96 protein-coding genes, 1 tRNA gene, 1 pseudogene and 1 riboswitch (2 of these 99 running past the window's edge) are annotated in these 114,469 nt (G+C 71.2%); of the genes and pseudogenes, 57 read left to right on the top strand and 41 right to left on the bottom strand.

Annotated elements, in window-relative coordinates; translation table 11 throughout:
- Positions 1 to 317: the end of a sensor histidine kinase gene (locus tag AQI70_RS25330; protein ID WP_062153902.1), read on the top strand. It extends 1,018 nt beyond the left edge of the window; the window shows 317 of its 1,335 coding nt (coding positions 1,019-1,335); the start codon falls outside the window, past its left edge; it ends in the stop codon at positions 315 to 317.
- Between the two features lie 30 nt (positions 318 to 347).
- On the opposite strand, the gene AQI70_RS25335 is transcribed toward AQI70_RS25330, so the two are convergent.
- A complete protein-coding gene (locus AQI70_RS25335; RefSeq protein ID WP_062153904.1) occupies positions 348 to 842 on the bottom strand; it encodes an SUKH-3 domain-containing protein in 495 nt (164 codons plus the stop codon).
- Between the two features lie 101 nt (positions 843 to 943).
- Positions 944 to 1,468, bottom strand: coding sequence for a YwqJ-related putative deaminase (locus AQI70_RS25340; protein ID WP_062153906.1), 525 nt, complete (start codon positions 1,466 to 1,468; stop codon positions 944 to 946).
- Positions 1,469 to 1,776: 308 nt separating this feature from the next.
- Here AQI70_RS25340 and AQI70_RS25345 point away from each other — a divergent pair, with 308 nt between their 5' ends.
- From AQI70_RS25345 to AQI70_RS25355, 3 genes are all read left to right on the top strand, one after another.
- Entirely contained in the window at positions 1,777 to 2,772 is a 996-nt protein-coding gene (locus AQI70_RS25345) for an SMI1/KNR4 family protein (RefSeq protein WP_062154158.1), read from the top strand.
- Positions 2,773 to 2,780: 8 nt separating this feature from the next.
- The gene (locus AQI70_RS37725; protein WP_079051470.1) at positions 2,781 to 5,555 is read left to right on the top strand and encodes an SUKH-4 family immunity protein; all 2,775 of its coding nucleotides are present in this window, start codon (positions 2,781 to 2,783) and stop codon (positions 5,553 to 5,555) included.
- Between the two features lie 248 nt (positions 5,556 to 5,803).
- Positions 5,804 to 6,691 carry a coiled-coil domain-containing protein gene (locus AQI70_RS25355; protein ID WP_062153910.1) on the top strand — a complete coding sequence of 296 codons (888 nt, stop codon included), beginning with the start codon at positions 5,804 to 5,806 and terminating at the stop codon, positions 6,689 to 6,691.
- Positions 6,692 to 6,825: 134 nt separating this feature from the next.
- Here AQI70_RS25355 and AQI70_RS25360 read toward each other — a convergent pair whose 3' ends face one another.
- The 3 genes from AQI70_RS25360 to AQI70_RS25370 form a co-directional block, all read right to left on the bottom strand.
- Positions 6,826 to 8,436: a sodium/solute symporter gene (locus tag AQI70_RS25360; RefSeq protein ID WP_062153912.1), complete on the bottom strand. Its 1,611-nt coding sequence runs from the start codon at positions 8,434 to 8,436 to the stop codon at positions 6,826 to 6,828.
- Positions 8,433 to 8,864, bottom strand: coding sequence for a DUF485 domain-containing protein (locus AQI70_RS25365; RefSeq protein ID WP_062153914.1), 432 nt, complete (start codon positions 8,862 to 8,864; stop codon positions 8,433 to 8,435). Before AQI70_RS25365 ends, AQI70_RS25360 begins: the two co-directional genes overlap by 4 nt.
- 205 nt (positions 8,865 to 9,069) lie before the next feature.
- Positions 9,070 to 9,570 carry a GNAT family N-acetyltransferase gene (locus AQI70_RS25370; protein ID WP_062154160.1) on the bottom strand — a complete coding sequence of 167 codons (501 nt, stop codon included), beginning with the start codon at positions 9,568 to 9,570 and terminating at the stop codon, positions 9,070 to 9,072.
- A 103-nt stretch (positions 9,571 to 9,673) separates the two neighbouring features.
- On the opposite strand from AQI70_RS25370, the gene AQI70_RS25375 reads away from it, so the two are divergent.
- Entirely contained in the window at positions 9,674 to 10,840 is a 1,167-nt protein-coding gene (locus AQI70_RS25375) for an alpha/beta hydrolase family protein (RefSeq protein WP_062153916.1), read from the top strand.
- Here the strand turns inward: AQI70_RS25375 and AQI70_RS25380 are convergent.
- The gene (locus tag AQI70_RS25380; protein WP_062153918.1) at positions 10,821 to 12,383 is read right to left on the bottom strand and encodes an MFS transporter; all 1,563 of its coding nucleotides are present in this window, start codon (positions 12,381 to 12,383) and stop codon (positions 10,821 to 10,823) included. The two genes, AQI70_RS25375 and AQI70_RS25380, sit on opposite strands and share 20 nt — an antisense overlap.
- Before the next feature lie 391 nt (positions 12,384 to 12,774).
- On the opposite strand from AQI70_RS25380, the gene AQI70_RS25385 reads away from it, so the two are divergent.
- On the top strand, positions 12,775 to 13,563 hold the full coding sequence (locus AQI70_RS25385; RefSeq protein ID WP_062153920.1) for an ABC transporter ATP-binding protein: 789 nt from the start codon (positions 12,775 to 12,777) through the stop codon (positions 13,561 to 13,563).
- Positions 13,560 to 16,142: an ABC transporter permease gene (locus AQI70_RS25390; RefSeq protein WP_062153922.1), complete on the top strand. Its 2,583-nt coding sequence runs from the start codon at positions 13,560 to 13,562 to the stop codon at positions 16,140 to 16,142. The genes AQI70_RS25385 and AQI70_RS25390 overlap by 4 nt, the downstream gene beginning before the upstream one ends.
- Before the next feature lie 154 nt (positions 16,143 to 16,296).
- Here the strand turns inward: AQI70_RS25390 and AQI70_RS25395 are convergent, their stop codons facing one another.
- A complete protein-coding gene (locus AQI70_RS25395; RefSeq protein ID WP_062153924.1) occupies positions 16,297 to 17,769 on the bottom strand; it encodes a DUF2079 domain-containing protein in 1,473 nt (490 codons plus the stop codon).
- Between the two features lie 985 nt (positions 17,770 to 18,754).
- Between AQI70_RS25395 and mfd the strand changes: the two genes are divergently transcribed.
- The gene (gene mfd / locus AQI70_RS25400) at positions 18,755 to 22,285 is read left to right on the top strand and encodes a transcription-repair coupling factor (RefSeq protein WP_062153926.1); all 3,531 of its coding nucleotides are present in this window, start codon (positions 18,755 to 18,757) and stop codon (positions 22,283 to 22,285) included.
- 26 nt (positions 22,286 to 22,311) lie between these two features.
- On the opposite strand, the gene AQI70_RS25405 is transcribed toward mfd, so the two are convergent.
- The 4 genes from AQI70_RS25405 to AQI70_RS25420 are packed head-to-tail and all read right to left on the bottom strand — an operon-like array spanning position 22,312 to position 24,590.
- Positions 22,312 to 22,683: a MerR family transcriptional regulator gene (locus tag AQI70_RS25405; RefSeq protein ID WP_062153928.1), complete on the bottom strand. Its 372-nt coding sequence runs from the start codon at positions 22,681 to 22,683 to the stop codon at positions 22,312 to 22,314.
- A 50-nt stretch (positions 22,684 to 22,733) separates the two neighbouring features.
- Entirely contained in the window at positions 22,734 to 23,429 is a 696-nt protein-coding gene (locus AQI70_RS25410) for an SDR family NAD(P)-dependent oxidoreductase (RefSeq protein WP_425264639.1), read from the bottom strand.
- Positions 23,426 to 23,932, bottom strand: a complete 507-nt coding sequence (locus tag AQI70_RS25415; RefSeq protein WP_107117076.1) for an SgcJ/EcaC family oxidoreductase — start codon at positions 23,930 to 23,932, stop codon at positions 23,426 to 23,428. The genes AQI70_RS25410 and AQI70_RS25415 overlap by 4 nt, the downstream gene beginning before the upstream one ends.
- Positions 23,933 to 23,966: 34 nt before the next feature.
- The gene (locus tag AQI70_RS25420) at positions 23,967 to 24,590 is read right to left on the bottom strand and encodes a TetR/AcrR family transcriptional regulator (RefSeq protein WP_062153930.1); all 624 of its coding nucleotides are present in this window, start codon (positions 24,588 to 24,590) and stop codon (positions 23,967 to 23,969) included.
- A 117-nt stretch (positions 24,591 to 24,707) separates the two neighbouring features.
- Between AQI70_RS25420 and AQI70_RS25425 the strand changes: the two genes are divergently transcribed.
- On the top strand, positions 24,708 to 25,610 hold the full coding sequence (locus tag AQI70_RS25425; protein WP_062153932.1) for an SCO6745 family protein: 903 nt from the start codon (positions 24,708 to 24,710) through the stop codon (positions 25,608 to 25,610).
- A 100-nt stretch (positions 25,611 to 25,710) separates the two neighbouring features.
- On the opposite strand, the gene AQI70_RS25430 is transcribed toward AQI70_RS25425, so the two are convergent.
- Positions 25,711 to 25,893, bottom strand: coding sequence for an Rv0909 family putative TA system antitoxin (locus AQI70_RS25430; protein WP_062153935.1), 183 nt, complete (start codon positions 25,891 to 25,893; stop codon positions 25,711 to 25,713).
- Positions 25,894 to 26,161: 268 nt separating this feature from the next.
- Between AQI70_RS25430 and AQI70_RS25435 the strand changes: the two genes are divergently transcribed.
- Complete coding sequence (locus AQI70_RS25435; protein WP_244181850.1) at positions 26,162 to 26,884, top strand: HNH endonuclease family protein; 723 nt, start codon at positions 26,162 to 26,164, stop codon at positions 26,882 to 26,884.
- Positions 26,885 to 27,064: 180 nt separating this feature from the next.
- Positions 27,065 to 27,808, top strand: coding sequence for a hypothetical protein (locus AQI70_RS25440; RefSeq protein ID WP_062154164.1), 744 nt, complete (start codon positions 27,065 to 27,067; stop codon positions 27,806 to 27,808).
- A gap of 22 nt (positions 27,809 to 27,830) precedes the next feature.
- Here the strand turns inward: AQI70_RS25440 and AQI70_RS25445 are convergent, their stop codons facing one another.
- A complete protein-coding gene (locus AQI70_RS25445) occupies positions 27,831 to 28,661 on the bottom strand; it encodes a hypothetical protein (protein WP_062153939.1) in 831 nt (276 codons plus the stop codon).
- 196 nt (positions 28,662 to 28,857) lie between these two features.
- A complete protein-coding gene (locus tag AQI70_RS25450; RefSeq protein ID WP_062153941.1) occupies positions 28,858 to 29,550 on the bottom strand; it encodes an Rv1352/Rv1906c domain-containing protein in 693 nt (230 codons plus the stop codon).
- A gap of 336 nt (positions 29,551 to 29,886) precedes the next feature.
- Between AQI70_RS25450 and AQI70_RS25455 the strand changes: the two genes are divergently transcribed.
- From AQI70_RS25455 to AQI70_RS25525, 15 genes are all read left to right on the top strand, one after another.
- A complete protein-coding gene (locus AQI70_RS25455) occupies positions 29,887 to 32,223 on the top strand; it encodes an N-6 DNA methylase (RefSeq protein ID WP_062153943.1) in 2,337 nt (778 codons plus the stop codon).
- Positions 32,224 to 32,415: 192 nt separating this feature from the next.
- Positions 32,416 to 33,087: a hypothetical protein gene (locus tag AQI70_RS25460; RefSeq protein ID WP_062153945.1), complete on the top strand. Its 672-nt coding sequence runs from the start codon at positions 32,416 to 32,418 to the stop codon at positions 33,085 to 33,087.
- A gap of 38 nt (positions 33,088 to 33,125) precedes the next feature.
- The gene (locus tag AQI70_RS25465; RefSeq protein ID WP_279616764.1) at positions 33,126 to 34,622 is read left to right on the top strand and encodes a serine/threonine-protein kinase; all 1,497 of its coding nucleotides are present in this window, start codon (positions 33,126 to 33,128) and stop codon (positions 34,620 to 34,622) included.
- A gap of 256 nt (positions 34,623 to 34,878) precedes the next feature.
- On the top strand, positions 34,879 to 35,523 hold the full coding sequence (locus tag AQI70_RS25470; protein ID WP_062153949.1) for a SurA N-terminal domain-containing protein: 645 nt from the start codon (positions 34,879 to 34,881) through the stop codon (positions 35,521 to 35,523).
- Between the two features lie 69 nt (positions 35,524 to 35,592).
- Positions 35,593 to 36,570, top strand: a complete 978-nt coding sequence (locus tag AQI70_RS25475; RefSeq protein ID WP_062153951.1) for a nucleoside triphosphate pyrophosphohydrolase — start codon at positions 35,593 to 35,595, stop codon at positions 36,568 to 36,570.
- Between the two features lie 204 nt (positions 36,571 to 36,774).
- Positions 36,775 to 38,292: an SEL1-like repeat protein gene (locus tag AQI70_RS25480; RefSeq protein WP_062153953.1), complete on the top strand. Its 1,518-nt coding sequence runs from the start codon at positions 36,775 to 36,777 to the stop codon at positions 38,290 to 38,292.
- Positions 38,246 to 39,526 carry a cytochrome P450 family protein gene (locus tag AQI70_RS25485; protein ID WP_062153955.1) on the top strand — a complete coding sequence of 427 codons (1,281 nt, stop codon included), beginning with the start codon at positions 38,246 to 38,248 and terminating at the stop codon, positions 39,524 to 39,526. The genes AQI70_RS25480 and AQI70_RS25485 overlap by 47 nt, the downstream gene beginning before the upstream one ends.
- Before the next feature lie 196 nt (positions 39,527 to 39,722).
- Positions 39,723 to 40,778 (top strand): LysM peptidoglycan-binding domain-containing protein, encoded by a 1,056-nt coding sequence (locus tag AQI70_RS25490; protein ID WP_062153957.1) that lies wholly within the window; start codon positions 39,723 to 39,725, stop codon positions 40,776 to 40,778.
- A 195-nt stretch (positions 40,779 to 40,973) separates the two neighbouring features.
- A riboswitch (cyclic di-AMP (ydaO/yuaA leader) is annotated at positions 40,974 to 41,166 on the top strand.
- Positions 41,167 to 41,170: 4 nt separating this feature from the next.
- The gene (locus tag AQI70_RS25495) at positions 41,171 to 41,863 is read left to right on the top strand and encodes a LysM peptidoglycan-binding domain-containing protein (protein ID WP_062153959.1); all 693 of its coding nucleotides are present in this window, start codon (positions 41,171 to 41,173) and stop codon (positions 41,861 to 41,863) included.
- Between the two features lie 431 nt (positions 41,864 to 42,294).
- Entirely contained in the window at positions 42,295 to 43,575 is a 1,281-nt protein-coding gene (eno, locus tag AQI70_RS25500; protein WP_107117084.1) for a phosphopyruvate hydratase, read from the top strand.
- A gap of 106 nt (positions 43,576 to 43,681) precedes the next feature.
- Complete coding sequence (locus tag AQI70_RS25505) at positions 43,682 to 44,158, top strand: FtsB family cell division protein (RefSeq protein WP_062153963.1); 477 nt, start codon at positions 43,682 to 43,684, stop codon at positions 44,156 to 44,158.
- 75 nt (positions 44,159 to 44,233) lie between these two features.
- A complete protein-coding gene (locus AQI70_RS25510; protein ID WP_004000627.1) occupies positions 44,234 to 44,755 on the top strand; it encodes a DUF501 domain-containing protein in 522 nt (173 codons plus the stop codon).
- Positions 44,756 to 44,813: 58 nt separating this feature from the next.
- Positions 44,814 to 45,764: a Ppx/GppA phosphatase family protein gene (locus tag AQI70_RS25515; RefSeq protein ID WP_062153965.1), complete on the top strand. Its 951-nt coding sequence runs from the start codon at positions 44,814 to 44,816 to the stop codon at positions 45,762 to 45,764.
- An 881-nt stretch (positions 45,765 to 46,645) separates the two neighbouring features.
- Positions 46,646 to 48,034 (top strand): NAD(P)/FAD-dependent oxidoreductase, encoded by a 1,389-nt coding sequence (locus AQI70_RS25520; RefSeq protein ID WP_062153966.1) that lies wholly within the window; start codon positions 46,646 to 46,648, stop codon positions 48,032 to 48,034.
- A 202-nt stretch (positions 48,035 to 48,236) separates the two neighbouring features.
- Complete coding sequence (locus AQI70_RS25525) at positions 48,237 to 49,529, top strand: SAM-dependent methyltransferase (RefSeq protein ID WP_062153968.1); 1,293 nt, start codon at positions 48,237 to 48,239, stop codon at positions 49,527 to 49,529.
- 52 nt (positions 49,530 to 49,581) lie between these two features.
- Here the strand turns inward: AQI70_RS25525 and AQI70_RS25530 are convergent, their stop codons facing one another.
- Together AQI70_RS25530 and AQI70_RS25535 are read right to left on the bottom strand one after the other, a co-directional pair.
- On the bottom strand, positions 49,582 to 52,116 hold the full coding sequence (locus AQI70_RS25530; RefSeq protein WP_062153970.1) for an ABC transporter permease: 2,535 nt from the start codon (positions 52,114 to 52,116) through the stop codon (positions 49,582 to 49,584).
- The gene (locus AQI70_RS25535; RefSeq protein WP_062153972.1) at positions 52,116 to 52,886 is read right to left on the bottom strand and encodes an ABC transporter ATP-binding protein; all 771 of its coding nucleotides are present in this window, start codon (positions 52,884 to 52,886) and stop codon (positions 52,116 to 52,118) included. Before AQI70_RS25535 ends, AQI70_RS25530 begins: the two co-directional genes overlap by 1 nt.
- A gap of 393 nt (positions 52,887 to 53,279) precedes the next feature.
- On the opposite strand from AQI70_RS25535, the gene AQI70_RS25540 reads away from it, so the two are divergent.
- From AQI70_RS25540 to AQI70_RS25550, 3 genes are all read left to right on the top strand, one after another.
- A tRNA-Leu gene (locus tag AQI70_RS25540) sits at positions 53,280 to 53,363 on the top strand.
- 133 nt (positions 53,364 to 53,496) lie between these two features.
- On the top strand, positions 53,497 to 54,672 hold the full coding sequence (locus AQI70_RS25545; protein WP_062153974.1) for a 4-hydroxybenzoate 3-monooxygenase: 1,176 nt from the start codon (positions 53,497 to 53,499) through the stop codon (positions 54,670 to 54,672).
- Between the two features lie 214 nt (positions 54,673 to 54,886).
- Positions 54,887 to 55,798 carry a Bax inhibitor-1/YccA family protein gene (locus tag AQI70_RS25550; RefSeq protein WP_062153976.1) on the top strand — a complete coding sequence of 304 codons (912 nt, stop codon included), beginning with the start codon at positions 54,887 to 54,889 and terminating at the stop codon, positions 55,796 to 55,798.
- Between the two features lie 113 nt (positions 55,799 to 55,911).
- Here the strand turns inward: AQI70_RS25550 and AQI70_RS25555 are convergent, their stop codons facing one another.
- The gene (locus AQI70_RS25555) at positions 55,912 to 56,142 is read right to left on the bottom strand and encodes a DUF4287 domain-containing protein (protein ID WP_037888320.1); all 231 of its coding nucleotides are present in this window, start codon (positions 56,140 to 56,142) and stop codon (positions 55,912 to 55,914) included.
- A gap of 120 nt (positions 56,143 to 56,262) precedes the next feature.
- Between AQI70_RS25555 and AQI70_RS25560 the strand changes: the two genes are divergently transcribed.
- Positions 56,263 to 56,556, top strand: coding sequence for a hypothetical protein (locus AQI70_RS25560; RefSeq protein WP_004000639.1), 294 nt, complete (start codon positions 56,263 to 56,265; stop codon positions 56,554 to 56,556).
- A 29-nt stretch (positions 56,557 to 56,585) separates the two neighbouring features.
- Here the strand turns inward: AQI70_RS25560 and AQI70_RS25565 are convergent, their stop codons facing one another.
- The 3 genes from AQI70_RS25565 to AQI70_RS25575 form a co-directional block, all read right to left on the bottom strand.
- Complete coding sequence (locus tag AQI70_RS25565; protein ID WP_062153978.1) at positions 56,586 to 57,407, bottom strand: hypothetical protein; 822 nt, start codon at positions 57,405 to 57,407, stop codon at positions 56,586 to 56,588.
- Between the two features lie 287 nt (positions 57,408 to 57,694).
- Complete coding sequence (locus tag AQI70_RS25570) at positions 57,695 to 58,915, bottom strand: acetyl-CoA C-acetyltransferase (RefSeq protein WP_037888286.1); 1,221 nt, start codon at positions 58,913 to 58,915, stop codon at positions 57,695 to 57,697.
- A gap of 218 nt (positions 58,916 to 59,133) precedes the next feature.
- Positions 59,134 to 60,159, bottom strand: coding sequence for an SGNH/GDSL hydrolase family protein (locus AQI70_RS25575; RefSeq protein WP_079051474.1), 1,026 nt, complete (start codon positions 60,157 to 60,159; stop codon positions 59,134 to 59,136).
- A gap of 159 nt (positions 60,160 to 60,318) precedes the next feature.
- Here AQI70_RS25575 and AQI70_RS25580 point away from each other — a divergent pair, with 159 nt between their 5' ends.
- Positions 60,319 to 61,707 (top strand): cystathionine beta-synthase, encoded by a 1,389-nt coding sequence (locus AQI70_RS25580; RefSeq protein ID WP_062153982.1) that lies wholly within the window; start codon positions 60,319 to 60,321, stop codon positions 61,705 to 61,707.
- Positions 61,708 to 62,177: 470 nt separating this feature from the next.
- Here AQI70_RS25580 and AQI70_RS25585 read toward each other — a convergent pair whose 3' ends face one another.
- Positions 62,178 to 62,618, bottom strand: a complete 441-nt coding sequence (locus AQI70_RS25585; RefSeq protein ID WP_079051475.1) for a hypothetical protein — start codon at positions 62,616 to 62,618, stop codon at positions 62,178 to 62,180.
- Positions 62,619 to 62,873: 255 nt separating this feature from the next.
- Between AQI70_RS25585 and AQI70_RS25590 the strand changes: the two genes are divergently transcribed.
- Both AQI70_RS25590 and AQI70_RS25595 read left to right on the top strand, forming a co-directional pair.
- The gene (locus tag AQI70_RS25590; protein WP_062153986.1) at positions 62,874 to 63,734 is read left to right on the top strand and encodes a MurR/RpiR family transcriptional regulator; all 861 of its coding nucleotides are present in this window, start codon (positions 62,874 to 62,876) and stop codon (positions 63,732 to 63,734) included.
- Positions 63,735 to 63,881: 147 nt separating this feature from the next.
- Positions 63,882 to 64,466 carry a hypothetical protein gene (locus AQI70_RS25595; protein ID WP_107117079.1) on the top strand — a complete coding sequence of 195 codons (585 nt, stop codon included), beginning with the start codon at positions 63,882 to 63,884 and terminating at the stop codon, positions 64,464 to 64,466.
- 23 nt (positions 64,467 to 64,489) lie between these two features.
- On the opposite strand, the gene AQI70_RS25600 is transcribed toward AQI70_RS25595, so the two are convergent.
- The 5 genes from AQI70_RS25600 to AQI70_RS25620 form a co-directional block, all read right to left on the bottom strand.
- Positions 64,490 to 64,864 carry a roadblock/LC7 domain-containing protein gene (locus tag AQI70_RS25600; RefSeq protein WP_062153990.1) on the bottom strand — a complete coding sequence of 125 codons (375 nt, stop codon included), beginning with the start codon at positions 64,862 to 64,864 and terminating at the stop codon, positions 64,490 to 64,492.
- Positions 64,865 to 64,878: 14 nt separating this feature from the next.
- Entirely contained in the window at positions 64,879 to 65,397 is a 519-nt protein-coding gene (locus tag AQI70_RS25605; protein WP_062153992.1) for a roadblock/LC7 domain-containing protein, read from the bottom strand.
- 79 nt (positions 65,398 to 65,476) lie between these two features.
- Positions 65,477 to 66,268 carry a hypothetical protein gene (locus tag AQI70_RS25610; protein ID WP_062153995.1) on the bottom strand — a complete coding sequence of 264 codons (792 nt, stop codon included), beginning with the start codon at positions 66,266 to 66,268 and terminating at the stop codon, positions 65,477 to 65,479.
- Positions 66,265 to 66,657: a hypothetical protein gene (locus tag AQI70_RS25615; protein ID WP_062153997.1), complete on the bottom strand. Its 393-nt coding sequence runs from the start codon at positions 66,655 to 66,657 to the stop codon at positions 66,265 to 66,267. The genes AQI70_RS25610 and AQI70_RS25615 overlap by 4 nt, the downstream gene beginning before the upstream one ends.
- Before the next feature lie 134 nt (positions 66,658 to 66,791).
- On the bottom strand, positions 66,792 to 68,288 hold the full coding sequence (locus tag AQI70_RS25620; protein WP_244181833.1) for a type III PLP-dependent enzyme domain-containing protein: 1,497 nt from the start codon (positions 68,286 to 68,288) through the stop codon (positions 66,792 to 66,794).
- Between the two features lie 128 nt (positions 68,289 to 68,416).
- On the opposite strand from AQI70_RS25620, the gene hutU reads away from it, so the two are divergent.
- Genes hutU through hutI form a run of 4 tightly spaced genes read left to right on the top strand, consistent with a single transcriptional unit; the run spans position 68,417 to position 73,933 of the window.
- Entirely contained in the window at positions 68,417 to 70,081 is a 1,665-nt protein-coding gene (hutU, locus tag AQI70_RS25625) for a urocanate hydratase (protein WP_062153999.1), read from the top strand.
- 11 nt (positions 70,082 to 70,092) lie between these two features.
- Complete coding sequence (locus tag AQI70_RS25630; protein WP_062154168.1) at positions 70,093 to 71,295, top strand: allantoate amidohydrolase; 1,203 nt, start codon at positions 70,093 to 70,095, stop codon at positions 71,293 to 71,295.
- Positions 71,292 to 72,641 carry a formimidoylglutamate deiminase gene (locus AQI70_RS25635; RefSeq protein ID WP_062154001.1) on the top strand — a complete coding sequence of 450 codons (1,350 nt, stop codon included), beginning with the start codon at positions 71,292 to 71,294 and terminating at the stop codon, positions 72,639 to 72,641. Before AQI70_RS25630 ends, AQI70_RS25635 begins: the two co-directional genes overlap by 4 nt.
- Positions 72,638 to 73,933: an imidazolonepropionase gene (gene hutI, locus AQI70_RS25640; protein ID WP_062154003.1), complete on the top strand. Its 1,296-nt coding sequence runs from the start codon at positions 72,638 to 72,640 to the stop codon at positions 73,931 to 73,933. Before AQI70_RS25635 ends, hutI begins: the two co-directional genes overlap by 4 nt.
- Before the next feature lies 1 nt (position 73,934).
- On the opposite strand, the gene AQI70_RS25645 is transcribed toward hutI, so the two are convergent.
- Complete coding sequence (locus tag AQI70_RS25645) at positions 73,935 to 75,503, bottom strand: RICIN domain-containing protein (RefSeq protein WP_062154005.1); 1,569 nt, start codon at positions 75,501 to 75,503, stop codon at positions 73,935 to 73,937.
- Positions 75,504 to 75,723: 220 nt separating this feature from the next.
- Positions 75,724 to 76,665, bottom strand: coding sequence for an RNA polymerase sigma factor SigF (locus tag AQI70_RS25650; protein ID WP_004000672.1), 942 nt, complete (start codon positions 76,663 to 76,665; stop codon positions 75,724 to 75,726).
- A 239-nt stretch (positions 76,666 to 76,904) separates the two neighbouring features.
- Between AQI70_RS25650 and AQI70_RS25655 the strand changes: the two genes are divergently transcribed.
- The 6 genes from AQI70_RS25655 (at position 76,905) to AQI70_RS25680 (ending at position 82,309) form a co-directional block, all read left to right on the top strand.
- On the top strand, positions 76,905 to 77,291 hold the full coding sequence (locus tag AQI70_RS25655; RefSeq protein ID WP_062154007.1) for an STAS domain-containing protein: 387 nt from the start codon (positions 76,905 to 76,907) through the stop codon (positions 77,289 to 77,291).
- A 238-nt stretch (positions 77,292 to 77,529) separates the two neighbouring features.
- On the top strand, positions 77,530 to 78,042 hold the full coding sequence (locus AQI70_RS25660) for an ATP-binding protein (RefSeq protein WP_062154009.1): 513 nt from the start codon (positions 77,530 to 77,532) through the stop codon (positions 78,040 to 78,042).
- Between the two features lie 264 nt (positions 78,043 to 78,306).
- The gene (locus AQI70_RS25665) at positions 78,307 to 78,993 is read left to right on the top strand and encodes an LPXTG cell wall anchor domain-containing protein (protein WP_062154012.1); all 687 of its coding nucleotides are present in this window, start codon (positions 78,307 to 78,309) and stop codon (positions 78,991 to 78,993) included.
- 30 nt (positions 78,994 to 79,023) lie between these two features.
- Complete coding sequence (locus AQI70_RS25670; protein WP_062154014.1) at positions 79,024 to 79,860, top strand: hypothetical protein; 837 nt, start codon at positions 79,024 to 79,026, stop codon at positions 79,858 to 79,860.
- On the top strand, positions 79,857 to 80,933 hold the full coding sequence (locus AQI70_RS25675) for a hypothetical protein (protein WP_062154016.1): 1,077 nt from the start codon (positions 79,857 to 79,859) through the stop codon (positions 80,931 to 80,933). Before AQI70_RS25670 ends, AQI70_RS25675 begins: the two co-directional genes overlap by 4 nt.
- 62 nt (positions 80,934 to 80,995) lie before the next feature.
- The gene (locus AQI70_RS25680) at positions 80,996 to 82,309 is read left to right on the top strand and encodes a hypothetical protein (RefSeq protein ID WP_062154019.1); all 1,314 of its coding nucleotides are present in this window, start codon (positions 80,996 to 80,998) and stop codon (positions 82,307 to 82,309) included.
- 181 nt (positions 82,310 to 82,490) lie between these two features.
- Here AQI70_RS25680 and AQI70_RS25685 read toward each other — a convergent pair whose 3' ends face one another.
- Positions 82,491 to 84,002, bottom strand: a complete 1,512-nt coding sequence (locus AQI70_RS25685) for a peptide MFS transporter (protein WP_062154021.1) — start codon at positions 84,000 to 84,002, stop codon at positions 82,491 to 82,493.
- A gap of 415 nt (positions 84,003 to 84,417) precedes the next feature.
- Here AQI70_RS25685 and AQI70_RS25690 point away from each other — a divergent pair, with 415 nt between their 5' ends.
- Positions 84,418 to 85,095, top strand: coding sequence for a response regulator transcription factor (locus AQI70_RS25690; RefSeq protein WP_062154022.1), 678 nt, complete (start codon positions 84,418 to 84,420; stop codon positions 85,093 to 85,095).
- 163 nt (positions 85,096 to 85,258) lie between these two features.
- Positions 85,259 to 86,533, top strand: coding sequence for an ATP-binding protein (locus AQI70_RS25695; protein ID WP_062154024.1), 1,275 nt, complete (start codon positions 85,259 to 85,261; stop codon positions 86,531 to 86,533).
- A gap of 92 nt (positions 86,534 to 86,625) precedes the next feature.
- On the opposite strand, the gene AQI70_RS25700 is transcribed toward AQI70_RS25695, so the two are convergent.
- On the bottom strand, positions 86,626 to 87,183 hold the full coding sequence (locus tag AQI70_RS25700) for a GtrA family protein (RefSeq protein ID WP_062154026.1): 558 nt from the start codon (positions 87,181 to 87,183) through the stop codon (positions 86,626 to 86,628).
- 163 nt (positions 87,184 to 87,346) lie between these two features.
- Here AQI70_RS25700 and AQI70_RS25705 point away from each other — a divergent pair, with 163 nt between their 5' ends.
- The 3 genes from AQI70_RS25705 to AQI70_RS25715 are packed head-to-tail and all read left to right on the top strand — an operon-like array spanning position 87,347 to position 90,220.
- A complete protein-coding gene (locus AQI70_RS25705) occupies positions 87,347 to 88,507 on the top strand; it encodes a 5-(carboxyamino)imidazole ribonucleotide synthase (protein WP_208607441.1) in 1,161 nt (386 codons plus the stop codon).
- Positions 88,504 to 89,031 (top strand): 5-(carboxyamino)imidazole ribonucleotide mutase, encoded by a 528-nt coding sequence (gene purE, locus AQI70_RS25710; protein ID WP_200865662.1) that lies wholly within the window; start codon positions 88,504 to 88,506, stop codon positions 89,029 to 89,031. Before AQI70_RS25705 ends, purE begins: the two co-directional genes overlap by 4 nt.
- Before the next feature lie 4 nt (positions 89,032 to 89,035).
- Positions 89,036 to 90,220 carry a dipeptidase gene (locus tag AQI70_RS25715; RefSeq protein WP_062154028.1) on the top strand — a complete coding sequence of 395 codons (1,185 nt, stop codon included), beginning with the start codon at positions 89,036 to 89,038 and terminating at the stop codon, positions 90,218 to 90,220.
- Here AQI70_RS25715 and AQI70_RS25720 read toward each other — a convergent pair.
- Positions 90,169 to 91,333 (bottom strand): annotated as a pseudogene (locus AQI70_RS25720) (alkene reductase). The gene AQI70_RS25715 and the pseudogene AQI70_RS25720 overlap by 52 nt on opposite strands.
- A 73-nt stretch (positions 91,334 to 91,406) precedes the next feature.
- Between AQI70_RS25720 and AQI70_RS25725 the strand changes: the two are divergent.
- Together AQI70_RS25725 and AQI70_RS25730 are read left to right on the top strand one after the other, a co-directional pair.
- Complete coding sequence (locus tag AQI70_RS25725; RefSeq protein ID WP_062154030.1) at positions 91,407 to 91,766, top strand: MerR family transcriptional regulator; 360 nt, start codon at positions 91,407 to 91,409, stop codon at positions 91,764 to 91,766.
- 108 nt (positions 91,767 to 91,874) lie between these two features.
- Complete coding sequence (locus AQI70_RS25730) at positions 91,875 to 93,002, top strand: dipeptidase (protein ID WP_062154033.1); 1,128 nt, start codon at positions 91,875 to 91,877, stop codon at positions 93,000 to 93,002.
- 78 nt (positions 93,003 to 93,080) lie between these two features.
- On the opposite strand, the gene AQI70_RS25735 is transcribed toward AQI70_RS25730, so the two are convergent.
- Positions 93,081 to 93,440, bottom strand: coding sequence for a VOC family protein (locus AQI70_RS25735; RefSeq protein ID WP_062154035.1), 360 nt, complete (start codon positions 93,438 to 93,440; stop codon positions 93,081 to 93,083).
- A gap of 121 nt (positions 93,441 to 93,561) precedes the next feature.
- Between AQI70_RS25735 and AQI70_RS25740 the strand changes: the two genes are divergently transcribed.
- Positions 93,562 to 94,062, top strand: a complete 501-nt coding sequence (locus tag AQI70_RS25740) for a CGNR zinc finger domain-containing protein (protein ID WP_062154037.1) — start codon at positions 93,562 to 93,564, stop codon at positions 94,060 to 94,062.
- 550 nt (positions 94,063 to 94,612) lie between these two features.
- On the opposite strand, the gene AQI70_RS25745 is transcribed toward AQI70_RS25740, so the two are convergent.
- A complete protein-coding gene (locus AQI70_RS25745; protein ID WP_062154039.1) occupies positions 94,613 to 95,956 on the bottom strand; it encodes a UDP-glucose dehydrogenase family protein in 1,344 nt (447 codons plus the stop codon).
- Between the two features lie 198 nt (positions 95,957 to 96,154).
- Between AQI70_RS25745 and AQI70_RS25750 the strand changes: the two genes are divergently transcribed.
- Complete coding sequence (locus tag AQI70_RS25750; RefSeq protein WP_004000698.1) at positions 96,155 to 97,312, top strand: acyl-CoA dehydrogenase; 1,158 nt, start codon at positions 96,155 to 96,157, stop codon at positions 97,310 to 97,312.
- A gap of 120 nt (positions 97,313 to 97,432) precedes the next feature.
- Here AQI70_RS25750 and AQI70_RS25755 read toward each other — a convergent pair whose 3' ends face one another.
- On the bottom strand, positions 97,433 to 97,990 hold the full coding sequence (locus AQI70_RS25755; protein WP_037888310.1) for an acyl-CoA thioesterase: 558 nt from the start codon (positions 97,988 to 97,990) through the stop codon (positions 97,433 to 97,435).
- A gap of 119 nt (positions 97,991 to 98,109) precedes the next feature.
- Here AQI70_RS25755 and AQI70_RS25760 point away from each other — a divergent pair, with 119 nt between their 5' ends.
- Positions 98,110 to 99,387: an LCP family protein gene (locus tag AQI70_RS25760; protein ID WP_062154041.1), complete on the top strand. Its 1,278-nt coding sequence runs from the start codon at positions 98,110 to 98,112 to the stop codon at positions 99,385 to 99,387.
- 61 nt (positions 99,388 to 99,448) lie between these two features.
- Here the strand turns inward: AQI70_RS25760 and AQI70_RS25765 are convergent, their stop codons facing one another.
- The gene (locus AQI70_RS25765; RefSeq protein WP_062154043.1) at positions 99,449 to 99,811 is read right to left on the bottom strand and encodes a four-helix bundle copper-binding protein; all 363 of its coding nucleotides are present in this window, start codon (positions 99,809 to 99,811) and stop codon (positions 99,449 to 99,451) included.
- Positions 99,812 to 100,237: 426 nt separating this feature from the next.
- Between AQI70_RS25765 and AQI70_RS25770 the strand changes: the two genes are divergently transcribed.
- Complete coding sequence (locus AQI70_RS25770; protein ID WP_341845966.1) at positions 100,238 to 100,657, top strand: GNAT family N-acetyltransferase; 420 nt, start codon at positions 100,238 to 100,240, stop codon at positions 100,655 to 100,657.
- A 33-nt stretch (positions 100,658 to 100,690) separates the two neighbouring features.
- Here the strand turns inward: AQI70_RS25770 and AQI70_RS25775 are convergent, their stop codons facing one another.
- On the bottom strand, positions 100,691 to 102,145 hold the full coding sequence (locus tag AQI70_RS25775) for an LCP family protein (protein ID WP_079051476.1): 1,455 nt from the start codon (positions 102,143 to 102,145) through the stop codon (positions 100,691 to 100,693).
- 142 nt (positions 102,146 to 102,287) lie between these two features.
- On the opposite strand from AQI70_RS25775, the gene AQI70_RS25780 reads away from it, so the two are divergent.
- Entirely contained in the window at positions 102,288 to 103,331 is a 1,044-nt protein-coding gene (locus tag AQI70_RS25780; protein ID WP_062154047.1) for a glycosyltransferase family 2 protein, read from the top strand.
- A 21-nt stretch (positions 103,332 to 103,352) separates the two neighbouring features.
- Here AQI70_RS25780 and AQI70_RS25785 read toward each other — a convergent pair whose 3' ends face one another.
- The 4 genes from AQI70_RS25785 to AQI70_RS25800 form a co-directional block, all read right to left on the bottom strand.
- Positions 103,353 to 104,942, bottom strand: coding sequence for an LCP family protein (locus AQI70_RS25785; protein ID WP_062154172.1), 1,590 nt, complete (start codon positions 104,940 to 104,942; stop codon positions 103,353 to 103,355).
- A gap of 446 nt (positions 104,943 to 105,388) precedes the next feature.
- Entirely contained in the window at positions 105,389 to 107,173 is a 1,785-nt protein-coding gene (locus tag AQI70_RS25790; RefSeq protein WP_079051477.1) for an LCP family protein, read from the bottom strand.
- 226 nt (positions 107,174 to 107,399) lie between these two features.
- Positions 107,400 to 108,611, bottom strand: coding sequence for an LCP family protein (locus AQI70_RS25795; protein WP_079051478.1), 1,212 nt, complete (start codon positions 108,609 to 108,611; stop codon positions 107,400 to 107,402).
- Between the two features lie 921 nt (positions 108,612 to 109,532).
- Entirely contained in the window at positions 109,533 to 110,288 is a 756-nt protein-coding gene (locus AQI70_RS25800; RefSeq protein WP_062154051.1) for a TIGR03089 family protein, read from the bottom strand.
- A 141-nt stretch (positions 110,289 to 110,429) separates the two neighbouring features.
- Between AQI70_RS25800 and AQI70_RS25805 the strand changes: the two genes are divergently transcribed.
- Both AQI70_RS25805 and manB read left to right on the top strand, forming a co-directional pair.
- Positions 110,430 to 111,905: a peptidoglycan recognition protein family protein gene (locus AQI70_RS25805; protein ID WP_062154053.1), complete on the top strand. Its 1,476-nt coding sequence runs from the start codon at positions 110,430 to 110,432 to the stop codon at positions 111,903 to 111,905.
- A 182-nt stretch (positions 111,906 to 112,087) separates the two neighbouring features.
- On the top strand, positions 112,088 to 113,170 hold the full coding sequence (gene manB, locus AQI70_RS25810) for a mannose-1-phosphate guanylyltransferase (RefSeq protein ID WP_062154055.1): 1,083 nt from the start codon (positions 112,088 to 112,090) through the stop codon (positions 113,168 to 113,170).
- 362 nt (positions 113,171 to 113,532) lie between these two features.
- Here the strand turns inward: manB and AQI70_RS25815 are convergent, their stop codons facing one another.
- A protein-coding gene (locus tag AQI70_RS25815; protein ID WP_062154057.1) for a DNA-3-methyladenine glycosylase family protein crosses the window boundary here: on the bottom strand, positions 113,533 to 114,469 show its 3' portion. Its footprint extends 65 nt past the window's final position; only the last 937 of its 1,002 coding nucleotides appear in the window; its start codon lies beyond the right edge, outside the window; it ends in the stop codon at positions 113,533 to 113,535.

The following is a 114,469-nucleotide window of genomic DNA, read 5'->3' on the forward strand; positions in this document are numbered from 1 at the left end:
GCGAGTCGCGGTCGTATGCGCCGGAGATAGAGCAGACGGCGTTCCGGGTGGTGCAGGAGGCGCTGACGAACGTCCACAAGCATGCGGCGGGGGCGAAGACGCATGTGCGGCTCGCGCATCGGGTGTCGGAGATCGCGATGCAGGTGGAGAACGAGCCGCCGCCGGAGTTGTCGTCGGCGTCGGCGGCGCGGCTGCCGTCGGGTGGTAACGGCCTGGTGGGGATGAAGGAGCGGGTCGTGGCGCTGGGCGGAGTGTTTGTGTCGGGGCCGACGGATGCGGGGGGTTTTCGGGTGTCGGCGGTGATTCCGGCGGCGTAGTCGCTGTCCCGGTTCGTCGGTCCCCGGGTGTCAGCCCGCGGTCAGCCGTACCGGTTCTATGCCGGTGATGAGCCCGGCGAGGGCTTGGTCGATGTCGGGGCCGAGGTACCAGTCGCCGGTGTGGTCGAGGGTGTAGACGCGGCCTTCGGTGTCGATGGCGAGGAGGGCCGCGGTGTCGGTTTCGGCGCCGAGGGGGCAGACCTGGGTGTCGAGTGCGCGGCCGAGGTCGCCGAGGGTGCGGGCCATGTGGAGGCCGTGGAGGGGGTCGAAGTGGAGGTTGGCGGGGGCGACCTGGCGGCCGGGGCCGGTGGGTGTGATGTGGAGGCCGCCGAACTCGGCCCAGGCCTCCACGGCGGCGGGGAAGACGGCGTGGCGGTGGCCGGCCGGTGAGGTGTGTTCGCGGAGGGCGTCGGCCCAGATCTCGGCCTGTTTGATGTCCCAGCGTCCGGGTTGCCAGCCGGCGGCGCGCAGGGCGGCGTCGACGGGGACGGGGAAGCGGGTGGTCGAGGTGCGGTCGGTGTGCATCTGCCCTTCGTTCGTCGGTGCTTATGGGACGTGCGGGGGGTGGGTCTGTGTGTGTGGGGGGGGTGTGTTCGGGGTCTGTGTGTGGGGGGTCAGGGGCGGGGTCAGCCGTCTGCCGCTGTGGGGTCGACGATGCGGACGCCGAAGTGGGCGCTGAGTGCGGTGCAGGCGCGGCAGGGGGCGGCGAAGCTGCCGTGTAGGGGGTCGCCGTCCTCGCGGATGCGGCGGGCGGTGAGTTTGGCCTGTTTGAGGGCTTTGCGGGCTTCGCCGTTGGTCATGGGTTTGCGGGCGGCGCGTTTGCTGCGGGCGGCGTCGGCGGCGGCGATGTGGCGTGAGATGAGGATGGTTTCGGCGCAGCGGCCGGTGAAGCGGTCGCGTTCGCTGCTGGTGAGGGTGTCGAGGAAGTCCTGGACGAGGTGGTGCAGGGCGGGGGGCTGGTCGCCGCGGGCGGCGGTGCCGGTGAGGGTGGCGCCGCGGACGGAGAGGGCGGCGGCGACGGTGGGGAGTATGCCGTCGCGGCGGTGGCGGAGGGCGGGCGCGTGCGGGGTTTCGGTGGCGCTCCAGCCGATGCGGGGGTCGCCGGACCCGACTGAGTGTGGTCCTGCCTGTGTCGCATTCATGATCATCATCCCCTCCCGAGCATCCCCCGGGCATGCTCTCGGACGTCACAGAGTGCCAAATGGCGTGGCTGGTGCGGAAGCTGGGGCCGCGTGACACGCCCGGGTTTGGGCGGGCTGTCACGGCGGGGTGACGGCTGGTCACGGAAGCGGAGGGGGGCGTGACCGGTGCCGGTGACCGGGATCGTCGTACCGCATAGGCTGTCGGCACCGCTTTCCATGCGGTGACGCGTGGACGCAGATGAGACAGCCGATGCGGGGCGCCACGACCGAGGGTGGTCATGGCGGGCCGTGTCAGAACGCCGCAGGGGGCAACCGCCATGACGACAGGTCGGCTCGGGCAGCAAGCCGCGCCGCCGAACGCGGCCTACGCCGGGCAGGTCGTGCATTTCCCGGATCCGGTTCGGGCGGCCCGTCACCCGAGAGGAGTACGGGTCGATGAGCGGGGTTACCCCGACTTCTCGCCGTATGCGCGGGCGGCGGCGGAGATCGCGGAGCCGCCGGAGGGTTTCGGTGTCGACGAGTTGCGGCTGACGGACTATGTGTCGGCGAACGCGGCGCTGGCGGCGTCGGGACACGATCTGTGGGACACGGTGTCGGCGGTGGCGACGCCGCATGGCTGGACGTGGCATCACGTGGCGGGTTCGCGGCGGCTGGAGCTGGTGCCGGTCGAGGTGAAGGCGTTGCTGCGGCATCACGGTGGGATCGCGACGTCGTCGGTGGATCAGCACAAGCGGGGGACGCGGCCGTTGCAGGAGACGCGGCCGGCGCATTTCCGGCTGCCGAAGTCGGGTGTGGCGGTGACGGAGTCGCAGGTGCTGGGGGTGGAGGAGGACCTCGGGTACCGGCTGCCGGGTGCGTATCGCTCGTTCTTGAAGGCGGCGGGCGGGTGTGCCCCCGTGGGGACTGCTCTGGACGCGGAGTTGGGCCTGCTGATCGACCAGCCCCTGTTCACGGTGCGGGACGAGGCGGCGGTCAATGACCTGGTCTACGTCAACAAGTGTCTGCGTGACCATCTGACCAAGGACTACTTGGGTGTTGGGTTTGTGCAGGGCGGGTTGCTGGCCGTGAAGGTGAAGGGCGACCGGATCGGTTCGGTGTGGTTCTGCGCGTACGACGACGTGCGGGATGTGGATCCTTCGTGGTCGGCGGGCGAGCGGGTGGAGCGGTTGTTGCTGCCGTGCGGTGAGGACTTCGACGCGTTTCTGTCCCGGTTGGCGGGTTCTCCGCCGGAGTTGGAGACGGTGGCGAATCTGATGGTGGACGGCGGGTTCGCCCGTGCGGTGCCGGTTGCCGCTGCGGCTGTGGGGGAGTGAGCTTCGCGATGGTGACGTTCGCGCAGGCGCAGGAGCGCGCGGAAGAGTGGATCAACGGGGATGTGCCGTCGTACCAGCATCGTGAGGTGCGGGTGCGGGAGTTCGAGCTCGGGTTCGTGGTGTGGGCCGAGGACCGGGCGGACGGGCCGCGGTCGGACGGCGGTGCGCAGCGGCTGGTGATCGCCCGGGACAGCGGGGAGGCCACATTGTGGCCTTCGCTGCCGGTGGGTGAGGTGATTCGCCGGTACGAGGAGGAGTACGGCCGTGCGGGCGCGGCCACCGCCCCGGTGCCGGCTGCTCCGGCTCGCGTGGACCTCAATCAGACGTCGTTTCTGCTGACTCCGCCGGAGTGGTTGCAGGAGGCGGCGGACAAGCTGGGGGACTCGGATCGCCGGGACGGGGGTTCGGGGTCCGGAGATTCGGGTGCCGGGGGTTCGGGGTCCGGCTCGGGTGGTGAGGCCGGTGCGGAGGCGGGTGCCTCTGGCGTTACGTCACCCGATGTGTCTGCCGCGCCCCGTGTGCCTGAGGGGGCGACCCCGTGGGCCGGTACGGACACCAGTGCCGATGCGCTTGAGGACCGTTCCGTGCCGTTGCCGGAGACCGTGTTCGCGCCGCCGTTGAGCGGTGACGACACCGCGCCGCCGGACGCCAAGACGGCACTGATGTCGGGCGGCAGCCAGCTTCCGCCGACGGCGATCGAGCCGGCGCTCGACGATCCGGACGCGCCGGGTGGGCAGGGCGGCACGCCTCCGCCCGCGCCGGGTGCGCCGGCGTACGGGTATCCGCAGGCGGCCGGTGTTCCGGGTACGCCGCCTCCGGGCGCCCCCGCGCCGGGTGCGATGCCGCCGCCCGCGCCTTCCTACGGCTATCCGCGGGGCGGGCCCGCCGGTGGTGCGGGCGCGCCGCAGGCTCCGGGCGGTCCGGGCCGGCCGCTCGCGCCGAACGCCGGGGACATCGCCGATGCCGCGACGAGCAAGGCGGCGCCTCCCCCACGTGCGCGCGGTGGGGCGACGCCGCCTCCGCCGCCGGGTGCCCCGGGGACGCCGGGTGCGCGGGCGGGGGGTACGACTCCTCCGCCACCGCCGCCTCCAGGGGTTCCGGGTGCGCCCGGGGTTCCGGCGGGGGCTCCGGCCGGGGGGTACGTTCCGACGCAGCTCGTGTCGGCGCTGGGGTCCGAGGGGCCCGAGGGTGCTGGTGGGCCGGGGGCGCCGCAGGGGCCGGGAGGCGCGGACACGCCTGCCGCTCCGCAGCCGCCGGGTGCCCCGGCTGGGCCCGGTGCGCCGAATCCGCCGGGGGCTCCCAACCCGCCCGGTGCTCCCCACCCGCCCGGCGCGCCCGGCGTTGCGCCTGCGGGCGGTGTGCACCACGCCGCCACGGTGCTGGCCGACCCGAGCCAGATGGGCGGCCCTCCGCAGCCTCCGGGCGCCCCGGGCACGCCAGGTGCCCCGCAGCCGCCCGGCGCCCCTGGCATGCCCGGTGCGCAGGGTGCCCAGGGTTCCTCGGGCGGCGCTCAGGGTTCCGTACACCACGCGGAGACCGTGCTGTCCGCGCCCCCGGTCGGCGGCCCCGGCGTGCCTCCGCCGCCGCAGGCGCCCGGCGCTCCCGCCATGCCCGGCGCGTCTGGTGCTCACGGCGCGCCTGGCGCGCCCGGCGTTCCGCACGCCCCCGGCATGCCTCCGGGCGCCCCGCAGCCCCCGATGCCTCCGGGCGCCGTCCCGCCGCCGCCCGGTCAGCCCGGTCAGCCTGGGCCGGGTCAGCCCGGCCCGGTTCAGCCCCCCGCGTACGGCTACCCCCAGCAGCCCACCGGCCAGCCGACGGTCGGCCCGGGCTACCAGGCCGTTCTCCGATACCGCGCGCAGGACGGGTCGGAGCAGCAGCTGATCCGGCGTTCGGCGCCGGGGACGCCGCACCCGGAGTGGCAGATCTTCCATGAGCTGCGGGCCATGAACGTGCCGCCGGACCAGGTGCTGGAGCTGCACACGGAGCTGGAGTCGTGTGAGCTGCCGGGTGCGTACTGCGCGCGGATGATCCGGGAGCAGTGGCCGCAGGCGCGGATCACGTCCATCGCGCCGTACGGCACGGATCACGCGAGCCGGCAGCAGGGCATGCAGCAACTGCTCGCCCACCAGGGCGAGTTGCACCAGGTGGCCGACGGCCCTGCCCGGCCGGCACCGGTGCGCGCCCCGCTGCCGCAGGTGCAGGCGGCGCCGCCGATTCCGCCGGAGGGTGTGGCGCAGGAGCTGGCGGGGGCGTTCGGGCCGGGGATCTTCCGGTTCGAGCAGGCCGCCGTGTCCCGGCAGGGCGTGCCGCCGGTCGTGGCGCACAGCCTGGTGGTCGGCGGTCTGCCGATGGACATGGGGCCGTTCTTCTGGGCGCAGGCCCAGCCGGGGCGGCCCGTTCCGACGCTGGCGGAGCTGGCGCAGGAGCGCGGGGTGCAGCCGGCCTCGGACGCGGGCTCGTACCTCGTCATGGGCAGCGACTTCGGCAGGGCGCTCTGTGTGCAGTACGGGACGGCGCACATCGTCGCCGTGCCGGTGGAGGCGGGGCCGGGCGGTGCGCCCGTACCGCCGCAGTTCGTGAACACGGGTCTGCCCGAGTTCCAGCGCTGCCTGGCTCTGCTGGGCCGTATGTGGCGTCTTCGCTTCGGTCTGAACCAGGAGCAGGCGGGCCGTTGGACCGTCGACTTCCAGGCGCAGCTCGCCTCCCTCGACCCGGCGGCGCTCGGGTCGCCGGAGAGCTGGTGGTCGGTGCTGCTGGAGCAGATGTGGGACGGATTGCTGTGAGGACCTCTCCCGGCTTGCTTGTCGGGACGCCACCCGGTTGCCGCTGACGGCGGCGTGCGGGTGTGAAAGGGCCGGCTCTCGGTTGTGCGACCGGAGCCGGCCCTTTCGTATGCGCCTTTCCTCGTGTCTCTGCGCCTGCGACGGCACCCCCCGCGCGGAGTGTCGCGTTATGAACGCTTCTGCCTGATACATCAAGATGTGCGCTAAATCATCATTTTCATTCCCGTTCGGCGGAAAGGGGTTCCAGGATGAGCAGCGCACCGGCCTCGCTCTACGACTTCGCGGTCGTACGCGGACGTGGCTACCGCCCCGCCCAGGTCGACGCCTACATCCGTGCCCTCTTCCGGGACCGCGACGCCGCCTGGGAACGGGCCGCCCGGCTCACCGTGCTGGCCAAGGAGATGGAGGCGGAGGCCGAGCGGCTGCGGGAGGTGGTGGCGCAGCTCGCTCCGCAGACGTACGAGACGCTCGGCGAGCGTGCGCGGCGGATCTTCGAGCTGGCGGAGGAGGAGGCCGCTGCCCTGCGGGAGGACGCGCGGCAGGAGGCGCGGCGCCTGATGGAGGAGGCGCAGGAGCAGGCGGACACCGTGCGCGACGCGGCACAGGCGCACGCCGAGGTCATCGCCGCCGAGGTCGACGAAGCCGTCCGCCAGCGGTTGTCCGCGGCGCGTGCCGAGGCGGGCGAGGTCCGTATCGCCGCCCGGCGTGCGCTGAAGGCGGGGCGCGGGGAGGAACTCGGCGTGCTGCGCGAGGTACGGCAGTGCACCGCAAGGGTGCTCGCCGAGCAGGCGAAGGAGCATGCCGCGCGCTGGGCCGAGGCCGAGCGGGAGGCGGAGGAGCGGCTGGCCGCGGCGGAGGAGTCCGAGCGGGAGCGGCTGGCGCTGGCCGAGGCCGCGTTGGCCGAGGCGAAGCAGGAGTTCGCGGATGCGCAGACCTCGGCGCGGCGGTTGCAGGAGGAGGCGCAGGCGCACGCGACGCAGGTGGTGATGGAGGCCCGGCGGCGGGCGGACCAGATCGCCCGCGAGACGGAGCGGGTGCTGCGCGAGCACAGCGAGATGTGGGACCAGGTGCGGGCGCACATCGGTCAGATGCGCAACAGCCTTACGGTGCTCACGGGACAGGTGGCGCAGGAGTGAACGAGCCTCACTCCCGCGCCGCCGCCACGACGACCGGCCGACCACTCGCCCCAGTCCACCCCCGTCCTCCCCGCACACCCACGTTTCCGCCTCGTCCGCTCCGTCCGCCCCACCCGCCCCCGTCCGCCCCGGCGTCAGTCCCCCCTGCGCACCGCCCCCGCCAGAATCCAGCCCTCCACAGCCTCGTACTGCCGCCGCTGTTCCTCGATCTTCCGCCGCCCCGACACGACCGTCCCCAGCCACCCGAAGGCGAAGCCGGCCGGAATGGACACCAGCCCGGGCGTCGTGAACGGGAACCAGTTGAAGTCGGCGTCGGGGAAGGCCGAGACGGGCGACCCGGAGACCAGATTGGTCCCCGGCATCAGCACCAGCACCACCAGCGAGCCGCCGATCAGGGTCCACAGCAGGCCGGTCCGGGTGTACCGGCGCCAGAAGAGGCTGTAGACCAGCGCAGGTGCGATGGCGGAGGCGCCCAGGGTGAAGGACAGGGTCACCAGCGGCTGCAGGCTGTGGTGCTGGACCAGCGTCGCCAGAATGATCGTCGGCACCCCCACCGCCAGCGCCGACAGCCGCGCCAGCATCATCTCGCGGCGTCCGGACAGCTCCTGTACCCGCGTGGCGAACACGTCGTGGGCGAGGGAGTTCGCGCAGGCGAGGATCATGCCCGCGACCGAGGCGAGCACGGTCAGGAAGATGGCCGTGGTGACCGCCGTGAAAAGGAAGGTCTCCGCGGCCGAGACCTCGACGCCGAAGGCGGCCCTGGAGCCGATCAGGTAGGCCGTGTTGCCCTGCGGGTCCGCCCCGGCGATGACCTCCCGGCCGATCAGCGCGGTCGCGCCGAAGCCGACCACCGTGATCACCAGCACGAACACCGCCACGCTGGACACCGCCCAGGACATCGAGCGCCGCACCTGACGCGCGCCGCTCGCCGTGTACATGCGCATGGTGATGTGCGGCAGACACGCACCGCCCAGCACGACCGCGAACTGGGAGCTGATCATGTCCAGGCGGGGATGCGGCCCGCCCGCGAACTGCAGCCCCGACTCCAGGAACGCCGGCCCGACCCCGCTGCGCTCCGCCGCCGCGTCGAACAGCGCGGTCGGATCCCAGTCGAACCGCTGCAGCACCAGTACGGCGACCACGGCGCCCGACCCGAGCAGCATCACCATCTTCAGGATCTGGATGAGGGCCGTGCCCTTCATCCCGCCGATCGCCGCATAACTGATCATGAGCACGCCGAGCCCGATGATGCACCCGGTCTTCAAGCGATCGCTCGAAAAGCCCAGGATGAACGCCAGCAACTGCCCCGTCCCGGCCAGCTGCACCAGCATCAGCGGCACCAGTGCGGCCAGCGTCACCGCGCACGCCGCGATGCGTACGCCCCGCCCCGGCATACGGCGCGCCAGCGCGTCGCCCATCGTGAAGCGGCCCGCGTTGCGCAGCGGTTCCGCCAGCAGGAACATCAGCAGCATCAGGGACAGGGCCGTGCTCAGGGCCAGCACGATCCCGTCGTACCCGCACAGCGCGATCACCCCGGTCGTGCCCAGGACGGTCGCCGCGCTGATGTAGTCGCCGGCGATCGCCAGGCCGTTGCGCATGGGGGACAGGGAGCTGTAGCCCGTGTAGAACTCGTCGAGGTCGTCGCTGTCGGGCCCCGTCATCACGCACAACAGCAGCGTGATGGTGGCCACCGCGCAGAACGCGACCAGCGACATCGCCTGCGCGTCCCCACTGAAGTCGGTCATCGCCCCGTCCCCCTCCTGCCCGCTTCCCGCTTGGCGTCCACCGCGGCCTGCTTGCGGATCCGGTCCGCGATCGGGTCGACGTGGCGGCGGGCCGTGTGTTCGTACAGCCCGATCGCCAGCCAGGTCACGGGCAGTTGGAGCAGCGCGAGCAGCAGGCCGGCGGGCAGTCCGTCGGTGACCGTGCTCGTCATGAACCCGGGTGCGAAGGCGGAGAGGACGAGAAAGAGCGTGAAGTAGCCGAGCGCGGTGAGCGTCGCCACACGCCGCTGCCAGCGGTAGGCGCTGCGCAGGATCCGCAGGTCGCTGTGGTGGCCGAGGGGTGGGTGGTCGGGGGTGCGGTGGGGTGGGGGTGTGGGTGGCTGCGGGGGGACGGGGGGTTGCCAGGGATAGGTGGCGTACGGGTTGTACGGGTCGTACGGGGAGGACATCCCGGTGCTCCTTGCGCGACTCGGATCCGGTGCGGCGGACCGCAGGGAGGTAGGGGGGTGGGCGAGCGAGTCACGCACGCTACTTCGGTGGACCGGGAGTGCGCGGGGTTTTCACCAAACTGAGCGGTCGGTATGCGCTTACTATGCCAAACCGTGTCTGACCTGCGGTGTTACCGCCGTTAACTCGGACGTGCGAGCACCGGGATCACATGGAGGACCCCCTCCCGAGATCCGAGCGCCGATAGCGGACCCCGGGCCGGCCGTCGAGCGTGATGTCCTCCACCACGGTGAAGGCGTTCCTCTGCAGGACGGCCCGGGACGCCAGGTTGTCCAGGGTGGTGACCGCGACCAGGGACGTCAGTCCGTACGCCGTACCCGCCACCCGGCACACCTCCGCCACCGCGGCCGTGGCGACGCCCTTGCCCGCCGCCCGCTCGCCGATCCGGTACCCCAGCTCGGCGGACGCGTCGGCCACGTCGACCAGATTGACCCGCCCGACGAGGCGCCCCTCGTCGTCCAGCACCACATGGAAGTGACAGATTCCGGCGGCCTGTTCGGCCAGCAACGCCTCGTGCCGGGCGGCGAAGCCGGCGAAGTAGGCGTCCCCGCGGTCCGGGATCGACCGGGCGAAGTACTCGCGGTTCTGCCGCTCGAAGGCCAGCAGGGCGTCCGCGTGGTCGGCGCGTAGGCGCTCCAGGGTCAGCATGGTGGACAGGGTATGCACGTACGTCCGTGGTACGACAGCGTGTGCCGGGCGGGGGACTACGGGGTGACGCCAGGTCAGGGGCGCGCGGCCTACCGTCCTGTGCATGACCAGATCACGCTTCTTAGCGGTCGCGGTGTCCGCCGTACTCGTGCTCGGACCGGCCCTGACCCTGCCAGTCGTCGCCGCGGGGGCCGCCTCCGCCGCCCCCGCGAGTTCGTCCACCGCCGCCGAATCGCCCCAACTGCCCCGCCCCACCGGCCCGCACGCCGTGGGTCGCAGCACCCTCCACCTCGTCGACACCGACCGCCCGGACCCGTGGGTGCCCTCCGCGGGCGCCCGTCAGCTGATGGTGTCCATGTACTACCCCGCCCGCCGCGGCACGGGCGGACCGACGGCTCCGTACCTGACCACCGAAGAGGCCCGGCACCTGCTGGAGTTGCGGGTCCCGGACGCCACCGTCCCGCCGGAGGTGATCAGCGGCGTCCGTACCTGGGCGCACACCGACGCGCGCCCGCTGCACGGCAGGTTCCCGCTCGTGGTGCTCTCACCCGGCTTCACGTTCCCGCGCGCCACGCTCACCGGACTCGCCGAGGACCTCGCCAGTCGCGGATACGTCGTCGCGCTGGTCGACCACACGTACGAGAACGCCGGTACGACCTTCCCCGACGGGCAGACCCTGCCCTGCGCCATCTGCGAGACGCCTCCCCCGGTCGGCGGCTCGACCGTCGCCGAGAGCCGTGCCGAGGACGTCTCCTTCGTGCTCGACCGGCTGACCGGGCGTCACCCCGCGTGGCGGCACGCGCGCGTGATCGACGCCCAGCGGATCGGCATGGCCGGGCACTCCATCGGCGGCAACGCCGCCCTCGCGACGATGGCCGCCGACGCGCGCGTGCGGGCCGGCGTGAACATGGACGGCACCTTCTTCGCGCCGGTTCCTGCCGCTGGTCTCGACGGCCGTCCCTTCCTGATGGTCGGGGCCGAGAACAGGCCGCCACGCGACACGAGCTGGGACGAGGCCTGGGCCCACCTGGACGGCTGGAAGCGCTGGCTGTCATTCGCCGGAACCGACCACGGCTCCTTCACCGACGTACCCCTCCTCGCGGAGCTGGCCGGCCTCCCGGACACCGCAACGATGCCCTACCTGCGGTCGCAGGTCCTCACGCGCGCGTACGTCGCCGCCTTCTTCGACCTGCACCTGAAGGGCGTCCCGCAGCCGCTGCTCGACGGCCCGTCACCGGCCAACCCCGAGGTCACCGTCCGTCTTCCTTGAGGGCTTCCTCCTCCTTGAGGCCTTCCTTGAGGTCTTCCTTGAGGGCCTCCTCAAGGACCGGGAACCGCCCCGGCGCCAGCAGCAACAGCACCAGGAAGGCCAGCGCCGCCGCGCAGGACGCCCCGAGATACACGGCGTGCACCGCGTCGGCGATGGCCCGCCTGGTGGCCTCCGGAGCCATGCCGCCGGAATCCAGCGCCCGCGTCACCGACTCCAGGTCGCCGGCCCCGCCGAGCCGAGCCGCCAGCACCCCGTTCGCCACCGCGCCGAAGAGCGCCGCGCCCACCGTCTGCCCCGTCTGGCGGCAGAAGAGCACGGACGCCGTGGCCGTCCCCCGCTCCGACCAGCCCACCGTCGACTGCACGCCCACGATCAGCGGCAGCTGGAACAGCCCGAGCGCCGCTCCCAGCAGCAGCATCAGCAGTGTCGGCTGCCACGCGGCCCCCGGATACGGCAGGAACGGGAACGCCAGCAGGATCAGCGACGCCGACCCGATACCCAGCATCGCGGTGTTACGGAAGCCGATCCTCCGATACACGTGCTGGCTGAACGCCGCCGACACCGGCCAGCTCAACGTCCAGACGGACAGCACGAATCCGGCCGCCACCGGGGCCAGGCCGAGGACCGACTGGGCGTACGTCGGCAGGAACACCGCCGGCGCCACCATCAGCAGCCCCAGCGCGCCGAGGGCGAGATTCACCGCCGCGATCGTCCGGCGCCGCCACACCCACCCGGGGATGATCGGGTCGGCCGCCCGGCGCTCCACGAACACCACGACCGCCGCGAGCGCAAGCCCCGTACCGAACAAGGCGATCGACGGTCCCGAGAGCCACGGCCACGCCACCCCGCCCTGCACCACGGCCGTCAGCAGCGCGCCCCCGCACGCGAAAACCGCCAGCGCGCCCGCCCAGTCGACACGCGCGCGCGTGCCCTTCGTCTCGCGCTCCGGCTCGTGCAGATGGCGCGCTATCAGCCACAACGCCACCGCGCCTATCGGCAGGTTGATGAGGAAGATCCAGCGCCAGTCCGCGTACGCCGCCAGGACCCCGCCCAGTCCCGGCCCGGCCACCGCCGACACCGCCCACACGGTGGACAGCTTGGCCTGGATCTTCGGGCGTTCCTGCAGCGGGTACAGGTCGGCGGCCAGCGTCTGCACCGTCCCCTGCAGGGCCCCGCCGCCCAGCCCCTGCACGATCCGGAACGCGATCAGCGCGCCCATGTTCCAGGCCACCGCGCACAGCAGCGACCCCAGCAGGAACAGCGCCGCGCCCGCGATCAGCACCGGTTTGCGGCCGAAGGTGTCGGAGAGCTTGCCGTACACCGGGAGGGTCACGGTCACGGCCAGCAGATAGCCGGAGAAGAGCCAGGAGAAGACCGAGAAGCCGCCGAGGTCGCCGACGATCTGCGGTACGGCCGTGGAGACGATGGTGGAGTCGAGGGCGGCCAGCGCCATCGCGAGCATCAGGGCCGCGACCACGGCCGTGCGTCTCTCGGTGCCGGTGCGCTGTGCGGTGTCGCGGATCGCGGGTCTCGTACTGCCCACCGGGTTCCCTTCCCCTTTTGCTTTCCCCTTGCACCTATCTGCCGCCGAACAGCTTCCCACTTGACCTTCACGTCGCGGGAGGGTGGAGGCTGGGTGCGTCCGAGGGCGCAGGCAACCCCGAGGGGCGTTCCACCGGTGGGGGGACTGCCCCTAGGGGGACCTCCGTACTATCTCGGGGAGGGTTGGTACCGCCGGAGGACGAGACGGTGTGGGGGCCGTCCTTAATCTGGCTTTACGCCGCTGGGGGGCGGCTGACCAATCCACGAGGGGTGGGGTTTTCCCCCGCACAAGACGGGGCCGCGCACCAGCGCGCCAGACCCTTTCTCGCCACGAGACTGACCGTCGTACCGGTTCTCGTGACTCATTCGCTGACCGACTTAGGAGACATACCGTGACATCGGCTGTGACCATTCCCAGGCACGGGGGTACTGGAGGGCGTACGGCCGTTGCCGCGCGGGCGCGGCAGGTCGTCAAGGCGTACGGGTCGGGGGAGACCCGGGTCGTCGCCCTCGACCATGTCGACGTGGACATCGCGCGTGGCCAGTTCACCGCGATCATGGGGCCCTCGGGGTCCGGCAAGTCCACCCTCATGCACTGCCTCGCCGGGCTCGACACCGTCACCAGCGGCCGGATCCATCTCGACGAGACCGAGATCACCGGGCTGAAGGACAAGAAGCTCACGCAACTGCGCCGGGACCGGATCGGGTTCATCTTCCAGGCGTTCAACCTGCTGCCGACGCTCAACGCCATCGAGAACATCACGCTGCCCATGGACATCGCGGGCCGCAAGCCCGACCGAGCGTGGCTGGGGCGGGTCGTCGACACCGTGGGGCTGTCCGACCGGCTCAAGCACCGGCCCACCCAGCTCTCCGGCGGTCAGCAGCAGCGGGTCGCGGTGGCCCGTGCCCTGGCCGCGCGGCCGGAGATCATCTTCGGGGACGAGCCGACCGGCAACCTGGACTCCCGCGCGGGCGCCGAAGTGCTCGGCTTCCTGCGCAGGTCCGTCGACGAGCTCGGGCAGACCATCGTGATGGTCACGCACGACCCGGTCGCCGCCTCGTACGCCGACCGCGTGCTGTACCTCGCCGACGGGCGCATCGTCGACGAGATGTACAAGCCGACCGCCGAGACCGTCCTGGACCGCATGAAGGACTTCGACGCCCGGGGGCGCACGTCATGACCGTCCTGAAGACCTCCATGCGCAACTTCTTCGCGCACAAGGGTCGGATGGCCCTGTCGGCCGTGGCGGTGCTGCTGTCGGTGGCCTTCGTGTGCGGCACGCTGGTGTTCACCGACACGATGAACACCACCTTCGACAAGCTGTTCGCCGTCACCTCGTCGGACGTCACCGTCAGCCCCAAGGACGCGGGCGACGAGGACGACGGCAACGGCACGGGCCGGCCCGACTCCCTGCCGGCCGCGGCCGTCGAGCAGGTAGCGGCCGTCGACGGAGTCAAGAAGGCGGAGGGCGCGGTCGGTTCGACGAACGTGACCGTCGTCGACTCCGACAACAAGAACATGGGCTCCTCCTCCGGCGCCCCGACGTTCGCCGGCAACTGGACCGAGAACGACCTGAAGTCCATGGAGATCACCTCCGGGCACGCCCCGCGCGGGCCCACCGAGGTCATGGTCGACGCGGACACCGCCGACAAGCACGGCCTGGAACTCGGCGACGAACTGCGCACCATCGCCGCCACCGGCGACATCCGCGCACGCATCGTCGGCATCGCCTCCTGGAAGGTGACCAACCCGGGCGCGGCCGTCGTCTACTTCGACACCGAGACCGCCCAGCGCACCCTGCTCGGCACCACCGGCCGCTTCACCCAGGTCTCCGTCACCGCGGCGGACGGCGTGAGCGACGCGCAGCTCAAGCGGGACATCGCCCAGGCACTGGACGGCACCGCCGGCGGCGCGTACAAGATCCAGACGGCCAAGGAGACCGCCGACGAGAACCGCAAGGACGTCGGCGAGTTCATGAACATCATCAAGTACGCCATGCTCGGCTTCGCCGGGATCGCCTTCCTGGTCGGCATCTTCCTGATCATCAACACCTTCTCCATGCTGGTCGCCCAGCGGACGAGGGAGATCGGCCTGATGCGGGCGATCGGCTCCTCGCGCCGGCAGGTCAACCGGTCCGTGCTGGTGGAGGCGCTGCTGCTGGGCTTCGTCGGCTCGGTGCTCGGGGTGGGCGCCGGGGTCGGTGTCGCGGTCGGGCTGATGAAGCTCATGTCGATGGCCGGCATGAACCTCTCGACGGACGACCTGACGGTGAAGGTGACGACCCCCGTGGTCGGCCTGGTCCTGGGCGTGGTGGTCACGGTCCTGGCCGCCTACCTGCCCGCCCGCCGGGCAGGCAAGGTCTCCCCGATGGCCGCCCTGCGCGACGCCGGTACACCGGCCGACGGCAAGGCGGGCCGGGTGCGCGGCCTGGCCGGACTGGTCCTCACCGGCGCGGGCGCCTTCGCGCTGTACGCGGCCGCCACGGCCGACAAGGCGAGCGACGGGGCGCTGATGCTGGGCGGCGGCGTGGTGCTGTCCCTGATCGGCTTCGTCGTCATCGGTCCGCTGCTGGCGGGCGGCGTGGTCCGGGTGCTCAGCGCGGTGCTGCTGCGGGCCTTCGGTCCGGTCGGCCGGATGGCCGAGCGCAACGCCCTGCGCAACCCGCGCCGTACCGGCGCGACGGGCGCCGCCCTGATGATCGGCCTCGCGCTGGTGGCCTGCCTGTCGGTGGTCGGCTCCTCGATGGTCGCCTCGGCGACGAGCGAGCTCGACAAGTCGGTGGGCGCGGACTTCATCGTCATGCGCGGCCAGCAGATGATCGTCGAGGACGCCGAGCAGGCCATGCGGCAGACGCCGGGCCTGGAGCACGTCACCCGCTCCAAGGACGTCCGCGCCACACTGACCTCGCCGGACGGCAAGACCGACGACACGGGGCTCACGGCCACCGACCCGACGTACGCCGAGGACCTTCGCCGTACGACCACCGAGGGCACCCTGTCCGCCGCCTACGGCAAGGACGCCATGTCGGTCGGCTCCGACTACGCCACCAAGCACGGGGTGCACGTCGGCGACACCATCACCGTCGCCTTCCAGGGCGGCGATACGGCGAAGCTGAAGGTCGCCGCCATCACGGACGACGACGCCTCCTTCGACCAGGGCGCGCGCTACATCAGCATCGAGACACTGCGCGAGTACGTCCCCGCCGACCGGATCCCGCAGAGCCAGATGCTGCTCGGCAAGGCGAAGGACGGCCAGGAGGAGGCGGCGTACGCGGCCCTGAAGAAGGCGCTGCACGACTACCCGCAGTACCCGGTGCGGGACCAGACCGACTACAAGCAGGAGCTCAAGGACCAGATGGGCCAGCTGCTGAACATGGTCTACGGCCTGCTGGCCCTGGCGATCATCGTGGCGGTCCTGGGCGTGGTGAACACCCTGGCCCTGTCGGTGGTGGAACGCACCCGCGAGATCGGCCTGCTGCGCGCCGTCGGCCTCTCCCGCCGCCAGCTGCGCCGCATGATCCGCATGGAGTCGGTGGTGATCGCCCTGTTCGGCGCCCTGCTGGGCCTGGGGCTGGGCATGGGCTGGGGCGCGACCGCCCAGCAGCTGCTGGCCCTGGAGGGCCTGAACGTCCTGGACATCCCGTGGCCGACGATCACCGGCGTCTTCATCGGCTCGGCCTTCGTGGGCCTGTTCGCGGCCCTGGTGCCGGCGTTCAGGGCGGGCCGGATGAACGTACTGAACGCGATCGCGACCGACTAGCCACCGCGCTCGGGGGTGGCGGGGACAACCACCGCCTACGGGGCGGCGGGGGACAACCACCGCCCACGGGGGTCGCGGGGGACAGCTACCGCCCACGGGGGTGGCGGGAGACGGGCCCGGGCCGGAGATTTCACTCTCCGGCCCGGGCCCGCGGTCATGCCCCGCCCTGTCCCGCCCGCCGATCAGCTCGCTCCAGGAGTACGACCCCGTAGGCGGTGCCCGTGACGGCGTACCGGGCGTCGGGGTGCAGGGCCCGGGCGTACGCCTCGACGTCCTGGTAGCGCTTGCGGGAGTTGTCGAGGGCGATGAAGTCGGGGTTGATGCCGCGCGTGTTGGTGATCCAGAAGACCCGGCAACGCGAGGTGAGCCGGCTGATCGGAGCGATGTTCGCCTCGACCGAGGCCCCGTCCGGAATCCCGGCGAGCAGCCGCTCGATGGCGCTCACGCGCGCGGGCTTGCGATAGATCTCGCCCTCGGTCACGGCGGACAGCGGCAGCGAGGTCGTCAACGCGAGGGAGGCGGCGGCCACCGCGGCGGGCAGGTGATGGACGTACGAGCGCAGCCACGCGCGCGTGCTGCGCCGCAGGATGACCAGGGCGTCGACGAGCGCGAGCGTCACGACCGGCATCAGGACGGCGCTGTAGTGCCAGTCGGTGCCCCAGTACGCCGGATAACCCGAGACGAAGCGCCAGCCGAGGGTGGGCAGGGCGACGAGCAGGATCGGAGAGCGCAGGGCGAGCAACCCGCTGGTCGGTATCAGCAGCCAGCCGAGCGTGCGGAGCTTGGTGTCGATGCCGTCGAAGGGACCGCCGCCGTCCGACTCGCTGACCTTGTCCCAGTAGTCGTAGGCGCCGGAGGTGTTGAAGCTCGGTATGACCAGCAGGAGGGTGACGGCGACGGCCACCACGCCGAAGACGGCGACGCCGATCGCGTACCCGGCCGCCCGCGGCGAGTCACGGCGGGCCCGCAGGGCGACGACGCCGGCGATCACCGCGAGGGTCAGCCCCAGGTCCTCCTTCACCAGCACCAGCGGGAGCGCCCAGCACAGGGCGGCGCGCCAGCGCCGGGCGAGCAGTGCCTCCAGGCTGAAGGCGATCAGCGGTACGGCGAAACAGATCTCGTGGAAGTCGAAGTCGACGGCTTGCTGCAACCCCCACGACAGCCCGTACGCCACCCCGAGCGCGAGCCCGCGCCGCCGCCCGAGCAACCCGGCGGCGGCGCGGGTGACGGGCACGGCGGAGAGGGCGAACAGGGCGGCCTGCGCGAGGAGGAGCGTGACCGGCGAGGGGAAGAGCCGGTACAGCGGCGCCAGCAGCGCGGTGACGGGGCTGAAGTGATCGCCCAGGATGTTGAAGCCGGGGCCCTTCAGGTCGGCGATCGGTGCCTGAAGATGCGCGTAGGAGCGGATGACCTGCTCGAAGATGCCGAGGTCCCAGGACCGCTGCCCCAGCTGCCGGTACCGCCCGACGGAGACGATCGAATACCCGACGAAGAGAACGACGGCAAGCAGCCAAGGATCCCGCCGACCGGGACCGGGCCCGTCAGTCCCCGAGGGGCGCGGGGCGGGCGCCGGTATGTGGGGGTCGGAGGACGTGTTCGGCGTCGCTGAGGGAGCGGGGGTGGGCATGAGGGGACCTTACGCGGTGCACATGCGTGGCCTTCATTCGCCGGGGGTGGCAGGCGCGCCGCCTCTTCAACACCGGCCGGCATCACCCAGCCCGCCCGGCGTTCGAGGACACGGCCGCGCCATCCCTGGCGGCCACCCACCCGCTGGGGCCGCACACCTGGCGGCGGTCGCTTTCCCACAGCCGGTGGCGGTCACTTCTCGGCGCCGGTCCAGTCAATCTCAGCCCGTCCGGCGTTTGAGGACGAGCTCATGGCCATCCCTAGCCCCCGCCCACCCGCTGGGGCCCCACACCCAGCAGCGGCCTCTTCCCCACTCCCGACGACGGCCCCTTCCCCATACCTGGCGACGGCCACTTCTCGGCGCCGGTCCAGGCAATCTCAGCCCGTCCGGCGTTTGAGGACGAGCTCATGGCCATCCCTAGCCCCCGCCCACCCGCTGGGGACGCACACCCAGCAGCGGCCCCTTCCTCACACCCGGCGACGGCCCCTTCCCCATACCTGGCGACGGCCACTTCTCGGCGCCGGTCCAGGCAATCTCAGCCCGTCCGGCGTTTGAGGACGCGGCCGTGCCATCCCGATCCCCCACCCACCCGCTGGGGACGCACACCCAGCAGCGGCCTCTTCCTCACACCCGACGACGGCCCCTCCCCCACACCTGGCGACGGCCACTTCTCGGCGCCGGTCCCGGCGATCTCAGCCCGTCCGGCGTTTGAGGACGAGGCCCGTTCAGGGCCGATAGCGGGGGTCTGGGGGCCGCAGGCCCCCAGGTACGCGGGGTCGAAGGGGCGGAGCCCCTGGGGGATGGGACGGGTAGGGGCGGCGGGGGCGAGGAAACGCCAAGGCCCGCCGCGGCGCCGGGGCGGGCGAGAACGGGCGTTATCCACAGCCGCCGACGCCGGCCACCACACCGTCGTACGCTGGAGACCCCCGGCCCGTCACACGCGTCGGGCCCTTCGTGTTGCCCACCCCGGACGGAAGCGCCCTCCATGAGCCTGCACGGTCTGCTCGACGCCGTAGTCAAGGACCCCGCCCTCGCGGAAGCGACCAAGGCTGCCGCAGACGGCAACCGCATGCACGTCGACCTCGTCGGCCCCCCGGCGGCCCGCCCGTTCGCGATCGCCGCCCTCGCCCGCGAGACCGACCGCCCGGTCCTCGCGGTGACGGCGACCGGCCGCGAGGCCGAGGACCTGGCGGCAGCCCTGCGCTCCCTCCTCCCCTCGGAGGGCGTCGTCGAGTACCCCTCCTGGGAGACCCTCCCGCACGAGCGCCTCAGCCCCCGCAGCGACACCGTCGGCCGCCGCCTCGCGGTGCTCCGCCGCCTCGCCCACCCTCGTCCCGACGACCCCGAGACGGGCCCGGTCTCCGTCGTCGTGGCGCCCGTACGCTCGGTCCTCCAGCCCCAGGTCAAGGGCCTCGGCGACCTCGAACCGGTGGCGCTGAAGACCGGCCAGACCGCCGACCTCAACGCCGTCGTCGACGCCCTGGCCGCCGCCGCGTACGCGCGCGTGGAGCTCGTCGAGAAGCGCGGCGAGTTCGCCGTACGAGGCGGCATCCTGGACGTCTTCCCGCCCACAGAAGAGCACCCCCTGCGCATCGAGTTCTGGGGCGACGACGTCGAGGAGATCCGCTACTTCAAGGTCGCCGACCAGCGCTCCCTGGAAGTCGCCGAGCACGGCCTGTGGGCCCCGCCCTGCCGCGAACTCCTCCTCACCGACGACGTACGCGCACGCGCGCGTGCCCTCGCCGAACAGCACCCGGAGCTCGGCGAGCTGCTCGGCAAGATCGCCGAGGGGATTGCCGTGGAGGGCATGGAGTCCCTGGCGCCCGTCCTCGTCGACGACATGGAACTGCTCCTCGACGTCCTGCCCAAGGGCGCCATGGCCGTCGTATGCGATCCGGAACGGGTACGCACGCGTGCCGCCGATCTCGTGGCCACCTCGCAGGAGTTCCTGCAGGCGTCCTGGGCCGCCACGGCCGGCGGCGGCGAGGCGCCCATCGACGTCGGCGCGGCCTCCCTGTGGTCCATCGCGGACGTCCGCGACCGCGCCCGTGAGCTGGACATGATGTGGTGGTCGGTCTCGCCCTTCGCGGCCGACGAGGAACTCGACGCGGACACCCTCAAGCTCGGCATGCACGCGCCGGAGTCGTACCGAGGCGACACCGCGAAGGCCCTCGCCGACACCAAGGGCTGGCTCGCCGACGGCTGGCGCACCGTCTTCGTGACCGAGGCCCACGGCCCGGCGGCCCGCACGGTCGAGGTGCTCGGCGGCGAGGGCGTGGCGGCGCGCCTGGAGGCGGACCTCGGGGAGATCTCCCCGTCGGTCGTCCATGTCGCCTGCGGCTCGATCGACTACGGCTTCGTCGACCCGGTGCTCAAGCTCGCCGTGCTCACGGAGACCGACCTGTCCGGCCAGAAGGCCGCCGGCCGGGACGGCGCCCGTATGCCGGCCCGCCGCCGCAAGACCATCGACCCGCTCACCCTGGAGACGGGCGACTACATCGTCCACGAGCAGCACGGCGTCGGCCGCTACATCGAGATGGTGCAGCGGACCGTACAGGGCGCCACGCGCGAGTACCTCGTCGTGGAGTACGCCCCCGCCAAGCGCGGCCAGCCCGGCGACCGCCTGTACATCCCCACCGACCAGCTGGAGCAGATCACCAAGTACGTCGGCGGCGAGGCACCCACCCTGCACCGCCTGGGCGGCGCCGACTGGACGAAGACCAAGGCGCGGGCCAAGAAGGCGGTCAAGGAGATCGCCGCGGATCTGATCAAGCTGTACAGCGCGCGCATGGCGGCCCCCGGGCACGCCTTCGGCCCGGACACCCCCTGGCAGCGCGAGCTGGAGGACGCCTTCCCGTACGCCGAGACCCCCGACCAGCTCACCACCATCGCCGAGGTCAAGGAGGACATGGAGAAGTCGGTCCCGATGGACCGCCTGATCTGCGGCGACGTCGGCTACGGCAAGACGGAGATCGCGGTACGGGCCGCCTTCAAGGCCGTACAGGACGGCAAGCAGGTGGCCGTGCTGGTGCCGACGACCCTGCTGGTGCAGCAGCACTTCGGGACGTTCTCCGAGCGGTACTCGCAGTTCCCGGTGAACGTCAGGGCCCTGTCCCGCTTCCAGACCGACACCGCGGCGAAGGCGGTCCTGGAGGGGCTGCGGGACGGCTCGGTCGACGTCGTCATCGGCACCCACCGGCTGTTCTCGTCGGAGACGAAGTTCAAGGACCTGGGCCTGGTCATCGTCGACGAGGAGCAGCGCTTCGGCGTCGAGCACAAGGAACAGCTGAAGAAGCTGCGCGCGAACGTGGACGTGCTGACGATGTCCGCCACCCCGATCCCGAGGACCTTGGAGATGGCGGTCACGGGCATCAGGGAGATGTCCACGATCACCACCCCACCCGAGGAGCGCCACCCGGTCCTGACCTTCGTCGGCCCGTACGAGGAGAAGCAGATCGGCGCCGCGATCCGCCGTGAGCTGCTGCGCGAGGGCCAGGTCTTCTACATCCACAACCGGGTCGAGTCGATCGACCGGGCGGCCGCGCGTCTGCGCGAGATCGTCCCCGAGGCGCGTATCGCCACGGCCCACGGCCAGATGTCGGAGCAGGCCCTGGAGCAGGTGGTGGTCGACTTCTGGGAGAAGAAGTTCGACGTCCTGGTCTCCACGACGATCGTCGAGTCCGGCATCGACATCTCCAACGCCAACACCCTGATCGTGGAGCGGGGCGACAACTTCGGCCTGTCCCAGCTGCACCAGCTGCGGGGCCGCGTGGGGCGCGGGCGCGAGCGCGGGTACGCGTACTTCCTGTATCCCCCGGAGAAGCCGCTGACGGAAACGGCCCACGAGCGTCTCGCCACCATCGCCCAGCACACCGAGATGGGCGCGGGCATGTACGTGGCGATGAAGGACCTGGAGATCCGCGGCGCGGGCAATCTGCTGGGCGGCGAGCAGTCCGGCCACATCGCGGGCGTCGGCTTCGACCTGTACGTCCGTATGGTCGGCGAGGCGGTCGCGGACTACCGGGCCTCCCTGGAGGGCGGCGTGGAGGAGGAACCGCCGCTGGAGGTCAAGATCGAGCTCCCGGTCGACGCGCACGTCCCGCACGACTACGCGCCCGGCGAGCGGCTCCGCCTCCAGGCCTACCGTTCCATCGCCTCCGCCAACACGGAGGAGGACATCAAGGCCGTCCGCGAGGAACTCGTCGACCGCTACGGCAAGTTGCCGGAGCCGGTGGAGAACCTCCTCCTGGTGGCGGGCCTGCGGATGCTGGCACGCGCGTGTGGCGTCGGCGAGATCGTCCTGCAGGGCAACAACATCCGCTTCGCGCCGGTGGAGTTGCGGGAGTCGCAGGAGCTCAGGGTCAAGCGGCTGTACCCCGGGACCGTCATCAAGCCGGCGGTGCACCAGGTGCTCGTACCGCGCCCCAAGACGGCGAAGGTGGGCGGAAAGCCACTGGTCGGACGGGACTTGCTGGGCTGGGTCGGGGAGTTCCTGGCGTCGATCCTGGGTTCGTAGCCGGACGGGGTGCGCGCGGCCCGGGCTCAGGCCACCGGCCGTACGCGCCCGCCCGTCGCCTCCGCGAGGGCCGCTGCCAGCCGGTCCCGCACGGCGAGCTGCGCCGCGATGCGCTCGTCCATCACGGCGAGGCGTTCGCAGGCGACGCGGAGGGCGGCGTCGGAGGCCGGCCCCTTTGTGACGTCGCCGTCCAGGCACGGCAGGAACACGCGGACGTCGTCCAGGGTCAGGCCGACGTCCACGAGGTACCGGATGTTGCGCACACGGCCGGCGACAGCGGCGTCGTAGAACCGGTAGCCGTTCGCCGCCCGCTGCGAGGTGATCAGGCCCGCCTGCTCGTAGTGCCGCAGAGCGCGCGGTGTCGTGCCGGTCGCTTCGGCGAGCTCGCCGATTCGCATCGGGGGCTGCCCTGGAGGCTGCCGAAGAGGTCGTCCCATGGGGGCGAGTCTCATGCGACGACCGCGCCGCCGTCCACCGGATGGATCACGCCCGTGATGAACGAGGCCTGTGGCGAGGCCAGTGTGGTGATCGCCCAGGCGACCTCCTCGGGCCGGCCGACGCGGCCCAGCGGGGTGTGCGTCAGCTGCCACTCGCGGATCGCCGCACGCTGTTCGGGGGTGTAGCCGGCGTGATCGCCGATCGGCGTCTCGATCGCGCCGGGGGCCACGGCGGCCACCCGGATCCCGTGCGGGGCCAGTTCGACCGCCCAGCTCCGCGTGAGCACTTCGAGGGCCGCCTTCCCGGCCGCGTGCAGGGAGTTGCCGGGCCAGGCGCGCTGGGCGACGGAGGTGGTCACGTTCACGATGACGCCGCGGCTGTCCTCCAGCGCCGGGAGAGCGGCCTGGGTGAGCAGTACGGGAGCGAGGAGGTTCGTCGCGAGCTGGGGCTCGGCCGAGGCGCGGATGTAGGGGCGCAGGGAGTTGGTGTTGACGACGGCGGCGTTGCTGACCAGCACGTCGATCCTGCCGTACCGCTCCAGGGCCGTACGGACGACCGTCTCGGGGCCGTCGTCGGCGGTGATGTCCATGGCGAGCGGCGTGATGCGGTCCACGTGGGGTTTGCAAGATTCTTGGGGTTCATGGGTACGACAGTCGGACCTTGTCGTCAGTGGCAAGGTCAAGTCCGCTGTCGCACAGCGTCTCAGTCGACCCGCACCTCGGTGTTCTGGCAGGCGTGCAGCAGCCACCTTCCGTCGTCGTGTTTGGTCATGACGTACAGCGGGGCGCCCTCCGAGTCGCCCTCCGAGTCGTCCTTCGGCAAGTGGTAGACCTGCCGGACCTTGACGGCCGCCACGTCGGGCCGCAGGAACTGGGTGTGCACCACCTCGTAGGTGACCTGGCCGTCCCAGGTCGCGGTGGGCAGCACGGCGCGGGTGAACTCGGCGATTGCGTCGAAGCCGATGAGGACCTTGCCGTGGGCGGTGGTCCACAGGGCGTCGGGGTGGAAGAGGGCGAGGAAGCCTTCGGAGTCCTTGGCGCGCTGGGTGCGTTCGACGGTGGCTACGACCTGCTCTATGGCCTTGAGGTCCGCCTGCTCGGTGGGGGTGGCTGCGGTGGGCTTGGCGGCGGGGGTCTCGGCGGTCGTTGTCCCGGGCGCGGTGGGGTTGTCTGCGGTCTTGGTGGGGTTGCCTGCGGTCTCGGTGGTCATGCGGATGACTCTTGTACCTCAAGTGGGCTTGAGGTCAAGGGTTTTCCCGGGGCTCGCTCCGGAACAGCATCGCCGCCAGCGTCCGGAACACCTCCTCGGGGTCCTTGTCGCCGACCGGGCCGTCCAGGTTGTGGCTGAGGAGCAGCGTGGCGAAACCGTGCGCCAGGGACCAGGCGGCGACGCCGGCCAGGCGGTTGTCGATGCCGAGGCTCTCGGGCCGTACGGCGGAGACGGCGCCGCGCAGCGCGTCCCCGGCGAGGGCGCGTGCCGTGGTCAGTTCCAAGTCGTCGGCGCGCAGTAGTTCGGGCGTGAACATCACCTGGAAGTGCGCGGGGTGCTCGCGCGCGAAGCGGACGTAGCGCACGCCCGCGTCCTTCAGGTCCGCGGCCTCGTTGAGCGTGCTCGCGAGCAGCCCGAACCCCTCGGCGGCGATCGCCGTGAGCAGTCCGGTGCGGTCCTTGAAGTGGTGGGCCGGCGCCGCGTGTGAGACGCCGGCACGGCGGGCGAGGTCGCGCAGGCTGAGGGCGGAGGGGCCGTCGGCGGCGATGACGTCCAGCGCTGCGGTGAGGACGGCGCGGCGCAGGTCGCCGTGGTGGTAGGGGCGGCGGGCGGACGGCTTCTGGTGGGGGGAGGGCTGTTGTGCGGGTGCGGGGGTCATGGTCAGCAGCGTACGCCTCATCTAGGCATTGACAAGTTCTGGGAGGGTGGGGCAATCTTGTCAGTGTCAAGTTGTGGGGGTCGGGGATCCCCGGACTTCGAACTGGGGGGTCGCGTCATGGTGAAGCACGGCGGCGGTGGTCTGGAATCGGGTCGCGTACGGCAGCTCTGGCACCTGCTGGAGCCCTTGCACGCGGTGCTGTACTACGCGCCGGAGGTCTTCGAGGAGGCCGCCGAGCTCGGTTACGCCACGGATGAACGCTGGCCGAGCTACTTCCCGTACCGAGCCGCGCCGCTGGGGGCGGTCGCTGCGGAACGGGTCACGTCCGCCTTCTACAGCTTCAGCCCCCGCATGGTCGCCGAACACATAGCCCCTGCATGGAAGATCGCGAGCCCCGACGCCCTGCTCCGGGCGCGGGTGCGGGGCATCGACCGGGCCTACCGCGCGATATTCGGCGACCGGACGGACAGCCCCGAACTGGCGGAAGCCGCGGCGCTCACCCGGCGCGTGGCCGAGGCGGCCAACACCGCGGGCCGCCCGCTCGCCGCGGCGAACGCCGCCCTGGGCTGGCCGCAGGCCCCGCACCTCCAGCTCTGGCACGCGGCGACACTCCTGCGTGAACACCGCGGCGACGGCCATATAACGGCCCTGCTGGTGGCCGGCCTCGACCCCGTCGAGTCGCTCGTGTCCTTCGCCGCGATAGGCGCCGCGTCCGTCGAACGCTTCGAGAGCCGTGGCTGGAGCGCCGAGGAATGGGCGTCCGCCCGGGAGCGCCTGACCGCTCGGGGACTGGTCGACGCCGACACCGATGCTGACGCCGACGGCACGGCGACGGACGCGGGCCGCGAACTGCGCCGCGCCGTCGAAGAGCACACCGACCGACTCGCCGCAGCGCCCTGGCAGGCCCTGACCGCCGCGGAGGTCGACCGCCTCGTGGAACTGCTGGGTGAGTTCTGGGTGGCAGTGCTGTCCTCCGGCCTGCTGCCGTCGGAGACGACGCTGGGGATCGGGAAGGTCTGAGGGGGCGGCCGACGGTCAACGGCCCCTGCCCCACCCGCGTCAGCGCATCAGCACATCAGCGAGGCGGGGCGGGTGGTTGACTGAAGGCTCGCCGTCGGCCTTACGGCTGCTCGGGCCTGTCACGGTCCATGCCGAGTTCGCGCTCCATGCGCTGCTGCGCGTCGTCGACCTGGCTCTCGTACTTGTTGCCCGTCTTGTCGTTGGCCTTCCGTTCCGCCGTGTCGGACATGTCTCTGGCCTTGTCCTGCGCGTGGCGGTTCTTGAACCTGTCGAAGATGCCCATGCAGAGCTCCTTCCGGAGGTGATTCACCACCGACGATACGCCCGGCTTGAGAGGTATGCCCGCTTGCCGCCGCTCTGGTCTGGACCTCTTGAACGCCGCCGTGCGCCGGGTCGCTACCGTGTGCGTGACGGTGTACCAGGGAAAACCGCCTGTGCGGAGGCCGAACGGGCAGCAACGGGCAGCAACGGGCAGCGACGGGCAGCAAGGGGAGGGGCGCAACGTGACGCGTCTGAGGGGCGGGGCGGCGAGCGCCGCGGCGATGCTCGGCATGGTGCTGGCGCTGGCGGGGTGTGAGAACGTCGACCTGCCCGTGAACGACGAGCCCTCCGGCTCCGCCCCGGCCGCAGGTCCCGGCCGCGCCGTGAGCCCACTGGACAACCCCGACGGCACGAAACCGGGGCTCGCGCCCCTCACGTCGGACGCCGACCGGGCCGAGGCGCGCGCCCTCATCGAGAAGGTGGCGACGAAGGGCCGCGGCCCCAAGACGGGCTACGACCGCGACGAGTTCGGCTACGCCTGGATGGACTCCGCCCCGGGCGGCATCCCGTTCGCCCGCAACGGCTGCGACACCCGCAACGACCTCCTCAAGCGCGACGGCGAGGACCTCCGCTTCCGCTCCGGCTCGGACTGCGTCGTGACCTCCATGACCCTGCACGACCCGTACACGGGCCGGACGATCGAGTGGGCCAAGTCCCGCGCCACGACCGTCCAGATCGACCACGTCATGCCGCTGTCGTACGACTGGCAGATGGGCGCCTCCCGCTGGCCCAAGGGCAAACGCCAGGACATCGCCAACGACCCCCTCAACCTCATACCGGTCGACGGCCCGACCAACGGCTCCAAGAGCGACTCCGGACCCGCGTCCTGGCTGCCCCCGAACAAGAAGATCCGCTGCTCGTACGCGGTGCGCTTCGCCCAGGTGTCGCTGAAGTACGAACTTCCCGTGACGGCGGCCGACAAGGAGATGATGCTGCGCCAGTGCGGAGGATGACCCGGACCGCGGAGGATGACCCGGCCCGCGAAGGGTGATCCGGCCCGCGGGGGAGTGCCGAGCCATGGGATCCATGGGCTCCATGAACTCCATGAACTCCATGAACTCCACGGGCTCCGTGGGCTCCATGGGCTGAAAACCCTTTTCCTGCGCGACTGCCTCCCGCCTACGGTGGCGGACATGGAGCTGAAGGTATCGAGCCTCGCCGACCGCCCCGAGATGCTTGAGCAGGTCGTCGAAATGGCGGACACCTGGCCGGAGTTCGTCGTCCAGGATCCCGTGGGCAACGCCCACTACGGCCGGATACCTCACGAGCTCCCCGAGTACGTGCTGTTCGCGGAGGACGAGCGGGGAGAGGTCGTCGCCCACGCCTACAGCGTGCCCTTCGCCCTCGCCACCGAGGGTCGAGGCCGACTGCCCGTCCGCGGCTGGGACGAGGTGCTGGTGTGGGCCTTCACCGACCTGCGCCGCGGTACCCGTCCCGACACGGTCAGCGCCGTCTCCGTCGTCATCGCCCCGCACGCTCAGGGCCTCGGCCTGTCAGCCCGGATGCTGTCCGCGATGCGCGACAACGCCCGAGCCCATGGCTTCGGCGAGGTCGTCGCCCCGGTCCGCCCCAACGCCAAGCACCTCGAACCGCACACCCCCATCGAGGAGTACGCCCGTCGCGTACGCCCCGACGGCCTGCCCCACGACCCATGGCTGCGCGTCCACGCCCGCGCCGGCGCCACCATCGACTCCATCGCCCCGGCCTCCATGACCGTCGCCGGCTCGCTGGAGCAGTGGCGCCGCTGGACCGGCCTGCCCTTCGACACCGCGGGCGACGTCGAGGTGCCCGGCGCGCTGGTGCCGGTGCGGTGCGAACCGGAGCGGGACCACGCGGTGTATGTCGAGCCCAACGTGTGGATGCGGCATCCGCTGTGAGCCGCCCCGGGCTCCGCGCGCCTCAGCCGCCCAGCGCGTCGAGGTCCACGACGTCTCCGGTGGGCGCCTGCGCCGGGACCGGCACATCGAAGTCGCTGAAGGTGAGGGTTCCCAGGTCGTCGGGGGACGTGCTGTCCAGCCGTAGCAGATACGGCTTGCCCTCGGTGGCGACGTACAGCGTGTAGCGGTCCTTGCCTTCCTTGGCCTTCAGGGCGAGCGCCGGCACACCGTCGACCGCGGTCGTCCTGCCCCGCGTCACCTTGACCGCCCCGCCACCCGAGGACGCGTCCGAGTACAGGTCCTCGGCACCGCCGAGCACCGTGTCCAGATCGCAGAAGTCCGCGATGTCCTCGGCGTCCGCGCCCTTCGCGGACATCTTGGTCCACTTCCCGGCCATCAGGGCCACCATCGCGTCGGCTTCCGCCTCGTCCTCGCCCTCGCCCTCGGCGCGCAGGAAGGCCTCGTCGTACTTCATGTAGACGGTGTCGCCGGTCTTGATCATGTCGGCTTTGCCCTCACCGTCCATGCCCATGGTGCCGGCGCACTCGTTCTTCTTGTTCAGGGCCATGTCGATCTGGACCGTGCCCTTGGTCTCGTCGTCGGGGAGATCGCCCTTCACCCGCAGGGACGCGGCGCCGAGGGTGGCCGTGAGCGCCTTGTCGGCGATCTCCTCGGCGGAGAGTCCGGCGAACGGTTCCTTCGGCGCGCCGGCCGCACTGGACCGGCTGTTCTGGCTGGACTGACTTGGCTTGCCCGGCTTGTTCTCCGCGTTGTCCGGGCCGGGCTGGCAGCCGGTGAGTCCTGCGGTGGTCACGGCGGCGAGGCAGAGTGCGGTAAGTGCGATGCGACGCATGGGAGTTCCCTGATCGAGAAGGCAGCGCGGGTTGCGCTGAGGAGAGTTGGAGTGAGCTGCGCTGAGTGAGGTGCGCTGAAGCCGGTCGCGTACGGCTGGGCGGGGGCGCGCGTCGAGTCGTTCGCGTCGCGCCCCGCGCGGTGAAGGAGATGCCGTACGCCGATGAGGTCGCCGGTCGTGCCGTACGACGGCCGGGTCAGCCGGACTTCTTCCAGTCCTGGCAGCCGACGGTCTTGAAGTACGCGTCCGAGGCGCTGATGGTCACCACGGCCGTGCCGGTCACGTTGTTGTTGGCGATGATCGAGTCGAGGCCGTGCTCGGCGTCCTTGGTGCGCTCCCAGTAGCAGGAGTCGTCGGCGTTGCCGGTGGACTTGTAGGTGCCGGGGGCGATGTCGACGCCGACTCTGAACATGCCGCCGTCGCCGGACATCGTCGAGGCGGGCGAGCCCTTCGCCTTCTCGTCGACGGCCTCCCAGTCCTTGCAGCCACTCGACGAGAAGAGCTTGTCGCCGGCCTTGATGGTGACGTAACCGGTGCCGGTGACATTGTCGTTGGCCAGCAGGGAGTCCATCTCGCCCGAGGAGTCCTTGGCGCGCTCCCAGTAGCACATGCCGTCGGTGTTGCCGGTGGTGCGGTAGGTGCCGGGCTTGACGTCCGTACCGACCTGGAAGTCCCCGTCCCCCGCGAACGCGGCCTTCTTCTCGGCAGTTTCGGCGGTCTCGGCGGTGTCCTTCGCCTTCTCGCCGCCGGCCGCGCGTTCCGCGGACGCCGAAGAGCCCTTGTCGCCGCTGCCCGAGTCGCCGTCGCCGTTGCCGGCGTTCGCCGAAACGGCCCCGATGACGACGATCCCCACGACGGCGCCCAGCGCGACCTTGCCCTTCATCCCCATGGCTGTGTCCCCTCCCTACGCGTGGCAACCGCCGCCGATCGGCAGTTGCTCGTTCGCTGCGTCAATAAGAGCAGAGCGTGTGAACCGAGTCAACGCGATTCACACGTTGGATTGTGTACACGGCCGTGAAGGGGTAGATCTTGCGTACACCGATATGCTCGGCGACACACGCGGACGCGGACGGTGTGGACGGCGGGAGCGGATGCCGGACGTGGGCGGTCGGCGCAGGCCGCCAACGCAGGCCCCCCGGCCAGGCCTCCAATGCGCGCCCCCAGCGGGCCGTCAACGTGGACACCCCGGGGGCGCTGACGCCGGGACGATGAGGGGAGCAGGCGCGTGCAGGACAACGCGACAGAGGTGACCGCCGCCGGGATCGCCCGGCTCGCCGGCGTCGGCCGTGCCGCCGTGAGCAACTGGCGGCGGCGGCACGCCGACTTCCCCAAGCCGGTCGGCGGCACCGAGACCAGCCCCTCCTTCGCCCTCGCCGAGGTCGAGGCCTGGCTGCGCAAGCAGGGCAAACTCGCCGAGGTCCCCCTCCGTGAACGCGTCTGGCAGCAACTGGCCGGCCACCCCGAGGGCCCGGTCACGGCGCTCATCCACGCCGGCTGCGTCCTCCTGCTCATCCACGACCGGCCCACGGTCTGGCTGGAGGTCGGCGCCGGTTCCGACGAGCGGCTCGCCGCGATGCTGCCCGAGGCGCTGGAGCAGGTGCTCGTGCCGAGGTTCGGTGCGGTGGCGAGGCGGGGCGGCCGGGGCGGCCAGGGCAGCCGGGGCGGTGGCTCGGGCGGTGCCGCGGGTCCGGGGCGTAAGAGTGGCGTTCACGGTGGCTCCGCCGGCGGCGCGGGCTCAGCTGTGAACACTCCGGCTTCTGTGAACGCGGACGCGCCCGTTCACCGTGACTCCGGTGCGAGCGGATCGGCCGCTGTGAACACTCCGTCGGCGGCCCCCTCCGCGACTCCCGGTGTTCACAGCGCTCCCGCCGTGAACACCGCGCGCTCTGTGAACACTCCGCCAAGCGTTCACGCCGTAGCCGTATCGGCCACCCCAGCCCTACGCCTCCCCACCGGCCCCGAACTCCTCCCCTCCACCCCCCTCCTGCGCGGCGCCGCCGAGCTGGCCGCCGAGCTCGGTGCCCGGCAGACGTTCGAGTTCCTGCTCGGCCGGCACCTGGACGCCAACCCGCGCCAGTACACGCTCACCCCCGCCGAACTCGCCGTCCTCATGGCCGACCTGGCCGGCCCCGCCCGCACCGTCCTCGACCCGGCCTGCGGCACCGGCGCCCTCCTGCGCGCCGTCACCCCCCGCCCCGACCAGGAGCTGTACGCCCAGGACAGCGCCCCCGACCTCGCGGCGCTCACCGCGCTCCGGCTCGCCCTGCAGACCCACGCCGCCGTGCGCGGCGCCGTCGGTGACACCCTGCGCGCCGACGCCCACCCCGAGCTGCGCGCCGACGCCGTGCTGTGCCACCCGCCGTTCAACGAGCGCAACTGGGGCCACGACGAGCTCGCCTACGACCCCCGCTGGGAGTACGGCTTCCCGGCCCGCAACGAGTCCGAGCTGGCCTGGGTGCAGCATGCGCTCGCCCGCCTCAAGGACGGCGGTACGGCCGTCCTGCTCATGCCGCCCGCCGCCGCCTCCCGGCGCTCCGGCCGCCGTATCCGTGCCGATCTGCTGCGGCGCGGTGCGCTGCGTGCCGTCATCGCCCTGCCGGTCGGCGCGGCACCGCCGTACAACATCCCGCTCCACCTGTGGGTGCTGCGCCGGCCGGAGCGGGCGCCCGGGCAGCCGCGGGTACTCCTCGCCGACGTGGGGCAGTTCGCCGGCGAGGGGCGCGGCGGACCCGACTGGCAGGCGGTGCGGGACGCCGTCCTCGACGCCTGGCGCGTCCACGACCGCACCGGCTCGCTCGACGAACGTCCGGGGCTGGCCCGCTCGTTGCCCGTGATCGAGCTCCTCGACGACGAGGTGGACCTGGCCCCGGCCCGCCACCTTCCGCCGCCCACGGCCGCCGAGGGCGCCGAACAGCTCACGGCCGTGCGCGAGCGCCTCGGCGAGACCCTGCGCCTGACCGCCGAGCTCACCCCGCCGCCCGCCGACGCCGCGCAGCCCGCCCCGCGCTGGCCGCTCACCACCATCGGCGAACTCGCGCGCGGGGGCGCCCTGGTGATGCGCACGGGCGGAAACGGCGGCCACGCGCGCGTGCCCGTTCTCACCGACAGCGACGTACTGGCCGGAACGGCCCCTTCCGGGACGCTTCCCGAGAGCGACGAGGAAGCCGTGCTGACCGAGCCGGGCGACGTCGTCGTGCCGGTGCTCGGCGGCGGCTCGGTGGCGCGCGTGATCGACGACGCGACCGCGGGCGCCGCCCTGGGGCGCAGCCTCGTGCTGCTGCGCCCCGATCCCACGGCGCTCGACCCCTGGTTCCTCGCCGGTTTCCTGCGCGGCACCGCCAACAACCGCCAGGCCAGCAGCTACGCCTCCACCGCCACCCGCCTCGACGTGCGCCGGCTCCAACTGCCCCGGCTCCCGCTGGACGAACAACGCCGCTACGGCGCGCGCTTTCGCGCACTCGACGAGTTCGAGCGGGCCCTCAGGCACGCCGGGCGGCTCGGCGCGCAACTCGTGCGCGGCATGTACGACGGCCTGACGGACGGGACGGTCGCGCCCGACTGAGCCGGAAGCCGAGCCTCCGCGCGACCTGCACCGTCGTACGAAGTGATCAGCACGACAACGGTTCGGTACAACCGCTGACCGTATGTCGGTGTCGACCTATACGCTCGAAGCGACAATCGCACGACCGAGGTTGCCCCGTACCGGGCAGGGCCGGTCGGCCCCGTACGCCCACTTCAGGCATCAGGAGCAGTCATGCAAGGCCACGGCTACACGCAGCCGGTGAAGCAGCCCCCACCGACCGGGTGGCTGGTCTTCCTGCGCGTGTTCTTCGTCGTGATCTCGGTGCTGAGCTTCGGCCTGCTGATGTGGACGATGATGCTGCGCCTGGCCATCGTGACCCGCAAGGCGCTGGACTGGGGGCTGTTCGCGCTGTCGATCGTGGTGGAGATCCTCGGCCTCTACCTGATGGGGTCCGAGCCCGGCGAGGAGATCCACACCGCCGGCGGCTGGACGGGCTTCGCCCTGGTCATCGGCGGCCTGGTGCTCTCGATCTCGTACTACCTCTCCGCGGACATACGTCACTTCCACCAGCTCCGCTTCCCCGCCTACCGAGGGCAGCAGCCGCCGGCCCCGGCGTACGGCTATCCGCAGGCACCGTCTCCGTACGCCGCCTCGACGACGCCGCAGTCGCCGCCGCTGCCCCAAACGTCCGCACCGCCCTCGCCCCCGCTGCCCCGCACGCCCGCACCGCCGACGCCGATGTCCCGCGACGCCGCCCAGCACACCCCCGTGCCGCCGCCCCCGGCCCCGCAGCGCCCCGCGCCCGCGCGCATCGACCAGGTGCGTGCCGAGCTCGACGAGCTCAGTGACTACCTGCGCCAGCACGACGGCCGGCAGGACGGCGACCACGAGGGCGGAAGGTGACCGTGGCGACAGGACGTGTCGTCGCCGGCCGCTATGAACTGTCCACGCTCATCGGACAGGGCGGCATGGGACAGGTCTGGACGGCGTACGACCAGCGGCTCGACCGGCGCGTGGCGGTGAAGCTGCTGCGCCCGGACAAGGTGGCCGGGCAGGAGGCGGACGAGCTGCGCCGCCGGTTCGTGCGCGAGTGCCGGGTGACCGCCCAGGTCGACCACCCCGGGCTGGTCACGGTGCACGACGCGGGCAGCGAGGGCGAGGAGCTTTTCCTCGTCATGCAGTACGTCGACGGCGCCGATCTCTCCGACCATCTCGCCGAACACGACCCGTACCCGTGGCAGTGGGCGGTCGCGGTCGCCGCGCAACTGTGCGCCGTGCTGAGCGCCGTACACGCCGTGCCGATCGTCCACCGCGACCTCAAACCGCGCAATGTGATGGTGAAGCAGGACGGCACGGTCACCGTCCTCGACCTCGGCGTCGCCTCCGTCATGGACGCCGACACCACCCGCCTCACCCACACCGGCACCCCCATCGGCTCGCCCGCCTACATGGCCCCCGAGCAGGCGATGGGCGGCGCGGTCGGCCCGTACACCGACCTGTACGCACTCGGCGTACTGCTCCATGAACTCCTCAGCGGCGACGTCCCGTTCTCCGGCTCGACGGCGCTCGGCGTGCTGCACCGGCACCTGTACGAGCCGCCGCTGCCCGTGCGCCGCATCCGCCCCGAGGTCCCCGAGGCACTCGAAGCCCTGGTCCTGCGCCTGCTCGCGAAGGACCCGCAGCACCGGCCCGCCTCCGCGCAGGAGGTGTACGAGCACCTGGCGCAGCTCCTGCCCGCGCGCGGGACCCCCACCGGAGCGCCCCTCGACCCCACCCGCCCCTTCCTGCGCCCCCACGCCCCCTGGCCGGACCGCGCCCGTACCCCCGCGCCCCAGCCCGCCCCCGCCACACCCCTCACCCCCGCCACCGACAAGCCGGACGTCGCACGCGCCGTCGACGAGGTCAAGCGCCTCCTCGGCGAGGGGCGCATCACCCAGGCCGTCGACATCCTCGGCGCGATCCTGCCCGCCGCCGCCGAGCAGCACGGCGAGCACTCCCCGGTCGTGCGCACCCTGCGCAAGCAGTACGCGGCCACGCTCATGGACGACGGCCAGTACCGGCGCGCGCTGCCCGAACTGCGCCGCCTCGCCGACGAGCGCGCCGCCGAGGCCGGCCAGGCCGACCCGCAGTCCCTGCGGTTCCGCTACGACGCCGCCCACTGCCTGGAACAGCTCGGCGAACCGGCGGCGGCGCTCGCCGAGTACCGCGCGCTGCTGCCGTACTACGAGAACCAGTACGTCTCCGGCGACGACCCCGAACTCGCCCACGACGTCCGTCGCCGCATCGGCCACCTCCTGCTCGCCCTGGGCGACCGCCCCGCCGCCCACGACACCCTGGCCCGCCTGCTGCACGACGTCGAGCGCCTGCACGGCCCGAGCCACCCGCTGGCCGCGGAGATCCGCCGGACGCTGCAGTGGCTGGGGCAGGTGCGCGGTTAGAGCCTGACCCACCGGACAGGCCCCGGCACGCACTCACGCGCACCCACGCACGCACCCGCCCACGCACGCACCCGCCCACGCCCGCACGCGCGCGCGTGGGCGGCGAAGGTCCGGTGACGGCCGTACGGGCGGTGCTGCGATGCCCGAAGTCCTGATGAATCGTTGGTCGAATGGGTTGGCCAGAGCTTGCCCACTGCCTACCATCGATCACCGCAAGACTTTGTGCACCGTCGCACAATCTCCTCGGGAGGCTTCCTTGCACCGCCGCCGTCGCACCGCGCTCCTCCTCTCCGCCGCGATCGCCGCGGCCCCCCTGCTCACCGCCTGCGGAAACGATGCGCACCCCGGCGCGGCAGCCGTCGTCGGCGGCCAGCGGATCACCGTCGCCCAGCTGGAGAACAGGGTCGGCGAGGTGCGCGCCGCGCAGCGCGCGGCCGTGTCGGACGACGCCCAGTACGCGCAGGTCATCGCCAAGTCCGGCACCCTCCCGCGCGAGGTCCTGCACAACCTCGTCCTCGACCGGGTGCTGCACCACGCCGCCCAGGACGCCGGCGTGACCATCACCCGCAAGGAGCTCCAGCGGATGCGCGCCGACCTGGAAGAGCAGGTCGGCGGCGCCAAGGCGCTGGAGACGGCCTGGATGCAGCAGTACGGCGTCCCCCCGCAGCGCCTCGACGAAAACCTCCGCCTCCAGCTGGAGGCCCAGAAACTCGCCGAGAAGCTCGGCACCGACACCGGCAAGCCCGCCTTCTGGAACGCCCTGGCCAAGGCGTCCAAGGACCTCGGCATCTCCCTCAACCCGCGCTACGGCACCTGGGACGTCCAGAAGAGCAGCCGGGCCGACGCGAAGACTCCGTGGGTGCGCGAGGTGACGGCGATGGGCACGGGGCAGACGGCGTAACGGCGGGCGGGTCCGCACAGCCTGTGGACAACTCCTGGGGCTGTCGGCGGCGTGGGTTACGTTCGGAGAGTGAACGCAACCAGTCCCGAAGCCGCCCCAGGCCGCATCGTCCTGCTCACCACCAGCCACCGGGTCGCGCCCGGCCTGCTGTCCTGGCCCGCCTGGCAGGCGCTGCACGGCGCCGACCGTGTGCTGTGCGCGGACGGTGCGCATCCGCAGCTGCCCTATCTGCGCGAGGCCGGGATCACGGTCGACGAGGCCGCCCCCACCGCCGAGGAACTGATCGACGCGTGCGCCGGCGGCCGTACGGTCGTGGTCGTCGCGACGGGTGAGGGCGAGCCGGCGCTGACGGACGGCCTGGCCCGCCTCGCGGGCTCCGGACGCGTCAGCATGCCGGCGCTGGAGCTGCTCCCCGCCTCCTACGATCTGCCCGGCGCCCGCCTCCTGGACCTCGTCCAGGTCATGGACCGCATCCGCGCCGAGTGCCCCTGGTCCTCCCAGCAGACCCACAAGGGCCTGGCGAAGTACGGCATCGAGGAGGCGTACGAACTCGTCGAGGCGATCGAGGACGGCGACCGCGACGAGCTCCGCGAGGAACTGGGCGACGTCCTGCTGCAGGTCGTCTTCCACGCCCGCATCGCAGAGGAGGACGCGGAGGAGCCCTTCTCGATCGACGACGTGGCCGGCGGCATCGTCGCCAAGCTCATCCACCGCCACCCCCATGTCTTCGGGGACGAGACGGCGACGACCCCCGAGGAGGTCAAGGAGCACTGGCTGCGCACGAAGGCGGTCGAGAAGCAGCGGGAGTCGGTGACGGAGGGCATACCCCTCGGCCAGCCGGGCCTCGCACTCGCGTCGAAGCTGGCGTCCCGGGTCCGGACGGCGGGCCTGGACGTACCGCTGCCGACAGGAGAGGGCATCGGCTACGAACTGCTCGCGATGGCGGTGCGGGCGGAGGCGGCCGGGGTGGATCCGGAGGCGGCACTGCGGGTCGCCGCGCGGGCTTATCGGGATGCGGTGCGGGCTGCTGAGGGGCTTTCTGGTTAGTACCGTGGGACCAACGGGTGGGTGCGAGACGCGGGAGCTTGTATGGGGCGGGAGTTAGGGCGACGGCCGGAGCTTGTCCACTGCCCCGACTGCAGCGACTACCGGCCCAGGAGTGAGGCCGGCTGCGCTGAGTGCGGTCAAGCCCTGTCGATCGTCGGCTCCGGCACGCACGACAAGGTTCACGTCGCCCGTGACCATGTCGACTTGAGCCAGGGAACCTTCCACGGCCCCGTCATCGGCGTCCAGAACAACTACAGCCACGTGCCCACCGGGTCCGCCCGCGCAGACGGCTGGCCCGAGTTCGGCGAGTTCCGGCGGCTCGCTCTCGGTGTCCGCCCAGCCCACCGATCCGGCGACGAGCCCGTGCTGCCGCCGTACGTGCCGCGCGACTGCGACGCCCAACTGGACAGGCTGTTCGCACGAGGCTTGCAGAACGGCGGCTTGATCGTGGTCACCGGCGAGCCGCTGTCCGGCAGGACGAGCACGGCCTGGGCCGTGCTGAACCGTGCCGTGAGCAAGGACATCCGCCTGTTCCAGGCCCCTCCCGGCGCGGACCTCAGTGGCCTTCCCGCCGCACTGGGAGGCCGCGACAGCAAGCGCACCTATGTGGTGTGGCTGGACGACCTCGAGGGCCACCTGGGCGAGCAGGGACTGACGGCGGCCCTCCTGGCTCAGCTGACCCAGCCGGGCGTGCTCGTCCTTGCCACCATGCGCGACGAGGCGTACGACGCCTACCGCTTCGGCGACCACGACAACGACCGTGTTCTGAGCGGGGCCTGCGCGGTCGAGCTGTCCTGCCGCTGGAGTGAAACGGAGCTGTCACGCCTTGAGCAGACCGGAGCTCCCCTGCTTCAGGAAGCCGTGCGCCGGCGCGGCGAGCTGGGGGTCACCCAGTTCCTCGCGCTCGGTCCGGAGCTCTGGGAGGAGTGGCGCCGGGCACGCCGTCCGGCGGGGCAGCCGGGCGGGTATCTGTTGGTGCGGGCCGCGGTCGACGCGGCTCGTTGCGGGCTGACGCGAGCACTGCCGCTGAGTGTGTGGAAGTACATCCAGGGTGAGCACCTGGAGTGGGACGAACTGTCCCCTGAAGGAGAGGTGGAGGACGACCTGGCGTGGGCGGTCAAGCCCCGGTTCGGTGTCGCCGGGCTCCTCGTCCCCGGTGAGGAGAAGGACACCTGGCGGGCCAATGGGGCACTCGTGGCGAACGCATCGCTCTCCACGGACAGGCCGCTGTCGGACGCCCACCTGTGGCTGGTCCTGGCCGACGTGGCAAAACAGCACAGTCCGGCCGAGTTCGACGACGTGGTGCGGGCCGGCCGTGCGGCCGTCCGGACATCGGACGAGCCTGACCTGTACGTACTCGCCACACTCGCCGGCTGGGCCGGTGACGACGCCGACGCGAAGCACTGGTACCGCCGACTTGTCGAGCGGAATCCGCGCATGGGCATGGGCTTCGCCGAGTACCTGGCCGACCGCGGTGAATACATCGAGGCGTTTCGCCAGCTGGAGACGGCCGCGCTCGCCGGGAGCATCGCTGCGAAGTCCGAGCTGGGCTTCCTGCTCCTCTCCCGCGCCGAACACTGGCTGGCCACGGCCGTCGAGGCGGGCGCCAAACGGGCGGCTCCCGCCCTCTCCGCCCTCCGCAAGGCCGGCCTCGGAAGCCAGCTACCGTCGAAGAGTGACCAACCAGCCCCACCCTCCGCTCCCCAGCTCCGCAGGCCCTGACCTCTTCACCTGGGAGTTCGCCACCAACCCCTACCCCGCCTACGCCTGGCTCCGCGACCACGCCCCCGTCCACAAGACCCGCCTCCCCAGCGGCGTGGAGGCCTGGCTGGTCACCCGCTACGCCGACGCCAAGCAGACCCTCGCCGACAATCGCCTCTCCAAGAACCCGGCCCACCACGACGAGCCCGCCCACGCCAAGGGCAAGACGGGCATTCCGGGTGAGCGCAAGGCCGAGTTGATGACGCACCTGCTCAACATCGACCCGCCGGACCACACCCGCCTGCGCCGGCTGGTCAGCAAGGCCTTCACCCCGCGCCGAGTAGCCGAGTTCGCCCCCCGCGTACAGGAGCTCACCGACCACCTCATCGACCAGTTCGCCGCCGAGGGGACCGCCGACCTCATCCACGAGTTCGCCTTCCCGCTCCCCATCTACGCGATCTGCGACCTGCTCGGCGTCCCCCGCGAGGACCAGGACGACTTCCGGGACTGGGCGGGCATGATGATCCGCCACCAGGGCGGCCCCAGGGGCGGCGTCGCGCGGTCGGTGAAGAAGATGCGCGGTTATCTCGCCGACCTCATCCACCGCAAGCGCGAGGCACTCCCCGACACGCCCACCCCCGGCGAGGACCTCATCTCCGGCCTCATCCGCGCCTCCGACCACGGCGAGCACCTCACCGAGAACGAGGCCGCGGCCATGGCCTTCATCCTGCTGTTCGCCGGCTTCGAGACGACCGTGAACCTCATCGGCAACGGCACCTTCGCCCTGCTCACCCACCCCGAGCAGCGCGCCCGCCTCCAGGCCTCCCTCGCCGCCGAGGAGACCGGCCTGCTCGAAACCGGCGTAGAGGAACTCCTCCGCTACGACGGCCCCGTGGAGCTCGCCACCTGGCGGTTCGCCACCGAACCGCTCACCATCGGCGGGCAGCGCATCGCACCCGGCGACCCGGTCCTGGTCGTCCTGGCCGCCGCCGACCGGGATCCGGAGCGGTTCGCCGATCCCGACGTCCTCGACCTCGGCCGCCGCGACAACCAGCACCTCGGCTACGGCCACGGCATCCACTACTGCCTCGGCGCCCCGCTCGCCCGCCTGGAGGGCCAGACCGCCCTCGCCACCGTCCTCACCCGCCTCCCGGACCTCCGACTCGCGGTGGACCCGGCCGAGTTGCGGTGGCGGGGCGGGCTCATCATGCGTGGACTGCGCACGCTGCCAGTGGAGTTCACGCCAATCCCGTAGGAGCGAACTGCTCTGCCTACCCCGCATTGCCGTCTCGCACACCCAAAGATGAAGAGCCCTCAAGTCTGTGATCTTCACGTGATCTACGCGGCATTAACTTGTGACAAGTGATCGACTGCCTATACGTTCACGGATCAGCGCGGCGCCCCGCACCACCTGTCGCGCCGGTCATCGCTGTCTCGCGAAAGGTCCCCGCATGCTCTCCGGGAACGGTCGTCACCGTCGCCCCCGTCAGGCTCCGGCACTCCTCGTCGCGGCCGGAGTGACCGGCTCCGCCATCGCCATCCCGCTCCTCGGCGCCACGGGCGCGAGCGCCGCCGACGGCACCGTGTGGGACAAGGTCGCCGAGTGCGAGAGCGGCGGCTCCTGGAGCGCCGACACCGGCAACGGGCACTACGGCGGACTGCAGCTGACCCAGGACGAGTGGGAGCAGTACGGCGGTCTCGACTACGCCTCCAGCCCCGACCTGGCGAGCCGCTCCCAGCAGATCTCCGTGGCTCAGAAGCTCCTGGCGGCCCAGGGCACCGCCCCTTGGGGTACCTGCGCGATCGTGAACGGGCTCACCAAGGACTCCGGATCCATCGACCTCGACACCGGAGTGGCTGAGGACTCGCCCTCCGAGGTGTCCGGTTCCTCCGGTCTGCTGGATTCGTCCAATTCCTCCAGCTCATCCGACTCGTCCGGCTCGGCCGATTCAGCCGACCCGTCGAACACCGCCGACTCGTCCAACGCGTCGAGTACGCCCAGCGGTTCTTCCGGGACGCCGAGCGATTCGTCCGGCGAGTCATCCAGCGATTCGTCCGAATCGTCGCAAGATGCTTCCTCTTCGCCCTCCTCGTCCGACAAGGCGGACAACTCCGCGAAGTCCGATGTGTCGTCCGACACGGGGGTCTCGCAGTCGCCCGACAGCTCCCCGGTGGAGACGGCCGAGGGTGAAGAAGAGGGTGATGGGGAGCAAGGGGCGGGCTCCTGGGGCCTCGTCGACACCGGGGCGGTCGACGCCGGAGCGAGTGGTTCCGGGCGTCATCGCGGTGCCAGTGCCGACGAGAGCGGGGTCACCGACACCGCCGCCAAGTCCTCCGGCCGCCATGCCTCGTACACCGTCCGCGCCGGCGACACGCTCGCGTCCATCGCCGACTCCCTTGAGCTCGACGGCGGATGGTCCGCGCTCTACGACGCGAACAAGCGCGCCATCGGTACTGACGCGAACCACATCTTCCCCGGTCAGACCCTGGAAGTCCCTGCCGAATAGGGCGAAAAGCAGCGGGAGTTCGGGTCCCGCTTCACACCTGAATGTCCGTTTTAGATGCAGTGAGAGATAGATCTCAGAAGCCCTGATCGTCTTTGTAATTCGGCGAAACGCGTGTCTACGGTCATGACCGCTCGCCACCGCGAGCCCCGGCTGCCGCAACGCCGAATCCTGCCAGCGGCCGCACGGGAACAGTCGTCGCGTCAAGCGCCGTAGGCAGGAGCGGGGGACCCAAGGTAGGCGCCGGGTCCGGCAGTTGAGGCCCTTCGGGGTCGGACGGCCGGAGTCGGCTTGGGGTGAAGTCGCGCACCAGGCACCAGCGGTGCGCGGCCGGGCAACTCAACCGGCCCGAACCCGACAGCTCACCTCGCAGGCGTCGGTGAGGGGATCTCTCCATGCTGTTTTCCGGCAAGGGCAAGCACCGTCGTCCGTCCAAGGCCGCTCGCGCCATAGCCGTCGTCGGCGTCACCGGCGCCGCCGCCGTGGCCGCCCCGCTCATGGCGGCCGGCAGCGCCTCCGCCGCCACCGCCGCCGAGTGGGACGCCGTCGCCCAGTGCGAGTCCGGCGGCAACTGGTCCATCAACACCGGCAACGGCTACTACGGCGGTCTGCAGTTCTCCGCCTCCACCTGGGCCGCGTACGGCGGCACGCAGTACGCCGCCACCGCCGACCAGGCCACCAAGGCGCAGCAGATCGAGATCGCCGAGAAGGTCCTCGCGGGCCAGGGCAAGGGCGCCTGGCCGCACTGCGGTGTGAACCTGTCCAGCGCCCCCTACAGCGGCGGCGCCGGCAGCAGCTCCTCCGGCAGCACCGCCTCGAACCAGTCGAGCGGCTCGACCGAGCAGCGCGCCTCCCGCTCCGCCGAGCGCCCGGCCGCCGAGAAGTCGACGAAGACCGTCACCACCCCGACCGGCAAGAAGGTCAAGAAGGGCGACGGCGAGTACAAGGTCGTCAAGGGCGACACCCTCAGCACCATCGCCGCGGAGCACGACGTCAAGGGCGGCTGGGAGAAGCTGTTCCAGCTGAACAAGGACATCGTCGAGGACGCCGACCTGATCTACCCGGGTCAGCAGCTGCACCTGAAGTAATCCGGGGCCGCGGCAGGCCGAGGTAACGAAGTATTGCGGCCTGCCGCTGAACCGCAGCGCTCTGCCGTCCGTGGCCTTCATAGTGAAGACCTCGTGAGGGCCTCCCCCGTCCCCCACGGGCTCCCCGCCCCGGTGCGTGTTCCCCCGTACGCACCGGGGCGGGGTTTTTCTTTCCCGCCGTGTCACCGGCCCCTCTGTGTCAGACCCCTCTGTGTCAGACCCCTCTGTGTCAGACCCCTCTGCGTCACCGACCCTTCTTGTCACCGACCCTTTATGTCACCGACCCTTTGTTCCGGCGGGAAACAATGGGTACCGTTCGGTCCTGTCCACGGGACGGTCGGTCGGCTGCCGAGGTCCCCGAGGCGGTTAGGCTCTAGTCGCAAGGCTCACCGCCCCGCACTACCAGCGTCACATCCACGAAGGAGATGCTCGTGCCGTCCATCGACGTCGTCGTAGCCCGGGAAATCCTGGACTCCCGAGGCAATCCCACGGTCGAGGTCGAGGTCGGCCTCGACGACGGCAGCACGGGTCGTGCCGCCGTCCCGTCCGGCGCCTCGACGGGCGCCTTCGAGGCCATCGAGCTCCGCGACGGCGACCAGAACCGCTACCTGGGCAAGGGTGTCGAGAAGGCAGTCCTCGCCGTCATCGAGCAGATCGGCCCGGAGCTGGTCGGTTACGACGCCACCGAGCAGCGCCTGATCGACCAGGCCATGTTCGACCTGGACGCCACCGACAACAAGGGCTCCCTCGGCGCCAACGCCATCCTCGGCGTCTCGCTCGCCGTCGCCCACGCCGCCTCCGAGGCCAGCGACCTCCCGCTCTTCCGCTACCTGGGCGGCCCGAACGCGCACCTGCTGCCGGTGCCGATGATGAACATCCTGAACGGCGGCTCGCACGCCGACTCCAACGTGGACATCCAGGAGTTCATGATCGCCCCGATCGGCGCGGAGTCCTTCTCCGAGGCCCTGCGCTGGGGCGCCGAGGTCTACCACACCCTGAAGAAGGTCCTGAAGAGCAAGGGCCTGGCCACCGGCCTCGGAGACGAGGGCGGCTTCGCCCCGAACCTCGGCTCCAACCGTGAGGCCCTCGACCTCATCCTGGAGGCCGTCAAGGAGGCCGGCTACACCCCCGGCGAGCAGATCGCCCTCGCGCTCGACGTCGCCGCGTCCGAGTTCTACAAGGACGGCGTGTACGTCTTCGAGGGCAAGGAGCGCTCCGCCGCCGAGATGACCGAGTACTACGCCGAGCTCGTCGAGGCGTACCCGCTCGTCTCCATCGAGGACCCGCTGTTCGAGGACGACTGGGAGGGCTGGAAGACCATCACCGCCAAGCTCGGTGACAAGGTCCAGCTCGTCGGCGACGACCTGTTCGTCACCAACCCCGAGCGCCTGGCCCGCGGCATCGAGGAGGGCGCGGCCAACGCGCTCCTGGTCAAGGTCAACCAGATCGGTTCGCTCACCGAGACCCTGGACGCCGTCGAGCTCGCCCAGCGCAACGGCTTCAAGTGCATGATGTCCCACCGCTCCGGCGAGACCGAGGACGTCACCATCGCCGACCTGGCCGTCGCCACCAACTGCGGCCAGATCAAGACCGGCGCCCCGGCCCGCTCCGAGCGCGTCGCCAAGTACAACCAGCTGCTGCGCATCGAGGAGATCCTCGACGACGCGGCGGTGTACGCCGGGCGCAGCGCCTTCCCGCGCTTCAAGGGCTGACCTAGCCCCATACCGGGTTAAGGCTTAGCCAGTCGTACGTACGTCCCCGTACTCGGTCCCGTACCGTGTGCGGGGACGTACGCGTGTGAAACGGGAGGCGGGGAACATGGCCGTGAAGGACCGGGACCGGTTCTCCACAGCGACCAGGATCCGGTTGCTCGGCGAGCAGACGGCGGCCCGTGTCTACCGCTCCCAGACCAAGCGGCAGGCCCAGCGGTCCAGGCTCACCGGGCGCGCCGCGCTGCTCGCGCTGGTCCTGTGCTCACTCGTCGTGGCGCTCGCCTACCCGATAAGGCAGTACGTCTCCCAGCGCGCGGAGATCGCCGACATGCAGCGGCAGAAGGAGGAGGCCGCCCGGCGGGTCGAGCAGCTGCGCGACACCAAGGCACGCTGGCAGGACGACGCGTACGCCGAACAGCAGATCCGGCAGCGGCTGCACTATGTGATGCCCGGGGAGATCGGTTACGTCGTGATCGACCCGGACGCGGCCAAGCAGTCGCGGACCGACCAGGGCGAGGCAGACCGCCCCTGGTACACGAACATCTGGGACGGGGTCGACAAGGCCGACGCCGCCGACCAGTGAGATCAGCGAGACAAGCGAACCGATCGTCCGGACCGGCCGACGGATCGCCGACGAGAAGACGATGGAAAGACAGGCATGGAAACGCCCCCGCCGCCCACTCCGCGCACCGAGCCCACCGACGCGGACGTCGAGGCCTTCAAGCAGCAGCTCGGGCGTCCGCCGCGCGGGCTGCGCGCGATCGCGCACCGGTGCCCCTGCGGGCAGCCGGACGTGGTCGAGACGGCCCCCCGCTTGCCGGACGGCACGCCCTTCCCGACGCTGTACTACCTGACCTGCCCGAAGGCGTCGTCGGCGATCGGCACGCTGGAGGCGAACGGCGTGATGAAGGAGATGACGGCGCGGCTGGAGGCCGATCCGGAGCTGGCCGCCGCCTACCGCGCCGCGCACGAGGACTACATCCGGCGCCGCGACGAGATCGAGGAGCTGACGGGCTTCCCGAGCGCGGGCGGGATGCCGGACCGGGTGAAGTGCCTGCATGTGCTGGTCGCGCACTCTCTGGCTGCCGGGCCGGGGGTGAATCCGCTGGGGGACGAGGCCCTCGCGATGCTGCCGCCGTGGTGGAGCAAGGGGCCGTGCGTGGTTCCCGCCGCGGAGTGAACGCCCCCCTCGAAACTCCTGTCCAGCTGAAATGTCCCGTACCTCGGAAGGGCACCCCATGACCCGCGTCGCCGCCATCGACTGCGGTACCAACTCCATCCGGCTCCTGGTCGCCGACGTGCACCCGGAGAGCGGTGAACTGACCGACCTGGACCGCCGTATGACCATCGTGCGCCTCGGCCAGGGCGTCGACCGCACCGGCCGGCTCGCGCCCGAGGCGCTGGAGCGTACCTTCGCCGCCTGCCGGGAGTACGCGGCGGTCATCAAGGAGCACGGCGTCGAGCGACTGCGCTTCGTCGCCACCTCCGCCTCGCGGGACGCCGAGAACCGGGACGAGTTCGTCCGCGGGGTCATGGACATCCTGGGCGTCGAGCCGGAGGTCATCACCGGGGACCAGGAGGCCGAGTTCTCCTTCACGGGGGCGACCAGGGAGCTGGCGGAGCACGATCATCTGCCGGGGCCCTACCTGGTGGTGGACATCGGCGGTGGGTCGACCGAGTTCGTCGTCGGCGAGGAGCACGTGCGCGCGGCGCGCTCCGTGGACGTCGGCTGTGTGCGGATGACCGAGCGTCATCTCGTCCGCGACGGCGTCGTCTGCGACCCGCCCTCCGGGGAGCAGATCGCGGCCATGCGGGCCGACATCGAGGCGGCGCTCGACCTCGCCGAGGAGACGGTGCCGCTGCGCGAGGCGCGCACGCTGGTGGGGCTCGCCGGTTCGGTCACCACGGTGTCGGCGATCGCGCAGGACCTGCCCGAGTACGACTCGACCCGCATCCACCACTCCCGGATCGACCGCGACCGGGTCCGCGAGATCTGCGACTGGCTGCTGCACTCCACCCACGCCGAGCGCGCGGCCGTACCGTCCATGCACCCGGGGCGGGTTGACGTCATCGCGGCGGGGGCGCTGGTGCTGCTCGCGATCATGGAGCGGATCGGTGCCGAGGAGGTCGTCGTCAGCGAGCACGACATCCTCGACGGCATCGCCTTCAAGGTGGCTGAGGACGCGTAGGGCGCGGCGTAGCACATGGAAGGGCCCCGGTCCCTCGTGAGAGGAACCGGGGCCGTTGTCTGAGCCCATGTGCTGGGCTGTCGGTCAGTTGCAGAGGAGGACGATGAGGCCGCCGCAATGTCCGCCGTCGCCGCCATCACCGTGGTGGTGGTGATGGTGGTGGTGGTGATGGCCGTGGTGGTGACCGTGGTGGCTGTGGTGGTCCGCGGCGGAGGCGGCCGACGCTGATCCCGCGGTCAGGGCAATGCCCAGGGCAGCGCCGACGGTGACTATTCGCATGCTGGCCCGCTTGAGGGCCTTCCGTGAGGTGATCATGGCTGCACGCTATGCACGGTTTTCGCCGGGCGCGCGCTGAATGCGGCTGATGGGTGAACAGCCCCTCGCCGCACGGTCGGTGACGGGCCGTCGTCGGGCCCGGGGTGGTCCCGGTCTCGTTTACTACTGATCAGTAGCTTCGGCTGAGCAGGTGGGCTAGCGTATGAGCGCTTCCGAGGGGGCTTTTCGGGGCCGCGGTGACGCCTCGGAGACGTCCGCCGAAGAAAGTTCGTGAAGTTCTTCACAAGGAATTGGGCCCTGTCGAAGCGCGTATCGGTGCCGGTTGACCCTTCCGAGGGGTGAACAGGGCCTTGAACATGTTCAGACGGCCGGTGTAAGGGTGGTTCCACGGCCTCTCGCCGGAGGGTGTTCCGGCCCGCTCACAGAGGGTCCGTGGACCCAGAGAGGCAGCTCACGCGGCATTGACAACGGGGTGTGGCCCGCCGCGGTTCCCGATCGTGACCATGACCTGCGTCACGCGGGCCGGGGAGTGTAGCACAGGGGCTGCAAGAGCTTGTGAAGGGGCGCACGAGCGACCCCCCTGAGGCGGGTGGATACTCGATGGCATGAGCACCACGGAGCGTCCCAGGATCCTCGTAGTAGGCGGTGGGTACGTAGGCCTGTACGCAGCTCGGCGCATCCTCAAGAAGATGCGCTACGGCGAGGCGACTGTCACGGTCGTCGACCCCCGGTCGTACATGACCTACCAGCCCTTCCTCCCCGAAACCGCCGCCGGCAGCATCTCCCCGCGCCACGTCGTCGTCCCGCTGCGACGCGTGCTGCCCAAGGCGGAGGTCCTCACCGGCCGGGTCACCACCATCGACCAGGACCGCAAGGTCGCCACGATCGCCCCGCTGGTGGGCGAGGCGTACGAGCTGCCCTTCGACTACCTGGTCATCGCGATGGGCGCGGTCTCCCGCACCTTCCCGATCCCCGGCCTCGCCGAGCAGGGCATCGGCATGAAGGGCATCGAGGAGGCCATCGGCCTGCGCAACCACGTGCTGGAGCAGCTGGACAAGGCCGACTCCACGACCGACGAGGAGATCCGCCGCAAGGCGCTCACCTTCGTCTTCATCGGCGGTGGCTTCGCGGGCGCGGAGACCATCGGCGAGGTCGAGGACATGGCCCGCGACGCGGCGAAGTACTACAACAACGTGTCCCGTGAGGACATGCGGTTCATCCTCGTCGACGCCGCCGACAAGATCCTTCCCGAGGTCGGCCCCAAGCTGGGCCAGTACGGCAAGGAGCACCTGGAGGCCCGCGGGGTCGAGGTCTACCTCTCCACCTCCATGGACTCCTGCGTCGACGGCCACGTCGTGCTGAAGAACGGCCTTGAGGTCGACTCCAACACCATCGTCTGGACGGCCGGCGTCAAGCCGAACCCGGCCCTGGCCCGCTTCGGTCTGCCGCTCGGCCCCCGCGGTCACGTCGACTGCGAGCCGACGCTCCAGGTCAAGGGCACCGACTACATCTGGGCCGCGGGCGACAACGCCCAGGTCCCGGACCTCGTCGGCCGCAAGGCGGGCAACGAGAACGCCTGGTGCCCGCCGAACGCCCAGCACGCCCTGCGCCAGGCCAAGGTCCTCGGCGACAACGTGATCTCCGGTATGCGGGGCTTCCCGCAGAAGGACTACGAGCACGCCAACAAGGGCGCGGTCGCCGGCCTCGGCCTGCACAAGGGCGTGGCGATGATCGTCATGGGCAAGATGAAGATCAAGCTCAAGGGCCGGCTGGCGTGGTACATGCACCGCGGCTACCACGGCCTGGCGATGCCGACCTGGAACCGCAAGATCCGCGTCTTCGCCGACTGGACCCTCGGCATGTTCCTCAAGCGTGAGGTCGTGGCGCTCGGCGCGCTGGAGTCCCCGCGCGAGGAGTTCTACGAGGCGGCCAAGCCGGCGCCGGTCGCCGCCGCCTCCAAGACCGAGGACAAGCCCAAGGCCAAGGCCTCCTGACCTCCGGTCAGCGGCTCTGCCCGGCCCTGGTCAGCGAATCACCCGAAGGACCTCCTGCCATCCGTGGTGCGGGAGGTCCTTCGGCTTTCGTGCCGCCGTAGCAGTGTTTGCCCAGCTGTAACGCGCGTGGGGGACTGCGTCCGGCCCTCGCAGGTGCTTACGTGGTGTTGGACATTCCGGAATTCCTCTGGAGGTGTGCGCCATGGCTGACGCCGCGCTGCGGCTGCAGGGCCTTCTCGAACAGTTGCTGGGAACACCCCTCCCGGTGCGCATCCGCGCCTGGGACGGTTCGCAGGCGGGGCCGCCGGGCGCGCCGACACTCGTCGTACGCAACCGCCGTGCCGTACGCCGACTGCTGTGGAAGCCGGGCGAACTGGGCCTGGCCCGGGCCTGGGTCGCGGGCGACCTGGACATCGAGGGGGATCTGTACACCGCCCTCGATCGGCTCTCGGGGCTGGTGTGGGAGCGCGGGGAGGACGCCCGCGGTCTCCTGGAGGCCCTGCGCGATCCCGAGGTGCGGGCCGCCGTCCGCGGGCTCGTCAGGCTCGGCGGGCTCCCGCTGCCGCCCGCGCCGCCTCCCGAGGAGGTGCGCCGGTACCGCGGCCATCTGCACACCAAGCGCACCGACAGACGCGCCATCAGCCACCACTACGACGTCGGCAACGACTTCTACGAGATCGTCCTCGGGCCGTCCATGGTGTACTCCTGCGCCTACTGGCCGGGCCAAGACAGCACCCTGGAAGCCGCCCAGCACGACAAACTCGACCTCATCTGCCGCAAACTCGACCTGAAGCCCGGCCAAAGGCTCCTCGACGTCGGCTGCGGCTGGGGTTCCATGGCCATGCACGCGGCCCGTGCGTACGGCGTGCGCGTCGCCGGCATCACCCTCTCCCAGGAGCAGGCGGCCTACGCCCGCAAGCGCGTCGCCGACGAGGGGCTCACCGACAAGGTGGAGATCCGCGTACAGGACTACCGGGATGTCGACGACGGTCCGTTCGACGCGATCTCCTCCATCGGCATGGCCGAACACGTCGGCGCCGAGCGGTACCTGGAGTACGCCGATGTGCTGCACCGGCTCCTGAAGCCCGGGGGGCGGCTGCTCAACCACCAGATCGGGCGGCGGCCGCAGCGGGACGAGTCCTCGTACCGGGTCGACGAGTTCATCGACTCCTATGTCTTCCCCGACGGCGAGCTGCAGCCCATCGGCATCACCGTCAGCCAACTGGAGCGCGCCGGCTTCGAGGTGCGGGACGTGGAGTCGATCCGCGAGCACTACGGCCTGACCCTGCGCCGCTGGGTCGCCAACCTGGAGGCCGGCTGGGACCGGGCCGTCAAGCTCACCGGCCCCGGCCGCGCCCGCGTCTGGCTGCTGTACATGGCCGCCTGCGCGCTGGCCTTCGAGCGCAACCGCATCGGGGTCAACCAGGTGCTGGCCGTCAGAACACCCGAGTCCGGGGACTCCGGGATGCCGTTGCGCTCCCGCACCTGGGGCTGAAACGCCGAGGGCCCCGCTCCCTCCCGGGACCGGGGCCCTCGTGCTCGTACGGCTATTCCGCCTTGATCGCGTTCAGCATGTTCAGCCTCGCGGCGTTGCGGGCCGGCCACATCGCGGCCAGGACGCCCACCAGTCCGGCCAGCACCAGGAAGATTCCGATCCGGTCCCAGGGCAGAACCAGCGCATAGCCCGGGATCTCGTCCGCGATGGTCTCGCCGATCGCCCAGCCGAGGAACGAGCCGAGACCGATGCCGACCACCGCGCCGAACACCGAGATGACCACGGCCTCCAGCCGGACCATCCGCTTCACCCGGCGCCGGTCGAGACCGATCGCACGCAGCATGCCGATCTCCTGCTGCCGCTCGAAGACCGACATCGCGAGGGTGTTGACGACACCCAGCACCGCGATGATCAGGGCCATCGCCAGCAGGCCGTACATGATGTTCAGCATGGTGTTGATGACACCGCCGAACTCGTTGCGGATGTCCTGCCGGTCCATGACCGTGATCGCGGGGTTGTCGCCGAGCGCGTCGACGAGGACCTTCTCGTTCGCCGCTGACTGGCCGCCGTCCACCTTCACGAAGATCTGCCGGATGTACGGCTGCACCTCGTGCGGGTTCACGACCTTCGTGTCGACGAGGACGGGGGAGAGGAACTCGCTGTCCTTGTAGACCGCGCCGACGGTCAGCGTGGCCTTCTTCTCGTCGCCGAAGGTGACGGGGAGCCTGTCGCCGGGCTGCCAGCCCCGGTTCTTGGCCGTCTTCTCGGCGACCGCGATCTGCCCCTTGGCGAGCGAAGCGATGTTGCCGCTGACGACGTCGACGTTCAGGACCTGCTCGATGTCGCCCGGCGTGACCGCCGAAGCGGACACGTAGTCCTCGTCACTGACCTGGAAGTAGGCGTCCTGCTGCGGCGAGACCGCCGAGACGCCCTTGGCCTTCTCCAGTGCCGTCAGCGCGGACTGGTCGAGGTCCCCGCCGTTCGCCATCGAGACCATGTAGTCGGCCTTGATGTTGTCCGTGGTCATCTTGTCGATGGCCGTGCCGACCGTGGCACCGAGCACCGACAGGCCGGTCACCAGCGTCAGGCCGATCGCCAGCGCCGAGGCGGTGGCGCCGGTACGGCGCGGGTTGCGGACCGCGTTCTGGCCGGCCAGCTTGCCGGACACGCCGAAGGGGCCGACGAGCAGGGGACGGACGAGCGCGATCACGGGCCGGGACAGCAGCGGGATCAGGATGATCACTCCGACCAGCGCGAAGAACGCGCCCGCCGCGATGTACATCCGGCCGCTGTCCCCGCCGGACGAGGCACCCAGCACGATCCCGGCCGAGCCGAGGGCGGTGATGGCCGCGCCGATGGAGTTGCGCACCACCAGCGACTTGGTGGTCGCCACCGCGTGCACGCTGCTCATGGCCGCCACCGGCGGGATCTTCGCGGCCCGGCGGCCGGGCAGCCAGGCGGCGAACATCGTGATCAGCACACCGACGCCGACCGAGGCGAGCACCGGCGTGGCCGACAGGATCAGCGGACCGTCCGGGATCTTCATGCCGAAGGCGGCCATGCCGGACCGCAGACCGACCGCGAGGCCGATGCCGAGGACGAAGCCGATCGCCGAGGCGACCAGGCCCACCACCGCGGCCTCGGCGAGCACCGAGCGGGTGATCTGCTTGCGGGACGCGCCGACGGCCCGCATCAGCGCGATCTCCTTCGTGCGCTGGGCGACCAGCATCGTGAAGGTGTTGGAGATCAGGAAGATCCCGACGAAGAGCGCGATGCCCGCGAAGCCGAGCAGGACCTGCTTGAGCGAGCTCATGCCCTCTTCGATCTGCTGGGCCTGCTCGTCCGCGAGCGCCTGGCCGGTCTTGGCCTCGGCGGTGTCCGGCAGCAGCGGCTTGACCGCGTCCAGGATCTTGGCGTCGTCCGCGCCCGGGGCGGCGGTGACGGTGGCGCTCTGGAAGTAGCCCGGCTTGAGGTACTGCTTCTGCGCGACCGCGGTGTCGAAGAGGACGAGGCTGCCGCCGGCGTTCACGGCGCCGTCCTCGGTGGTGAACACACCGCTGAGGGTGTACTCCTTCACCGGGCCGTTGGTCGCGACCCGCACCCGGTCGCCGACCTGGTACTCGCCCTTGGCGGCGGACTCCTTGTCCAGGGCGATCTGATCGTCCTTCACCGGGCCCGAGCCGTCGGTGAACGTGTAGGCGGGGTCCTTGCCGTCCTTGCCGGGGGCGAAGTTGGAGCCCTTGTTGGACCAGCCGACGCCGATCAGCCTGCCGTCGGGGTCGGCGACCCCGGCGAAGCCCTCGACGCGGCCGTACGCGCCGGCGACGCCGGCCACGGCGGAGATCTTGTCGAGGGTCTTCCGGGAGAGGCCGGGCTCCTCCTCGGGGTTGTCCGAGTCGGCGTGCGAGGTGACGGCGACGGCGACGTCGTCGTAGCTCTTCGCCGACTGGTTGCGGAAGGCGCCTGAGAGGGTGTCGGCGAAGACCAGGGTGCCGGAGACGAACGCGACGCCGAGCATCACGGCGAGCACGGTCATCAACAGGCGGGCCTTGTGCGCGAGTACGTTGCGCAGGGCGGTGCGGAACATCAGCTGGTGCGGCCCTTCGCGTCGAACTGCTTCATGAAGTCGAGGACGTTGTCCGCGGTGGGCTTGTACATCTCGTCGACGATCCGTCCGTCCGCGAGGAACACCACCCGGTCGGCGTACGCCGCCGCCACCGGGTCGTGGGTCACCATCACCACCGTCTGCCCCAACTCCCGTACGGAGTTGCGCAGGAAGCCGAGCACCTCGGCGCCGGAGCGCGAGTCGAGGTTTCCGGTCGGCTCGTCGCCGAAGATGATGTTGGGCCTGGAGGCCAGCGCGCGGGCCACGGCGACGCGCTGCTGCTGGCCGCCGGAGAGCTGGGAGGGGCGGTGGCTCAGCCGGTCGGCGAGGCCCACCATCCGGATCACCGAGTCCAGCCACTGCTTGTCCGCCCTGCGGCCCGCGATGTCCATCGGAAGGGTGATGTTCTCCAGGGCGGTCAGCGTCGGCAGCAGGTTGAACGCCTGGAAGATGAAGCCGATCTTGTCCCGGCGCAACTTGGTGAGCTGCTTGTCCTTCAGGGAGCCCAGCTCGGTGTCGCCGATGCGCACCGAACCGGAGGAGAAGGTGTCCAGGCCGGCGACGCAGTGCATCAGGGTGGACTTGCCGGAGCCGGAGGGGCCCATGATCGCGGTGAACTCGGCCTGCTGGAAGTCGACGGAGACCCGGTCGAGGGCGACCACCTGGGTCTCGCCCTGTCCGTAGATCTTCGACAGATCCGTGGCGCGCGCGGCCACGGCGGTGGCCCGGCCGGCGATGGATGCGGTGGTCACGAGAAGAACGCTCCTGAAGGACGACGGTGTGTTCGAGGGACGTCATCCATCGTCCTGGCCGGGGATCGCCGTGTAGTCAGTCGCTGTTCCGGTTCCGAAGGCAGACTGCGGACGGACCGGACCCGGCCGCGTCATACCTGAGGATGACGGCGAACCCTGAGAGGGGATCACGTTGGGAACAGGTGGAGCGTCCTTGTTTGGACGGTGAAATTCCGTCATTCCGTATGCGCCGCCGGCCGTCCCACGGAAGGCTATTGGCAAGTGCGGATGGCGCGTTCCCCGGGCTGATGCACCCTCAGACGTCAATAAAATAAGACAACATCGGTCCGCCCGTCCGCTGTTCGGGGGATGTATCCCGATAGGCTCGGAACCTCGATGCGGAGCCCATGGCCTGCCCAGATGGTGGAATGCAGACACGGCGAGCTTAAACCTCGCTGCCCCTTCGCGGGCGTGCCGGTTCAAGTCCGGCTCTGGGCACTTCCGACAGCACCCCCCTTCCTTCAAGAGTTCACCGCGCAAACCGTTGACAGCGGGCGCATGCGGTCGGAAACTCACCTCGGACACTGGTGAATAAAAGTTCACCAGACGAACAACGGAAAGGGAGTGACCGATGCGCACCACCGTCGGCATCATCGGCGCGGGCCCCGCCGGCCTCCTCCTCGCCCGGCTGCTGCACAACGCCGGTATCGACTCGGTCGTCCTGGAGAGCCGCGACCGTGACTACGTCGAGCACCGCCAGCGCGCCGGAATCCTGGAGCAGGGCACGGCGGACGTGCTGCGCGCGGCCGGCGCCGGGGAGCGCATGGACCGCGAGGGCCTGCGCCACGACGGCATAGAGCTCCGCTTCGACCGGAGGCGCCATCGCGTCGACTTCCCGGCCCTCACCGGCGGCCGGTCGGTGATGGTCTACGCCCAGACCGAGGTCTGCAAGGACCTCATCGCCCTCCAGCTGAAGGAGGGCGGCCCGCTGCTGTTCGAGGCGGAGGCGCTGGCGGTGGAGGGGGCGGACACCGACAGCCCGCGCGTCCGCTTCCGGCACGAGGGCACCGAGGACGTCCTCGACTGCGACTACGTCGTCGGCTGCGACGGCTTCTGGGGCGTGTCCCGCAAGGCGGTCCCCGCGGAGCTGACCCGTGTCTTCGAGCGGACCTACCCCTTCGGCTGGCTCGGCATCCTCGCCGATGTCGCCCCCTCCCACGACGAGCTCGTCTACGCCCGCCACGACCGCGGCTTCGCCCTGCTGTCCATGCGCTCCCCGTCCGTCTCCCGCCTCTACCTCCAGGTCCCCGAGGGCACGGACGCCGAGGCGTGGAGCGACGACGAGATCTGGGCGGAACTGGAACGCCGCTTCGAGACCGCCGACGGCTGGCGGCTGGAGCGCGGCCCCATCACCCAGAAGTCGGTCACCCCCATGCGGTCCTACGTCCACGAGCCCATGCGCCACGGCCGCCTCTTCCTGGCCGGCGACGCCGCGCACATCGTGCCGCCGACGGGCGCCAAGGGGCTGAATCTGGCCGTCGGGGACGTCGTCACCTTCGCGAGGGCGCTGACGTACCAGAAGGAGACCGGTTCGGCCCAGCTCCTCGACACCTACTCCGAGGCCTGTCTGCGCCGCGTCTGGCAGGCCGAACGGTTCTCGTACGACATGACGACGCTGCTGCACCGCGCCCCCGACGCCACGCCCTTCGAGGACCGGCTCCAGCTGGCGCGACTGGAGCGGCTCGCGGGGTCGAGGGCGGCCGAGACGGACCTCGCCGAGGCGTACACGGGGTTTCCGTTCGGGTGATCGTACGCAGGGGGCGGGGGAGTGATCTCCGATCGGTTCCGGCCACGTCGCAGGTTGGTCATGAATGATCCCCTCCGTGGCTGGGAATCACCGAGCCGCGTAGCGTGTTGCGCAGCACGACGAGGGAAAGATCCTCCCCAAGCACTAGGGTCAATCCTTTGCCTACCTATTACTCTTGAGCCAAGGCCACGCACGGTGGCCATGGAGGAGTGAAATGAGGAGCAGCAACCCGGTCTTCTCGCGACGGGGGTTCAGCCGCGACAACGGCTACGCGGGCTTCAACACCGCGCCGCAGGCCGGGGGCGCCGCTGTCGGCACGCAGGGCAACCCGTACGCGCAGCCGCAGGCCGGCAGCCCGTACGCGCAGAACCCTTACGCCCAGAACCCGTACGCCCAGCAGGACCTGCAGTACGGCGCGCCGCCGCAGGCCCCGGCCACCACCGGCCGCATGACGTTGGACGACGTCCTCATGCGCACCGGCGCCACCCTCGGCACGCTGATCGTCACGGCCGCGCTCGCCTGGGCGCTGCTGCCGGTCGACGACGCGAACATCAGCCGGTCCTACGGCATCGGTATCGGTGCCGCGCTGATCGGCATGGTCCTGGCGTTCGTCCAGTCCTTCAAGCGCAAGGCCTCGCCCGCGCTGATCCTGACCTACGCCGCGTTCGAGGGTGTGTTCCTCGGCGTGATCTCCAGCATCGTCGACAACCGCATCGCCAGCGGTGCGGCCATGCAGGCGGTGCTCGGCACGATGGCGGTCTTCGCCGCGGTGCTGGTGGCGTACAAGGCGGGCTGGATCCGCGTCAACCGCCGCTTCGTCGGCTTCGTGATGGCGGCCGCGCTCGGCTTCATCCTGCTGATGGCGGTCAACCTGCTGTTCGCGGTCTTCGGCGGCGGTGACGGCCTCGGCTTCCGCAGCGGCCCGCTCGGCATCGTCTTCGGTGTCATCGGCATCCTGCTCGGCGCCTGCTTCCTCGCCCTGGACTTCAAGCAGGTCGAGGACGGCATCGCCTACGGCGCGCCGCGCGAGGAGGCCTGGCTCGCGGCCTTCGGCCTCACGCTGACGCTGGTGTGGATCTACATGGAGTTCCTGCGGATCATCGCGATCCTGCAGGGCGACGACTAGCGACAGCGTCGTCCAGGACTCATGAGTCGGTCATGACTCGGAACAGTCGCTGAGACTCAAGAAAGGGCCCCGGGTTCGTCCCGGGGCCCTTCGTCGTTGTCTTGAGTGCGCGCCTAGAGCAGTTTGCGCGCGGCCCTCCTCAGGTCGTACTCGTGGATGATCGCCTTCGCGTGGCCGTACGCGAGGTTGTGTTCATGGCGGAGCCAGCTGACCTTCTCCTCGAAGTTGAAGAGAGCCGGGCCTTCTTCGACAGCGCGAAGCCAGTCGGAGACTTCACGACCGGTGCAGTGGGGGATTCGGGCGAGCAGATTGCGATGGGTCTCCTCGGAGAAGACTTGGGACATCGGCGCCTCCGGACGCATGGGATGTAAGCCGGTCCTTCAGGTCACCGTGCCTGAGCGTTCGCCCGTTGGCAACAGTGTCGGTGCGACGCGTAGGTTTGTGGGGTGGTTGATACGACGCCCTTGACTCGTGCTGTTGATCACTTCGCCGACCGGCTGAGGGCCGCGCCCCAGAGCCGGCTGCAGCGCGGGGCCGCCGCGGAAGCGCTGGCGCTGGCCAGGGAGTTGGCCCGGCGGGCGCAGATGGTGGAGGAGCCCGGGGCGGAGCCTCGGGTGATGCCCGACGCGGGGATGTTCGCCGCGGCCGACCAGATCACCGTCGCGGTGCACGACCTGGTCCTCGTACTCACGAACGAGGGTGAGGTCGAGGACGCGATGCGGTTGGTTGCGGAAGCGCAGAAGCGGGCGGGTGTGTGACCGCTGGAGGGACGCCGGGTGTGTGACCGCTACAGGGACGCTATGACCCGGTCAGCCAGGATGTAGACGTTCTCCTCGCCGCACGCGAAGGTCAGGGTGTACGCACCCGACACCCCCGAACCGCCCAGCAGCACCGGCGTCTCGCCCGCGCGCAGGGCCGCCGCCAGGCGCTCCGCCGTCTCCCGGTGGCCCGGGGTCATGCACAGGGTGGTGCCGTCGGCGAAGACGTACACGTCGAGGGTGCCCAGGGGGCCCGGGCGGACGTCGGTCAGTTCGGTGGCGGAGGCGGCCAGGTCCTCAAGGGTGGCCACCGTGCGCTCGTGGTCGTTCACGACCGGTGAGGAGACCGGGACGAAGTCCGGGTGGGAGGGGTGGCGGCGGCGGGCCGCGGCCAGCTCGGGAGACTCGCTGGGGGTGCCTCCCTGGACGAAGTCCTTGGCGGAGAACTCATCCGTCTCCGAGGTCGGCTCGGTCACCGGCTCCAGGTGCTCCAGGCCCGCGAAATCGGCCTGACGGGGCAGGAACAGCTCGCTGTCGGACAGGCCCAGCAGAGTGGGCGCGTCGGAGGCGTCACGGGCCTCCTGGGCGGCCCAGAAGGCGCGTGCCTCGGCCAGCTCCCGCTCGCGTTCCTCGGCGAGCGCCTCGGCCACGGCGGCGCGTATCTCATCGGCGTCGGCGGGGTGCCGGGCCGGCGGGACGAGACCGCGGGCCGCGGCGGCGTTGTTCTGCGCCAGCTCGGTGTGCAGGGCCGCGACCTGCCGGCGCAGCACCATCAGGGTGCGCAGGACGGCGACGCCCACGGCGCCGGTGGCGGCCGTGGTGAGCAGCAAGGCGATCGGCATGGCGCTCACTGACGTACTCCCGGTTCAAAGTCGACCCCCGACTTCCTACATCAGCTTGAAGGGCGGACTATCCAGCTGTCAGTGCGTAACGTCACGAAACGGACAGGACTTTATGCCTGGGGTGGGCTGGTGGAACGGCTCTGAGCTGCGTGAATCCCTCCGCGGAGGGAGATAGGTCACATCCTGGGGGAGATTGGATCACAAAACGGCCCAGAACCTTGGACTTTCCTCGGTTCCGGGCCGAAGGCTCACGCTGGGTCGTGCGTCGACTACCCAGGGGCGTGGGCCGGTTGGTTTCAGCTCAGGCGCTCGATGACCATCGCCATGCCCTGGCCGCCGCCGACGCACATCGTCTCCAGGCCGAACTGCTTGTCGTGGAACTGGAGGGAGTTGATGAGCGTGCCGGTGATGCGGGCGCCGGTCATGCCGAAGGGGTGGCCGACGGCGATGGCGCCGCCGTTGACGTTCAGCTTGTCGATGTCGATGCCCAGGTCGCGGTAGGAGGGGATCACCTGGGCGGCGAACGCCTCGTTGATCTCGACCAGGTCGATGTCGTCGATGGTCAGGCCGGCGCGGCGCAGCGCCTGCTGGGACGCCTCGACCGGGCCGAGGCCCATGATCTCGGGGGAGAGGCCGGAGACGCCGGTGGAGACGATGCGGGCGAGCGGGGTGAGGCCGAGCTCGCGGGCCTTGGTGTCGGACATGATGACGACCGCGGCGGCGCCGTCGTTGAGGGGGCAGCAGTTGCCGGCGGTGACGAGGCCGTCCGGGCGGAAGACCGGCTTCAGCCCCGCCACGCCCTCCATGGTGACGCCGGCGCGGGGGCCGTCGTCCTTGCTGACGACGGTGCCGTCGGGGAGTGTCACCGGGGTGATCTCGCGCTCCCAGAAGCCGTTCTTGATGGCCGCCTCGGCGAGGTTCTGCGACCTGACGCCGAACTCGTCCATGTCCTCGCGGGTGACGCCCTTCCAGCGGGCGAGGTTCTCGGCGGTCTGGCCCATCGCGATGTAGGCGTCCGGGATCAGCCCGTCCTCGCGCGGGTCGTGCCAGGTGGTGCCCTCCTGCTGGGCCACGGCGGCCGTGCGGGCCTCGGCCTCGGCGAAGAGGGGGTTGTGCGTGTCCGGGAGGCTGTCGGAGTTGCCCTTGGTGAAGCGGGAGACCATCTCCACGCCGGCCGAGATGAAGACGTCGCCCTCGCCGGCCTTGATGGCGTGCAGGGCCATGCGGCTCGTCTGCAGGGACGAGGAGCAGTACCGGGTGATGGTGCAGCCGGGGAGGTGGTCCATCCCCATCTGTACGGCGACGATACGGCCGAGGTTGTTGCCCTGCTCGCCGCCGGGGAGGCCGCAGCCCAGCATCAGGTCGTCGATGTCCCTGGGGTCCAGCTCGGGGACCTTGGCCAGGGCGGCCTGGATGATCGTGGCGGTGAGGTCGTCGGGACGCAGGTCTTTCAGGGAGCCCTTGAAGGCGCGGCCGATGGGGGAGCGGGCGGTCGAGACGATCACGGCTTCGGGCATCACGGCTCCAGTGGCATACCGGGGGGTCGGGCAGGGCTGTGAGGGAAGTTACCCGTACGTACGGACCGGGTCACGGGTGTAGGGGTGTGACCCTGGCCGCAATTTTCTAAGCGCTTGCTTTCCTTGCCCCTGCCGCCCCTGCCGCCCCTGCCCGTCCTCGAAGAGCCCGGGGTCCAGGGGGCGGAGGCCCCTGGCGGGGTCGAAGGGGCGGAGCCCCTTCAGGGGGACGGTGTCACCGGGGCCCTGTCCGGTTCCGGGACTCGGCGGCGGCGCCGGCGCTTGAGCAGGGCCCAGGGGCCCTTCGGACCCGTCGGCATGGCCGCCGTAACCTCTGTGCCCGCCTCCGACGCGGCCTCGGCCGCCGCGCGGGCCACCGGCAGGAACCCCTCGCGGCGGGTGACGTCGGGCCGTTCCTCCTCGGCCGGCCACAGGCCCAGTGCCGCGCAGACCGTCGGCAGCACCGCCATCGCCGCCGTGGCGTAGCCCTCCGCCGAGGGGTGGTAGTTGTCCGGCCCGAACAGCTCCCGCGGGTTCGCCGCGAACTCGGGGCCCAGCAGGTCGCCCAGCGACACGGTGCGACCGCCCTGTTCTACGACGCCGATCGTCTGGGCGGCCGCCAACTGGCGTGAGGCCCGTCGGGCCAGCCAGCGCAGGGGCTGCTGGACGGGTTCGATCGTGCCGAGGTCGGGGCAGGTGCCGACCACCACCTCCGCGCCGGCCGTGCGCAGGCGCCGTACCGCCGCGGAGAGGTGACGGACCGAGCGCGTCGGCGGCATACGGTTCGTGACGTCGTTCGCGCCGATCATGATCACGCAGATGTCGGGCACCAGCGCCGGATCGGCGAGCACCAGGGCCACCTGGCGGTCCAGGTCGTCCGAACGGGCGCCCGGCAGGGACACGTTGCGCAGCACCACCGGACGCTCCGCCACCGCGGCCAGTCCCGAGGCCAGCAACGCCCCCGGGGTCTGGCCCGCCCGGTGCACGCCCTGCCCCGCTGCCGTCGAGTCGCCCAGCAGCGTCAGACGCAACGGTGGCTCACCGGGGATGTCGTATGTGTGGCCGTACCGGCCGTCGGCGTTCGGGACATGGTTGTCCGTGCCATTGCCCACCTGGCGCTTGGCGAGTTGGACCTCGGCCAGGAGCAGACCGACGGCCGCCGCGCCGGCCAGGCCGATGCCGCCTCCGCCGTACGCGGCGCCCGCCGCGATCCGCCGGGCCACCCTCGCCCTCGACATGCTCGTCATGCGTCGCCGCCACCTCCTCATAGCCGTACATCAACTGCTTGCCCCGCACGGACCGTGGCCCAATCCCAACGGCGAGTGAACGACCTTCACGGGACCCGTACAGGCCATAGGCTGGCGGAACCACTACGACCACTTCATTTGCAGCATCCGGAGACAACGGTGCATTTCCACGACTCGATGATCAGCCTCGTCGGCAACACCCCGCTGCTGAGGCTCAACAACGTCACCAAGGGCATCCGGGCGACCGTCCTGGCCAAGGTGGAGTACTTCAACCCGGGCGGCTCCGTGAAGGACCGCATCGCTCTGCGCATGATCGAGGCCGCGGAGGAGAGCGGTGCGCTCAAGCCCGGCGGGACCATTGTGGAGCCGACCAGCGGCAACACCGGTGTCGGGCTGGCCATCGTGGCCCAGCAGAAGGGGTACAAGTGCATCTTCGTGTGCCCCGACAAGGTCAGCACCGACAAGATCAATGTGCTGCGGGCCTACGGGGCCGAGGTGGTCGTGTGCCCCACCGCCGTGGACCCGGAGCACCCGGACTCCTACTACAACGTCTCCGACCGGCTGGTGCGCGAGACGCCCGGTGCCTGGAAGCCCGACCAGTACTCCAACCCCAACAACCCGCTCTCCCACTACCACTCGACCGGCCCCGAGCTGTGGGAGCAGACCGAGGGGAAGATCACCCACTTCGTGGCGGGCGTGGGGACGGGCGGCACCATCTCCGGCACCGGCCGCTATCTGAAGGACGTCAGCGACGGCAAGGTGCAGGTCATCGGCGCCGACCCCGAGGGCTCCGTGTACTCCGGCGGCTCCGGGCGGCCGTACCTGGTCGAGGGTGTCGGTGAGGACTTCTGGCCGACCGCCTACGACCGGACCGTCGCCGACGAGATCGTCGCCGTGTCCGACAAGGACTCCTTCCAGATGACCCGGCGGCTGGCGCGTGAGGAGGGCCTGCTCGTCGGTGGCTCCTGCGGTATGGCGGTCGTGGCCGCGCTCAGGGTCGCCGAGCGGCTCGGCGAGGACGACGTCGTGGTGGTGCTGCTGCCGGACAGCGGGCGCGGCTACCTCTCCAAGATCTTCAACGACGAGTGGATGGCCGACTACGGCTTCCTGGAGGACGAGGGCCCGAGCGCGCGCGTCGGCGACGTCCTCAACGACAAGGCGGGCGGCTCCATCCCGTCCCTCGTCCACATGCACCCGGACGAGACGGTCGGTCAGGCCATCGAGGTGCTGCGCGAGTACGGCGTCTCGCAGATGCCGATCGTGAAGCCGGGCGCCGGCCACCCGGACGTCATGGCGGCGGAGGTCGTCGGGTCCGTCGTCGAACGGGAGCTGCTGGACGCGCTGTTCACCAAGCGGGCCTCGCTCGACGACCCGCTGGAGAAGCACATGTCGGCCCCGCTGCCGCAGGTCGGCTCCGGTGAGCCGGTCGGGGACCTGATGTCCGTGCTGGGTACGGCGGATGCGGCCATCGTCCTCGTCGAGGGCAAGCCGACCGGTGTGGTGAGCCGCCAGGACCTGCTGGCCTTCCTGGCCAAGGGCGGGAAGTAGCGGCGAACCTGCGGTGAACTCCCGGTGGCCGCGGCGAACTTGCGGTGACCGGGGCCGCTCGGGCCGTCGCGGAACTGGTACGAGCGCGTCACGTCCGCGCAGCACCCGCTTAACACGGGTCCGGCACATTAGTGGGTGTCGGCAGGGCGGTGGGGGTACCTCCCAGGCGTTAAGCACTGGGGGAGGCTCCCCGCCCCGGCCGGCGCCGAACGGCGCCAAGGACCTCCGGAGCGGCTCCCGGACCTCCATGGACGCCATGGACGCGCAAGCCCGGCCCTGACCAGGCCCGCGTCCCTCGCGGGGACCGCCGTCGTCCCGCCCCCCGGCAACGGGGGTGCGGCGGTCCCCGCGCACGCACGCCCCTCTTTGCGGCTAAACCGCCGCCGCTCTCGCGGAGGTGGTTGCTCGCCTTCGTGGTTCCTCAATCAGTGGTTGCGGTAGTCGTCGCTTTTTTCGGCGACTTGAGCCCCTCAGTCCTCCCAGCGGTCCTCGTCCTTGGCCGACTTGCGGCGCAGGCCCCGGAAGAGCCCCGGGTTCGTGCGCACCGCCTGCACGACGTTCACGCCGACGATGCCGACCCACGTGACCAGCAGGCCGGAGAGGCCGGCCACGCCGCCGCCGATGCCGGACAGCGGGATCGCCACGACCAGCGAGACGATGCCGAAACCGAAGCGCTCACCGAAGGAGTCCGTCGGCTTCGGCGACCGGGCGCCCCGGGCCGCAACCATCTGCTGCTCGGCCAGCTGCCGGCGCAACCGGCGCTCGACCGCCCCGTCGATGCGCTGGTCGACCTTCTCCATGAACGAGTCGACCAGCGCGGACTCGTACTCCTCGCCCAGTTCCCTGCGGGCCCGCAGGGTGGCGTCGAATTCCTTCTTCAGCTCGGTGTCCCGCGCGTCCATTCCGGTCATGCGACCCACGGTAGAAAGCGGGGGCGACGGCCGCACTGGGGATAGCCCCCCTGTTCGGCCGGGGGTGCGCAGATGTCCCTTGCCCGGCTGTATAAGGTCATGCAGAGTTCTTGGTATCTGAATAGGTCGACATCCGGACAGTGGGGTGCTTGGGCTTCATGACGGCTCGGATCGTGGGTGCACCCGGCTCCGTGCGCACCGGCCCCGTCGCTCCGGACGGGTCGGCTTCACGGACATCTTGAGGGGGAGCGCGCCATGAGCGTGGACAGGAACACCAGCGGGACGGACAGCCCCGCCGCGCGGCTGCAGGCGCTCTTCGAGGGGCACCGGCTCACCCCGACCCAGCGGCGCATCGCGCACAGCATGGTGCGGCGGGCCGCCGACGTGCCGTTCCTGTCCAGCGTGGAGCTGGCGGAGCTGGCCGGGGTCAGCCAGCCGTCCGTGACGCGCTTCGCCGTCGCCCTCGGCTTCGACGGCTACCCGGCGCTGCGCAGGCACCTGCGCGAGGTCGCGCCCGTCGAGCAGGCCCCCGAGGCCGGCTCGTACAACGAGTACCAGCAGGCCGTCGAGGCGGAGATCGAGAACCTCAGGCACCTGGCCGAGGTGCTGGCCGACCCGCGTCCGGTGCAGAGGGCGGGCCGTCTGATCGCGGCCTCCCGCCCCCTGCCCGTCCTCGGCCTGCGCGCCGCGGCCGCCCAGGCGTACGGCTTCGCCTACTTCGCCGCCAAGGTCCACCCGGACGTACGGCTGCTGCACGAGGGCGGCACGATGATCCAGGACCGTATCGACGCGGCCGTACGGGCCGGTGCGACGGCCCTGCTCTGCTTCGCGCTGCCCCGGCATCCCCGCGAGGTCGTGGACACCCTCGCGTACGCCAAGGAGGCCGGGCTGACCGTCGTCACGGTCGCCGACTCCGCCTTCGCGCCGGTCGCCAAGGTCTCCGACCTGCTGCTGCCCGCCGCCGTCGGCACGGGCCTCGCCTTCGACACGGCCTGCGCGCCGATGCTGCTGGGCCGGGTCCTGCTGGAGGCGATGTGCGACGACCTGCCCGACGCCCAGGCGCGGCTGGAGGAGTTCGACGCGCGGGCGGCGGCGCGGGGGCTTTTCGTGGACTGAGAGGGACTTCTCAGGGGACTGAGAGGGGGACTTCTCAGGGGACTGAGAGGGACTTCTTGAGAAGCGGGATTTTTAAGACTCGTCTCACGTTCCTTCACTAATCTGCCCGCCGACAGGACTGTGCCAAGGGCGACAAGGAGGCGGAACGTGGCACGCGGAGGTCAGGGACTGGCTCGGGTGGCTGTCGTCGTGCGGGCCGGAGCGGCGCCGCTGTGGTGGCTCGGGGTGTTCGCGGCGGGCATCGGGGTGCTGGTGCCGGGGCTGACCGGGCGCCGGATCGGGGTGCTGGCCGGGGCCGCGCTGTTCATCGTCGCCGGGGCGGTGGTGGCGTACGCCCGGCGCGGGCGCTACACCGAACTCATCCGTTCGGCCGCCCGCGCCGGCAAGCACGACGTGCTCCAGGACCGCTCGGTGGCCGTCCGCAACTGGCGCCGGGGACATCGCTGGTGGCTGCTGCTGGCGTTCCTCGCCGCGCTGGGCAGCGCGTTCGCCGTGCCGGCGGCCGGCGGGCTGCTGCTGGCGGGGTGCGGGGCGGGGCTGTGGCTGAAGGCCGCGTGGCTCGGGCGGCGGGAGCGGGCCGAGAGCGCCCTGCTGTGGGTGCGGGTCGACTGGCTGGACGGCCGGGGCGGCCGGCCGGCCGGCAAGGCGGTCAAGGCCTACCGCAGCACGGGCGTCGCGGCGGGCGACGCGGCCCCGGGCGGGACCCGCCGCCGCACCGCGGCGCTGGTGTAGGCCGGACTCGGAGCCCGCGCGGATCAGACCTCGAGCTCCGCCTCGATCTTCCGCAACTGGTGCCTGGCCATGGCCAGGTTGGCGCGCTTGGCGTCGAGGACCAGGTACAGGAAGAGGCCGTTGCCCCCGCGTCCGGTGATCAGCCGGATCAGGTGGTACTGGTCGGTGAGGGTGATCAGGATGTCCTCGATGCCGCCCTTGAGGCCGAGGTGCTCCATCGTGCGCATCTTGGCGCGGACGACATCGGTGTTGCCGGCCGCGGCGACATTGAGGTCGAAGCTCTTGCTGCCGCCCAGCGTGCCCAGCGCCATCCCGCTGGTGTAGTCGACCAGGGCGGCTCCGGTCGCGCCCTCGATCGAGGCGAGGCATTCCTTCAGCGTGGTCTCGGTGTTCGCCATGACGTGGTGTCCTCTCAATTTTCGGTGGTGGAAGGGGGGTTGGCGGAATGGCCGGCGCCGGTGGTGGTCGTGCGGGTGGCGCGGGCGGCCCTCGGGCGCGTGGCCGGGGGTTTGGCGGGTTCCTTGGCGGGGCCCCGGGCGGGGCTTTTCCTGACCGGCGCCGCCTCGCTGTCGACGAGTTCGCCGATACGGGCGCCGGCGCGGCGGCCTTCCAGGTGCAGCCGGCCGACGTTGACGCCGTCCTGGGCGAGCAGTGTCAGGACGGCGGTGCGGCCCGCGGCGTACGTCGCCACATAGCCGTTCGCCCCGCGCACGAGCAGCTCCCGGAAGCCGCCGCGGCCGGTGGCGTCCGTCACCCGCACCGCGACGCCGAGCGCGGCGGCGGTGAGCGCGGCGAGGCCGTCCGGCTCGACGCCGGGTGTGTCGTGGGCCAGCACGAGGCCGTCCACGCCGGCCGCGAGCGCGCCGGTCAGCTGGGGCACGCGGGCTCTGAGCCGGCGGAACTCGTCGAGTATCGGGGCCTCCGCGGCCATCAGATGTCTCCTCTCGGCACCGGACCGCTGGGGCGGGCGCCGTCGCCCGGTCTGCTCGCGGTCCTCGAAGGGGTTGCGGTCAAAGGGCCTCCAGCGCATCCCTGACCCTCTTCAGCAGCGCGATACAGGGGTCGGCGAAGTCGGGTGGCGGGTGGTCCCCGACGGGCGGGGTCTGCGGGGAGACCAGCCCGGCCGCGGCCAGCCGCCGTATGTGCACCAGCGTGTGGAACGCCGGTCTGCCCAGCTCCCGCGCGATGTCCGCGGCCCGCCGTACGCCGTCCACCCGGGCGAGTACGGCGGCCTGCCGGGACGGGACGGCGGGGGCGGCGGCCGGATCGGCGCGGACCAGGCGGGCGCCGTCCGTCGCCGGGTCGGGCCAGATGCGGTGCAGCAGGGCGCGGCGGCGCAGAGTCTCGCGCTCCAGGCCGGCGACCGGCACGGGACGCACGGAGGCGAGCCAGTGCGCGCGGCCGTAGCGGAAGCGGCCGGGGGTGCCGCTGGGCGCGAGGGCGAAGTACGCGGCGTCGTACAGGGCGCTCACCTGGGCCACTTCCAGCGCGCCCGGGGTGAGGCCGCGGTGCAGGAGCCGGCCCCCGTCGGCGCTGTCCTGGGCGGCCCGCCAGGTGTCGGGGTCCAGGGCGCCGTGGGCGGTGAGGAGCACGTCGAGCCCGGGGGCGAGCGGGCTCTCGGCGTGCACCACCCGGCCCTCGGCGAGGTGGAGTGTGCCGTGCTCGCGGACCAGGACGCCGGTCGCCCGCTCGTGCGCGAGCCGGGTCAGCATCGGCGAGAGGCCGCCTGGGGCCCGCTCACCGGCCGCCGTCCGGTGCCGGACCGGCAGGCGGGGCGGCGGGGTGGTTCCGACGACGGTCATGCCAGCACCAGCCGTTCGGCCATCTCGCCCAGCCGGATGCGGGCCAGCGCGAGGTTCCCCTCCGAGCGGCCCAGCCACAGGTACAGCACCACACTGCTGTCGAAGGACGTCGGCACGAACCGCAGTACGTGGTAGCTGTCCCGGTTGCTGAGGATCACGTCCTCGACGGGCGGATCCGCGGGCCCGGCGTCGTCGCCGGGCCCGAACGCGTGCTGCTCGGCGGCCAGCCGGGCCAGCTCCGCGGTCTCGGCGGCCGCCGTCTCGTGGTCGCCGCCCGGCGGATCGCCCACGGTGCCCAGGGCCAGTCCGCTCGTCCAGTCGACCAGTGCGGCGCCGCGCGCACCGGGCAGCCGCATCGTCTCCAACAGGCACTCGTCGATTCCGGGCACCGTCGCTCCCCTCCCGCCTGGGGTCCGGCTGAGTGACGGCCAAACTACGCAACGTGTGTGCGGCGGGTGAGGGTTCTGGCATTTTCCAGTGGAACATGCGCGGAATGACTAAGGTGGGTCAACTGCCCCTGCTCTCAAGCCGTTTGACCGCCCAGGTCCCACCGGCGTTCGTCGTCCCTCGTCACCGGCGCGGGCAGGGAGGTGAGCGAGGCCGCGTGCGCCCCGCCCGATTCGGCCACGATCTCGTCGAGCGACTGAGGCTCGCGCACGGTCGCGAAGGCGATGCCCCCCGCCGGGTCCGCGGCGAAGCCGTAGATGCCGGGCCGGGCCAGGGAGTTGTAGGCGTAGTGGTGCGCGAAGTAGTACGCCCCCGTGTCCAGCGCCGCCGCGAAGTCCCCCTGCTCCAGCAACGGCAGCGTGCACCCCGCGGCCAGCAGGTCGCCCGAGAAGCACGCCGGGCCGGCCACGTCCTGCACCACGGCCGGCCCCTCCTTCGGGCGCCCCTTGCCGTCGTACGCGGCGATCCGCAGCGGCCAGCTCCCCGGCGCGTACACCGTGCGCGTGGCGACCTGCACGCCCGCGTGCGTGATGGCCACCGGACGGCCGCCCGCGCTCTTGGCGTACTCGACCCGCGCCACCACCGTCCCGTGCTTGGCCAGCAGCGACCGGCCGAACTCCGTGACCAGCCCGTACCGCCCGTCGAACAGCCCCGGCACCGCCTCGCTCAGCAGGCGCGCGTACTGCGCGTACGTCGGCGTGGTCGCGTCCGAGGCGAAGTTCACCGGCAGTCCGCCGCCGATGTCGAGCGTGTCGATCTGCCGCCGGCCGACCCGCCGGTTGATCTCCTCGGCGAGCGCGTACGTGTCCGCCACCCCCTGGGCCATGAGCGACAGCGGGATGCCCTGCGAGCCGGTGTGCGCGTGCAGCCGGGTCAGCCACGGACGGTCCTGGTACGCCCGTACGACCCACTCCCGCGCCCCCTCGTCGCGCAGCGCCACGCCGAACTTCGACGTCGCCGTGGCCGTGGACGTCGCCTCGATGGAACCCCCGCCGACCTGCGGGTTCACCCGGATACCGAGCGGGGAGCGGCTGGTCGCGGACCTCATCAGGCCGTCGATGCGGTCCAGCTCCTGCGGGTTGTCCGCGTTGACGGCGATCCCCAGCGCCAGCGCCTCGCGCAGCTCGGCCGGGGTCTTGGCGGGCGAGTCCAGGACCGTCATCTCCGGGCGCAGCCCGGCCGCCCGCGCCAGCGCCAGCTCGCCCGGGCTCGCCACCTCCGCGCCGATGCCCTCCTCGACCAGCAGCCGCAGCACCGGTACCAGCGGGGTCGCCTTCACCGCGAAGGCGTGCAGCACGGGCGTGCCTGGCGCCACCACCGCCTCGAACGCCGCCCGCAGCGCCGCCGCCGACTCCCGGATGCCGGTGACGTCGAGCAGGCCGACGATGGGGGAGCCGGCCCCCAGCAGTCCCTGCTCCACGGCGGCCCGCACCGCCTCGTCCCGGCGGGTCGCCCGCTCGGCGTCACCCGCCGGAATCCCGATGCCGTTGCCCACGGCGCCCCCCGTCCTGTTGCCCACCACGCCCCCCGTCATGTCGTTCACATCCCCCGTCGCATGGCTGTCCGTGCCCATACATCCAGCCAAACACCCGCGACGCGCCCGCGCTGGCGCACCGACGTATTGACTAGTTCTATTCAGGCCGCCAGGATGTGAATATCCACCTCAACAGTTCGCAGTCACAGTCCGCTGGGAGGCAGACCATGTCAGGACCCCGCCCCGTCCGAGCGCCGCGCGGCACGGAACTGAGCGCCCTGGGGTGGCAGCAGGAAGCCGCCCTGCGGATGCTGCAGAACAACCTCGACCCCGAAGTCGCCGAGCACCCCGACAAGCTCGTCGTCTACGGCGGCACGGGCAAGGCGGCCCGGGACTGGCGCTCCTTCGACGCCATGGTCCGCACCCTGAGGACCCTCAAGCAGGACGAGACCATGCTCGTCCAGTCCGGTCGCCCGGTCGGCGTCATGCAGACCCACGAGTGGGCCCCGCGCGTTCTCATCGCCAACTCCAACCTCGTCGGCGACTGGGCCAACTGGGAGGAGTTCCGCCGCCTGGAGGCCCTCGGCCTCACCATGTACGGCCAGATGACGGCCGGCTCCTGGATCTACATCGGCACCCAGGGCATCCTCCAGGGCACCTACGAGACCTTCGCCGCCGTCGCCGCGAAGAAGTTCGGCGGCACCCTCGCCGGGACGATCACCCTCACCGCCGGTCTCGGCGGCATGGGCGGTGCCCAGCCGCTCGCCGTGACCATGAACGACGGTGTCGCCCTGTGCATCGACTGCGACCCGCGCGCCATCGAGCGGCGTATCGAGCACCGCTACCTGGATGTGCAGGCCGACTCGCTGGACCATGCGTTGCAGCTGGCGGTGGAGGCCCGTGACGCCCGCCGTCCGCTGTCCATCGGTGTCCTCGGCAACGCCGCCGAACTGGTCCCGCAGCTCCTCGCGATGGGCGCCCCCATCGACATCGTCACCGACCAGACCTCCGCCCACGACCCGCTGGCCTACCTGCCGCTGGGCGTCGACTTCGACGAGATGGCCTCCTACGCCGCCAAGGACCCGGCCGGCTTCACCACCCGGGCCCGGGAATCCATGGCCAGGCACGTCGAGGCCATGGTCGGCTTCATGGACGCCGGCGCCGAGGTCTTCGACTACGGCAACTCGATCCGGGGCGAGGCGCAGCTCGCCGGATACGACCGGGCGTTCGCCTTCCCGGGCTTCGTGCCGGCCTACATCCGCCCGCTCTTCTGCGAGGGCAAGGGCCCCTTCCGGTGGGCGGCCCTGTCGGGCGACCCGGCCGACATCGCCAGGACCGACAAGGCGATCCTGGAGCTGTTCCCGGAGAACGAGTCCCTGGCCCGCTGGATCAAGATGGCGGGGGAGCGGGTGCACTTCCAGGGGCTGCCCGCCCGCATCTGCTGGCTCGGCTACGGCGAGCGGGACAAGGCGGGCGAGCGCTTCAACGACATGGTGGCCGGCGGTGAGCTGACGGCCCCGCTGGCCATCGGCCGCGACCACCTGGACTGCGGTTCCGTCGCCTCTCCGTACCGCGAGACCGAGGCCATGCTCGACGGCTCGGACGCGATCGCCGACTGGCCGCTGCTGAACGCCATGGTGAACGTGGCCTCCGGCGCGTCCTGGGTGTCCATCCACCACGGCGGCGGCGTGGGCATGGGGCGGTCCATCCACGCCGGCCAGGTGACGGTGGCCGACGGCACGAAGCTCGGCGGCGAGAAGATCCGCCGGGTGCTGACGAACGACCCGGGCATGGGCGTCATCCGGCACGTGGACGCCGGGTACGACATCGCGGAGTCGGTGGCCGATGAGCGGGGCGTGCGAGTGCCCATGCGTGAAGGTGAAGACGCGTGACGTTCCACAGCATGTGGGCGGAGCTGCTGCCCATGGGCCGCAGCTCCGCCTCCGGCGGCTACCGCCGCTTCGCCTGGACCGGGGTGGACCTCGAATGCCGGGCCTGGTTCAAGGCGCAGGCCGAAGCGCGTGGGCTGGCCTACGAGGTCGACCGGAACGGGAACCAGTGGGCCTGGCTCGGGGACCCCGCCGCCGGGGACGCGGTCGTCACCGGGTCGCACCTCGACTCCGTGCCGGACGGTGGGGCCTTCGACGGGCCCCTCGGGGTCGTGTCGTCCTTCGCCGCCCTCGATGAACTCCGGGCCCGCCGGGTCGCGTTCACCAAGCCCCTCGCCGTCGTCAACTTCGGCGACGAAGAGGGCGCCCGCTTCGGGCTCGCCTGCGTCGGGTCCCGGCTGACCGCCGGGCGGCTCAGCGTCGAGGACGCCCACAAACTGACCGACGGGGACGGGACCAGCCTGCCCCGGGCCATGGAGACCGCCGGGTACGACCCCGACGCCATCGGCGCCGACCCCGAGCGGCTCTCCCGCATCGGCGCCTTCGTGGAACTGCACGTCGAGCAGGGCCGCGCCCTCGACCTGTCCGGCGACCGGGTCGGTATCGCCAGTGCCATCTGGCCGCACGGCCGGTGGCGGTTCGACTTCCGGGGCGAGGCCAACCACGCGGGGACCACACGGCTCGTGGACCGGCGCGACCCGATGCTGTCGTACGCCGAGACCGTGCTCGCCGCCCGCCGGGAGGCGGAGCTCGCCGGAGCGGTCGCCACCTTCGGCAAGATCGCCGTCGAGCCCAACGGCGTCAACGCCATCCCCTCCCTGGTGCGCGGCTGGCTCGACTCCCGTGCCGAGGACCAGGACAGCCTCGACCGCGTGGTCGACGGCATCGAGAGGGCCGCCCGGGAGTACGCGGCGGCCCACGGCATCGACCTCGACGTCGTCCGGGAGTCCTTCACGCCCGTCGTCGAGTTCGACCACGCCCTGCGCGACGAACTCGCCCGCATCCTGGGCAAGCAGACCGACATCACCGTGCCCGTCCTGGGTACCGGAGCCGGACACGACGCCGGAATCCTCTCCGGGAGCATCCCGACCGCCATGCTGTTCGTACGCAACCCGACGGGCGTCTCGCACTCCCCGGCCGAGTTCGCCACCGAGGACGACTGCGTGGCCGGAGTCATCGCCCTCGCCGACGTACTGGAAGGACTGGCCTGCTCGTGACGCCCACCCGGCACAGCGGTACGTACTGGCTGGAACACGCCTGGCTCGGCACGCACGTCGAGCCGGGCGTCGCCGTGGACACGGAGGCCGGCCGCATCACCGCCGTGCGGACCGAGGTCCCCACCCCGCCCCCCGGCGCCGAGATCCTCCGCGGACTGACTCTCCCCGGGCTGGCGAACGCCCACTCGCACGCCTTCCACCGCGCCCTGCGCGGCACCGTCCAGGTCGGCTCCGGCACCTTCTGGACCTGGCGCGAGGTCATGTACTCCGTCGCCGACCGGCTGACCCCGGAGACGTACCACGCCCTCGCCCGCGCCGTGTACGCGGAGATGGCCCTCGCCGGCATCACCGCCGTCGGCGAGTTCCACTACGTCCACCACGCCCCGGGCGGCACCCCGTACGCCGACCCCAACGCCATGGGCGAGGCCCTCATCGCGGCCGCCGCCGAAGCCGGCATTCGGATCACCCTCCTCGACACCGCCTACCTCTCCTCCGGCTTCGGACAGCCCCCCAACACCCACCAGCTGCGCTTCTCCGACGGGAACGCCGAGGCCTGGGCCGAACGCTGTTCAGTTCTCAAGGAGCGCGATCACGCACGGATCGGGGCGGCGATCCACTCGGTGCGGGCCGTGCCCGCCGGCCAACTCGGAACAGTCGCCCGCTGGGCCGAGGAGCGGCGGGCCCCGCTCCATGTGCACCTGTCCGAGCAGACCGCCGAGAACGAGGCATGCCTGGAGGTCCACGGCTGCACCCCGACGCAGCTGCTCGCCCTGCACGGCGTCCTCGGCCCGCGCACCACCGGTGTCCACAACACCCACCTCACCGCCGAGGACATCTCCCTGATCGGCGGCAGCGGCACCGGCACCTGTATGTGCCCGACGACCGAGCGGGACCTCGCGGACGGCATCGGGCCGGCCGTCGCCCTGCAGAACGAGGGCTCTCCGCTCTCCCTCGGCTCCGACAGCCACGCCGTGATCGACCTGTTCGAAGAGGCCCGCGCGATGGAGCTGAACGAGCGCCTGCGCACCCGTACGCGAGGTCACTGGACGGCGGCGGCCCTCCTGCGGGCGGCCTCCGCCGACGGCCACGCGGCCCTCGGCTGGGACGACGCGGGCACCATCGAGCCCGGCGCCCGCGCCGACCTCGTCACGATCGCGCTCGACTCGGTCAGGACGGCAGGGCCGCTTCCGCGGCTCGGGGCCGAGACGGCCGTATTCGCTGCGTCGGCAGCAGACGTGTCGCATACGGTCGTGGGCGGCCGGCATGTCGTACGGGACGGGGTCCACACCCTCGTACCGGATGTGCCGAAAGCCCTCGCGGACGCCGTCGAAGCGCTGCGCGGATGACCCCGGGCCGCCCACCCGCGCGGCCCGCCCCCGCTCCCGAACCCGACCCCACCGCCGACCAGGCCAGCAAGGACGCCATGAGCAACGCGACGACCGTCAGCCCCGCCCACTCCGCGAGCACCGCGAGCACGCTCATCACCAACATCGCCGCCCTGGTCACCAACGACCCCTCCCTCGGTGACGGATCCCCCCTCGGACTGATCCAGGACGCGGCCGTCGTCATCGAAGGCGACCGCGTCGCGTGGACCGGTGATCAAAGCAAAGCACCCGCCACTGACAATCGGGTCGACGCTGGTGGCCGCGCGGTCCTCCCCGGCTTCGTCGACTCCCACTCCCACCTGGTCTTCGCGGGCGACCGGACGCAGGAGTTCAACGCCCGGATGTCGGGGCGGCCGTACAGCGCGGGCGGTATCCGTACGACCGTCGCCGCCACCCGCGCCGCCACCGACGAGGAGCTCGAACGCAACCTCACCCGCTACCTCACCGAGGCCCTGCACCAGGGCACCACCACCTTCGAGACCAAGTCCGGCTACGGCCTGACGGTCCAGGACGAGGCCCGGGCGCTGCGCATCGCCGCCGCCCACACCGACGAGGTCACCTACCTCGGGGCCCACATCGTCTCCCCCGACCACGCCGACGACCCGGCCGCCTATGTCGCCCTCGTCACCGGCGAGATGCTCGACGCCTGTGCGCCGTACGCCCGTTGGATCGACGTCTTCTGCGAGAAGGGCGCCTTCGACGGCGACCAGGCCCGCGCGATCCTCACCGCGGGCAAGGCCAGGGGCCTGCACCCCCGCGTCCACGCCAACCAGCTCTCCTACGGCCCCGGCGTGCAGCTGGCCGTCGAACTCGACGCCGCCAGCGCCGACCACTGCACCCATCTCACGGACGCGGACGTCGACGCCCTGGCCAACAGCCGTACGGTCGCCACCCTCCTCCCCGGCGCCGAGTTCTCCACCCGCGCCCAGTGGCCCGACGCCCGCCGCCTCCTCGACGCGGGCGTCACCGTCGCCCTGTCCACCGACTGCAACCCGGGCTCGTCCTTCACCTCCTCCGTCCCCTTCTGCATCGCGCTCGCGGTACGGGACATGAGGATGACCCCGGACGAGGCGGTGTGGTCGGCCACGGCGGGCGGGGCGGCGGCACTGCGGCGCGAGGACATCGGCCGCCTGTCAGCGGGCGCCCGCGCCGACCTGCTCCTGCTCGACGCCCCGAGCCATGTGCACCTGGCCTACCGGCCGGGGGTTCCGCTGGTCAGCGGGGTGTGGCGGCGGGGGCTGCGGGTCCTCTGAATCAGGAGGCCCCCGCCCGCCACCGCTGTTCCGCCCGGCCCGCGTCCCCCACCAGGGACAGCGATCTGTCCGCGCTCGGGGTCAGTGCGTGGTCCGGGGCGATGACGGGATGGATCGCCCCGCGGGAGTCCACCCAGAACATCAGGTTCTGTCCGTTGCTGCCGTAGACGGAGCCGCAGGTCCAGATGCCGACGCCCCGGTACACGGAGCCCCGGCTGTCCAGGCAGAAGTCGGGGTAGGCGTACGACTGGAGCAGGCCGCGTTCGAAGTCGACCCGCCACCGCTGGTCGCGAGCGGACGTGCAGGTGGCCGTGACGACGTCCGTGCCGTTCCCGGGGGCGCCGTCGATGTCCAGGCACAGTCCCGTGGCGACGTTCACGATCTGGGCGTAGGTGCCGTTCGGCGGGTGTGCGGGGGAGGGGGTCGGCTTCGGGCGGGCGGTCTTCGTCGGCGTCGGACTCCTCGTCGGGGACGGTGACTTGGAGCTGCGCGAGGGCGAAGGTGAGGGCGAGAGCGACGGCGAGGGTGAGCGCGGCGAGGCCGACGGCGTCGCCGACACTGTGGCCGTCACCGTCACCGCCACCGTAGGCACACTCACCGGAGTGCCGACCGAGGCCACCGGATCCTGCGACGACGGCGAACCGCCCTGCGCCACCAGGAGGGCGATCAGCGGCACCAACGCCGCCCCGAGCGCCGCCGACACCAGAGCGAACCGGCGCCGCTGTGCGGGCCGAGCCCCGTCCGCCGCAGCAAGGACGGCCTCCCGCTCCCCGGCCGCACCCGCCAAGTAGCCCGCCCCGCTCCAGGGCAGCAGCCCCTCCGCCAGTGCGGTGCGGGGCATGTCCCGCACCGCCGACAACTCCTCGTAGGCCGTCGAGCAGTGCGGGCAGCGCGCCATGTGGCCGTGCAGGTCGGCGCTGTCGCGGGGGCTGTCCGGCCGTACGGACTCCTCGATGAGGCGGCCGAAGTCGGGGCAGTCCGGGTCGTCGGAGGCGGCGAGGCGGGTGCGCAGGCAGGCCCGGGACAGCTGCTGCAGTGCCGGTTCGAGGCCGTACGTCACGTCCTCGCGGGTCAGGCCCAGGAGACCGGCCGTCCGTTCCACCGGCTCCCGCTCCACGATCCCGTACCAGAGCAGGCCCTGGATGCGGGACGGCAGGGACTGGAACGCCGTGAGCATGGGCGGGACGGGGCCGGCGGGGCCGGCCGTGTTCAGGACGAGCAGCAGGCTCGCGTCGAGGCCCGCCGCCCGTTCGTCCATGGCCCAGGTCCCGGCCGACCGGGCCGTCAGCAGCAGGAGCCGGTGCCGCCAGGGGAGCCCGGGGTCGATGCCGTGCGCGGTCTGACGGGCCGCCAGCGTGAACGCCTGGGCCGCCAACTGCCGCGCCATGGACTCGTTCGGGGTGCACAGGCGGGCATAGCCGAGGACGGGGGCGTGATGGCGGGCGCGGAGCTCCTGGAGCGCGGAGTACGCGGTGGCCGTGTCGGCGCGCAGCAGTTCGGTGAGCCGGGCGTCGGACACGCCCTCGTGCGTCCCGCTGCCACGGTCCCCGCCGTCGTCGGCCCGAGCCATGCGCCTGCCTCCTTGCAGCCTTGCGACCCGCCCGAAGCCCTGGGCTACCGGCGGGTATGACGGCTCATAGTGGAGGAAGGGAAGGCGTGGGGAAAGGGTTTCTGCGGGTAACCAATGAACCAATCCCGAACGCACTGTGCCCGGTGTCCGGCCGACGAATTTCGGCGGGGCACCGGGCACAGTGCGGGTCAGCGGGGCGGACCCACCGCGTGAGCGGTCGTCACTCCTCGACCGTCAGCCCCTTTCGGAGCCGGATCAAGGTGCGCGACAGCAGCCGCGACACATGCATCTGCGAGATGCCGAGTTCGTCGCCGATCTCCGACTGGGTCATCCCCGCGACGAACCGCAGGGAGAGGATCTTGCGGTCTCTCGGCGGGAGTTCGGCGATGAGCGGCTTCAACGACTCGACGTACTCGATGCCTTCGATGCCGTGGTCCTCGTAGCCGATCCGGTCGGCCAGCGCGCCCTCGGCGTCGTCCTCCTCGGGCTGGGCGTCCAGCGACGAGGCGGTGTACGCGTTCGATGCCGCCATGCCCTCGACGACCTCGTCGTTGGTCAGACCGAGGCGCTCCGCCAGTTCCGCCACCGTCGGTGCGCGGTCCAGCTTCTGGGCCAGTTCGTCGCCGGCCTTGGCGAGGTCGAGCCGCAGCTCCTGCAGCCTCCTCGGCACCCGCACCGACCACGACGTGTCGCGGAAGAAGCGCTTGATCTCACCGATGATGGTCGGCATCGCGAAGGTGGGGAACTCCACGCCACGGCTGAGTTCGAAGCGGTCGATCGCCTTGATGAGGCCGATGGTGCCGACCTGGATGATGTCCTCCATCGGCTCGCTGCGCGAGCGGAAGCGGGAGGCGGCGAACTTGACCAGCGCGAGGTTGAGTTCGACGAGCGTGTTGCGGACGTACGAGTACTCGTGGGTCCCTTCCTCCAGCGACTCCAGCCGCGCGAAGAGGGTCTTGGACAGGGCCCGCGCGTCCACCGGCCCCACCTCGTCGTACGGGGGGATGTCCGGAAGCCCGGCGAGTACGTCGTCCTGAGCGAAGTCCTGTTCAGGGTGTACGGCGCTGCTGCGCTCGATGGGATCCAGATGTTCCGGTAGGGATGCCGACGTCGCGCTGGGGGTATGCGATGCGTCGAGCCGGGGTGACATGATGTCCTCCATCGTTCTCGGCATATGGCTGCCGAAGCCTGTGCGTGCACTGCGGTGTGCGGCGCCTCCAAAGCCGGCCGAGTCGGTTACGTGTCTCTACTAGCCCTACCCGCTTTCCGGAGTCCGCCGCAAGTGCGCTCTGTTCCGAAATGTCCGTTTCTGGGTGGATGTTCGGGTGTTGGAGGGCGTAGTGAAGGCGTAGTGTTCGAGAGCGTCAGTCAGCAGCCACGACGTCGGGAGTGAGACACGGCATGGACCGCGGGACGGTCGGCAGCGCACAGTCTGGCCGACTTCTGGTCGAGGTGCGGGAAGAGGGCTCCAGCGCCGTCGTGACCCCGGCGGGTGAGTTGGACCACCACACCGCCGATTTGTTGCGTGAACCACTTGAGGGCTGCCTCGACAAGGGCTTCAGTCGACTGGTCGTCGACTGCTCGCGGCTTGAGTTCTGCGACTCCACGGGGCTGAACGTCCTGCTCGGGGCGCGCCTGAAGGCGGAGGCCGCCGGAGGCGGAGTGCATCTGGCGGGCATGCTGCCCGTCGTTGCGCGTGTGTTCGAGATCACAGGGGCCGAGGCGGTCTTCACGGTCCACGACTCGCTCGCCGACGCCCTGGCCGACGAGGCCGGCGGGTCGGGTTGAGCCCCGCGCCCGACGCTGCATCAGACGTCACATCATTCGTCCCGAAAACGGGGGTGTTCCCTCGGCCCGGTCGGGCAGGAGACACCCTGAACCTGTCGGCTGTGATGTCGGCCACCGGGGGCCGGGGCGCCTGTGACCGACCTATCAGGCAAGGATTGTGTACTGGCGTACTGACTCTGCGTACTGACTTCCGAATTGTGTGAACGTTGAACTGGTGAATCGGTGAGGTGAAGCGCTGATGAGCACCACCCGGCCTTTCTCGCCGGGCGACCGCGGCCCTGAGCCCAGCGGCGCTTCCGGGGCGTCCGGGGGGCCCGAGTCGTCCGCCGAGCCGTCGGTGGGGCGTCAGGTCCGTCGGCTGGACTTCGAAGGCCAGAGCGGGGTCGTCCCGCTCGCCCGTGACTTCGCCCGCCAGGCGCTGTACGCGTGGGGCTGGCTGCCCGCCGCCACCGCCGACCAGCGGGCCGCCGCCGAGGACGTGCTGCTGGTCGTCTCCGAGCTGGTCACCAACGCCTGTCTGCACGCCGAGGGGCCCGCCGAGCTGTGGATCGCCTGCGACAACAAGGTGATCCGCGTCGAGGTCTCCGACCGCGGCACCGGCCAGCCCGCACCCCGCACCCCGCACCGCGCGGGCCGCCCCGGCGGCCACGGCATGTTCATCGTGCAGCGGCTCTGCCTGGACTGGGGGGTCGTACGGACGCCGGGGGTCGCGGGCAAGACGGTCTGGGCGGAGCTGGGCGCACCGGCGTAGGGCGCCTTTCCGGCCGTACGGGGAACGGGGCGGCGGCCGTGGCGGGGCCGGACGGACCGCGGCCTGATGCGCGACGCCTGTCGGACTACGGCGTGACGGAGCACCTCGTGTTACCCGGGGGCCCGTGACGGGCGGCCCTCCACCCGAGCCCCTTCTCGCGCACGCCGGATCGTCACAACTCCGGTGTGCGCCGTGTCTTCCCTCCTCAAGGCCCCGGGCGTACCTTGACGGCCGATCTGATGTGCCGTCAGGAATGAGGGGACCGTGTCGAAGCAGAAGCGAACCGCCGCGCTCGCGACCGCCGCGGCCCTGGCCGGCTCGGCGGTGTTGATGGCCGCCCCTGCGGCCCGGGCCGAGGTCGTCGACGTCAACTACGCCTGCAAGACGCCCATCGGCGACAAGAGCGCCGTCTCGCCCATCGACATCAAGGGCGTCAAGAGCGGCAGCGGCTACAAGATCACCATGTCCTGGCAGAAGGGCGTCTCGTCCAGCCCGGTCGAACTGGGCAAGGGCGCGATGAACCCGAGCGCCACCATCAAGCTGGGCGGCGCCGACAGCGGCACCCTGGCGGTGACCGGCCCGGCCAACCAGGAGGCGATTCCCGCCGACACCCCCATCAAGATCAACGACCTGACCGGCACGTACACCCCGAAGAAGACCGGCAAGGTCACCTTCACGGCGGGCGTGCTCACCATCAAGGCCCTCGGTACGACGACCACCTGCACGCCCACCAACAGCCCCGGTCCGTCGCTGACCCTCGACGTCACGGCGGCGAGCGGTGCCGGAGCGGGCAGTGGGACCCAGAACGGCTCCGGCTCCGGCGCCGAACTCCCGCAGACCGGCCCCGAGGACTCGGCGATCGCCCTCGGCACCCTCGGCGGAACGGTCCTGCTCGCGGGCGCGGCGGGCGCCCTGTGGCTGACGCGGAGGGGGCAGCCGGCACGCCGCTGACCCACCCGTCCGACACCGCTGGAGCCGCCGATGTCGTCAGCCGCCCCCGCCCTGGGTCTGTCGCTGCTGGTTCTGCTGGGCGCCGCCCCCACGGCGACCGCCGCCGACGGATGGTCCGTCATGCCCTCGGGCGGTGCACGGCCGTCCTTCTACGGCGAAGGCCCGCCCGGGACGGTCCTGGAGGACAGCGTGTCCGTGACCAACCGGAGCGGCGCACCGGTCACGGTCCGACTGCACGCCCCCGGCGTCACCTTCGCGGACGGGACGGTACGCGTCCCGGCCCGCACCCGCGCCGACGTCCCCTTCACGGTGACCGTCCCGGCCGCCGACCGCACCGTCGAGATCGTCGCCCGCGACACGGACGGCCGCGACCGGCGCGTCGGACTCCGACTCCGCGCGGACTTCCCCGAACTGTCCGCGCTGACCGTCGAGCATGTGGCGGTACGCGGCGACGGCATCACGTACGAGCTGGTCAACCGCGGTACGACAGCCCTCACCCCGCGGCTCGCGGTCCGCGCCGACGGCCTCTTCGGCCGCCTCCTCGACCGCGCCCCGCGCACCCTCCCCGTCGACCTGCCCCCGGGCAGCCGTACGAAGCTCACCGAGCCCTGGCCCGGCCGGCCCGCCCTCGACGCGGTCGAGGTGCGGCTGACGGTGACGGCGGCGGGCGGGGCGCGCGACACGGCGGAGGCGTCGGCGAGGTTCGTGCCGTGGGGCGCGGTGGCGTGGGCCGCGGCGGCCGTGTCGGCGGCGGGCGCCCTCTTCGTCGTACGACTTCGCAGACGCCGTGGGCCGTACGACGGTGAGGTGGCCGCGAGTGCCGAGCGGCCGTACGCCGAAGCCGAGCTGACGGGAGCGCGGACGTGAACGGCAGGGCGCGGATCGCGGCGCTGGCGGCGGTGCTGGCGCTGCTGTTGCCGGTGGCGGCCGGGACCGGGTCGGCCGCGGACGGCCCGCCCACCGTGAAGCTCTCCAAGTCGCAGGCGGGGACGGGCGGTTCGCTCACCGTCACCGGCGGCGGCTGGCGTCCGCGCACCCTGTTGATGCTGCTGATCTGCGGCCAGGCCGTGCCCTCGACGGGCGTGACCGGCGGCACCAACTCCTGCGCCAACGCGGACGGCAGGGCCGTGACGACGGACGCCGAAGGACGCTTCAGCAGGAAACTGCCGGTGGCCGAGCCGCCGGTGCCCTGCCCGTGCGTGGTGCACGTCGCGACGGTCACCGGGGCGAAGGCCGAGGCCGACGCGGTCTTCCAGGTGGCCGGGCACGCGGTCGAGCCGCTGCCCGCGGAGCCCACGGGCGGACGCCTGTCGGTCCTCACCGACACCCGGCTGGACGGCACCGACGGTCTGCTCACCTGGTTCGGCGCGCCGCCCGCCCGCACGCTCGTCTTCACCGTCGGCAATGTGGGCACCTCGCCCGTGCAGAACCCGGTCTTCCAGGTCGGCACCTCCCACGGCGTGTTCGCCCCGCAGTGGGAGGAACAGCAGTGGCGCGGCACGATCCGGCCGGGCGGCAAGGCACGGATCGAGCTGCCGGTGGAGCTCGCCGCCGGGGCGCACGGCGACTACACCGTCTCCCTGAAGTACGGCGGCAAGGTGATGGCCGAACAGCCCTGGGGCGTGGGCCGGCCCTGGGGTGTGACGCTGTTCTGGATTCTGGTCCTCCTGGTCGTACCGGCCGCGGTGTTCCGCGCCGGAATGGCGGTGGTGGACCGGGTACGCCCGCGGCGGACCGCCCGCCGTCGCCGGCTCCGCCTGCCCGAACCGGCCCATCGCCTGCCGGGGTTGAGGCCCCGCGCGGAGGCGAAGCACTCGATGTCCTCGACCCTGCCGTGGTTCACCCCGGACAACGACCCGGGCACGGCCGGTCGGCTCTCCGCACCGCACGACGACAGCCCGACGAGTCCTGCGACTCCCACCAGGAAGGGACCCCCGTGAGCAAGCGAAGGAGAGTCACACCGGCGAGCCCGGGAAGAACAGGCGCGGCGGGCGTCGCCCTGATGCTCGGCGGCGCGGGCATCGTGCTCGGCGTGGCCGCCGGGCCCGCCCAGGCCGCCGAGGTGGCGTACGCGACCGAGTGCGTGCCGCCCGCCATCTCCGGGCTGCCGCCGGTGCGGGGCACGACGAAGGTGGAGATCACCGCGCCCGCCGAGGCGAAGGTCGGCGACGAGGTCGAGATCGTCTGGAAGTTCGTCCAGGCGGCGTCCAGGAACCCCGACATCCTCGACCTGGAGAAGGACACGGTCCAGCCGACGGGAACCTTGAAGGCGGCAGGCGCGCAGACCGCTGCCATCGCCATGGAGGGGCCCCGGCAGAACCCGCCGATCCCCAAGAACAGCGACATGAAGCTGTCCGACATGAAGGGCAGGCTGAAGCTGACGGCACCGGGCGAGGTGACCCTCACGCCGGACGCGTACAACATCAACGTCAACAAGCCGATCTCCACGGACACCAAGTGCACGCCGAAGGAGACGGTGAAGCCGGCGGCGACGATCAAGGTCATGGACGCGGGCGGGAGTTCGGGCGGTACTACGGGAGGGCTGCCCACGGTCGTCCCGACGCTGCCGACGAGCGTGCCCACCGGCCCGCCGACGGGTAGTCCGTCCAGCCCGGCGCCGAGCGCGACCGAGACGGGCGGGGCTGCCGGGGGAGGCGGTTCGTCGAGCACGGGCGGCGGCGGAGACGGCGGCGGCCAGACCGACTTCACGGGCAAGGAGGTCCAGGTCCCCTACGAGTGCAAGACACCGATCGGCGACAAGAACGCGACCTCGCCGGTCCAGATCGACGCCAGGAAGAACGGCGGCGACTTCGACCTCACCGTCCAGTTCAAGAAGTCGGTGATGGACAGCCCCGCCGAGATCCCCAAGGACTCGGTCAAGCCGTCGATGGAGGTCGTCCTGGGCGGCGCGGACAAGGGCACGGTCCATGTCGAGGGCCCGACCAACTCCGAGGCCATCAAGGCGGGCGACCCGATCGAGATCCCGGACCTGACGGGCACCTACAAGCCGGGCGCGAGCGGCGAGACGACCCTCTCCCCGGGCGTCCTGACGGTCAAGGCCCTGGGCACGACGACGACATGCACGCCGACGAAGACCGAGGTCTCCCTGACGCTGGACACGACCGAGCAGGCGAGCGGGGCATCGGGCGGCGGCTCGGCCGGGGGTTCGGCGGGCGGTTCGTCGACGGACGGGGGTCTGGCCGCGACGGGAGCGGAGGACCACGGTTCCCTGAAGGCCCTGGGCCTGATCGCCGGGACGGCGCTCTTGCTGGGCGGCGCGGTATTCACCTTTATGCCCCGACGCACGATGCGCTAGCCGACCTGAAGGGGCGCGGGGCTCTATCGATTTGCGGCTCCGCCGCGTGGGTGCGACCAGCCACACACGACCTGTAGCCGCGACGGACACTGCCCCCTACGGCGAATAGGCGAACCGCAACGCAGGAGGCCGTTGCACCCACCTAGGTGCAACGGCCTCCCTCGGCTCAGCCGGCGCAGCGTTACCGCACGTCGCCCATCAGCGCCCGGATCTTCCGCCCGGCCATCATGAAGGCCAGCCCGGCGGCAACGGCGATGACGGCCCACATCGTGTAGTACACGGCGTCACCCAGCGGAGCGTTGAGCTTGGTGGTCCAGCCGTTGAGCGCGTTGCCCGTCGCGGTGGCCAGGAACCACAGACCCATGATCTGGCCCACGAACTGCTTCGGCGCGAGCTTCGTCGACAGGGACAGGCCCACCGGCGACAGGCACATCTCGCCGAGGGTCTGCACCAGGTAGACGCTCAGCAGCCAGAAGACGGTGACCTTGCCCGTGTCGCTGTTCGCGGCGGCGGCGCCGGCCAGGCCCATGATGCCGAACGAGCCACCGATGAGGAGCATCGCCAGGGCGAACTTCATGGGCGTGCTGGGCTCGCGGTCGCGCCGGGCCAGCTTCACCCACAGCGCGGCGAAGAGGGGGGCCAGCACGATGACCATGGCCGGGTTCACCGACTGGTACCAGGACGCCGGGAACTCCCAGCCGCCGATCATGCGGTCGGTCTTGCCGTCCGCGAAGATCGTCAGCAGCGAGCCGGACTGGTCGTAGATCATCCAGAACAGCACGGCGGTGGCGAAGAACCAGGCGAAGGCCTGGATCTTCGGCTTGTCCTCCGTGGCCAGGGCAGGGTTCCGGTACATCGTCACGAAGTAGACGATCGGGACCACGATGCCGAGGATGGCGAGCACGTTGACGATGTGCTCGATGTCGTACGTGCCCAGCGCGATGTCCACGACCAGCGCGGCGACGGCGATGCCGCCCCACAGCGCGACCTTGCGCAGCGCGGCGCGCTTCTCCTCGGGGGAGGCCGGGGTGCCGGGGTGCTTGCCGATGTCGCCGAGGTGGCGGCCGCCGAGGACGTACTGGATGACGGCGAGGGTCATGCCGACACCGGCGACACCGAAGCCGAGGTGCCAGTCGACGTTCTCGCCGAGGTAGCCGACGACCAGCGGAGCGGCCATGCCGCCGATGTTGATCGCCATGTAGAAGAGGGTGAAGCCGGCGTCGCGGCGGGCGCTGGGCTGGCCCTCGTAGAGGCCGCCGACCATCGCGGAGATGTTCGGCTTCAGCAGGCCGGTGCCGATCGCGATCAGGCCGAGACCGCAGAAGAAGGCGATGTCCGCCGGGATGGCCAGCGTGAAGTGGCCGGCGGCGATGACGATGCCGCCGACGAGCACGGCCTTGCGGGCGCCCCAGAGGCGGTCCGCGACCCAGCCACCGGGCATGGCGGCCATGTACACGACCGCGTTGTACACACCGTAGATCGAGGCGGCCAGGGCTTCCCGGCCGGCCAGGGGGCCGTCGAGGACACCCGCGATCAAGTAGAGGACGAGGATGCCGCGCATTCCGTACCAGGAGAAGCGCTCCCACATCTCCGTCATGAAAAGCGTGGCCATACCGCGGGGGTGGCCGAAGAAGGTCTTCTCGGATCCGGGGGTGCCCGGGGAGGCCGAGTCCTTCGTCAGGCTGGACGCCATGGTCGATCCTTGCTGGTCGGGACGCGCGTCGACACAGAACGGTCGCGCGCCCGGTGGGGGGCGGCCGGCGCCGGCGGGTACGGCCCGCCTTCGGGGGGCCCGGCCACAGGTCTTTCCTTTTCAGTCCGCACATGAAAGAGACCCTCAGCGTCAAGTGCGCCGAAGGTCCCCGCAGTGATACAGGCGTGGAGTCACCATACGTCAGGACACCGCCGGATATGGAAGGACTTGAGACACGGATCACAGGTGTCGGGGGAACCGTAGGCATCCTTTCCAAGGTCCTTTCCAGGATCCCACCTCGAACGTATGGTCTGTACCACAGGGGGTCGAGGGTAAGGGACACGCCAGAACCCGGTAAGAATCAAGACCTCGGATCACACCCCGGCTCTTGTCATGGGCGGACTACCATCAGCTCATGACCCGTGTACTGCTCGCCGAGGACGACGCGTCCATTTCGGAGCCGCTGGCCCGCGCACTGCGCCGGGAAGGGTACGAGGTCGAGGTGCGGGAGGACGGCCCCACCGCGCTCGACGCGGGAATGCAGGGCGGAGTCGACCTGGTCGTGCTGGACCTCGGCCTGCCCGGCATGGACGGCCTGGAGGTGGCCCGCCGGCTGCGTGCCGACGGTCACACCGTGCCGATCCTCATCCTGACCGCGCGCGCCGACGAGGTGGACACCGTCGTGGGCCTGGACGCGGGCGCCGACGACTACGTCACCAAGCCGTTCCGGCTCGCCGAGCTGCTCGCCCGGGTCCGGGCCCTGCTCCGGCGCGGGGCGGCGGAGCCGCAGCAGCAGCCCGCCACCCACGGCGTGCGGATCGACGTCGAGTCGCACCGGGCGTGGATGGGGGACGAGGAGCTCCAGCTCACGGCCAAGGAGTTCGACCTGCTGCGGGTGCTCGTGCGCGACGCGGGGCGGGTCGTCACCCGGGACCAGCTGATGCGGGAGGTCTGGGACACGACCTGGTGGTCGTCGACCAAGACGCTCGACATGCACATCTCGTGGCTCCGCAAGAAGCTGGGCGACGACGCGGCCAATCCGCGGTACATCGCGACGGTGCGCGGTGTGGGTTTCCGGTTCGAGAAGAGTTAGGCGGCGCCCCACCCGCCGTGGGGCCGAGCCTCGTGCGCGACTGCGGGTCGTCGTGGGCTGGTCGCGCCCGCGCGGCGGAGCCGCATGTCTCGATGCCGCCCCGCGCCCCCCGGGGGCGTCGCCCTGCCGGGCGGCGTGAAGTTCTCGCTCGAAGGATCACACCGTGCGTCGCCGTCTCATCCAGTCCACCCTCGCGGTCGTGCTCGTCGTGATCGCCGTCTTCGGCGTGTCACTCGTCATCGTCGAGACCCGGACGATCACCAGCACCGCGCAGGAACGCGTCGACACCGAGGCGGTCCGGCTGGTCAGCATCGTGGACAGCCGGCTGCTCGGTGAGGAGACCGTGGACGCGTCGGTGCTGCGGGACCAGATCCAGGGGGACCGTTACGCCGAGATCCGGATCCCGGGGAAGCCGGTGATCGAGGTGGGCACCAAGCCGACCGGCGACGTCATCAGCGCCCGTGAAACGGGCGAGGAGGGCGAGACGGTCACCGTGCAGGAGCCGCGCTCGTCGGTGACGCGGGAGGTCGGCCGTACCTTGCTGATCATCGCGGCGGTGGCGCTGCTGGCGGTGATCGCGGCGGTCCTGCTGGCGGTGCGCCAGGCGAACCGCCTCGCCTCCCCGCTCACCGACCTCGCGGAGACGGCGGAACGCCTCGGCTCGGGCGACCCGCGCCCCCGGCACAAGCGGTACGGCGTCCCGGAGCTGGACCGGGTGGCGGACGTGCTGGACTCCTCCGCCGAGCGCATCGCACGCATGCTGACGGCGGAACGCCGCCTCGCCGCGGACGCCTCCCACCAGCTGCGCACCCCCCTCACCGCGCTGTCCATGCGCCTGGAGGAGATCACCCTCACCGACGATCCCGACACGGTGAAGGAGGAGGCGACGATCGCCCTGACGCAGGTGGAGCGCCTCACGGACGTGGTGGAACGCCTGCTCACCAACTCCCGTGATCCGCGCAGCGGCTCCGCCGTCACCTTCGACCTCGACGAGGTCATCCAGCAGCAGCTGGCGGAGTGGCGGCCGGCGTACCGCAGCGCCGGCCGGGCGATCGTCAGCTCGGGCAAGCGCCACCTCCAGGCGGTCGGCACGCCGGGCGCGGTCGCGCAGGTCCTCGCCGCGCTGATCGAGAACTCCCTCATGCACGGCGGCGGCACGGTGGCGCTGCGCACCCGCGTCACCGGCAACCAGGCGGTCATCGAGGTCACGGACGAGGGCCCGGGCATCTCGGCGGACCTGGGCGCCCGCATCTTCGAGCGCGCCATCAGCGGCCGCAACTCCACCGGCATCGGCCTCGCGGTGGCCCGCGACCTCGCGGAGGCGGACGGCGGCCGGCTGGAGATGCTCCAGACCAAGCCCCCGGTCATCGCCCTCTTCCTCTCCCGCACACCCCCGGCGAAGAAGCCGACGCAGGATTCGGGGCCGACGGTCAGGTGACCGCGCCGACGGTCAGGTGGCCGCGGGGAACGGCTTCGCAGCGCCGGCCGGTGTGATTCAGCCCGTGGGGGACGTGGGGGAGATTGAGCGGGTCACCCCACTCGCTGCCTGACCCTCGGCTTCTCGGGCTGCCGCCGCCGCGTCTCCAGGAACGATTCCGCGGCTGTCACCGGCTCCTCCGCCGGCAGTGCACGGAACACCCACGTCCGGTACGACCAGAACCGGAACAACGTCGCGATACCGATGCCGAGGAACTTGAAGATGTTGCTCTGCAGCGGACTGTCCCAGCCGAACCCGTACGTCGCCGCGTACAGCACACCGTTCTCGATCACCAGACCGACCACGCTGAACAGCAGGAACAGGCTCAGCTCCTTGGTGCGACGGCTCTTGTCGCGGCTGCGGTACGTGAAGTAGCGGTAGCCCACGTAGTTGGTGAAGGTCGCGACGACGGTCGCGATGACGCTCGCCCGCACCACCTGGAGGTCGGTCACATGCCGTACCAGGTTGAACACGAGGAAGTTGACCAGGACCCCCGTCCCGCCCACCGCGCCGAACTTGGCGACCTCACGCACCAGCCGGTCGACGCGCTGCCGTACGGCACTGCGGGGTACCGGAGGCGCCGCATGAAGCCCCGAGGAACCACGTCCCATGGTCGTGAAGGCTCCTGTCGGTCGATTTGTCGGTCGGTTTCGTCAACCCAGCCATGCTAACCACCCCCCTCGGCGATTGCCTGTGCGCGAGCTCATAGGTCGGGAAGACGCCGGGAAAAGTCCGGTAAGAGGGTCGCCCCGTCGTGGCCGATACCCTAGGGGCGTGACGTTCCCGGTAGTCGGCATGGTCGGCGGGGGCCAGCTCGCTCGTATGACACACGAGGCGGGCATCCCGTTGGGCATCAGGTTCAAGCTCCTCAGTGACACCCCTCAGGATTCCGCGGCGCAGGTCGTGAGCGATGTCGTCATCGGCGACTATCGCGACCTCGACACGCTGCGCGAGTTCGCACGCGGGTGCGATGTGATCACCTTCGATCACGAACATGTGCCAACCGAGCACCTCAGGGCACTGGAGGCGGACGGCATCCCCGTCCGCCCGGGCCCGGACGCGCTGGTGCACGCCCAGGACAAGGGGGTGATGCGCGCAAAGCTCGACGCGATCGGAGTGCCCTGCCCACGGCACCGCATCGTGAGCGACCCGCAGGACGTGGCGGCGTTCGCGGCGGAAGGCCTTCCCGAAGGTGCCGAGGGCGACGGCTTCCCCGTCGTGCTCAAGACCGTCCGCGGCGGCTACGACGGCAAGGGCGTATGGGTCGTGGACTCCGTGGAGGAGGCCGCAGAACCGTTCCGCGCCGGTGTGCCCGTGCTCGCCGAGGAGAAGGTCGACTTCGTGCGCGAGCTCGCCGCCAACGTCGTACGCTCCCCGCACGGCCAGGCCGTCGCCTACCCGGTGGTCGAGTCCCGCCAGGTCAACGGCGTCTGCGACACGGTCATCGCCCCCGCCCCCGACCTCGACGAGGCCCTCGCGCTCAAGGCCGAGCAGCTGGCCCTCACCGTCGCCAAGGAACTGGACGTCGTCGGTCACCTCGCCGTCGAGCTGTTCCAGACCCGCGACGGCCGCATCCTCGTCAACGAGCTGGCGATGCGCCCGCACAACTCGGGCCACTGGACGATGGACGGCGCGATCACCTCCCAGTTCGCCAACCACGTACGCGCCGTCCTCGACCTCCCGCTCGGCGACCCGCGCCCGCGTGCCAAGTGGACCGTGATGGTCAACGTCCTCGGCGGCGACTACCCCGACATGTACTCCGCGTACCTGCACTGCATGGCCCGCGACCCCCAGCTCAAGATCCACATGTACGGCAAGGACGTGAAGCCCGGCCGCAAGGTCGGCCACGTCAACACCTACGGCGACGACCTGGACGACGTCCTTGAGCGCGCACGTCACGCTGCCGGTTATCTGAGAGGCACGATCACCGAATGAGCCCCGTTGTTGGCATCGTCATGGGGTCGGACTCCGACTGGCCCGTCATGGAGGCCGCCGCCAAGGCCCTCGACGAGTTCGAGATCGACTACGAGGTCGACGTCGTCTCCGCGCACCGTATGCCCCGCGAGATGATCACGTACGGCGAGCAGGCGGCCGACCGCGGCCTGAAGGTGATCATCGCCGGCGCGGGCGGCGCCGCCCACCTGCCCGGCATGCTCGCCTCGGTCACACCGCTGCCGGTCATCGGCGTCCCGGTCCCGTTGAAGTACCTCGACGGCATGGACAGCCTCCTGTCCATCGTCCAGATGCCGGCCGGCGTCCCCGTGGCCACGGTCTCCGTCGCCGGCGCGCGCAACGCCGGCCTGCTGGCGGCCCGCATCCTGGCCGCGCACGACGAGGAGCTCCTCTCCCGCATGCGGGACTTCCAGCAGGACCTGAACGACCAGGCCACCGAGAAGGGCAAGCGGCTGCGTGCCAAGGTCGAAGGAGCCAACGGCTTCGGCTTCGGCTCGGGGAAGTGACGACATGACCTCCCTGGAGGCCGCCCGGGAACTCCTGCGGGAGTTCCCGGTCGTCGACGGTCACAACGACCTCCCCTGGGCGCTGCGCGAACAGGTCCGCTACGACCTCGACGCCCGCGACATCGCCACCCACCAGGGCGCCCATCTGCACACCGACATCCCCCGCCTGCGCGAGGGCGGCGTCGGCGCGCAGTTCTGGTCGGTGTACGTCCGCTCCGACTACGCCGGGGACACGGCGGTCAGCGCCACCCTCGAACAGATCGACTGCGTACGGCAGCTGCTGGCCCGCTACCCGGCCGACCTGCGCCCGGCGCTGACCGCCGCCGACATGGAGGCGGCGCGCGCGGAGGGCCGTATCGCCTCCCTCATGGGCGCCGAGGGCGGCCACTCCATCGCCGACTCGCTCGCGACGCTACGCGCGTTGTACGCGCTCGGTGTCCGCTACATGACCCTCACCCACAACGACAACATCGCGTGGGCCGACTCCGCCACGGACGAGCCCCGGGCGGGCGGCCTCACGGCCTTCGGCCGCGAGGTGGTCCGGGAGATGAACCGCGAGGGCATGCTGGTCGACCTCTCGCACGTGGCGGCCACGACGATGCGCGACGCGCTGGACACCTCCGTCGCCCCGGTGGTCTTCTCCCACTCCTCCTCCCGCGCGGTGTGCGACCACCCCCGCAACATCCCCGACGACGTGCTGGAGCGCCTCCCCGGCAACGGTGGCATCGCGATGGTCACCTTCGTGCCGAAGTTCGTGCTCCAGGCGGCCGTCGACTGGACGGCCGCGGCCGACGAGAACATGCGCGCCCACGGCTTCCACCACCTCGACACCACCGCCGAGGCGATGAAGGTGCACCGCGCCTTCGAGGAGAGCAACCCGCGCCCGGTCGCCACCGTGTCCACGGTCGCGGACCATCTGGACCACATGCGCGAGGTCGCCGGCATCGACCACCTCGGCATCGGCGGCGACTACGACGGCACCGCGTTCACCCCCGACGGCTTGAACGACGTCTCCGGCTACCCCAACCTGATCGCCGAGCTGCTGGACCGCGGCTGGTCGAGGACCGACCTGGCCAAGCTGACCTGGCAGAACGCCGTACGGGTGCTGGGCGCGGCGGAGGATGTGGCCCGCGACCTTCAGGCGACGCGCGGCCCGTCCAACGCGACCATCGAGGAACTGGACGGCTGACCGCCGAGGGCGGGGTAGTCGGTGTAGCCGGTCGCCCCGCCCGTGTACATCAGGTACCGGTCCCGCACCGGGTTGAGCGGCGCCCCGAGGCGCAGCCGGGTGACCAGGTCAGGGTTGGCGAGGAACGGCCGGCCGAGGGCGACCAGGTCGGCGCCGGCGGCCGGCATGTCCGTGGCGGCCCGCGTGACGGCCTCGGTGGTGAGGCCGGGCAGGACCGGGTTGCCGATCAGGACACCGGGCCAGTCGGCGCGGATCCTTCGGTACACCGCCGTGTCCGGGTCGGCGTGCACGAGGTGAAGATAGGCCAGGTCGAGGTGGCTCAGGCGGGCCACCAGCGCCGGGTAGAGGACGTCGGTGTCGTCCTCCTCGATGCCGTTGACGGTGTTCCCCGGCGAGATCCGCACGCCCACCCGGTCGGCGCCGATCGCGTCGGCCACCGCCTCGGTCACCTCCGCCGTGAACCGCACCCGCCGCTCCACCGGCCCGCCGTATCCGTCCGTCCTGCGGTTGGTGTTCCCGGCGAGGAACTGGTGCAGCAGATGACCGTTGGCCGAGTGCACCTCGACGCCCTCGAAGCCCGCCTCGACCGCCCGCCGGGCCGCCGCGGCGAAGTCGGCGACGGTGGCCCGGATGTCGTCCGGGGGCATCTCCCGGGGAACGACGGCCGGCTGGTGACCGCGCGGAGTGAAGATCGTCTCCGGCAGCGGCACGGGCGAGGGCGCGACCGGTGGTCGGCCGGTGGTCGCCGGATGGCTGACCCGCCCGCCGTGCTGGAGCTGAAGGAACATCCGCCCGCCGCGTGCCCGCACGGCCTCGGTCACCCGCCGCCATCCGGCCATGTGCCGGTCGGTGCGTCGCGGTGATGTTCGGATACGTCTGCCCGACCGCGTTCGGCGTGGAGGCCTCGCCGATGATCAGGCCGGCGGTGGCGCGCTGGGCATAGTGCGTGACCATCAGGTCGGTGGGGGTGCCGTCGGCTTCTGCGCGATGGGGGTCCCCCCCGCGCGAGCGGATTCGAGCGTGGGGGAGGGTCAGGGGCGCCATCACGAGGTGGTGGGGAAGGTCGAGTCGGCCCAGTCGGGCCGGTGTCAGGAAGTCCGGCGTCTGCCTCATGGCCGTACGCTAGAACCTGACATCAGTGTCAGATTCAACCCCGGACCGACCGGATGGACCAAGGGGGCGCGGCATGCGCATCGGTGAACTGGCCCGGCGCACCGGCGTGAGCGAGCGGTCGCTGCGCTACTACGAGACCCAGGGGCTGCTGCGCGCCGAGCGCACCCCCGGCGGGCACCGCGACTACCCCGAGGCGGCCGTCGACCGCGTCGTCCGGATCCAGGAACTGTTCGCCGCCGGGCTGCACAGCAGCAGGATCGCCCAGCTGCTGCCGTGCATGCGGGACGCCGACGGCGGTCCCTCCGCCACCGCCACGCCCCGCCTGGTCGAGGACCTCACCGCCGAGCGCGACCGCATCGACCGCATGATCGCCGACCTCGTCCGCTCCCGGGACACCCTGGACGAGGTGATCGAGGCGGCCCGGGAGCGCTGAGCACCGGCCCCTTACCCCCGAACGCCCCACCCACCAGGAAGGCCCTGCGGGTCCGTGCGACGGTGAACCGTACTGCTGATTGGACGCCGATCACGTACGGAGACCGCCATGGCAGACCTCAAGGACGAACTGGACACCAGCCCCGAGGTCGGCGAGCTCGATGACCTGCCTGCCCCCCTCCCCGGGGAGCCGTCCGAACCCGTCACCGGGCCGGCCGAGGACTCCGAGGCCGGCCTGCTCGACCGCGCCCATGCCCTCCTCGACGCCCACCCCGTCGCCGACGGCTACAGCGGACTGCCGTGGGCGCTGCGCCAGCGGCCCTCGTTCGACCTGGAACTCGGCGAGGGCACCGTGGACACGGACGTGCCGCGGATGCGCGAAGGCCATGTCGGCGCGCTGTTCTGGGCGCTGCACCTGCCCGAGGAACCGACCGGGGAGCAGGCCGTCGGGGCCACGCTGGACCAGTTGGACCTGGTGAAGACCGTCGTACGGGCCCACCCCGAGGGCCTGCGCCTCGCCTGCGCCGCCGGGCCGATCACCGACGTCCGCCACTTCGGCCGTATCGCCGTGCTGCCCGGCCCCGCGAGCGCCGCCGCCCTCGGCGACTCGCTCGGCGTCCTGCGCTCCCTGCGCGAGCTCGGGCTGCGCGCGCTCACCCTGTCCGGTGTGTCCTGGGCGAGCGAGGCAGGGCTGACCCGCTTCGGGGAGGAGGTCCTGCGGGAGATGAACCGCGTGGGCGTGCTGGCCGACCTCTCGGGCGCCTCCGCGGAGACCGTGCGCCACGCGTGCGCGGTCTCCAAGGCCCCCGTCCTGTGCGCCCGCTCCGCCGCACACGCCCTGCGAGCCCACCCGGCCAACCTCCCCGACGACCTGCTCGCAGCGCTGGGCGCCGCCAAGGGCCTGTGCATGGTGCCGCTCACCGCGGAACAGACCGGCCCGTCCGTCCGGGACGTCGCCGACCACCTCGACCATGTCCGTGAGGTCGCGGGCCCCGAGTGCGTCGGCCTGTCCGGCGCCTACGACGCCGGCACCGCCCATCCACGGGGCCTCACCGATGCCTCCGGCTACCCCCGTCTCGTCGCCGAACTGCTGCGCCGAGGCTGGCCCGAGACCGACATCGCCCTGCTGACCTGGGAGAACGTCCAGCGCGTCCTGCGCGAGGCCGACTTCACGGCCCGGGAGGCCCAGCGGCGCCGGGAGCCGTCGACGGTGAAGATCACCGAGCTGGACGGGTGACGGCCGGCTGTCCCGGGGGCTCGATCCGGCAGGGGCGGAACGGCTGCCCTGGGATCCTCCCGGCGGAGCGCGGCGTGCTCAGCAGGCGCACAGGCAGAACGGATGCCCGGCCGGATCCGCGTAGACCCGGAAGGTCCGCGCGCGGTCCTCGGTGTCCAGCGGCTTCGCCCCCAGCGCCAGCACCTCCTTCTCGGCCGCGTCCAGGTCCTCGACGGTGAGGTCCAGATGGAACTGCTGCGAGTGGTCGGGCGCGGGCCACTTCGGCGGTACGAACCCGGGGGCGGCCTGGAAGGCCAGCGCCCGCCCGCCGGGCACCTTCAGATCGATCCAGTCCCCTTCGCCCTCGACGCTGCCGCCGAGCACGCGCGCGTAGAAGTCGGCGAGGGAGCGGGGGTCGGGACAGTCCAGGACGACGGCGCCCAGTTCGGCGATGGCCATGACTTCCTCCTCGAAGCAGTGGTTACCTGTAGAAGCGGGTAACCAGTAACCGTTACCTCATGCTCCCGCAATGCCGGTAACCTCGCAAGGGGATTCGAAGGCCGGGAGGTAGCGTGCAGCCATGAGTGAGAGATCGCCCGCCCCCGGGGGCCTGGAGCTGGTCCAGTCCCTGGTCAACACGCTGGACATCGAGTCGGGCGCCGACTCGCTGGACACGGCGCAGGGCCGGGCGCGCTTCGGGCTGGACGAGGAGGACGTGCCGGGGGCGCGGGAACTGCGGGAGTCCCTGCGGGTCGCCCTCCTCGCGCACGCGGGCCATCCGCCGCACCGCGAGGTGACGCCGTTGGGGCAGCTGCTGACGGCGGGTCCGCTGCTCGTCACGGTCGACACCGGCGACGGCTCGGCCGCCCTCGCCGCCGCCGACGAGGGCCCGCTGCTGTCCCGGGTGGCGGCGGCGATCGCCCAGGCCCTCGTCGAGGGCACCTGGACCCGGCTCAAGGCCTGCGAGGCCGCCGACTGCCACTGGGCGTACTACGACCGCAGCCCGGCGGGGCGCGGTCGCTGGTGCTCCATGCAGGTGTGCGGGGCGCGCGCGAAGATGCGGCGCTACCGGGCCAAGTGAGCTTTTCGAAAGGTAGTTGAAGATTCACCCGGCGCTGGACGGGCCGGGTGAGGCAGAATGCGAAAAGACGCCGTTTCGGCCGACTGAGCCTCGGCCGAAACGGCGTCACCCGGCGTACGGGAGCGGCCCAGGCCCGTATCTCGGGCCAGCCCTCTTGTTGCGGGTGGCCCAGGCTTCGGTGTCCCAGACCAGGGGTCCTTTTTTCCGGCGACCCGGCCTCGTGTCCCGGCCCAGGGGTCCTTTTCCGGCGGCCCCGGGCCTGTGTCCCAGACCAGGCCCTCTCCTTCAGGTGGCCCAGGCCGCGTGTTCCGGACCAGGGGTCCTTTTTTCCGGCGGCCCCGGGCCTGTGTCCCAGACCAGGCCCTCTCCCTCAGGGTGGCCCCGGCCTCGTGTCCCGGACCAGGGCCCCTTGTTCCGGCGGCCCCAAGCCCGTGTCCCGGCCCGGGCCTCATCCTCTCGGGTGGCCCGGGACCGTATCCCGGCCCGGGCCTCATCCCTCTCGGGTGGCCCAGGCCCGTACCCCGGCCCAGGCCCCCTCGTTCCAGCCGGTCTAAGCCGTCGGCCGTCCCATCGCCCGGTAGGTCCAGCCGGCCTCCCGCCACAGTTCCGGGTCGAGCGCGTTGCGGCCGTCCAGGATGACCCGGGCCGCGGCGACCTCCCCGAGCGCCGCCGGATCCAGCTCACGGAATTCCCGCCACTCCGTCAGGTGGAGTACGACATCGGCGCCCCGCGTGGCCTCGGTCGCGCTGTCGGCGTAGCCGAGGGTCGGGAAGAGCCGGCGGGCGTTGTCCATGCCCTTGGGGTCGTACACCGTGACCTGGCCGCCCTGGAGGTGGATCTGGCCGGCCACGTTCAGCGCGGGCGAGTCCCGTACGTCGTCCGAGTCGGGCTTGAAGGTGGCGCCGAGCACGGCGACCCGCTTGCCCAGGAAGGGTCCGCCGCCCAGCGCCTGCCGGGCGAGCTCCACCATCTGGCCGCGCTGGCGCATGTTGATCGAGTCGATCTCGCGCAGGAAGGTCAGCGCCTGGTCGGCGCCCAGTTCACCGGCGCGGGCCATGAAGGCACGGATGTCCTTGGGCAGACAGCCGCCGCCGAACCCGATCCCGGCCCGCAGGAACTTCTTCCCGATCCGGTCGTCGTACCCGATGGCCTCGGCCAGCTTGGCGACATCGCCGCCGGCGGCCTCGCACACCTCCGCCATCGCGTTGATGAAGGAGATCTTGGTGGCGAGGAAGGAGTTGGCGGAGGTCTTCACCAGCTCGGACGTGGGGAAGTCGGTGACGACGAAGGGGGAGCCCTCGGCGATCGGCGTCGCGTACACCTCGCGCAGCAGCTTCTCGGCCCGCTCGCTGCGCACGCCGACCACGATCCGGTCCGGGTGCAGCGTGTCCTGCACGGCGAAGCCCTCGCGCAGGAACTCCGGGTTCCAGGCGAGCTCCACCTCGCCGCCGCCCGGGGCGAGTTCCAGGATGCGGGCCGCGAGCCGGTCCGCGCTGCCCACCGGCACCGTCGACTTGCCGACCACCAGGCAGGGCTTGCGCAGATGCTTGGCGAGCGACTCCACGGCCGTGTCGACGTAACTCATGTCGCACGCGTACTCCCCGTGCTTCTGCGGGGTGTTCACGCAGACGAAGTGCACATCGCCGAACTCGGCGACCTCCGCCCAGTCCATCGTGAAGCGCAGCCGCCCGGTGGACCCCTCGATCCCGGCGACGTGCTTGCGCAGCAGCTCCTCCAGCCCCGGCTCGAACATCGGGACCTGGCCCCGGCCGAGCATCTCGATCTTCTCGGGCACCACGTCCAGGCCCAGCACCTCGAAGCCGAGTTCGGCCATGGCCGCGGCGTGCGTAGCGCCGAGATAACCGGTGCCGATCACGGTGATCTTGAGGGGCATGGGGTGCTCCAGAGGTCTGCGGGGGTACGGCGGTGATGCGGGCCCGAGCATAGTCGGGCTGTTCCGCGGGCAACTTTCCCGCTGTCGCCAAGCTCACGTATCAGTCGTGTGGGCGGGCCTCTAAAATTTGAGTTACTTAACGGTAATTAGCGCCAGCATCGCACTTAGACATACAGCGTCCTTGGAGCGTGAGAGACCTTGGCCGGATCGGCTGACTTCGACCTGTACCGCCCGTCCGAGGAGCACGACATGCTCCGTGACGCCATCCGTTCGCTGGCCGAGGCGAAGATCGCGCCGTACGCCGCAGCGGTGGACGAGGAGGCCCGCTTCCCGCAGGAGGCGCTGGAGGCTCTCGTCGCGAACGACCTGCACGCGGTGCACGTACCCGAGGAGTACGGCGGTGCGGGCGCCGACGCGCTGGCGACGGTCATCGTGATCGAGGAGGTGGCCCGCGTCTGCGCGAGCTCCTCCCTCATCCCCGCGGTGAACAAGCTGGGCTCGCTCCCGGTGATCCTCTCCGGCTCCGAGGACCTGAAGAAGAAGTACATGACGCCGCTCGCCAAGGGCGACGGCATGTTCTCGTACTGCCTTTCCGAGCCCGACGCCGGCTCGGACGCGGCCGGCATGAAGACGAAGGCCGTCCGCGACGGCGACCACTACGTCCTGAACGGCGTGAAGCGCTGGATCACCAACGCGGGCGTCTCCGACTACTACACGGTGATGGCGGTCACGGACCCGACGAAGCGCTCGAAGGGCATATCGGCCTTCGTCGTCGAGAAGTCGGACGAGGGCGTCTCCTTCGGCGCCCCCGAGAAGAAGCTCGGCATCAAGGGCTCCCCGACCCGCGAGGTCTACCTGGACAACGTTCGCATCCCGGCGGACCGCATGATCGGCGAGGAGGGCACCGGCTTCGCCACGGCGATGAAGACCCTCGACCACACCCGCATCACCATCGCCGCCCAGGCCCTCGGCATCGCTCAGGGCGCCCTCGACTACGCCAAGGGCTATGTCCAGGAGCGCAAGCAGTTCGGCAAGCCGATCGCCGACTTCCAGGGCATCCAGTTCATGCTGGCCGACATGGCCATGAAGATCTCGGCCGCCCGCGCCCTGACCTACCAGGCCGCCGCCGCCTCCGAGCGCGGCGACGCCGACCTCACCTACCAGGGCGCCGCCGCCAAGTGCTTCGCCTCGGACGTGGCGATGGAGGTGACCACGGACGCCGTCCAGCTCCTCGGCGGGTACGGCTACACCCGTGACTACCCGGTCGAGCGCATGATGCGGGACGCCAAGATCACGCAGATCTACGAGGGCACGAACCAGGTCCAGCGGATCGTGATGGCCAGGAACCTCCCCTGACGCCTGACGCCTGACGCCTGACGCCTGGCAACGGCTGCTGACCAGCGCGGAAGACACAGCCCCCGGCATGCGCCGGGGGCTGTTGTCGTGCGTGTGCGCGGAGTGCGGGCGCGTCCGGGCTCAGTCCTCGTACCCCTGCGCCGCCCGCTTCTCCCGCAGTTCCATGATCGCGCGGCGGCGGGCCAGCCGGTGGGTGCGGCGGATCTGTGCCTCCTGGTACCGCCGCTTGTCGCGCTCGGTCTCCGGGAGCACCGGCGGCACCGCGCGCGGCTTGCCGTCGGCGTCCACCGCCGCGAACACCAGGTACGCCGAGCCGACCTGGGTGGGCGGTGTCGACTCGTTCCAGCGCTCGGCCAGGACCCGTACGCCGACCTCCATCGAGGTCCGGCCGGTCCAGTTGACCTGGGCCTTGACATGGACCAGGTCGCCGACGCGGACCGGCTCCAGGAAGGCCATCTCGTCCATGGACGCGGTGACGGCGGGGCCGCCACTGTGCCGTCCGGCCACCGCTCCCGCCGCGTCGTCGACCAGTTTCATGATCACGCCGCCGTGCACCGTCCCCAGAAGGTTGGTGTCGCTGTGGGTCATGATGTGACTGAGGGTGGTGCGGGATGCCGAGGTCGGCTTGCCCGGGATCTCCGGAGTGCCTGCTTCCGCGGCGGAGGCCTGGTCTGTCATGGCCTCCACCTTATGCCGAACTGACAATCGGGGAATTTGTGTCGGGTTCGCAACAGCAGTGCCCTGATTTTCCGACGACCCTTGTAAGGAACACTGCCGGGCCCGGCACACTGGGGCGCATGAATGACTGGCCCCAGGGATGGTCCGACGACAACCGCGGCAACCGCTACGGACGCGGCAGCGCCAGCGCACAGCCTGAAGGCGCGCGCGTCATGCGGCAGGTCCGCCGCGGTCCGGCGGCACCGCCCGGGCAGGGCGCGTACGGCGGGGTCCCGCAGCAGCCGTCGTACGTCAACGGTCAGGGTTACGACGACGGCTACGACAGCGGCTACAACACCGGGCAGGTCTACGGCCAGCCCGGCCGCGGCGGGGGCTCCGGCGGCCCCGGCGGTGGCGGCACGTACGAACCGCGTCCCGCGCCGAACTGGCGCCGCCGTATCAAGGTGACCGCGATAACCGTCGTGACCGCGCTGGTCGTGACGACCGTCGGGACCTATTTCTGGGCCGACTCCAAGCTCAACCGCGAGGTCGACCTGTCCAAGGTCATCGACCGGCCGGAGGCGGGCGAGGGCACGAACTACCTGATCGTCGGCTCCGACAGCCGTGCGGGCATGTCGGCCGAGGAGAAGAAGAAGCTGCACACCGGGTCCGCCGAGGGCAAGCGCACGGACTCGATGATGATCCTGCACACCGGTGACAACGGGCCGACGCTGATCTCGCTGCCGCGCGACTCCGACGTGGAGATCCCGACCTTCGTGGGCTCCGAGTCCGGCAAGACGTACAAGGGCACCGGTCGGCATGTGAAGCTGAACGCCGCCTACGCCGAGGACGGCCCCGAGCTGCTGGTGCGCACGGTCGAGTACAACACCGGTCTGCACATCGACCACTACGTCGAGATCGGCTTCGCGGGCTTCGCGAACATCGTGGACGCGGTCGGCGGTGTCGAGATGGACATCCCGCAGGACATCAAGGACACCAAGTCCGGCGCGGACTTCAAGAAGGGCAAGCAGACCCTGAACGGCGAGGAGGCGCTCGCCTTCGTCCGCACCCGCTACGCGCTGGCCGGCTCCGACCTGGACCGTACGAAGAACCAGCAGAAGTTCCTGTCGGCCCTGGCCAACCAGGTGGCGACGCCGAGCACGATCCTCAACCCGTTCAAGCTGTACCCGACCATGGGCGCGGGGCTGGACTCGCTGATCGTCGACAAGGACATGGGCCTGTTCGACCTGGCGGACATGTTCTGGTCGATGAAGGGCGTCAGCGGCGGTGAGGGCAAGTCGATGAACATGCCGATCTCCGGCTCCTCGGGCGGCAACCTCGTCTGGGACAAGACCAAGGTGAAGACGCTGGTGGAGCAGCTGAAGAACGACGAGAAGGTGACCGTCTCGGGCAACTGAGCAGCGCGGACAGCACGGGAGGGCACCCCGGCGGGTGTCCTCCCGTGCTGTGCGGCGGTCGTCACATGCGGGCGCCCGCCATCGTGCGACAGGCCTCGGCGCAGCGGCGACACGCCTCGGCGCAGCGCATCATCTGGGGGTCGTCCGGCATGGACATACACGCCTCGGCGCACATCTCACAGGCCTTGGCGCACATCGCGCACATCTCGGCCGACATGGGCGAGCGGCGCATCATCATGTCCGCGCACATGCGGGTCGTCTCGGCGCAGTCCATCAGCGCCCGCATGATCTGCATCTGCGGCTGACCGCCCATCTGCATGCAGGAGCTCATCGTCTCCTCGCAGACCGCGTGGCAGGACATGCACGCGTCGACGCAGGCCTTCATCTCCTGGCTCATGGCCGTCATGGTTCCGGGCTGGGTCATGGCTCCTCCTGGGACCCGAGGGGCCCGGGGCGGGCCCCGTGCCCTTCCGTCCTACGCCTGCCCGGCTCGGCGCGCCATCTGGCGGACGCGAACAATCCGCCCAGATGCCGCGCGGGGCACGGGCCCCTCCGTTCCGTCACCGGTCGTGACGAGAGCCGTTGGAGTGATGACGGGGAGTCACGGGAGCGAGAGCAATAACCGCCGTCGTGCGAACCGGCGCCGTCACACGATGCCGCGATGATCGACAACACGCCGAGCACGCCCCCATACCGGCCGTCGTCCCCGCGGGCCGGATGTCCGGGAGCGCCCAACCGGTGCTGCCCCTCTCCGGGGACCTGGAGCTGCGTCCCTGGCGTGCGGACGACGCCGACGCGATGCCGGACCGCCGGGCAGGACCCGGCGGTCCGGCAGTGGAACCTCCTGGCCGTGGGGACGCAGCAGGAGGCCCGGCGGCGGATCGAGCGCATGCACGAGCGTCGGCCCGCCGAGACGGGCGCGATCTGGGCCGTGGCGCGGGCGGGCGGCGGCGCGGCCATGGGGCTCATCGGCTGGAACGACATCGACCTGGCCGGCGGCAGCGCCGAGATCGTCTACTGGGCGCTGCCCGCCGCACGCGGCACCGGTGCGGTGGTCGAGGCCACGAAGCGCCTCAGCCGCTGGGCCCTGGACGACCTCGGCCTGCACCGGCTGCGGCTGTGCCACTCGGTGGCCAACCCGGCGTCCTGCCGGGTCGCGGAGAAGGCCGGGTACGCCTTCGAGGGCACCATGCGCGGAGCCCTGCTGCACGCCGACGGCTGGCGCGACCAGCACCTGCACGCGCTGGTCCAGGGCGACCCGGTGGCATGACCGCGAGGGCCGGTCCACAAGGCCACCGCGCCCCTACGAGCACCCCGCCTCGTCGCCCCGCACCACGACGGACTCGCCCTGCGTCGGGTCCTCCGCCTTCACCTTCCGCACCTGCCTGAAGTCCGCCCCCACGTGCACCTTCAGCGTCGGCCCCAGTCCCTTCACCACCCGCAGCTCGCTCCCCGGCAGCGCGGCCGCCAGCGACTTCGCCGAGCGGTCCCAGCGAGGATCGTGGGCGACGACCGTCCGCTTCAGCGAGCGGTCCGCGGCATCCACCGGCCGGCCCGTCGTACGGAACCCGGTCGCCGCCAGCGCCGCGTCGACGCGCTGGCCGAGGCCATCCGTATGTGTGCCGTTCTCCACCTGGACGTGGATCTTCTGCGGGGCGACCTCCACCCGGACCGCCTGGTGCCGCGGCCGGTACACGGACAGCGGCCGGTCCTCGCGCAGCGCCCGGAAGATGCGTTCGGCCTTCACGGTGTCCCATTTCACCGTGGAGCCGACCCCCTTCACGACGTGTTCCAGCTGCCTGATCGGCACGGTCGTGAACTCCGACGACGACGGCGAGAAGTTCCGCATCGCCCGCCCCAGGTCGAGCAGCTCACCCGTCCCGAACCCCTTGTCGGCCCGCACCGAGCCCAGCACCGCCCGCGTCACATCCCGGAACCGCATCGGGTTCAGCAGGATCCCGGACGACGTCGCCCGCTCGATCAGCGCCGCCATGAAACGCTGCTGGCGCTGCATCCGGCCCAGGTCGGAGTCGGTGTCGACATGCCTGGCGCGCACGAACTGCAGCGCCTCGCCGCCCATCAGCCGGTGGGTGCCGGCGGGCAGGTCGAGTCCGGTGTACGAGTCCTTCAGCGGCTCGGCGGTGCAGATCTGCACGCCGCCGACCACGTCCACCGTCTTCATGAAGCTGGTGAAGTCGACCTCCAGATAGTGGTCGATCTTGACGTGCGTCATGTGCTCGACGGTGCGCACGGTGAGGTTCGGGCCGCCCTCCGCGTAGGCCGCGTTGATCTTGATGGGGTGTGCCGGGCGTCCCGCACCGGCGGGCACCTCGGCGTACGAGTCACGCGGCAGGCTCACCACGCTCGCCCGCTCCCGGTCCTCCGAGATGTGCACGATCATCATCGTGTCGGTGCAGTGACAGGGGGCCCCGCCCAGCCGGTACTTGCGCCGCTGCTCCTCGCTGATGCGGTCACGGCCGTCCGTGCCGACGAGGAGGACGTTCATCCCGTGCCCGGCCCGCGGCCGGTTCTTCATGTCCTTGAACGGATCCACGCGCGCGATCTCCGCGTCGAGGCTGGTGACCACCGCGTGCCCGATCCCCGCGGAGGCGAGCACCACGACGGAAAGCGTGGTCACCGCCCGCATGGCCCAGCGCGGCCTCTTCCGCCGTACGGGCGCGGCCGGCCGGGCCCCGCGCGGGGACGGCTGCGGCCGGCGCTGCGGAGGGGAGGGGGAGCGGCGGGGCGGCGTGGGCATGGGTGGATACCTTCCGCTGGGCTTGCCCTGGGGGCCGTACGTGGGATCCGTGAGCACCGTAGGCCCATACGATCTGCTGCCCGGTGCAGCGGCCCCGGCGGGGCGCACCGCTGTCCCCCGTTCGCGGTAACGTGAGCCCCCTATGAACGCCAATCCCGACGTGCAGCTCCCCGCCGTGTCCGTCATCATGCCCGTACTCAACGAGGAGCGGCATCTGCGCGGAGCCGTCCAAGCGATCCTCGCGCAGGAGTACGCCGGCGAGATGGAGGTCGTGATCGCCCTCGGTCCGTCCACGGACCGTACGGACGAGATCGCCGCCGAGCTCGTACGGGAAACTGCGTCCAACAAGAACAAGCGGGTGCACACCGTCCCGAACCCGACCGGCCGCACGCCGGCCGCCCTGAACGCCGCGATCAAGGCCTCCCGCCACCCGGTCGTCGTCCGCGTCGACGGCCACGGCATGCTCTCGCCGAACTACATCGCCACCGCCGTGCGGCTCCTTGAGGAGACCGGCGCGCAGAACGTCGGCGGCATCATGCACGCCGAGGGCGAGAACGACTGGGAGCGCGCCGTCGCCGCCGCGATGACCTCGAAGATCGGCGTCGGCAACGCCGCCTTCCACACGGGCGGCCAGGCGGGCGAGGCCGAGACGGTCTACCTCGGCGTCTTCCGGCGCGAGGCGCTGGAGCAGCAGGGCGGCTACAACGAGGAGTTCATCCGCGCCCAGGACTGGGAGCTCAACTTCCGGATCCGCGAGGCCGGCGGGCTCATCTGGTTCTCGCCCGAGCTGAAGGTGTCGTACCGCCCGAGGCCGAGCGTGAAGGCCCTCGCCAAGCAGTACAAGGACTACGGCCGCTGGCGCCACGTCGTCGCCCGCTACCACGCCGGCTCGATCAACCTGCGCTACCTCGCCCCGCCGACGGCGGTGTGCGCGATAGCTGCGGGCATCGTGGTCGGCGCCGCCCTGACGCCCTGGGGCTTCCTGGTTCCCGGCGGCTATCTCGCGGCGATCACCGCCGGGTCGGTCCCGGCCGGCAAGGGGCTGCCGCTGAAGGCCCGGCTCCAGATCCCGGTCGCCCTCGCCACCATGCACATGTCCTGGGGCTACGGCTTCCTGACCAGCCCGCGTTCGCTCGCCAGGAAGGTCATCGCCTCCCGGCGCCCGGCGGTTCTCAGCACCGACTGAGCCCGCCGGGCGGTCCGCCCGCTACGGCCAGGTGAAGTCCGGGTCGACCTTCATGCAGGCCTTGGTGTCGGAGGCGTTCAGCGCCTCCGCCGTCTTCGGGGTCCTGTCGTCCTGCTTCGGGGCCTTGTGCGCCGTACCGTCCCGCCAGTCGGCACCCACGACGAGGGTGACACCGGAGACGGCCGTGGACTTCTCCACCGCGCTCGTGGGGATACCGAGGGCCTTGGCGACCCGCTGGGCGTCACCCTCCAGGTCGGCGCTCGGGTAGCGGACGACGGTCGTCTCCTCGGTCGGTGTGGCCGAGGGGTCCGCCACGGCCTGGGTGAAGCCCTTGTCGACCAGCAGCTCGGCGACCGTGTGCGCGCGGCCGGTGACCGCGGCGAGGGTGTCGCTGCGGGTGCCGTTCTGCACCTGGACGGCGATCTCGTCGTCCGCCGCGGCCGGTTCGGCGGAGGGCGTCTCCTTGGCGGACTTCTTCTTGTCCTTGCCGTCGAGGGCGATGTCCTCACGCACCAGCCGGAACAGCTTGGTCGCGTCCTCGGTGGGCACCACGCGGCCGGTCTGGATCGTGTCGTACTCGTTCGGCATCGTCGTCATGGTGATGCGCGAGGTCGGCACTTTCTTGAGCTCGCCCGCCAGGTCGTAGAGCTTGGCCACCGTGCCCAGGCCCTCGTCGACGGTGAGCGCCTTGGTGGCCGCCTCGGCGAGGGCGCGCAGCTTGCCCGGGTTGCTCAGCTTCGCGTTCTTGCGCAGCTCGCGAACCATCGAGTTCATGTACATGTGCTGCGCCTTGGCGCGGGCCAGGTCGCTGCCGTCCTCGAAGCCGTACCGGGTGCGCAGCCACTGCAGGGCCTGCTCGCCCTTGATGTACGTCGTGCCCTTCTCCAGCTTCAGCCCGGAGCCGTGGCCCTTGCTGTCCTTGGAGTGGATGTTGGCGTCCACACAGACCGGCACTCCGCCGATCGCGTCCGCCATCGACACCACACCCGAGAAGTCGATCATCATGAAGTGGTCGATGTGGATGTCGGTGAGCTTCTCCCATGTCGCCACCGTGCAGCCCGGGCCGCCGCGGCCGAGCGACCGGTTCGTCATCGCGCGCTGGAGGGCCGGGAACACGTCCCCGCTGTCCGGGTCCGTGCACTTGGGTATGTCGACCAGGGTGTCGCGCGGCATGCTGACGACCGACATGTTGGTGCGGTCCGCGGAGACGTGCAGCAGCATCTGGACGTCGGCGAGCGGCGTGGCGCCGAACGTCTCCTTCGCGCCGCCGAGTTTCTGGTTCTCCTTGCTGTCCCGCGCGTCCGAACCGATCAGCAGGATGTTCAGCGGCGTCTGGCCGGCCGCGTTCGCCTCCGTCCTGGCGGCGCGGTCCTTCGCGTCGCCGATGTTGAGGTCGTCCTTCTTCAGATTGCCGTTGAGGTGCTGGTAATAGAGATACCCGGCACCCGCGGTGCCCAGTATCACCACCGCCAGGACCGTCGCCGACCAGCGCAGCACCCGCCGCCTGCGGCGCCTGCCGTCGGCTCCCCGGCCGCCTTTGCGGCCCCCGCCACCGTGCCGGCCGCCCAGGTCGGCCGGCGTGTCCTGGTCGGCCCGCGGTGTGAGGGACATGGTGTCCTCCACCGCGGGGACCTCCCCCCGCACACTGCTCTGCGCCAACTCCTCGCCCTTCCCCACCCTTTGCCGACACGGCTTCGCTCCGCGCCGGACCTCCCTGTCCGGTGCGGAGCGAACCATGTCAGGCCACCCTGTCCGACACCGGTCCGCACCCTGTCAGACCTCTGTGGGTCCGAACCGGGTTCGCCACGTGTCGGCAAAATCCACGCCCGGCACGGCCGCGCGGTGTGTCGGGCCGATGTCGCCTGACACAACCGCGTCCTGTGTCAGACCAACGAGTGCCCGCCACAGTTGCGTTCCCCGCCGGAGATTCCGTGCCGGGGATTCCGTGCCAGAGATGCCGTGCCGGAGGTCCGTTCCGGAGGTCCCGTGCCGGTGATTCCGTGCCCGAACAGGCCCGCGTCACAGTGAGTCGGTTGTGACACGGGCCCGTAGAGGCGCTACTTCGCGCACTCCACCTTGTCCGCCGTGGACTTCTGGACGCCCTCCGGCGTCTTTCCCGCGGCCGAGGTGAGCGGGACGCCGGCGCCCTTGAAGTCCTTGCCCAGGGTCAGCGTCATCGTGGGCAGCCCCTGGGCGTTGGTGACGCTCTTGCCCGGCTTCATCGCCGATCCGGACAGCCCCATGATGGCGGCGAGCCGGCGTGCCTGGTCCGCCTGGTCCGGGGCGTACTCGAGCGTCGTCTTCCCCAGGGACTTGGGTGCGTTGCCGGCGTTCTCGGACTTGGTCACGCCCTCCTCGTTCTGCAGCCAGAGCAGCGTCGCCGACGCGCTGCCGGCCTCGGCTCCGCCGTTGAGGATCTGCACCCGCACCTCGGAGGCGTCGGCCTTGGTGCCCTTCAGCCGGGCGGCCACGGCGGCGGCCTCCTTCTTCTTCTGCTCCTTGACCTCGGTGAACGACACGTCGTTCCTGATCATGTCGAAGACCTGCGGGGCCGTCGTCTCGTTGAGCACGACGGTCGTCTTCACCTTCTCGGCCGGGTTGTCGATCACCGGAACCGTCGTGAAGGTCAGGTTCTCGGTGTTGAGCTTGCCCAGCTCCAGGCCCAGGTCCTTCAGCTTGGTGATGCTGTCGAGGTTGTCGTCGACGGTGAGCGCCTCGGTCCCGGCCTCGGCCAGTTTGATCATCTTCGTCGGGCTGGTCAGCGTGTCGTTCGACTTCAGCTTCCGCATCAGCGCGCTGAGGAACTGCTGCTGCAGGCCGATCCGGCTCAGGTCACCGCCGAAGCCGACGGAGTGCCGGGTGCGGACGTAGGCGAGCGCCTGCTCGCCCTCGATCACATGCTTGCCCTTCGACAGCTTGAGGTGCGAGTCCGGGTCGTCGATGTCCTTGGCCAGGCACACCTCGACACCGCCGACCGCCGACGTCAGCGTCTTCACCGCGTTGAAGTCGGCGACCATGAAGTTGTCCGGCTTGACGCCGGTGAGCTCGGTGACCGTCCGCATGGTGCAGCTGGGCGTACGGCCCTCCTGGCCGAGGCTGGTGTTGAAGCGGACGCCGCTCTCGCCCGGAATGACCTTCGTGGAGCCGTCCTCCTGGGTGGTGCGGCAGTCCGGGATGTCGACGATCAGGTCACGCGGGATGCTGAGCGCCGTCGCGTTCGAGCGGTCCTTGGAGACGTGCAGCAGGATCGTGGTGTCCGCGTGACCGGCGCTGCCCGCGTCGCCGTAGCCGTCGTTGCCCGCGCCGGTGCGCTTGTCCGTGCCGATCAGCAGGATGTTGATGGCCTTGTCCTTCTGGAAGCCACCGGTGCTCGCGCCGTCGTCGGAGACGGACGTGATGTTGTCGTTGAGGTGCTGGAGATAGAGGTAGGCGCCGCCGGCCGCGGCCACCACCACGAACGCCATCACACCGCCGGTCCACAGCAGGGTCTTCTTCGCCTTGCTCTTCTGCTTCACCGGCCGGCGACCGCGCCGCCCCGGCGGCGGCTCCTCCGGCGCGCCCCGGCGCCTGCGCTGCGGCGGCACCTCCCGGCCCGGTGCCGTACGCGTCTCGCGCCCCGGCGCCGCGGTCCGGTTGCGCACCGCGCCTCCGGAGCCGCTCACGGCCGTACCGCCGGCCCGGGATGCCGCGCCTGCCCGGGAGGCGGCTCTGCGGGGTCCGGGAACCGGCGACTGCGGTGCGGAAGGGGTCAGTCGCAGTTCGTACTCACCGGTGGTCGGATTGAGCACCCACTGGTCTGCGGGGTCGATGTCGTCCGCCCGCCCACGGCCTTGCGCGTCCACGGTTGTCTGAATCCTCCGTCGGGGCCACGCGGCGCCTTCCCCCTCCAAGGCGCTCGGGTCTCTCGGTCAAACAGTGCGCAAGCCTAACTACGGCCGGGTGCACCGGATCGCTCACACTATCCGGCCAGTTCAGCGTCAAGCCACGACGGTGACAAATTCCACGTCCCTACAACTGGGCAATCCGCCCCATTTCTTTGAATCGGGGCTCGTCTGCTTGGGGAGCGTTTTACTCGCAGGGGTTCTCGGCGGCGGTGTTGCCGCGGAAGGTGGGCGCCGGGGGAGTGGGGCCGGCGGGTTCGTCGGGCCGCTTGGTGCCGGACTTTCCGTCGCCGTGACGGGAACTGCTGTGCGAGAAAGCGTGCCTGGGGCCATGGGACGTATCGGGTGAATCCACTACTTCCACCGGCGCGTCGCGACGCAGCCGCTCGAAGAGACGCTCGGCCTCGGGTTCCACGAGTTGGTCGCGATTGGCGTTGTAGATGTACGACTCCCGCGGAACGGTGAGAAACTGCACGCGTTCGGTGGGGATGTCGCGCACGCCGCGCACGAGTTCGTACAAACCTCGCAAGCTGGCCAGGGCCGGGTCGGTGGTGAGAGACGAGGTGGCGGCGTCCAGGACCGGGTAGAGCCTGACCGGATTCAGCAGTACGTCATTGCTCTGCACCTTGTGGACGAGCGCGGCGAGGAATCGCTGCTGGCGGTCGATGCGGTCGGTGTCGCTGCCGTCGCCGAGGGACTTGCGGGCGCGGACATAGCCGAGGGCCTGTTCGCCGTTGAGCGTCACCTTTCCGGCGGGGAGGCGCAGTTTGGCGGCTTTGTCGTTGATGGGTTTCTTGAGGCAGATCTCCACACCGTCGAGGGCGTCGACCATCTCCTTGAAGCCGTGGAAGTCGACGACCATGTGATGGTCGACGCGGACGTTCGTGAGCCGCTCCACGGTGCGGACGGTGCAGGCCGAACCGCCCACCTGGAAGGCGAGGTTGAACATGGCGAACATCGGCTCGCTGCGGCTGCCGTCGGGGCGTCGGCAGCCGGGTACGTCGACCATCAGGTCGCGGGGTATCGATACGGCGGTGGCGCTGCGGCGGCCTGCGGAGAGGTGCAGCAGGATGGCGGTGTCGGAGCGCTCGGTGCCGGAGTCGCGTCCATAGCGCCGGTTTCCGTCGCCCGCCCGCGAGTCCGAGCCGATGAGCAGGATGTTCTGCGCGTCCCGCACGAGCGAGGTCGGGCGCTCCCTCTCGTACCGGGCGAGTTCGGCGGCGGCCGCCTGGTCGGACGTGATGTTGGAGTCGAGCTTGGCGTAGACGGCCCACCCGGCCCCGCCGGCGGCTATGAGCACCAGCGCCACACCCAGCGCCCCACGCCGCGCCCACCGCCGTACGGGCCCCCTTCTGCTGGCCGCCGCCCTGAGGCTGCGCGCGCGTGCGGTGCGGGTCACGGCTGGTCCACCCCTCAATGCGTGCTGCGTGTGGTGTGGGCTGCTGTTACGACCATGGCCTGGATGGGGGGTGGGGGGTGGATGGTGGTGGGCCGAACGGGTGACGGTGCCTCCGGCGGTTGGGCGGGGGGGATGCCTGCGGGGGCCTGTGCTGGGTGGGTGGGGGTGCGTGTCCGTGCCTGCGGGGGCCTGTGCTGGGTGGGTGGGGGTGTGCGTCCGTGCCTGCGGTGCCTGTGCGGGCTGGGTGGGGGTGCGTCCATGCCTGCGGCGGCCTGTGCGGCTGAGTGGGGGTGCGCCTTGCGCTCTACTCGTTCGTCGGGGGTCGGGGCCGCGCCGGGGGGTGTCCGTCCTCGGACCGGCGGCTGGGGTGGGCCCGGAGGTGCTGTTCCTTGACGCCGGCCACTGCGGGCGGACACCCCCCGGCACGTCCCCTTGCCGCTGTGGGCGGCTGCGGGTGCGTCCACCCGCGCGTGGCGCATCGTGGGGCTGGTCATGTCCGTTCAGCCGCGCTCCGCGGGCTCGCCGAGCTACGTGCGTCCAGCCGAGCGCACGCGGGCCCGGTCTCGTGGGTGGCTGCGGGTGCGTCCACCCGCGCGTGGCGCATCGGGCGGCCGGTCATGTCCGTTCAGCCGCGCGCACGCGGGCCCGTTGCGGATATGTCCATCCGTGCCTGGCGCATCTGGCAGGTGGTCGCCTGCCTACAGTCGCGTATCCGCGGGTCGGTTCGCTGGCCTACGTTCGTCCAGTCGCGCGCACGCGCAGCCGGACGCGGTGGCCGGCCACGTCCGCCCAGCCGCGGGCAGTCGTGCCGCCTGGGGCGGCACGGGTGGGCGCGGGCGGTGCCCCGTCAGCGCCGGGCCGCGCGACCCACCCCCGGTCGGCCGTGGCGCCGAGCAACCCGGCAGCGGGCGGTGCTCGGGGTCACCTTGCCGTCGCCGTCACCCGCTCGCTTTCGATGCGCTTGGCCAGGGCCTCCTCGTCCAGCGACTCCAGGTGTCGGCACAAAACCACCGACCCGTCGGTCGCAAGGGCCGCGTACAGCCCGGCGTTGAGGCCCTCCCAGGTGTCGTACGGCAGGGCCGACAGGATGCGCGAACCCGGCCCCGTCAGACCCAGCCCCGTCGCCTCCGCCCGGGCGCGCTCGACGACCTCCGCGCCGCTGAACTCCCGGCCGGCCACGATGAGCGCAGGATCCTCGGGATCGACCGGGGCATACGGCGTGAAGCGGTCACCCTGGCTCGGGACTTCCACGGCATAGTCGGCGAAACCGGCCGGCGGCTGCGGGAAGCGGCCCCCCAGTGGCCGTAGCGCCAAGGCGACGCGCTCACCGCGGCACGCCCGCGCCGCCTCCAGCGTCTCCGGCCCGCTCACGACCACGTCCGCCGCCGCCGGATCCCCGCCCACGTCCGCGATCGCGCCCACCGACGAACACGCCAGCAACCACACCGCCGTCTGCCAGTGCGCGGGCAGCAGCAGCGTGACCCGGTCACCCGGACCGGCCCCGAGGTCGCCCTGGAGCAGATTCGCGGTCTTGGCCACCCAATTGGCGAAGGTGGCCACGGACAATTCGACGCGTTCCCCGGTGGCGTCGTCGTAGAAGGTCACCAGGGGTCGTCCGGGATCCGCGGCGAGCGCGGAACGCAGCAGGTCGGCAGGGGTGCGATCGGTGGCGTTCACCCGCGCAAGGGTACGCGGGCGGGCGGCCGCACACCCCCCGATGGGGCCAGCCGTCCGCCACCGGTTCGGATGAATCGGAGGCCGACACACCGTCAGTTCCTCAATGGACAGTTTTGTATGACTATGTCCAATATCAGGGGCATGCGTGGATTCCTTGCTTCCTCGATCGGTGTCACGTGCGCGGTCGTTCTCGCCCTGCCGCTCACCCCACCCGCCGTCGCCGCGACCGCGAGACCGGCACCCGGCGCGGAAGCGGCCACCAGCGGGCACACGGTGGCCGGGCCGACGGTGCGTCATGGGGACGCCGGGGTGTACGTCCCCGGCGCCACCCACTCACTGCCCCTCACCCCGCTCAGCCGTGACCGCACCGAGGGCGCCCCCGCCGAACAGGGCCTGTCCCGCCGGGGCGTACCGCACTTCTCCCTCGTCGGCGTCGTGTGGGACGACCCGGACGCCGAACTGCACGGCCGCGTCCAGGTCCGCACCCGTGCGGTCGGCACGGGCACCTGGTCCGGCTGGCAGGCCGTCGAGACGCACAACGACGAACACGCGGCCGACCCGGGTACCGTCGAACGCGCCTCCGGCCGGGTACGCGGCTCCACGGCACCGTTGTGGGTCGGGGAGTCCGACGGCGTCGAGGCGCGGGTCACGGCGGAGGGCGCCGACGCCCGTTCGGACCACGACCCAGGGGGCGATGACGATGCGGCAGCCGGCACCGGGCTCGCCGCTCTGCTGCCACTCGGCCTTCGCCTCGAACTCGTCGATCCCGGCGCGGCCGCCCCCGCCCCGGGCGACCTCGGCGGCGCACCCCGCCCCGGATCCCTGATGACCGAGACCGGCGAGACCGCCGACGCCCTCGCCGCCTCCTCCGCCGCCGCGGCCTCCGCCGCCAACGCCGAACTCGCCCCCCTCGGTGCCGCCGAGATCCCCGCCCTCGGCCTGGCCGAGACCGAGCGGGAACTGCTCGCCCTGCGCGGTGGGGAGTTGACGCAGGCCCAGCGCGCGAGGCCGTACATCGGGCCGCGGCCACGCATCGTCACGCGGCGCGGCTGGGGCGCGAACGAGAGCTGGCGGGAGCGGAGGTTCGTCTACACGAGGAAGGTGAAGGCGGCCTTCGTGCACCACACGGCGACCGGCAACAGGTACCGGTGCTCGCAGGTTCCCTCGCTCATCCGAGGTATCTACCGCTACCACGTGCGGAGCATGGGCTGGCGCGACATCGGCTACAACTTCCTCGTCGACAAGTGCGGAAACATCTACGAGGGGCGCGCCGGGGGAGTGGCGAAGCCGGTCCTGGGCGCCCACACCCGTGGGTTCAACTCCAACAGCATGGGGATCGCCGTCCTCGGCAGCTACGGCTCCACCAAGCCGTCCGGCGCCGCGGTGCGGGCCATCGCCCGGCTCACGGCTTGGAAACTGGGCCTGTACGGGGCCAATCCGCGTGGAAAGACATACCTGAAGTCCGCCGGTGGCAATCTCTATCGAAAGGGAAAGAACGTACGACTGAATGTGATCTCCGGCCATCGGGACGGCTTCTCCACGCAGTGCCCGGGATGGCAGCTCTACCGCAAGATCGGCACGGCCCGTGCGGCGGCTGCCCGCTACCAGGGACGCTGAGCCGGAACCGAGCCGTGACGTAAGCAGACGTAAGCAAGGGTGGACCTGGAGACGCGTTCACCGCCGTCGGGGGACATGAGGCGGATCGCCGCACTGCCGTCGAGGGCGCCGCAAAACGGTCTGCATACACTGGCCGGTCGAAAGACAGTTCGGCCGGTCCCGGCAGGAAGCAGAGACGACAGGTGACAGAAGCGATCCTCCTGGTCGGCGGCAAGGGCACTCGGCTGCGTCCGCTCACCGTGCACACGCCGAAGCCCATGGTCCCGGCGGCCGGGGTCCCGTTCCTCACCCACCAGTTGGCGAGAGCGAGAGCGGCGGGCGTGGAACACATCGTCCTGGCCACGTCGTATCTGGCCGAGGTCTTCGAGCCGTACTTCGGCGACGGCTCGGCGCTCGGCCTCCATCTGGAGTACGTGACGGAGGAGGAGCCCCTCGGCACGGGCGGCGCCATCCGCAACGTCGCCTCCCGCCTGCACTCGGCCCCCGACGACCCGGTCCTCATCTTCAACGGCGACATCCTCACCGGCCTGGACATCAGGGCCCTGGTCCGCACGCACGAGACGACGGGCGCGGACGTCTCCCTGCACCTGACGAAGGTGACGGACCCGAGGGCGTACGGCCTCGTCCCCACGGACGACACCGGCCGGGTGACGGCGTTCCTGGAGAAGCCGCAGACCCCCGAGGAGATCGTCACCGACCAGATCAACGCGGGCGCGTACGTCTTCCGCCGCTCCGTCATCGACACGATCCCGGCGAACCGCCCGGTCTCCGTGGAGCGGGAGACGTTCCCCGACCTCCTGTCGGCGGGCGCCCACCTGCAGGGCATGGTCGACTCCACGTACTGGCTCGACCTCGGCACCCCCGCGGCCTTCGTCCGCGGCTCGGCGGACCTCGTCCTGGGCCGTGCCCCTTCCCCCGCCGTGCCCGGCCGCTGCGGCGACCGTCTGATCCTCCCCACGGCCACGGTGGCCCCCGACGCCAAGCTCACCGGCGGCACGGTGGTGGGCGAGGGCGCCTTCGTGGCGGAGGGCGCGCGCGTCTTCGGCAGCACCATCCTCCCGGGCGCCGTCATCGAACCCGGCGCCGTCATCACCGACTCCCTCATCGGCACCCGAGCCCGCGTGGGCGAGCGCTCCGTCCTCACCGGCACGGTCATCGGCGACGGCGCGGTGATCGGCGCCGACAACGAGCTGAGGGAGGGCGTACGGGTGTGGTGCGACGCGCGGATTCCGGCGGGGGCGGTGCGGTTCTCGCCGGATCTGTAGGCGGGTGGGTGAGGGGGGTGGGGCGACGGCCACTTCCCGGCGCCGGTCCAGGCAATCTCAGCCCGTCCGGCGTTTGAGGACGAGGCCGTGCCGTCCCGAGCCCCCACCCACCCGCTGGGGCCGCGCACCGGGTGGCGGTTGCTTTCCTGTAGCCGGTGGTGGTCACTTCTCGGCGCCGGTCCAGCAATCTCAGCCCGTCCGGCGTTTGAGGACGAGGCCCGTTCAGGGCCGATAGCGGGGGTCTGGGGGCCGCAGGCCCCCAGGTACGCGGGGTCGAAGGGGCGGCAGCCCCTGGAGGACGGGACGGGTAGGGGCGGCGGGGGCGACCACCCTCGCGGCACCCACCGCGCGGCGCGCGCCCGTCACAACCGCCCGATATCCCCCCGCGGCATCCGCGGCGCCCGCCGCGCCGGCACCCGCCCGCTCAGCAGAATCAACCGAGCCGCCCGATGCCGCTGCCCCGCATACGGCTCCAGCAACTCCAACATCACCGAGTCATCCGCGTCCCGGTCCCCGGCGAGCGCGAACCCCACGATCCCCGGCAGATGCAGATCCCCCACGGTCACCGCATCCGCCGCCCCATGACTACGCTGCACGACCTCCGCCGACGTCCACGGCCCGATCCCCGGCACGACCTCCAACCGAGCCTGCGCGGCACCCGGTTCCATCCGAACCGCCTCTTCCATCCGCGCGGCAACCCGCACGGCCCGCAGAATCGTCGACGCGCGCTTGTTGTCGACCCCGGCCCGATGCCACTCCCAGGACGGAATCAGCGCCCACGTCCGCGCATCCGGCATCACACACATCCGCGCGGGCGCGGGCCCCGGCGCCGGCTCCCCGAACTTCCGCACCAGCAACCGCCACGCCCGATACGCCTCGTCGGCCGTGACCTTCTGCTCCAGGATCGACGGAATCAGCGACTCCAGCACCAGCCCGGTCCGCGTCAGCCGAAGCCCCGGCCGCCGATGCCGGGCCAACGCCACCAGCCGATGCCGCGGCACGAACACGGACGGGTCATCGGCGGCCCCGAGCAGCTCCGGCAACTGCTCCAGCAGCCACTCGGCCCCCGGCCCCCACGCCTCACCCCGCACCTCGGCACCCCGCGCGCTGACCCGCAGTGTCGCGGGTCCGGCAGGCGTGCGGCTGGCCCGCCACACGGAGCCGTCCGGCATTGCACGGAAGGTCGGGTCGCCCGGCCCACGCCGCAAGGGACCCAGCACCAGCCCGAGATCGAGCGGCCCGTCCGGCACCCAGGTGCGCACCCGCCCCGGCGCCGGCGCCTGACGCGGTATCCCCCCG

It is taken from the genome of Streptomyces curacoi (assembly GCF_001513975.1).
GTDB classification, from domain to species: Bacteria; Actinomycetota; Actinomycetes; order Streptomycetales; family Streptomycetaceae; genus Streptomyces; species Streptomyces curacoi.

Bases quoted from the DNA above. Each gene is read 5' to 3' on its own strand.
- AQI70_RS25335 (WP_062153904.1), bottom strand. From the start codon at position 842: ATGCACACCGACCGCACCTCGACCACCCGCTTCCCCGTCCCCGTCGAC.
- AQI70_RS25340 (WP_062153906.1), bottom strand. From the start codon at position 1,468: ATGATGATCATGAATGCGACACAGGCAGGACCACACTCAGTCGGGTCC.
- AQI70_RS25345 (WP_062154158.1), top strand. From the start codon at position 1,777: ATGACGACAGGTCGGCTCGGGCAGCAAGCCGCGCCGCCGAACGCGGCC.
- AQI70_RS37725 (WP_079051470.1), top strand. From the start codon at position 2,781: ATGGTGACGTTCGCGCAGGCGCAGGAGCGCGCGGAAGAGTGGATCAAC.
- AQI70_RS25355 (WP_062153910.1), top strand. From the start codon at position 5,804: ATGAGCAGCGCACCGGCCTCGCTCTACGACTTCGCGGTCGTACGCGGA.
- AQI70_RS25360 (WP_062153912.1), bottom strand. From the start codon at position 8,436: ATGACCGACTTCAGTGGGGACGCGCAGGCGATGTCGCTGGTCGCGTTC.
- AQI70_RS25365 (WP_062153914.1), bottom strand. From the start codon at position 8,864: ATGTCCTCCCCGTACGACCCGTACAACCCGTACGCCACCTATCCCTGG.
- AQI70_RS25370 (WP_062154160.1), bottom strand. From the start codon at position 9,570: ATGCTGACCCTGGAGCGCCTACGCGCCGACCACGCGGACGCCCTGCTG.
- AQI70_RS25375 (WP_062153916.1), top strand. From the start codon at position 9,674: ATGACCAGATCACGCTTCTTAGCGGTCGCGGTGTCCGCCGTACTCGTG.
- AQI70_RS25390 (WP_062153922.1), top strand. From the start codon at position 13,560: ATGACCGTCCTGAAGACCTCCATGCGCAACTTCTTCGCGCACAAGGGT.
- AQI70_RS25395 (WP_062153924.1), bottom strand. From the start codon at position 17,769: ATGCCCACCCCCGCTCCCTCAGCGACGCCGAACACGTCCTCCGACCCC.
- mfd (WP_062153926.1), top strand. From the start codon at position 18,755: ATGAGCCTGCACGGTCTGCTCGACGCCGTAGTCAAGGACCCCGCCCTC.
- AQI70_RS25405 (WP_062153928.1), bottom strand. From the start codon at position 22,683: ATGCGAATCGGCGAGCTCGCCGAAGCGACCGGCACGACACCGCGCGCT.
- AQI70_RS25415 (WP_107117076.1), bottom strand. From the start codon at position 23,932: ATGACCACCGAGACCGCAGGCAACCCCACCAAGACCGCAGACAACCCC.
- AQI70_RS25420 (WP_062153930.1), bottom strand. From the start codon at position 24,590: ATGACCCCCGCACCCGCACAACAGCCCTCCCCCCACCAGAAGCCGTCC.
- AQI70_RS25425 (WP_062153932.1), top strand. From the start codon at position 24,708: ATGGTGAAGCACGGCGGCGGTGGTCTGGAATCGGGTCGCGTACGGCAG.
- AQI70_RS25430 (WP_062153935.1), bottom strand. From the start codon at position 25,893: ATGGGCATCTTCGACAGGTTCAAGAACCGCCACGCGCAGGACAAGGCC.
- AQI70_RS25435 (WP_244181850.1), top strand. From the start codon at position 26,162: ATGGTGCTGGCGCTGGCGGGGTGTGAGAACGTCGACCTGCCCGTGAAC.
- AQI70_RS25440 (WP_062154164.1), top strand. From the start codon at position 27,065: ATGGAGCTGAAGGTATCGAGCCTCGCCGACCGCCCCGAGATGCTTGAG.
- AQI70_RS25445 (WP_062153939.1), bottom strand. From the start codon at position 28,661: ATGCGTCGCATCGCACTTACCGCACTCTGCCTCGCCGCCGTGACCACC.
- AQI70_RS25450 (WP_062153941.1), bottom strand. From the start codon at position 29,550: ATGGGGATGAAGGGCAAGGTCGCGCTGGGCGCCGTCGTGGGGATCGTC.
- AQI70_RS25460 (WP_062153945.1), top strand. From the start codon at position 32,416: ATGCAAGGCCACGGCTACACGCAGCCGGTGAAGCAGCCCCCACCGACC.
- AQI70_RS25490 (WP_062153957.1), top strand. From the start codon at position 39,723: ATGCTCTCCGGGAACGGTCGTCACCGTCGCCCCCGTCAGGCTCCGGCA.
- AQI70_RS25495 (WP_062153959.1), top strand. From the start codon at position 41,171: ATGCTGTTTTCCGGCAAGGGCAAGCACCGTCGTCCGTCCAAGGCCGCT.
- AQI70_RS25505 (WP_062153963.1), top strand. From the start codon at position 43,682: ATGGCCGTGAAGGACCGGGACCGGTTCTCCACAGCGACCAGGATCCGG.
- AQI70_RS25510 (WP_004000627.1), top strand. From the start codon at position 44,234: ATGGAAACGCCCCCGCCGCCCACTCCGCGCACCGAGCCCACCGACGCG.
- AQI70_RS25515 (WP_062153965.1), top strand. From the start codon at position 44,814: ATGACCCGCGTCGCCGCCATCGACTGCGGTACCAACTCCATCCGGCTC.
- AQI70_RS25520 (WP_062153966.1), top strand. From the start codon at position 46,646: ATGAGCACCACGGAGCGTCCCAGGATCCTCGTAGTAGGCGGTGGGTAC.
- AQI70_RS25525 (WP_062153968.1), top strand. From the start codon at position 48,237: ATGGCTGACGCCGCGCTGCGGCTGCAGGGCCTTCTCGAACAGTTGCTG.
- AQI70_RS25530 (WP_062153970.1), bottom strand. From the start codon at position 52,116: ATGTTCCGCACCGCCCTGCGCAACGTACTCGCGCACAAGGCCCGCCTG.
- AQI70_RS25545 (WP_062153974.1), top strand. From the start codon at position 53,497: ATGCGCACCACCGTCGGCATCATCGGCGCGGGCCCCGCCGGCCTCCTC.
- AQI70_RS25550 (WP_062153976.1), top strand. From the start codon at position 54,887: ATGAGGAGCAGCAACCCGGTCTTCTCGCGACGGGGGTTCAGCCGCGAC.
- AQI70_RS25555 (WP_037888320.1), bottom strand. From the start codon at position 56,142: ATGTCCCAAGTCTTCTCCGAGGAGACCCATCGCAATCTGCTCGCCCGA.
- AQI70_RS25570 (WP_037888286.1), bottom strand. From the start codon at position 58,915: ATGCCCGAAGCCGTGATCGTCTCGACCGCCCGCTCCCCCATCGGCCGC.
- AQI70_RS25575 (WP_079051474.1), bottom strand. From the start codon at position 60,159: ATGACGAGCATGTCGAGGGCGAGGGTGGCCCGGCGGATCGCGGCGGGC.
- AQI70_RS25585 (WP_079051475.1), bottom strand. From the start codon at position 62,618: ATGACCGGAATGGACGCGCGGGACACCGAGCTGAAGAAGGAATTCGAC.
- AQI70_RS25590 (WP_062153986.1), top strand. From the start codon at position 62,874: ATGAGCGTGGACAGGAACACCAGCGGGACGGACAGCCCCGCCGCGCGG.
- AQI70_RS25600 (WP_062153990.1), bottom strand. From the start codon at position 64,864: ATGGCGAACACCGAGACCACGCTGAAGGAATGCCTCGCCTCGATCGAG.
- AQI70_RS25605 (WP_062153992.1), bottom strand. From the start codon at position 65,397: ATGGCCGCGGAGGCCCCGATACTCGACGAGTTCCGCCGGCTCAGAGCC.
- AQI70_RS25610 (WP_062153995.1), bottom strand. From the start codon at position 66,268: ATGACCGTCGTCGGAACCACCCCGCCGCCCCGCCTGCCGGTCCGGCAC.
- AQI70_RS25620 (WP_244181833.1), bottom strand. From the start codon at position 68,288: ATGGGCACGGACAGCCATGCGACGGGGGATGTGAACGACATGACGGGG.
- hutU (WP_062153999.1), top strand. From the start codon at position 68,417: ATGTCAGGACCCCGCCCCGTCCGAGCGCCGCGCGGCACGGAACTGAGC.
- AQI70_RS25630 (WP_062154168.1), top strand. From the start codon at position 70,093: ATGTGGGCGGAGCTGCTGCCCATGGGCCGCAGCTCCGCCTCCGGCGGC.
- hutI (WP_062154003.1), top strand. From the start codon at position 72,638: ATGACCCCGGGCCGCCCACCCGCGCGGCCCGCCCCCGCTCCCGAACCC.
- AQI70_RS25645 (WP_062154005.1), bottom strand. From the start codon at position 75,503: ATGGCTCGGGCCGACGACGGCGGGGACCGTGGCAGCGGGACGCACGAG.
- AQI70_RS25650 (WP_004000672.1), bottom strand. From the start codon at position 76,665: ATGGAGGACATCATGTCACCCCGGCTCGACGCATCGCATACCCCCAGC.
- AQI70_RS25655 (WP_062154007.1), top strand. From the start codon at position 76,905: ATGGACCGCGGGACGGTCGGCAGCGCACAGTCTGGCCGACTTCTGGTC.
- AQI70_RS25660 (WP_062154009.1), top strand. From the start codon at position 77,530: ATGAGCACCACCCGGCCTTTCTCGCCGGGCGACCGCGGCCCTGAGCCC.
- AQI70_RS25670 (WP_062154014.1), top strand. From the start codon at position 79,024: ATGTCGTCAGCCGCCCCCGCCCTGGGTCTGTCGCTGCTGGTTCTGCTG.
- AQI70_RS25680 (WP_062154019.1), top strand. From the start codon at position 80,996: ATGCTCGGCGGCGCGGGCATCGTGCTCGGCGTGGCCGCCGGGCCCGCC.
- AQI70_RS25685 (WP_062154021.1), bottom strand. From the start codon at position 84,002: ATGGCGTCCAGCCTGACGAAGGACTCGGCCTCCCCGGGCACCCCCGGA.
- AQI70_RS25690 (WP_062154022.1), top strand. From the start codon at position 84,418: ATGACCCGTGTACTGCTCGCCGAGGACGACGCGTCCATTTCGGAGCCG.
- AQI70_RS25700 (WP_062154026.1), bottom strand. From the start codon at position 87,183: ATGGGACGTGGTTCCTCGGGGCTTCATGCGGCGCCTCCGGTACCCCGC.
- purE (WP_200865662.1), top strand. From the start codon at position 88,504: ATGAGCCCCGTTGTTGGCATCGTCATGGGGTCGGACTCCGACTGGCCC.
- AQI70_RS25715 (WP_062154028.1), top strand. From the start codon at position 89,036: ATGACCTCCCTGGAGGCCGCCCGGGAACTCCTGCGGGAGTTCCCGGTC.
- AQI70_RS25725 (WP_062154030.1), top strand. From the start codon at position 91,407: ATGCGCATCGGTGAACTGGCCCGGCGCACCGGCGTGAGCGAGCGGTCG.
- AQI70_RS25730 (WP_062154033.1), top strand. From the start codon at position 91,875: ATGGCAGACCTCAAGGACGAACTGGACACCAGCCCCGAGGTCGGCGAG.
- AQI70_RS25735 (WP_062154035.1), bottom strand. From the start codon at position 93,440: ATGGCCATCGCCGAACTGGGCGCCGTCGTCCTGGACTGTCCCGACCCC.
- AQI70_RS25740 (WP_062154037.1), top strand. From the start codon at position 93,562: ATGAGTGAGAGATCGCCCGCCCCCGGGGGCCTGGAGCTGGTCCAGTCC.
- AQI70_RS25745 (WP_062154039.1), bottom strand. From the start codon at position 95,956: ATGCCCCTCAAGATCACCGTGATCGGCACCGGTTATCTCGGCGCTACG.
- AQI70_RS25755 (WP_037888310.1), bottom strand. From the start codon at position 97,990: ATGACAGACCAGGCCTCCGCCGCGGAAGCAGGCACTCCGGAGATCCCG.
- AQI70_RS25760 (WP_062154041.1), top strand. From the start codon at position 98,110: ATGAATGACTGGCCCCAGGGATGGTCCGACGACAACCGCGGCAACCGC.
- AQI70_RS25765 (WP_062154043.1), bottom strand. From the start codon at position 99,811: ATGACCCAGCCCGGAACCATGACGGCCATGAGCCAGGAGATGAAGGCC.
- AQI70_RS25775 (WP_079051476.1), bottom strand. From the start codon at position 102,145: ATGCCCACGCCGCCCCGCCGCTCCCCCTCCCCTCCGCAGCGCCGGCCG.
- AQI70_RS25780 (WP_062154047.1), top strand. From the start codon at position 102,288: ATGAACGCCAATCCCGACGTGCAGCTCCCCGCCGTGTCCGTCATCATG.
- AQI70_RS25785 (WP_062154172.1), bottom strand. From the start codon at position 104,942: ATGTCCCTCACACCGCGGGCCGACCAGGACACGCCGGCCGACCTGGGC.
- AQI70_RS25805 (WP_062154053.1), top strand. From the start codon at position 110,430: ATGCGTGGATTCCTTGCTTCCTCGATCGGTGTCACGTGCGCGGTCGTT.